Origin of the sequence: Pseudomonas soli, assembly GCF_021283165.2 — a bacterium.
GTDB classification, from domain to species: Bacteria; Pseudomonadota; Gammaproteobacteria; order Pseudomonadales; family Pseudomonadaceae; genus Aquipseudomonas; species Aquipseudomonas soli.
The window spans coordinates 1011072-1126143 of record NZ_CP128543.1 but is presented as its reverse complement, the minus strand read 5'-3'; the positions used below and the strand labels follow the sequence as shown (position 1 = coordinate 1126143).

Annotated in this window: 106 protein-coding genes and 1 pseudogene (2 of these 107 only partly in view); 41 read left to right on the top strand and 66 right to left on the bottom strand. The window is 63.4% G+C overall.

Going from position 1 to position 115072, the window contains the following annotated elements:
• The 4 genes from LU688_RS05070 to LU688_RS05055 form a co-directional block, all read left to right on the top strand.
• A protein-coding gene (locus tag LU688_RS05070) for a fumarate hydratase (protein WP_023629003.1) crosses the window boundary here: on the top strand, positions 1-209 show its 3' end. It extends 1315 nt beyond the left edge of the window; 209 of the gene's 1524 nt are visible here — the last part of the coding sequence; its start codon lies off the left edge, out of view; the stop codon is at positions 207-209.
• Positions 210-366: 157 nt separating this feature from the next.
• Positions 367-1338: a hypothetical protein gene (locus LU688_RS05065; protein WP_023629004.1), complete on the top strand. Its 972-nt coding sequence runs from the start codon at positions 367-369 to the stop codon at positions 1336-1338.
• Between the two features lie 65 nt (positions 1339-1403).
• On the top strand, positions 1404-3995 hold the full coding sequence (locus LU688_RS05060) for an RHS repeat domain-containing protein (protein WP_094010180.1): 2592 nt from the start codon (positions 1404-1406) through the stop codon (positions 3993-3995).
• The gene (locus LU688_RS05055; protein ID WP_094010181.1) at positions 3992-6382 is read left to right on the top strand and encodes an RHS repeat-associated core domain-containing protein; all 2391 of its coding nucleotides are present in this window, start codon (positions 3992-3994) and stop codon (positions 6380-6382) included. Before LU688_RS05060 ends, LU688_RS05055 begins: the two co-directional genes overlap by 4 nt.
• Before the next feature lie 35 nt (positions 6383-6417).
• Here LU688_RS05055 and LU688_RS05050 read toward each other — a convergent pair whose 3' ends face one another.
• The 7 genes from LU688_RS05050 to LU688_RS05020 all read right to left on the bottom strand — a co-directional run bounded on the left by LU688_RS05050 (position 6418) and on the right by LU688_RS05020 (position 12014).
• Positions 6418-7008 carry a GNAT family acetyltransferase gene (locus tag LU688_RS05050; protein WP_094010182.1) on the bottom strand — a complete coding sequence of 197 codons (591 nt, stop codon included), beginning with the start codon at positions 7006-7008 and terminating at the stop codon, positions 6418-6420.
• Positions 7009-7173: 165 nt separating this feature from the next.
• Complete coding sequence (locus LU688_RS05045; protein ID WP_094010183.1) at positions 7174-7752, bottom strand: DJ-1/PfpI family protein; 579 nt, start codon at positions 7750-7752, stop codon at positions 7174-7176.
• A 74-nt stretch (positions 7753-7826) separates the two neighbouring features.
• Positions 7827-8984 (bottom strand): phospholipase D-like domain-containing protein, encoded by a 1158-nt coding sequence (locus tag LU688_RS05040; protein WP_094010184.1) that lies wholly within the window; start codon positions 8982-8984, stop codon positions 7827-7829.
• A gap of 1 nt (position 8985) precedes the next feature.
• Positions 8986-9567 (bottom strand): YceI family protein, encoded by a 582-nt coding sequence (locus LU688_RS05035; RefSeq protein ID WP_023632820.1) that lies wholly within the window; start codon positions 9565-9567, stop codon positions 8986-8988.
• Positions 9568-9611: 44 nt separating this feature from the next.
• Complete coding sequence (locus LU688_RS05030) at positions 9612-9908, bottom strand: amidase (protein WP_094010185.1); 297 nt, start codon at positions 9906-9908, stop codon at positions 9612-9614.
• Positions 9905-10981: a serine hydrolase domain-containing protein gene (locus LU688_RS05025; RefSeq protein ID WP_094010186.1), complete on the bottom strand. Its 1077-nt coding sequence runs from the start codon at positions 10979-10981 to the stop codon at positions 9905-9907. Before LU688_RS05025 ends, LU688_RS05030 begins: the two co-directional genes overlap by 4 nt.
• 145 nt (positions 10982-11126) lie before the next feature.
• Positions 11127-12014, bottom strand: coding sequence for an acyl-CoA dehydrogenase middle domain-containing protein (locus LU688_RS05020; protein WP_094010187.1), 888 nt, complete (start codon positions 12012-12014; stop codon positions 11127-11129).
• Positions 12015-12147: 133 nt separating this feature from the next.
• Here LU688_RS05020 and olsB point away from each other — a divergent pair, with 133 nt between their 5' ends.
• Together olsB and LU688_RS05010 are read left to right on the top strand one after the other, a co-directional pair.
• A complete protein-coding gene (gene olsB / locus LU688_RS05015) occupies positions 12148-12903 on the top strand; it encodes an L-ornithine N(alpha)-acyltransferase (protein ID WP_038705508.1) in 756 nt (251 codons plus the stop codon).
• Positions 12903-13691, top strand: a complete 789-nt coding sequence (locus LU688_RS05010) for a lysophospholipid acyltransferase family protein (RefSeq protein ID WP_094010188.1) — start codon at positions 12903-12905, stop codon at positions 13689-13691. The genes olsB and LU688_RS05010 overlap by 1 nt, the downstream gene beginning before the upstream one ends.
• A gap of 16 nt (positions 13692-13707) precedes the next feature.
• On the opposite strand, the gene LU688_RS05005 is transcribed toward LU688_RS05010, so the two are convergent.
• A complete protein-coding gene (locus tag LU688_RS05005; RefSeq protein WP_094010189.1) occupies positions 13708-14286 on the bottom strand; it encodes an acyl carrier protein phosphodiesterase in 579 nt (192 codons plus the stop codon).
• Between the two features lie 152 nt (positions 14287-14438).
• On the opposite strand from LU688_RS05005, the gene LU688_RS05000 reads away from it, so the two are divergent.
• Together LU688_RS05000 and LU688_RS04995 are read left to right on the top strand one after the other, a co-directional pair.
• Positions 14439-14741 (top strand): ArsR/SmtB family transcription factor, encoded by a 303-nt coding sequence (locus LU688_RS05000; protein ID WP_023628827.1) that lies wholly within the window; start codon positions 14439-14441, stop codon positions 14739-14741.
• A 24-nt stretch (positions 14742-14765) separates the two neighbouring features.
• Complete coding sequence (locus tag LU688_RS04995) at positions 14766-15815, top strand: alkene reductase (protein WP_094010190.1); 1050 nt, start codon at positions 14766-14768, stop codon at positions 15813-15815.
• A 61-nt stretch (positions 15816-15876) separates the two neighbouring features.
• Here the strand turns inward: LU688_RS04995 and LU688_RS04990 are convergent, their stop codons facing one another.
• The 6 genes and pseudogenes from LU688_RS04990 to LU688_RS04965 all read right to left on the bottom strand — a co-directional run bounded on the left by LU688_RS04990 (position 15877) and on the right by LU688_RS04965 (position 25655).
• A complete protein-coding gene (locus LU688_RS04990; RefSeq protein WP_232888265.1) occupies positions 15877-18063 on the bottom strand; it encodes an autotransporter outer membrane beta-barrel domain-containing protein in 2187 nt (728 codons plus the stop codon).
• A gap of 185 nt (positions 18064-18248) precedes the next feature.
• Positions 18249-20345, bottom strand: coding sequence for a hypothetical protein (locus LU688_RS04985; protein WP_094010192.1), 2097 nt, complete (start codon positions 20343-20345; stop codon positions 18249-18251).
• A gap of 58 nt (positions 20346-20403) precedes the next feature.
• On the bottom strand, positions 20404-22410 hold the full coding sequence (locus tag LU688_RS04980; protein ID WP_143067515.1) for a hypothetical protein: 2007 nt from the start codon (positions 22408-22410) through the stop codon (positions 20404-20406).
• A gap of 398 nt (positions 22411-22808) precedes the next feature.
• A complete protein-coding gene (locus LU688_RS04975; RefSeq protein WP_094010194.1) occupies positions 22809-23633 on the bottom strand; it encodes an ATPase in 825 nt (274 codons plus the stop codon).
• A gap of 87 nt (positions 23634-23720) precedes the next feature.
• Positions 23721-24716, bottom strand: coding sequence for an NAD-dependent epimerase/dehydratase family protein (locus LU688_RS04970; protein WP_094010195.1), 996 nt, complete (start codon positions 24714-24716; stop codon positions 23721-23723).
• A gap of 49 nt (positions 24717-24765) precedes the next feature.
• Positions 24766-25655 (bottom strand): annotated as a pseudogene (locus tag LU688_RS04965) (LysR family transcriptional regulator ArgP).
• A 124-nt stretch (positions 25656-25779) separates the two neighbouring features.
• On the opposite strand from LU688_RS04965, the gene LU688_RS04960 reads away from it, so the two are divergent.
• The 9 genes from LU688_RS04960 (at position 25780) to LU688_RS04920 (ending at position 39289) form a co-directional block, all read left to right on the top strand.
• Positions 25780-26379 carry a LysE/ArgO family amino acid transporter gene (locus LU688_RS04960; protein WP_094010197.1) on the top strand — a complete coding sequence of 200 codons (600 nt, stop codon included), beginning with the start codon at positions 25780-25782 and terminating at the stop codon, positions 26377-26379.
• Between the two features lie 238 nt (positions 26380-26617).
• A complete protein-coding gene (locus tag LU688_RS04955; protein ID WP_023630875.1) occupies positions 26618-27214 on the top strand; it encodes a superoxide dismutase in 597 nt (198 codons plus the stop codon).
• Between the two features lie 333 nt (positions 27215-27547).
• Positions 27548-29599, top strand: a complete 2052-nt coding sequence (locus LU688_RS04950) for a putative bifunctional diguanylate cyclase/phosphodiesterase (RefSeq protein ID WP_038707431.1) — start codon at positions 27548-27550, stop codon at positions 29597-29599.
• 159 nt (positions 29600-29758) lie between these two features.
• The gene (locus LU688_RS04945; protein ID WP_023630931.1) at positions 29759-31090 is read left to right on the top strand and encodes an imelysin family protein; all 1332 of its coding nucleotides are present in this window, start codon (positions 29759-29761) and stop codon (positions 31088-31090) included.
• A 185-nt stretch (positions 31091-31275) separates the two neighbouring features.
• A complete protein-coding gene (locus tag LU688_RS04940; RefSeq protein ID WP_104444462.1) occupies positions 31276-32703 on the top strand; it encodes a di-heme oxidoreductase family protein in 1428 nt (475 codons plus the stop codon).
• 18 nt (positions 32704-32721) lie between these two features.
• Positions 32722-33786 carry an imelysin family protein gene (locus LU688_RS04935; RefSeq protein ID WP_104444463.1) on the top strand — a complete coding sequence of 355 codons (1065 nt, stop codon included), beginning with the start codon at positions 32722-32724 and terminating at the stop codon, positions 33784-33786.
• A gap of 2 nt (positions 33787-33788) precedes the next feature.
• Positions 33789-34886 carry a DUF1513 domain-containing protein gene (locus LU688_RS04930; RefSeq protein ID WP_104444464.1) on the top strand — a complete coding sequence of 366 codons (1098 nt, stop codon included), beginning with the start codon at positions 33789-33791 and terminating at the stop codon, positions 34884-34886.
• A 214-nt stretch (positions 34887-35100) separates the two neighbouring features.
• Positions 35101-36243, top strand: coding sequence for an efflux RND transporter periplasmic adaptor subunit (locus tag LU688_RS04925; RefSeq protein WP_232888264.1), 1143 nt, complete (start codon positions 35101-35103; stop codon positions 36241-36243).
• A gap of 13 nt (positions 36244-36256) precedes the next feature.
• Complete coding sequence (locus LU688_RS04920) at positions 36257-39289, top strand: multidrug efflux RND transporter permease subunit (RefSeq protein WP_160290977.1); 3033 nt, start codon at positions 36257-36259, stop codon at positions 39287-39289.
• An 846-nt stretch (positions 39290-40135) separates the two neighbouring features.
• Here the strand turns inward: LU688_RS04920 and hisC are convergent.
• From hisC to LU688_RS04870, 10 genes are all read right to left on the bottom strand, one after another.
• On the bottom strand, positions 40136-41185 hold the full coding sequence (gene hisC / locus LU688_RS04915) for a histidinol-phosphate transaminase (protein ID WP_023630429.1): 1050 nt from the start codon (positions 41183-41185) through the stop codon (positions 40136-40138).
• Between the two features lie 2 nt (positions 41186-41187).
• Positions 41188-42510: a histidinol dehydrogenase gene (gene hisD, locus LU688_RS04910; RefSeq protein WP_023630428.1), complete on the bottom strand. Its 1323-nt coding sequence runs from the start codon at positions 42508-42510 to the stop codon at positions 41188-41190.
• 126 nt (positions 42511-42636) lie between these two features.
• Positions 42637-43272, bottom strand: coding sequence for an ATP phosphoribosyltransferase (gene hisG / locus LU688_RS04905; RefSeq protein WP_023630427.1), 636 nt, complete (start codon positions 43270-43272; stop codon positions 42637-42639).
• Positions 43273-43365: 93 nt separating this feature from the next.
• Entirely contained in the window at positions 43366-44631 is a 1266-nt protein-coding gene (gene murA, locus LU688_RS04900) for a UDP-N-acetylglucosamine 1-carboxyvinyltransferase (protein ID WP_046856963.1), read from the bottom strand.
• 23 nt (positions 44632-44654) lie between these two features.
• Positions 44655-44894 (bottom strand): BolA family protein, encoded by a 240-nt coding sequence (locus LU688_RS04895; protein WP_023630425.1) that lies wholly within the window; start codon positions 44892-44894, stop codon positions 44655-44657.
• Positions 44895-45012: 118 nt separating this feature from the next.
• The gene (locus LU688_RS04890; RefSeq protein WP_023630424.1) at positions 45013-45315 is read right to left on the bottom strand and encodes an STAS domain-containing protein; all 303 of its coding nucleotides are present in this window, start codon (positions 45313-45315) and stop codon (positions 45013-45015) included.
• Positions 45312-45965, bottom strand: a complete 654-nt coding sequence (locus tag LU688_RS04885; RefSeq protein ID WP_023630423.1) for an MlaC/ttg2D family ABC transporter substrate-binding protein — start codon at positions 45963-45965, stop codon at positions 45312-45314. The genes LU688_RS04890 and LU688_RS04885 overlap by 4 nt, the downstream gene beginning before the upstream one ends.
• A 9-nt stretch (positions 45966-45974) precedes the next feature.
• Positions 45975-46460 (bottom strand): outer membrane lipid asymmetry maintenance protein MlaD, encoded by a 486-nt coding sequence (mlaD, locus tag LU688_RS04880; RefSeq protein ID WP_023630422.1) that lies wholly within the window; start codon positions 46458-46460, stop codon positions 45975-45977.
• On the bottom strand, positions 46460-47257 hold the full coding sequence (gene mlaE / locus LU688_RS04875) for a lipid asymmetry maintenance ABC transporter permease subunit MlaE (protein ID WP_031315029.1): 798 nt from the start codon (positions 47255-47257) through the stop codon (positions 46460-46462). The genes mlaD and mlaE overlap by 1 nt, the downstream gene beginning before the upstream one ends.
• A complete protein-coding gene (locus tag LU688_RS04870) occupies positions 47257-48066 on the bottom strand; it encodes an ATP-binding cassette domain-containing protein (RefSeq protein ID WP_023630420.1) in 810 nt (269 codons plus the stop codon). Before LU688_RS04870 ends, mlaE begins: the two co-directional genes overlap by 1 nt.
• Before the next feature lie 245 nt (positions 48067-48311).
• Here LU688_RS04870 and LU688_RS04865 point away from each other — a divergent pair, with 245 nt between their 5' ends.
• From LU688_RS04865 to LU688_RS04820, 10 genes are all read left to right on the top strand, one after another.
• Complete coding sequence (locus tag LU688_RS04865) at positions 48312-49286, top strand: KpsF/GutQ family sugar-phosphate isomerase (RefSeq protein ID WP_038707430.1); 975 nt, start codon at positions 48312-48314, stop codon at positions 49284-49286.
• Positions 49287-49811: a KdsC family phosphatase gene (locus LU688_RS04860; RefSeq protein ID WP_160291260.1), complete on the top strand. Its 525-nt coding sequence runs from the start codon at positions 49287-49289 to the stop codon at positions 49809-49811.
• A gap of 8 nt (positions 49812-49819) precedes the next feature.
• Complete coding sequence (gene lptC, locus LU688_RS04855; protein WP_046856968.1) at positions 49820-50392, top strand: LPS export ABC transporter periplasmic protein LptC; 573 nt, start codon at positions 49820-49822, stop codon at positions 50390-50392.
• Positions 50379-50903, top strand: a complete 525-nt coding sequence (gene lptA, locus LU688_RS04850) for a lipopolysaccharide transport periplasmic protein LptA (RefSeq protein ID WP_023629083.1) — start codon at positions 50379-50381, stop codon at positions 50901-50903. Before lptC ends, lptA begins: the two co-directional genes overlap by 14 nt.
• Complete coding sequence (gene lptB / locus LU688_RS04845) at positions 50904-51629, top strand: LPS export ABC transporter ATP-binding protein (RefSeq protein ID WP_023629084.1); 726 nt, start codon at positions 50904-50906, stop codon at positions 51627-51629.
• Between the two features lie 174 nt (positions 51630-51803).
• Entirely contained in the window at positions 51804-53300 is a 1497-nt protein-coding gene (locus LU688_RS04840; protein WP_160291261.1) for an RNA polymerase factor sigma-54, read from the top strand.
• 78 nt (positions 53301-53378) lie between these two features.
• Complete coding sequence (gene hpf, locus LU688_RS04835) at positions 53379-53687, top strand: ribosome hibernation-promoting factor, HPF/YfiA family (RefSeq protein WP_023629086.1); 309 nt, start codon at positions 53379-53381, stop codon at positions 53685-53687.
• A 12-nt stretch (positions 53688-53699) separates the two neighbouring features.
• Positions 53700-54164 carry a PTS IIA-like nitrogen regulatory protein PtsN gene (gene ptsN, locus LU688_RS04830; RefSeq protein ID WP_023629087.1) on the top strand — a complete coding sequence of 155 codons (465 nt, stop codon included), beginning with the start codon at positions 53700-53702 and terminating at the stop codon, positions 54162-54164.
• A 2-nt stretch (positions 54165-54166) separates the two neighbouring features.
• Positions 54167-55021 (top strand): RNase adapter RapZ, encoded by an 855-nt coding sequence (gene rapZ / locus LU688_RS04825; protein WP_023629088.1) that lies wholly within the window; start codon positions 54167-54169, stop codon positions 55019-55021.
• Positions 55022-55040: 19 nt separating this feature from the next.
• On the top strand, positions 55041-55313 hold the full coding sequence (locus tag LU688_RS04820; protein ID WP_023629089.1) for an HPr family phosphocarrier protein: 273 nt from the start codon (positions 55041-55043) through the stop codon (positions 55311-55313).
• 164 nt (positions 55314-55477) lie between these two features.
• Here the strand turns inward: LU688_RS04820 and LU688_RS04815 are convergent, their stop codons facing one another.
• The 6 genes from LU688_RS04815 to pmbA form a co-directional block, all read right to left on the bottom strand.
• Positions 55478-56371 carry a ZIP family metal transporter gene (locus LU688_RS04815; RefSeq protein ID WP_094010361.1) on the bottom strand — a complete coding sequence of 298 codons (894 nt, stop codon included), beginning with the start codon at positions 56369-56371 and terminating at the stop codon, positions 55478-55480.
• Between the two features lie 11 nt (positions 56372-56382).
• Complete coding sequence (locus LU688_RS04810) at positions 56383-56994, bottom strand: superoxide dismutase (protein ID WP_023629090.1); 612 nt, start codon at positions 56992-56994, stop codon at positions 56383-56385.
• Position 56995: 1 nt separating this feature from the next.
• Positions 56996-57457, bottom strand: a complete 462-nt coding sequence (locus tag LU688_RS04805) for a DUF2753 family protein (RefSeq protein ID WP_094010202.1) — start codon at positions 57455-57457, stop codon at positions 56996-56998.
• A gap of 25 nt (positions 57458-57482) precedes the next feature.
• Positions 57483-58859 carry a class II fumarate hydratase gene (locus LU688_RS04800; RefSeq protein WP_104444471.1) on the bottom strand — a complete coding sequence of 459 codons (1377 nt, stop codon included), beginning with the start codon at positions 58857-58859 and terminating at the stop codon, positions 57483-57485.
• A complete protein-coding gene (locus LU688_RS04795) occupies positions 58852-59253 on the bottom strand; it encodes a FagA protein (protein WP_160291262.1) in 402 nt (133 codons plus the stop codon). Before LU688_RS04795 ends, LU688_RS04800 begins: the two co-directional genes overlap by 8 nt.
• A gap of 195 nt (positions 59254-59448) precedes the next feature.
• Positions 59449-60795, bottom strand: a complete 1347-nt coding sequence (gene pmbA / locus LU688_RS04790; RefSeq protein WP_038707428.1) for a metalloprotease PmbA — start codon at positions 60793-60795, stop codon at positions 59449-59451.
• Positions 60796-60904: 109 nt separating this feature from the next.
• On the opposite strand from pmbA, the gene yjgA reads away from it, so the two are divergent.
• Positions 60905-61426 carry a ribosome biogenesis factor YjgA gene (yjgA, locus tag LU688_RS04785; RefSeq protein WP_023632090.1) on the top strand — a complete coding sequence of 174 codons (522 nt, stop codon included), beginning with the start codon at positions 60905-60907 and terminating at the stop codon, positions 61424-61426.
• A 97-nt stretch (positions 61427-61523) separates the two neighbouring features.
• Here yjgA and tldD read toward each other — a convergent pair whose 3' ends face one another.
• The 8 genes from tldD to mreB all read right to left on the bottom strand — a co-directional run bounded on the left by tldD (position 61524) and on the right by mreB (position 72594).
• Positions 61524-62963, bottom strand: coding sequence for a metalloprotease TldD (tldD, locus tag LU688_RS04780; RefSeq protein WP_094010204.1), 1440 nt, complete (start codon positions 62961-62963; stop codon positions 61524-61526).
• A gap of 2 nt (positions 62964-62965) precedes the next feature.
• On the bottom strand, positions 62966-63817 hold the full coding sequence (locus LU688_RS04775) for a carbon-nitrogen hydrolase family protein (RefSeq protein WP_104444473.1): 852 nt from the start codon (positions 63815-63817) through the stop codon (positions 62966-62968).
• 13 nt (positions 63818-63830) lie between these two features.
• Entirely contained in the window at positions 63831-67637 is a 3807-nt protein-coding gene (locus LU688_RS04770) for a YhdP family protein (RefSeq protein WP_094010206.1), read from the bottom strand.
• An 88-nt stretch (positions 67638-67725) separates the two neighbouring features.
• Positions 67726-69183 (bottom strand): ribonuclease G, encoded by a 1458-nt coding sequence (gene rng, locus LU688_RS04765; RefSeq protein WP_023630855.1) that lies wholly within the window; start codon positions 69181-69183, stop codon positions 67726-67728.
• 54 nt (positions 69184-69237) lie between these two features.
• A complete protein-coding gene (locus tag LU688_RS04760) occupies positions 69238-69837 on the bottom strand; it encodes a Maf family protein (protein WP_104444475.1) in 600 nt (199 codons plus the stop codon).
• Between the two features lie 29 nt (positions 69838-69866).
• Positions 69867-70355, bottom strand: a complete 489-nt coding sequence (gene mreD, locus LU688_RS04755) for a rod shape-determining protein MreD (protein ID WP_023630854.1) — start codon at positions 70353-70355, stop codon at positions 69867-69869.
• A complete protein-coding gene (gene mreC / locus LU688_RS04750; RefSeq protein ID WP_232888049.1) occupies positions 70355-71344 on the bottom strand; it encodes a rod shape-determining protein MreC in 990 nt (329 codons plus the stop codon). Before mreC ends, mreD begins: the two co-directional genes overlap by 1 nt.
• 212 nt (positions 71345-71556) lie before the next feature.
• On the bottom strand, positions 71557-72594 hold the full coding sequence (gene mreB, locus LU688_RS04745) for a rod shape-determining protein MreB (RefSeq protein ID WP_003255163.1): 1038 nt from the start codon (positions 72592-72594) through the stop codon (positions 71557-71559).
• 203 nt (positions 72595-72797) lie between these two features.
• Between mreB and gatC the strand changes: the two genes are divergently transcribed.
• The 6 genes from gatC to LU688_RS04715 all read left to right on the top strand — a co-directional run bounded on the left by gatC (position 72798) and on the right by LU688_RS04715 (position 77990).
• Positions 72798-73085 carry an Asp-tRNA(Asn)/Glu-tRNA(Gln) amidotransferase subunit GatC gene (gatC, locus tag LU688_RS04740; protein ID WP_023631156.1) on the top strand — a complete coding sequence of 96 codons (288 nt, stop codon included), beginning with the start codon at positions 72798-72800 and terminating at the stop codon, positions 73083-73085.
• A gap of 15 nt (positions 73086-73100) precedes the next feature.
• Positions 73101-74552, top strand: coding sequence for an Asp-tRNA(Asn)/Glu-tRNA(Gln) amidotransferase subunit GatA (gene gatA / locus LU688_RS04735; RefSeq protein ID WP_094010210.1), 1452 nt, complete (start codon positions 73101-73103; stop codon positions 74550-74552).
• A gap of 11 nt (positions 74553-74563) precedes the next feature.
• Positions 74564-76009 carry an Asp-tRNA(Asn)/Glu-tRNA(Gln) amidotransferase subunit GatB gene (gene gatB, locus LU688_RS04730; RefSeq protein ID WP_094010211.1) on the top strand — a complete coding sequence of 482 codons (1446 nt, stop codon included), beginning with the start codon at positions 74564-74566 and terminating at the stop codon, positions 76007-76009.
• Positions 76010-76113: 104 nt separating this feature from the next.
• Positions 76114-76488: a septal ring lytic transglycosylase RlpA family protein gene (locus tag LU688_RS04725; RefSeq protein WP_031315376.1), complete on the top strand. Its 375-nt coding sequence runs from the start codon at positions 76114-76116 to the stop codon at positions 76486-76488.
• A gap of 61 nt (positions 76489-76549) precedes the next feature.
• Positions 76550-77593 carry a calcium/sodium antiporter gene (locus LU688_RS04720; protein WP_160291263.1) on the top strand — a complete coding sequence of 348 codons (1044 nt, stop codon included), beginning with the start codon at positions 76550-76552 and terminating at the stop codon, positions 77591-77593.
• A gap of 10 nt (positions 77594-77603) precedes the next feature.
• Positions 77604-77990: a carboxymuconolactone decarboxylase family protein gene (locus LU688_RS04715; protein ID WP_023629763.1), complete on the top strand. Its 387-nt coding sequence runs from the start codon at positions 77604-77606 to the stop codon at positions 77988-77990.
• A 57-nt stretch (positions 77991-78047) separates the two neighbouring features.
• Here the strand turns inward: LU688_RS04715 and LU688_RS04710 are convergent, their stop codons facing one another.
• The 5 genes from LU688_RS04710 to colR form a co-directional block, all read right to left on the bottom strand.
• Positions 78048-78278, bottom strand: a complete 231-nt coding sequence (locus LU688_RS04710) for a hypothetical protein (RefSeq protein WP_023629764.1) — start codon at positions 78276-78278, stop codon at positions 78048-78050.
• Positions 78275-78976 (bottom strand): lipopolysaccharide kinase InaA family protein, encoded by a 702-nt coding sequence (locus LU688_RS04705; RefSeq protein ID WP_023629765.1) that lies wholly within the window; start codon positions 78974-78976, stop codon positions 78275-78277. The genes LU688_RS04710 and LU688_RS04705 overlap by 4 nt, the downstream gene beginning before the upstream one ends.
• A 6-nt stretch (positions 78977-78982) precedes the next feature.
• Positions 78983-79663 carry a class I SAM-dependent methyltransferase gene (locus LU688_RS04700; RefSeq protein ID WP_094010212.1) on the bottom strand — a complete coding sequence of 227 codons (681 nt, stop codon included), beginning with the start codon at positions 79661-79663 and terminating at the stop codon, positions 78983-78985.
• 107 nt (positions 79664-79770) lie between these two features.
• The gene (locus LU688_RS04695) at positions 79771-81090 is read right to left on the bottom strand and encodes a sensor histidine kinase (RefSeq protein WP_023629767.1); all 1320 of its coding nucleotides are present in this window, start codon (positions 81088-81090) and stop codon (positions 79771-79773) included.
• Entirely contained in the window at positions 81080-81763 is a 684-nt protein-coding gene (gene colR / locus LU688_RS04690) for a two-component system response regulator ColR (protein WP_023629768.1), read from the bottom strand. The genes LU688_RS04695 and colR overlap by 11 nt, the downstream gene beginning before the upstream one ends.
• Before the next feature lie 179 nt (positions 81764-81942).
• Between colR and LU688_RS04685 the strand changes: the two genes are divergently transcribed.
• Entirely contained in the window at positions 81943-82671 is a 729-nt protein-coding gene (locus LU688_RS04685; RefSeq protein WP_023629769.1) for a phosphatase PAP2 family protein, read from the top strand.
• An 83-nt stretch (positions 82672-82754) separates the two neighbouring features.
• On the opposite strand, the gene groL is transcribed toward LU688_RS04685, so the two are convergent.
• The 5 genes from groL to LU688_RS04660 all read right to left on the bottom strand — a co-directional run bounded on the left by groL (position 82755) and on the right by LU688_RS04660 (position 87412).
• Positions 82755-84395 (bottom strand): chaperonin GroEL, encoded by a 1641-nt coding sequence (gene groL, locus LU688_RS04680; protein ID WP_023629770.1) that lies wholly within the window; start codon positions 84393-84395, stop codon positions 82755-82757.
• A 48-nt stretch (positions 84396-84443) separates the two neighbouring features.
• Entirely contained in the window at positions 84444-84737 is a 294-nt protein-coding gene (locus LU688_RS04675; RefSeq protein ID WP_003260750.1) for a co-chaperone GroES, read from the bottom strand.
• A 280-nt stretch (positions 84738-85017) separates the two neighbouring features.
• Positions 85018-85479, bottom strand: coding sequence for an FxsA family protein (locus LU688_RS04670; RefSeq protein ID WP_023629771.1), 462 nt, complete (start codon positions 85477-85479; stop codon positions 85018-85020).
• 66 nt (positions 85480-85545) lie between these two features.
• A complete protein-coding gene (locus tag LU688_RS04665) occupies positions 85546-86271 on the bottom strand; it encodes a HugZ family pyridoxamine 5'-phosphate oxidase (RefSeq protein ID WP_023629772.1) in 726 nt (241 codons plus the stop codon).
• A gap of 133 nt (positions 86272-86404) precedes the next feature.
• Positions 86405-87412: a DUF481 domain-containing protein gene (locus LU688_RS04660; RefSeq protein ID WP_023629773.1), complete on the bottom strand. Its 1008-nt coding sequence runs from the start codon at positions 87410-87412 to the stop codon at positions 86405-86407.
• Positions 87413-87564: 152 nt separating this feature from the next.
• Between LU688_RS04660 and LU688_RS04655 the strand changes: the two genes are divergently transcribed.
• Both LU688_RS04655 and LU688_RS04650 read left to right on the top strand, forming a co-directional pair.
• Positions 87565-87918, top strand: a complete 354-nt coding sequence (locus tag LU688_RS04655; protein WP_232888048.1) for an MGMT family protein — start codon at positions 87565-87567, stop codon at positions 87916-87918.
• Positions 87919-87962: 44 nt separating this feature from the next.
• Positions 87963-89510: an AmpG family muropeptide MFS transporter gene (locus LU688_RS04650; protein ID WP_023631292.1), complete on the top strand. Its 1548-nt coding sequence runs from the start codon at positions 87963-87965 to the stop codon at positions 89508-89510.
• 87 nt (positions 89511-89597) lie between these two features.
• On the opposite strand, the gene LU688_RS04645 is transcribed toward LU688_RS04650, so the two are convergent.
• From LU688_RS04645 to LU688_RS04635, 3 genes are all read right to left on the bottom strand, one after another.
• A complete protein-coding gene (locus LU688_RS04645; RefSeq protein WP_104445308.1) occupies positions 89598-90842 on the bottom strand; it encodes an MFS transporter in 1245 nt (414 codons plus the stop codon).
• Positions 90843-91040: 198 nt separating this feature from the next.
• Complete coding sequence (locus LU688_RS04640; protein WP_023631294.1) at positions 91041-91877, bottom strand: mechanosensitive ion channel family protein; 837 nt, start codon at positions 91875-91877, stop codon at positions 91041-91043.
• Between the two features lie 113 nt (positions 91878-91990).
• Positions 91991-92476, bottom strand: a complete 486-nt coding sequence (locus LU688_RS04635; RefSeq protein ID WP_011535522.1) for a YajQ family cyclic di-GMP-binding protein — start codon at positions 92474-92476, stop codon at positions 91991-91993.
• Between the two features lie 100 nt (positions 92477-92576).
• Between LU688_RS04635 and LU688_RS04630 the strand changes: the two genes are divergently transcribed.
• From LU688_RS04630 to LU688_RS04620, 3 genes are read left to right on the top strand one after another with little or no spacing between them, the layout of a single operon-like run.
• Positions 92577-93494, top strand: a complete 918-nt coding sequence (locus tag LU688_RS04630) for a putative 2-dehydropantoate 2-reductase (RefSeq protein ID WP_160291390.1) — start codon at positions 92577-92579, stop codon at positions 93492-93494.
• A 37-nt stretch (positions 93495-93531) separates the two neighbouring features.
• Positions 93532-95559, top strand: coding sequence for a sensor histidine kinase (locus LU688_RS04625; RefSeq protein ID WP_038707420.1), 2028 nt, complete (start codon positions 93532-93534; stop codon positions 95557-95559).
• A 1-nt stretch (position 95560) separates the two neighbouring features.
• A complete protein-coding gene (locus tag LU688_RS04620) occupies positions 95561-96124 on the top strand; it encodes a cob(I)yrinic acid a,c-diamide adenosyltransferase (protein WP_094010214.1) in 564 nt (187 codons plus the stop codon).
• Positions 96125-96190: 66 nt separating this feature from the next.
• On the opposite strand, the gene LU688_RS04615 is transcribed toward LU688_RS04620, so the two are convergent.
• From LU688_RS04615 to secA, 4 genes are all read right to left on the bottom strand, one after another.
• The gene (locus tag LU688_RS04615) at positions 96191-97135 is read right to left on the bottom strand and encodes a Nudix family hydrolase (protein ID WP_038707419.1); all 945 of its coding nucleotides are present in this window, start codon (positions 97133-97135) and stop codon (positions 96191-96193) included.
• A complete protein-coding gene (locus LU688_RS04610) occupies positions 97132-97764 on the bottom strand; it encodes a glutathione S-transferase family protein (protein WP_038707418.1) in 633 nt (210 codons plus the stop codon). The genes LU688_RS04615 and LU688_RS04610 overlap by 4 nt, the downstream gene beginning before the upstream one ends.
• 54 nt (positions 97765-97818) lie before the next feature.
• Positions 97819-99036, bottom strand: coding sequence for a bifunctional glutamate N-acetyltransferase/amino-acid acetyltransferase ArgJ (gene argJ, locus LU688_RS04605; RefSeq protein ID WP_038707417.1), 1218 nt, complete (start codon positions 99034-99036; stop codon positions 97819-97821).
• Positions 99037-99124: 88 nt separating this feature from the next.
• Positions 99125-101860 carry a preprotein translocase subunit SecA gene (secA, locus tag LU688_RS04600; RefSeq protein ID WP_031314821.1) on the bottom strand — a complete coding sequence of 912 codons (2736 nt, stop codon included), beginning with the start codon at positions 101858-101860 and terminating at the stop codon, positions 99125-99127.
• A gap of 351 nt (positions 101861-102211) precedes the next feature.
• Between secA and LU688_RS04595 the strand changes: the two genes are divergently transcribed.
• Positions 102212-102661 (top strand): DUF721 domain-containing protein, encoded by a 450-nt coding sequence (locus LU688_RS04595; RefSeq protein ID WP_023629816.1) that lies wholly within the window; start codon positions 102212-102214, stop codon positions 102659-102661.
• 104 nt (positions 102662-102765) lie between these two features.
• On the opposite strand, the gene lpxC is transcribed toward LU688_RS04595, so the two are convergent.
• The 11 genes from lpxC to LU688_RS04540 form a co-directional block, all read right to left on the bottom strand.
• Complete coding sequence (lpxC, locus tag LU688_RS04590; RefSeq protein ID WP_023629817.1) at positions 102766-103677, bottom strand: UDP-3-O-acyl-N-acetylglucosamine deacetylase; 912 nt, start codon at positions 103675-103677, stop codon at positions 102766-102768.
• 112 nt (positions 103678-103789) lie between these two features.
• On the bottom strand, positions 103790-104986 hold the full coding sequence (gene ftsZ / locus LU688_RS04585) for a cell division protein FtsZ (protein WP_023629818.1): 1197 nt from the start codon (positions 104984-104986) through the stop codon (positions 103790-103792).
• Positions 104987-105041: 55 nt separating this feature from the next.
• Positions 105042-106310 carry a cell division protein FtsA gene (ftsA, locus tag LU688_RS04580; RefSeq protein ID WP_094010215.1) on the bottom strand — a complete coding sequence of 423 codons (1269 nt, stop codon included), beginning with the start codon at positions 106308-106310 and terminating at the stop codon, positions 105042-105044.
• A gap of 14 nt (positions 106311-106324) precedes the next feature.
• Entirely contained in the window at positions 106325-107194 is an 870-nt protein-coding gene (locus LU688_RS04575; RefSeq protein WP_023629819.1) for a cell division protein FtsQ/DivIB, read from the bottom strand.
• A 5-nt stretch (positions 107195-107199) separates the two neighbouring features.
• The gene (locus LU688_RS04570; RefSeq protein WP_094010216.1) at positions 107200-108156 is read right to left on the bottom strand and encodes a D-alanine--D-alanine ligase; all 957 of its coding nucleotides are present in this window, start codon (positions 108154-108156) and stop codon (positions 107200-107202) included.
• A complete protein-coding gene (murC, locus tag LU688_RS04565; RefSeq protein ID WP_038707416.1) occupies positions 108153-109601 on the bottom strand; it encodes a UDP-N-acetylmuramate--L-alanine ligase in 1449 nt (482 codons plus the stop codon). The genes LU688_RS04570 and murC overlap by 4 nt, the downstream gene beginning before the upstream one ends.
• A complete protein-coding gene (gene murG / locus LU688_RS04560) occupies positions 109594-110673 on the bottom strand; it encodes an undecaprenyldiphospho-muramoylpentapeptide beta-N-acetylglucosaminyltransferase (protein WP_094010217.1) in 1080 nt (359 codons plus the stop codon). Before murG ends, murC begins: the two co-directional genes overlap by 8 nt.
• A complete protein-coding gene (ftsW, locus tag LU688_RS04555) occupies positions 110663-111877 on the bottom strand; it encodes a putative lipid II flippase FtsW (RefSeq protein ID WP_023632511.1) in 1215 nt (404 codons plus the stop codon). The genes murG and ftsW overlap by 11 nt, the downstream gene beginning before the upstream one ends.
• The gene (gene murD, locus LU688_RS04550) at positions 111874-113220 is read right to left on the bottom strand and encodes a UDP-N-acetylmuramoyl-L-alanine--D-glutamate ligase (RefSeq protein WP_104444478.1); all 1347 of its coding nucleotides are present in this window, start codon (positions 113218-113220) and stop codon (positions 111874-111876) included. The genes ftsW and murD overlap by 4 nt, the downstream gene beginning before the upstream one ends.
• Before the next feature lie 6 nt (positions 113221-113226).
• Positions 113227-114309: a phospho-N-acetylmuramoyl-pentapeptide-transferase gene (gene mraY / locus LU688_RS04545; protein ID WP_011535540.1), complete on the bottom strand. Its 1083-nt coding sequence runs from the start codon at positions 114307-114309 to the stop codon at positions 113227-113229.
• Positions 114309-115072: the 3' portion of a UDP-N-acetylmuramoyl-tripeptide--D-alanyl-D-alanine ligase gene (locus LU688_RS04540; RefSeq protein ID WP_094010218.1), read on the bottom strand. 604 nt of this gene lie beyond the right edge of the window; the window shows 764 of its 1368 coding nt (coding positions 605-1368); the start codon falls outside the window, past its right edge; its stop codon occupies positions 114309-114311. The genes mraY and LU688_RS04540 overlap by 1 nt, the downstream gene beginning before the upstream one ends.

Here is a 115072-nt window from a genome sequence, read left to right as displayed (position 1 = left end):
GCGGCGCCGCCTACCTGGTGGCCCAGGCCATCCGCAAGTCGAAGGTCCTGGCCTTCGCCGAGCTGGGTATGGAAGCGATCTACGAGTTCGAAGTGAAGGACATGCCGGTCACCGTCGCGGTGGACAGCAAGGGTGAATCGGTGCACATCACCGGCCCTGCGCTGTGGCAGAGCAAGATCGCCGAAAGCCTGGCGGTGGAAGTGAAGTAACGTCTACACCGCAGTAGGAAACAAGCCGCTCCCTTGAGGAGCGGTTTTTTTTGCTCGCAAGAAATTGATGCTGGCTCCTACAGCCAGCAATATGTACTGCTCTCAAAGCGTAATTTCCGACTCAAATGAGGCCTCATCTCCTGCAGAGGCAGACCTCATGAGCAACACCGTAAAAGCCAATCAATGGCTACGCCGTTTCCAACTGGATATCACCTCCAACTCCCGTCGCGTTTATGCCAATGGCCGCCAACAGGTGGAGATCACAGTCACACTTGAACCTCGGAACGGCCAGACCATCTCTCGAGAAAGTCTCAACTCGCTAACCCTGGTCCAGATCGATGACGAAGGCAATCCTCGAGTACTGGATCATCCGGACCTGTACGCGCATACGCAGCGCGACGAGCGATTCGTCTACCATAACGCCAGCGGCAGCGCACCCAGCGCGCTGATGGCGTCATCCTCCAACGCCATTCACCGACGTTTCTATGTGTCGTCGAAGCGTCCTGGAGGCACGCTCAGCCAAATCCACGCGGCGATCTGGATGGATGAAGATCATCTCTTCGTCACCAATGCCGAACCCTTCAAGTCGTCGGTCGTTATTGAGTCAATTGCGCCTGTGCCGGCCCACAAAGACCTCTTCCAACTGAGCGTCGAGTCCCCCCTCAAGTACAAGCTCCCGAGCTTGAACCTGAATTACTGGGATGATGAGTTCGAAGAAACCGCCGGTTACTTCGGATTTACCGATCCGAGAACCGTGATGGTCGAAAGCCGGGCACTGGCCACTCCGGCCTCTCACGCCATCTATGAAATGAACGCTTGGGCTCACGCATTGATCTCGTTCCAGCTCACCAATGACTACAGCCAGCACCGCAAGGTAACAGTCTATGAGGTAGGCCAGCCATTCACGGTGAAATCTCCAGACTCAGACCGAGCCTATCACCAGCGTCCTGGCCACATGCTGATTCATCTGTACGCCAGGCGCTTCTATAACCGCCACTACAGCAGTTCCGAGTCGAGGCGCAGTATCTGGAACGTGATCGACCAGCATGGCAACGCCTATGAAGTCGAGTTCTCTGTCGCAGAAGCAGGCAAACATGTGTCCTTCACGGTAAACGCGAACAACGCCTGACCTTCCCAGAAAATCGGTGTCCATCGAAAGGGTACCGATCTCTCCCCTGCGCCAGGAAACACCTGATGTCTTCGATACATACCCAAGCCAGTAATTTTCTGGGCTTCATGAAAACCGGCGTGGACAACCGTACCGGCCAGTTCACCCTCGCGGTCTCCCTGCCGCTCCCTCCCGCCAACCAGCTGAGTGGACCGGCGCTCTCGGTCACCCTGGCCTTCAGCGTGCTGGGTTCAAGTATCAACAAAGGCTACGGACTAGGTTGGACCATTGGGCTGTCCGAGCTCGACCGGAACACCCTGAGGCTCGCCTCCGGCGAGCAGTACGCCATTGATCAAGATGCTTCCACATTCGCACCCGACACGCCGTTGACCTTCACCGATCAAAAACTCCCGACGCTGCGGGTCACTCCACAACACAACGGCGATTTCCGGGTAGACAAGAAGTCCGGAGAGTGCGAAATCCTGCGTGAGCAGGAAGACAGTGGGTGCTATCTGGTTGAGGAAATGCACTCCCCGGAGGGCCATCGCCTGTTCATCGACTGGGCCCCCTACGGCAATGACGACCATTTCATTCTCCAGCGGATCCGTGATGAACAGCGCGCGCTGCTGAATGTGGATCAGCTGGAGGATGAAGTCCATCTCATCGTCAACCCGGATACCTCACAAGCGCTCAAGTTGCGCCTGGCGCTGAGCAATGACCGACTCAGCGAAATCCACGTGCCCGGCATCCAGCGTCCCTTCGTAATCGAGTACGACGACCTGCTCCTGGACAATGGCGCTCGCCTGCTGCTGCCCACCACCGTGGACAGCCCGCTGGGTGCCCATGACATCGTCAAGTGGGCGACCGGGGCCGACGGCCATCAGTTGCAGGCCAACGCACCGTTTTCCCACCTGCCGCGGGTCGAATCATGGACCCACAGCGCCGGCACCCCCGACACCGAACGGATGCACCACTACCGATGGGTCGGCACGGCCAATTTCCTTGGCTTCGGCAGCGCCCAGGCGTTTTCCTGGGAGCACGGACGGGACAACCTCTACCAGGTCGAAAGCGACTACCAGTACGAAGTGGTCGAAACGGTCAGCGATGCGCAGGGCACGCCCCTGGATACCATCACCCGCACCTGGAACCGCTTTCATCTGCCCCTCCTGGAAAGCTCGAGACGAGGCGATTGCGAGATCAGCACGCATACCCGCTATGGTATCGATCCTGGCAAAACCTGGGAGGAGCAATCCAGTACCTGCCAGCTCCCCCATCAGGTCTCGACCACTTACACGGACCATCGCCGCCCTGGGGCCATTCGCACCGAAACGACGCTTTATCAGTACGATAACTACGGCAACATCACCCAGGTCGACTACCCAACCGGGATCTGTGAAATCAATTGCTACTATCCCGCCGAAGGGGGAGAAGGTTGCCCAGCGGATCCCCTGGGGATGGTGCGCTTTGTGCGCAAGAAAACTATTCGGCCAGCCAAAGCTGATGGCTCAGCTCCGGTGTTGAGCAGCACGTACACCTATGCGCCACTTCCTTCACGGGTGGTCGATGCCCCTGCGCATATCGTGGTCGAGCGTGAACAGTTGCTTGACGAGTTGGACAGCCGCACGCTGGAGGAGACCCGCCACACGTATTTCCATCAACCTCATACCTGTTACGGGCGAATCCAGCGAAGCGTCACGACCCTCAACGACAAGTCAACCGCTACCGAATACCACTATGGGCAGGCAAACGGCGAACTGCTCTTGCGGACCACGGTGATCGGCTTCGAGAACGACGACGTGAACCGCTCGACCCACGACAGCGCGCAGTCACTGCTCACAGGCCAGACCACTTGGGAACGTAGCGAAAGCGGGGCGCTCACCCGCTACGAGTATGACCAGATTGGCCGTATCGTCCGAACACTCAACTCAGCCGATAGCCCGTACCAGACACAGCGCCTGGTGCGTTACCACCTGGGCGACGCACTGGCGGTGAACCTGCAAGGCTCCAGCGTCCTGCCGCCAATGATGATCGAGCTGGTGGAGGTTACCGGCCAACGCCAGCGTCTGTGGCTCGACGGCGATGGACGTACCCGGCGTATCGAATTGGAAGACCTGGACAACGAGCCCGGCCGCTTCCTTGAAATCATGCATTGCCAATTCGATGCCCTGGGCCGGCAGATACGCCGGACGACCCAGGACTGGTTGTCAAAGGACTCTCCTGGCCCGCTGTCCCTGACTACCATCATTGCCTTCGACGACTGGGGGCAGACCGCCCTGACCATTGACGCCCACGGCATACATGCACACACGCTCCATGACCCAATCACCCGTCGCTGCGAACAATGGCAAGCTGCGGGCGGACTCTGCAGCCCTCGGACCGTGACCCTGAAAAACCTTGCGGGGAGCCCCATCGAACAGCAGCACTACGATTGCAACAACAATCTTGCCCGCACCTTGAAGTGGGTGCGCGATGGCCTGGACAGGGTGGTCGAAGAGCGGCTCAGCGTACCGAACATGTCCACTACCGTTACCCGCTACCGATATGACCACTATTCGCGGGTCATCGAAAAGGTCTTGGAAGATGGCACAACCCTCGCCTGGCACTTCGCGCCCCACAGCGATGGACAGCATCCCGAATTGATTACCACCACCGCCCCTGCGCAGGAGGAACAAGCATGAATGCCATTACCTTGGGCCGGCAGACTTTCGACGGCCTGGGCCGCCAGCGTGCGGTAGAGGTGGCCGGGCGCACCACCCTCTACCACTACCGCCCGGGCCAGTTGCCTCCCTGCGCCAATACGCTTGCCGATGGTCGACGCGTGGACTTCGCCTACGAACCACAACTGAATGACGTACTGCTTTCGTCCAGTACCGAGGGCGGCCACAGCGAACAACTGCACTATCACCCTTGCCTGGGTCAGCCCACCGAGGCCAGTGGTGCCCTGGGGACGCTGAAGTGGAGCTTCTCCCCCGCCGGCTTGCCGCAGCAGGAGTCCTGGGTCATCGATGGCGCCGAGCACATTACCCATTGGCGCACATCGCTAGGTGGCAAGCCACTGGGTTTCGTGGGCGCCAACGGCACCGAACAACAACGCCATTACGATGCCCTCGGCAGGCTCGCGCAAATCATCACAGGCAAGGTCAGTACGCGCATTTCCTATGATGCACTGTCGCGCGTCGCTCAAGCCACCACGCAGGATCAGGATGCCCGCGTGCTGGTCAGGCAACTGAGCTACGATGCCATGGGGCGAGAAGCCAGCAACACCTTCAGCTTGACCGAAAACGGTGCAACTCGAACCTTCACCCAAACCCTCGGCTACAACGCGCTCGATCAGCTCATCCGACGTACTGGCAAGTACGGCCAGCAAGAGGCAGACGAACGCTTCGCCTACGATTCGCGAGGCCGCATGGTGCGCTTTACCGCGAACACCAATGCTGCACCGAGGGACCCGTTCGGCAACGCCATCGTCGAGCAACGGTTTGTCTTCAATGAACTCGACGGCTATCGACAGGTCATCAGTCGTTTCAACGACGGCAGCGAAGATATCGCCCAGTTCCACTACGCAGCCGCTGACCCTTGCCGGGTCGTGGCGATCGATCATAGCCATTCCAGCTGGCCGGCGCGGATCGAGCTTACCTACGATGCCCACGGGCGCGTCATCGCAGACAGCCTGGGTCGCAAACTGACGTGGGACGCCCACGAACGACTGCAAAGTGTCGAACATGGGGGCAAGACATGCGAGTACCGCTACACCCCGAATGGCCAGCTGCGCGACCGAACGATCAATGGCTCGCTCAACCGCAGTTTCTTCAGCGGCAGGCAACTGACCCATGAGCACCGGGGGAACACCACGCTTGAAGTGATTGGCGACGGCAGCACGCTGTTCGCCGTGAGCGCGATCACCGAAGGTGTACGCCAGACCACTTTGCTAGGCTGCGACGGCCAAGGCTCGGTGCGCCTCAACGCCGGTGACCAGGTGCGCATGCTGCAATACAGCCCTCACGGCAGCGAACAGGGCAACGACCAGCAACAGCCATTCGGATATGCAGGGGAACGCCGTGAACCCCTGACCGGCTGGTACATCGCCGCAGGCTATCGGCCCTACGACCCATTGCTGATGTGTTTCCTCGCGCCCGACAGCGAAAGCCCGTTCGGTCATGGCGGTATCAATGCCTATACCTATTGTGGCGGCGACCCGGTCAACCGCATCGACCCAGATGGGCACAGCTGGCAGACCTGGGTAATAGCCGGCATTGGTCTGGCGGTCGGAGCCCTGGCCACGGTCGCCAGCTTTGGCGCCGCCGGCGCCGCGCTGGCCGCTGGCGGTATTCTCAGTGCCAGCGGTGCACTGGCCGTGGCGACGGCGACACTCAACATCGTGTCCCTGGGCACGGGAGCGGCAGCCATGGCGATGCAAGTGCAAGGCAAGAATGAGCAAGCCGCCAACGTGCTCGGCTGGATATCGTTAGGCACAGGGCTATCCAGTCTTGCCACGGGGGGCTTGACACGGATGGCTGGAAAAAGCGTCAGCACCCTCAAGCGCAGCAATGCACTGAGAAAGCCTGCGGTTCACGCCCCCAAGAATCCTCAGCCTCCCATTGACGTCATGTTCAGAAACCCCAGAACCAACCGAGCAGAGGTCGTCTGGTACGACGATGCGTGGGGCAGAGGGATAAAAGCTTTTGAAACACATGGGGGCAAGGACGGTGTCTTGATGAACGCGGCCGGCCAATACGAAGACGCAGCACGCATCGCGCTGCGCGAGATAGCCCCGCGGGTGGCCAACGCCCCAGCAGGCGAGCCCATCGTCCTGCTCGCCTGCTGGGGCGGAAAAAGCGGCGCGGCGCAACGAATCGCCGATGTGCTGCAACGCCCGGTTTATGGTACCGACAAGATCACTTACGTCCCAGGTGTAAGCCGCATGGACAGGCTGGACGTCGGCAATCTCTGGTCCACAGTGCCCATGCAGAAGATCTCCAGATACCGTCGATTGTTCGGTGCCAAAGGTCCGTTCGATTTCGACAGGACCCTGGAACCGGCAACCGGACGAATGTACTTCCCATAATGAGGTTCATGCCGGTAGACACCCCGCCAGGCATATCATATCGGTAGCGCCTTGAGCCAGAACGACATGATCTTGTTGCTGCTTTCCTGCTCGTCCAGATCGCACCAGGCATGACGGGTGCGTAATGAAGGGTCCTGCAGGAAGCCGCGGTTACGCCAGAAACCGTGCAATGGTTTGTAACTGGCAGGCCGCAGCGGGTGTATGCCTGGGCGCTCGACGACGCAGAACGTGCAGTAATCGAACTCCGCCAACTTATGTGCGTAGGATTCGCGCTCGATGAAAAAGCGTACGCCCAGGCCCTGACTGCGATAAGCAGGTAGCAACACCGAGCCACCGAAGTAGTAGACCGACGTCGGATCACGCCCCTGGGCGAGGAACGGTTGCTGGAAGCGAGGCGCTTCATCTATCAGCGGCAGGCCTGTGGAGGCCCCTACCACTTGGCCGCCGTCCAACGCCAGCACCATCAGGCTACGGCCAGAGTCGGCGTAGGTAGCCAAGTGATTCGCCTCATGCTCCAGCGACCCCTCATAGAGGTAGGGATACTCGCGCCACACCGTCAGGCGCAAGCGTGCAAGCTCATCGATGTAAGGCGCAATCGCCGCGCCATGCAGCAGGCGTATTTCCATGGAGAAGCAGTCGTCTGGTCGCGGTGGATAACGCGCTCGGGCAAGCCGGCGTGAGGGGAAACCCTACCATCGGCGTCGCAACTTGCCCTTGTCCCGGCACGACAGGTATTTCTCCATGACCGCTACCGCCACCCCCTGAACGCGCCCGCATTGATGCTGACGCCCTTACTGAATGCGCGTCCCAAGCACCTTGAGAAACGCCGCAAGCCACGCCGGATGAGCAGGCCAGGCCGGCGCTGTCACCAGGTTGCCGTCCACATGAACCTGGTCCATCGCGATATCGATGAACTGTCCACCCGCCAGACGCACTTCGGGGGCGCACGCCGGGTAGGCACTGCACTCGCGCCCTTCCAGTACCCCGGCCGCAGCCAGCAACTGCGCGCCATGACACACCGCGGCGATAGGCTTGCCCGCATGATCGAACGCCCTGACCAGTTCCAGCACCTTGTCGTTCAGGCGCAGGTATTCCGGCGCCCGCCCGCCCGGGATCAGCAAGGCGTCGTAGCTCTCGGCGCGCACCTGGACGAAGTCGTAGTTCAGGGCGAAGTTATGCCCGGGTTTCTCGCTGTAGGTCTGCTCGCCTTCGAAATCGTGAATCGCCGTGCGCACCGTCTGCCCCGCAACCTTCTCCGGGCAGACCGCATGCACGGTGTGGCCGACCATGAGCAAGGCCTGGAACGGCACCATCGCCTCGTAGTCTTCGACGTAATCGCCCACCAGCATGAGAATCTTCTTCGCCGTCATCGTATCCACTCCTTCGGTAGTCTGGGAACAGTCCCAGCAAGATAGTCCGCTTTGCCCGACCGCGATACGTGCGACTAGTCGCGGCGGTCGAGCAGGTTGGCCACCAGCCGGTCCAGCCAGCCCCATAGGCGTTGTTGCACACGACGCCACAGTGGCCGGGCGTGCCAGCGCGCGAGGTCGACTTCCAGGCTCTGGGCGAAATCGCGCTCGAAGCTGGCGGCCACGGCCGCGCTCAGTGGCGGGTCGATGGCCTCGACATTGGCCTCGAGGTTGAAGCGCAGGTTCCAGTGATCGAAGTTGCACGAGCCGACACTGACCCAGTCGTCCACCAGCACCATCTTCAGGTGCAGGAAGCATGGCTGGTATTCGAAGATCCGCACCCCGGCGCGCAGCAGCCTTGGGTAATAGCGATGTCCGGCATAGCGCACCGCCGGGTGGTCGGTGCGCGGGCCGGTGAGCAGCAGGCGCACGTCGATGCCCTTCTGCGCGGCACGCCGCAGCGAGCGCCGCACGCTGAAGGTCGGCAGGAAGTACGGCGTGGCCAGCCAGATGCGCCGCTGGCCGCTGTTCAGGGCGCGCACCAGCGCATGCAGGATGTCCTTGTGCTGGCGGGCGTCGGCATAGGCCACCCGGCCCATGCCCTGGCCCTGCGCCGGCACCTGGGGCAGGCGCGGCAGTCCGAAGCCCTCGGGCGGGCGCCAGGCGGTGCGGCGCTGGTTGGCGTGCCACTGGCGGTCGAACAACAGTTGCCAGTCGGTGACGATCGGCCCCTCCATGCGCACCATCACTTCGTGCCACTCGCTGGTGTCGGCTTCGGGTGTCCAGAACTCGTCGGTGACCCCGGTACCGCCGACCACCGCCCAGCGCTCGTCCACCAGCAACAGCTTGCGATGATCGCGATAGAGATTGCGCAGGCCCCGGCGCCAGCGCAGGCGGTTGTACCAGCGCAGCTGGACACCCGCCGCCAGCAGGCGCTCACGCAAGACGGAGGTAAAGGCCAGCGAGCCATAGTCGTCGAACAGGCAACGCACCCGCACGCCACGCCGCGCGGCCTGTTCCAGGACCTCGACCACCGCCTCGGCGCACGCCCCGGCCTCGACCAGATAAAGCTCCAGGTCGACCTGATACTCGGCACGCACGATCGCCAGAAGCATGCGCGGGAAGAACTCGGGGCCGTCGATCAGCAGTTCGAACTGGTTGCCATCCCGCCACGGGAAGACCGGCCCCGGCATGTCAGCGGGCGGTGAAGATCAGCACCGCGCTCACCGGCACCGAGGGGTTGATCGACTTGAGCCCGGCCAGCTTGCGCAGGTTCTCCAGGCCCGGCAGGAGACCGAACTCCGAGGCACGCAGGATCAGCGGCTCCAGGGTCACCACCTGGAAACGCCGTTCGTCCAGGCGCGTGGCCAGCAGCAGGGTGTTGTAGCTGCGGGTCTGGCCATGCAGGGTCACGCTCACCGGCAAGCGCAGCTCCAGTTGCGCGCCGTTGGCGAGGTCGTTGATCGGGCGCAGGTCGATCTGTGCCTGCACCGTGGCCTCGGGGAACTGTTCGAAGGCGAACAGGCCGTCACGCATGCGCTCGTCACGCAGCGGGATGCCGCTGCTGATCGAGTCCATCTCGATGCTGACCTCAGCCGCGCCCTTGCGGTCGACCTTGCCATGCAGCACCAGGAAACGGTTGACCTCGGCGATATTGCCATTCTTGCCGGTGACGAAGGACAGGCGCGAGGATTCGCCATCCAGGTGCCAGTTGGCATGGGCGGGCAGGCACAGGGCGAGCAGGAGGGCGGGCAGCAGACGGGACGGCTTGAACATGTGAAATCCTGTGAATCAAGGCCGTCAACCTTACCCGCACGGTTTCACGGCAGCAAGCGGCAGCCTTCGCGGTGACCCTGCCAGGCCGCCTGGTTGCGCCGGCCAAGGCCCTCGGCGGTGACCAGGCGCCGGGGGCTGTCCTCTTTCAGCAGGCCCAAGGGCAGGTACTGGCGCACATAGCCCCGGCAATAGGCCTCAGGGAAACCCATCACGAACCGGCACGAGCAGTACTCTTTCGCCGAGTAGGCCGAAAGGATGCCCGGGAAGTCCGCCAACGCCTGGCGCTCGTGCCAGGCCCAGGCAGACACGGCCAATAACAGCAGGAGCACCACCCGCTTCATGCGCCCTCCCCGGCCACGGCGTCCAGCACCCGCTTGAGCAGTTCGTTGTGGCTGAAGCTGCCATCGCGGTCATCGGCGTAGCGCACGATCACCAGCTTTTGCGTGGGTAGTACATAGAGCGCCTGACCCCAGTGGCCGAGTGCGGCGAACGTATTGCTCGGCGCATCCGGCCACGGCACCGGCTGGCCGGGCAATGGCTGGTTGAGCCACCAGTGCCCGCCGGGGTTGGCCTCGCCCGGCACAGGCTGCGCGGCGCTGAACAAGGTGCGGTTGAACGCCACCCACTCGGCCGGCAGCAACTGTTGCTCGCGCCAGCGCCCGTCACGCTGCATCAGCAGGCCGATGCGCGCCAGATCGCGAGCACTGAGATAGAGGTACGAGGAGCCCACATAAGTGCCTGCGCCATCGCGCTCCCAGACAGCGCTGTCGATCCCCAGCGGCATGAACAGGGCTTGCCAGGGATAGTCGGCATAGCGCTCAGGCGCGAGCATGGCGCGCAGGCTGGCGGCCAGCAGGTTGCTGTCGCCGCTGGAGTAGACGAACTGCGTGCCGGGCGCACTGGCGGCAGGCCTGGCCGCTGTGTAGGCGGCCATGTCGGTGCGGCCACGGGTGTAGAGCATGGCCACCACCGACGACTTCAACGGCGCGTATTCGTAATCTTCCTGCCAGGCCAGGCCACTGGCCCAATGCAGCAGGTCGGCCAGGCGCAACGTTGGGTGCGCCTGCAAGGCCGGGTAATAGCGCAAAGCCGGATCGTCGAGCTGGAAGCGCCTTTCGCCGTAGGCAACGCCCATGACCGTGGCCAGCACGCTCTTGCTCACCGACCAGGTCAGGTGCGCAGTGTCGACACGGGTTGGCTCGGCGTAGCGCTCATGCAGAATGCGGCCATCGCGGATGATCAACAGCGCATCGGTGCGAATGCCGCCGCGCTCGGTATCGTGTGGCGCGAAGGCGTAGGTGTCTACGGTTTGCCAGTTGATAACGGCGTTATCGACTGGCCACTGCGCCGAGGGCCAGTCTTCGGCCAAGGCCGGGGCTGTGGTCATGGCCAGGGCAAGCATCACTGCCTTCATGGAGAGTCCTGCAAGGGGCTGCTTTGCAGCCCATCGCGGCTGAAGCCGCTCCTACAAAGGTTGCGCATGGCCTGTAGGAGCCGCTTCAGCCGCGATGGGGCGCACAGTGGCCCAGGTTCAAAGGTGCCCACAGCCTCTCAGGCTTTCATGACAGTCCGGCGGCACTCCAGGCCTTGGCCAGGCGCTTGTCACGGGCGGCGCCGGCCAGCGCCAGCAGGCCCTGGTCGCGTTGCCACAACTGCGCCCAGTGCTCCGGCCCTGCGGCCAACGCCTGGTCGATCTCGCCTCGCAAATCGTGGAACTGAGCAAACAGGCCTCCCAGCAGCAAATGGCAGGCCACACTGTCCGGGCATTGCCGACTGCCCTCGGCGCACCCGGCGAGCAGGCCGATCAGCTTCAGGCGCAGGGCCTGCGGCCAGGCGCACTCCTGGGCTACGCCATGCAGCCAGGCCACCAGCGCGGCGAGCACATACAGGTCCTCGAGAGAGCGGAACGGCTTGACGTAGGCATCCCAGCCATCACCGGCCAGCAACTCGCACGCGGCATCCTTGAGCTGCAGGCGGCCATGCCCCACTTCGGGCATCAACGGCAGTGTCGGCAAGGCTTCGAGGCTGACCCCCGGCTCGCCCGGATAGACCACCGCCAGTTGCAAGCGCGGCGCCTCGCCCGCGCCTTCGTGACGAGCGGCCACCAGCAGCCATTCGGCGTCCAGCCCAGCGGTGACGAAGTCCTTGTTGCCGGTCAGGCGCAGGCCGTCCAGCCGGGTGTACATGTCCGCCGGGCGCACGCTGCGCCGCTCGGTGGCACACAACGCGCCCAGGCTGGCCGGAGCGCTGGGCCATAGGACCCGCAGCGCCGCCTGGTAGCCGAGCAGGAACGCCAGCCCGGGAGTGGCCATGGCCCGCCCGCCCAGCACCGCCAGCTCGAACGGCGCCACCGTGCCCAGGCGCTCGAGCACCGCCGCATAGGTTTCACCGAGGGGCGCCGCCAGCGGGTGGCGCAAGGGGTCGTTGAGTCGTTGCAACCAGGCCATCGCAAGCTCCTTTCAGGGGTGTCACGCAAGCATCACCAAAGATTCACGGGAGTGACACCGGGCGTACCTAGGCTGACTTTGCACAACAAAGCCGACCGGCCGCAACCCTTTGGCTGGCTTATGGAGACTCACGATGACCCGGATCGCTCGCTCTGGCGACACCAGCACTGAACGCCGTCTGCAAGCCGAACGCCTGGTCGGCGCCGCGGCCCTGCAGGAAGCACAGGCCCTGCGTTTCAAGGTGTTCAGCGCCGAATTCAAGGCCAAGCTCAAGGGCGCCGAACACGGCCTGGACATGGACGACTACGACATCCACTGCCGCCACATCGGCGTGCGCGACCTGGCCACCGGTCAACTGGTCGCCACCACCCGCCTGCTCGATCACCAGGCCGCCAGCAGCCTCGGCCGCTTCTATAGCGAAGAGGAGTTCAGCCTGCACGGCCTGTTGCAGTTGCAGGGCCCGATCCTCGAACTGGGCCGTACCTGCGTCGACCCGGCCTACCGCAACGGCGGCACCATCGCCGTGCTCTGGAGCGAATTGGCCGAGGTGCTCAATGAGGGCCGCTACAGCTACCTGATGGGCTGTGCCAGCATCCCCATGCAGGACGGCGGCGTGCAGGCCCATGCGATCATGCAGCGCCTGCGCGAACGCTACCTGTGCACCGAGCACCTGCGTGCCGAACCGAAGAACCCGCTGCCCAGCCTGCCGCTGCCGAACAACGTCATCGCCGAAATGCCGCCGCTGCTCAAGGCCTACATGCGCCTGGGCGCGAAGATCTGCGGCGAGCCGTGCTGGGACGAGGACTTCCAGGTCGCCGACGTGTTCATCCTGCTCAAGCGCGACGACCTCTGCCCACGCTATGCCCGTCACTTCAAGGCGGCGGTCTGATGCCGCGCATACGGGCCGCTGCCCGCCTGCTGCGGCTGTTCCTGGTACTGGCCCTGGGGCTGGCCATGGCCAGTGTCATCGCCCTGGGCGAGCGTCTGGGGCTGAGCGCCTCGATAGAACAGCGCCAACGCTGGACACGGATGTTCATGGGGCGCCTGGTCGCCGCCCTGCCCTTCGAAGTGCAGGTCAGGGGCGAGCTGCCGCAACAGCCGATGCTGTGGGTCTGCAACCATGTGTCGTGGACCGACATCCCACTGCTCGGCATGCTCACCCCGCTGTCGTTCCTGTCCAAGGCCGAGGTGCGCCACTGGCCGCTGGCCGGCTGGCTGGCCGAGAAGGCCGGGACCCTGTTCATTCGTCGCGGAGGCGGCGATGCCCAGCGCCTGCGCGAGCAGATCAGCGAACAACTGGGCGAGCAACGCCCTCTATTGATATTCCCCGAAGGCACCACCACGGACGGTCGCAGCCTGCGCACCTTCCATGGGCGCCTGCTGGCCGGAGCAATCGACCAGAACACGCCAGTACAGCCGGTGGCAATCCAGTACCTGCGCGCAGGCCAGACCGATCCGATCGCGCCGTTCATTGGCGAGGACGACCTGGTTTCCCATTTGATGCGGCTGTTCGCACAGGACCGCGGACAAGTGCTGATCCACCTGTTGCCGCCAATCGGCAGCGCGGGCAAGGAACGCGCGGTACTGGCTTTCGAAGCGCAACAGGCGGTCCATCTGGCGCTTTTCGGCGCCGAGAACGTCGAGGTCGCACCGAGGCGACAGGCTCGGGCAGCCTGAGTCCGCGATTGCCGACTCAAGCCGATTGCTGTCCCCGGGCAAATGCCTGCAACTGCGGATAGAACTCGCGAAAGTCCGCCAGCAACGGCTCGTACAACCGCTCCAGTTCCACCATCACCCCAGCTATCCCCTCAGGTCGTGACAGGCGCCGGGCAATCCCGGCAAACACCTGCTCCAGGGTGGCGAAATCGCCATACGCTCCCAGCCAGTCGTCGGCCGCCATCACCGGCGCGATGCGCGCCAACCGCCCCGGCAACTCCGGCTCGGCGAGCAATACCTTGTAGAAATCATCGGTGAATTGCGCCAGCGGCTGTTCGGCATACGCCGCCCAGTGCCGCGCCAGACAGTGGTCGAAGAACACATCCACGACGATCCCGGCGAACCGCCGCCGCTCGCGCGGGAAACGCGCCAGCGCCGCCAGCACCAGTGGGTGGCTGTCGGTGTAGCGATCAATGTGCCGGTGCAGCCGAATAGAAGCCTCCAGCACAGGCGGGAAGCGCCCGGCGAGCTCGCCTTTGACGAAATCGCCATACAGGCTGCCAAGCAGTTGCTGCGGCGCGGGGCCGCCCAGATGAAGGTGCGCGAGATAATTCATGGCGCCAGTCTAGCACCGCTGGCGACTATATCGTCACAAGACGATATAGCTATCAAGACTTGCCTTATGACCACTTCATATTTGTATATCGCGATGCAGCGATTTATATTTCGCTCCATCGCGATATACCGCTACACGCCACGAGCCCAACCATGCCCCTCGATCTCGACGAAATAATAAAAGCCCTGGCCCACCCGGTCCGGCGAGACATCCTCAACTGGCTGAAAGACCCGGCCGCGCAGTTCCCCGAGCAGCACCACAGCACCGAACACGGTGTGTGTGCCGGGCAGATCGACCAGCGCTGCGGCCTGTCGCAGTCGACCGTGTCCGCTCACCTGGCCACCCTGCAGCGCGCCGGCCTGATCAGCAGCCAGAAGATCGGCCAATGGCATTTCTTCAAACGCAACGAGGCGACCATCAAGGCGTTCCTCGAGCAAATGAGCCAAGAGCTCTGACCTGATCCAAGCGAGGCTTCGCACATGACTACGTTGTTCGACCCGATCACCCTGGGCGACCTGGAACTGCCCAACCGCATCATCATGGCCCCGCTGACCCGTTGCCGCGCCGACGAAGGCCGCGTGCCCAATGCGCTGATGGCCGAATACTACGTGCAGCGCGCCAGCGCCGGCCTGATTCTCAGCGAAGCAACCTCGGTCACGCCAATGGGCGTCGGCTATCCGGATACCCCCGGGATCTGGAACGACCAGCAGGTACGTGGCTGGCACAACGTGACCAAGGCCATCCACGGCGCGGGCGGGCGCATCTTCCTGCAACTGTGGCACGTCGGGCGCATCTCCCACCCGTCGTACCTCAACGGTGAACTACCGGTGGCCCCCAGCGCGATCCAGCCCAAGGGCCATGTCAGCCTGGTGCGCCCGCTCAGTGACTACCCGACCCCGCGCGCGCTGGAAACCGAAGAGATCGCCGACATCGTCGAGGCCTACCGCAGCGGCGCCGAGAACGCCAAGGCCGCCGGTTTCGACGGCGTGGAGATCCACGGTGCCAACGGCTACCTGCTCGACCAGTTCCTGCAGAGCAGCACCAACCAGCGCACCGACCGTTATGGCGGCTCGCTGGAGAACCGCGCGCGGTTGCTGCTGGAAGTGACCGATGCCGCCATCGAGGTGTGGGGCCCAGGCCGTGTGGGTGTGCACCTGGCGCCACGGGCCGATGCCCATGACATGGGCGACGCTGACCGTGCCGAGACATTCAGCTATGTGGCCCGGGAACTGGGCAAACGCGGCATCGCCTTCATCTGCTCGCGGGAAAAAGCGGCTGACGACAGCATCGGTCCGCTGATCAAGGCAGCGTTCGGCGGCCCCTACATCGTCAACGAGCGCTTTGACAAGGCCGGCGCCAACGCTGCCCTGGCCAGCGGTAAAGCCGATGCAGTGGCCTTCGGCATTCCGTTCATCGCCAACCCCGACCTGCCAGCGCGCCTGGCTGCCGATGCACCGCTCAATGCGCCGCATCCGGAGACGTTCTATGGCAAAGGCCCGGTTGGGTATATCGACTACCCACGGATGTAGGGGAATGCAGGACTTGTAGAAGCGGGCTTGCCCGCTTCTACAAGTGGATACCTGCGAACGATCAGAAGTTGTAGCGCAAGCCCAGGTTCACCCCGTACGGCTGCTCGATATGCTCGCCATTGCTGTACTGGAACTCGCCATGCAGCTGCAACACTTCCGAGACCTGCGCCACCAGGCCCACTGCCACCTCGCCTCGGGTACCGGAGAGGTCGTTGGTGAAGTGGTTGTTGTTGACCTTGACCTTGTTGCTGTTGATGAACTCGTGGGCCGCCGCCACCTTGAGGTACGGTTGCAGGATGCTGCCATTGTCCAGCGCCAGGCTGCGCCCGACCTGCGCACCGACCTCGCCAAGCACCGAGTTGGCGCCATCGCTCTCGGCCCGCAGGCCGTTGTCCAGGGTATAGCTGTCGCCATCGACCCACAAAGCGGACAGCTGGGTGAACGGCTCGACATACCAGCCATCGTCCAGCTTGAAGTGCCGACCAACCTCAACCGAGGCCCCGAGACCGTCGTTGTGATACTCGCCCTTGGTCTTGCGACCATCGCTCATCACCACATCGTTGCGGTTACGGAAACGGTTGTACTTGAGCACGGCGTCGATGTAGTAGCCACTGTCGGCCATCCAGGTGCTGTAGGCGCCGACATAGTAACTTTTGATCTTGCCGGAAGAGCCGAGGCTGTAATCCAGGCCCGACTCGCTGTAGCCGCCCATCACCCCGAGCAACCAACGGCCATCGTAGCCAGGCAAGGTGCCGTCGGCGCCGAAGCTTACACCGTTCTGGTCCTGCTGGTAGGCCACGGCGCTACCCGCCGACAGGTTGTAGCGGTTGCCATAGCTGCGCATCCACAAGCCCTGGCCCTGGCCCAGGCGCAGTTCGCCCATGCGGCTGCGCAGCGACGACAGCTCGCCATACCACACGGTCGGCGCGGCGCTGAACATGCCCAACACCGCATGGGCACTCGGGGTCAGCACGTTGCCGGGCTTCTGCTTCAGGTACCAGTTGTCCTCACCGTCGCCTTTTTCCAAGGTGTAGAGGAAGGTGCCGAAATCGATCTCGTGCAACAGGCCAAACGTGGCATCACCGCCACCGGTCTCGACTATGCGATGTGGCGCCTGCCCTTCCACCGGGTCAACACCGGTGCTGGCGATGCTCAGTTGATGATTGCCCTCTGCCGCGCCAGTTACTTTCAGCAAGTCGCCGGTGCCGCTGGCCAGGTCGATGCCCAACACGAACACGCCCGAACCCTCGAGGCTGTCGAGTGTCAGCGTCTTGAAACCGGGCGTGGTATCCCGGTCGGTGAAATCGACGGTGCCGTCGTCCAGCGAGAGGTTGCCCACCTGCGCATCCTGGGTCATGGCCCAGCGACCGCCGCTCTCAAGCGTCAGGCTCTCCACGTTCACCAGGTTACCCCTGAGCGACGCCCCGTTGCGAAACAGCAGATTGGCCGTACTGGTGCCGTCGACAACCACGTCCCCGGACAACTGGCTGTTGTCTGCCGTGAAGTCGGCGGTCATGCCACGGGTGACCTCGAGGATGTTGCCATTGCCGCCGATGAGCCGGCTGTTGTTGCCCACGAGGATGTTTACCGTGCCTTTGTTGCCATCCGCGGAATCGCGCACAATGATGGCACTCCCCGTCTTGCCTTCGACGGTCGAGCCGTCCAGGGTCATGCTCGAGTCACTACCGCCAGTGGCCGTGGTGCCCTGGCGCAATTGCACCCCCTGGGTCTGTCCGGTAATGACCGAGCCTTGCAACGCGTTCAGAGTGCCGCCTAGCATGAAGGCACCGACCCCGGTCCTGCCGGTAAGGGCCGCAGCGGACAGGCTCAGGGTACTGCCCCCCGTGAACGACGCACCATTGTTGCCGACGATGGTGCCGCCTTGCACCTGCATGCTCGACTGGGTGTTGCCCGACACGCCGAAGGTTCCCCCGGAAACGGTCGCATCGACCAGGGCCGCACTGCTCTCGTCAGACAGGGCGACCCCCACCTGGGTGCCGCTACCGGCCACTTCCCCACCATTGACGACGAGAGTCGAACGGCTGCGCACATCGATGCCCTGCGTACTCCCCGTGGCAGTGACTTCCAAGGCCCCGCGGTTGCGCACCATATAGTCGTCCGCCACCGGGCCGCTGACCACTTCGGAACGGTTGTCGATAATCTGCGTTGCCTCGACCGCCCCGGTACTTGCCATCACCGCCAGGCCGACGGCGAGGCTCAGGGGTACTCTAGCGTGCTTTACCTTCATGTTGTTCTCCCGTCCCAGTTTCTCACCCGTGCTACCGAAAAGTTGAAATCAGCCACCTGGATGTAGCCAATTGGCCGCAGTCTCGACAAAAAAGGTAAAAACCTATGTAGGAGAATTCCTGTTTTTATATAGGCAAACACTGCCCCTTCTTACCAGTGCCCAGCACATCGCCGTGGCAATTGATATCAGTCGGGTTGGAATGACTTTACTTGGGAATACAACCTTGAACCGTCTACTTCGATGGAGTAACTGGCGAACACTTTCTTGCGTCTGTCAGTCTGGGGCCAGGCCGGATTCACCTTTATCAGGAAGGATCGCCCGTCCTTGTACACATCGAGAGTGGCCTCGCGCAGGGTGGGCTCAATTGCCGGATCCACTTCCCAGCGGATCTCGACTTTGTCTCCCTCTTTGATATTGGGATAGTTGAGGTTGAACCTTGGATTGTCTCCCCCGGAAGACAGGTACCCGGGGGCCGGTAGCTCCAGCGCCTGGGCAAGCACGGTCAACGCCAGGGCCTCCGACGTTGCCTCGGGCGGCTCACCACCACGCTCGACGAGGTACTTGACGTCAACCGTTGTTCCGATCGAGTCCAGCAACACCACCCGTGGCAACTGGAACACCACATCCCCAGGGGCTGTGATCACTTGCCACGGCATTTGGTAGGGGAAGTTCGGGCCGGTCCAGACCACTGCCACCTTGTCGCCAGTCGCCATGCCGGAGTATCGCGGAACCGTAACTTTCACATGTGACGCATTGGCAAAATCCTTATGGAAATCGAGCTGGTCGTTATCGTCCCCGAACGCCTTCTCCACCGAGGGGCGTCGCAAGTCGACCGGCACCACCAGTTTGCACGGGGCAGACTCGAACTTGGCGCCCCCCTTGGCGGTCAGTGCGTAGAACAACTCGAGCGTCCCGCCCACCAACTCGAGTACCAGGTCCTTCTCGACGAGGTGCTCGATATCGCCGACGCGTTCCACGGGCAAAGTCCAATCATGGTCGTGAGTAGCGCCATCCGCAGCAGTGCCTTTCCACCACACCGACACTTCGTCACCCACGGCCATATGTGCGTAGGCAGCGATGCGAATGGTTACGCCGTCGTCCGGCACATCATGCGGGTCGAGCCCCCCGCGACTGGCTTCATCCACACTGGGCGCGTCGAGTTCAAGGTTGCCCGATACAGTGATTTCCAGAACATGCGACTTGCGCCCCGCCTGGTCGTTGACCTGGTACTCCAACAATGCGCCCCCTTGCAATGCGGCGACCGCCAAGTCATTTTTCAACTCGAGCTCAATGCCGGCGGTGACTTCCTGCTGGGTCACGGTATGGGGTTGGTCTACGGGGTCCAGGCGCTCCTGCTTGGCATTGACACCCGTCCAGGTCAGCTTCAGCTGATCGCCGGCTGTAATATCGCGGTAAGGTTCAATCCTGACTTTGAGCGGCGTACCCTCCAGGGCGTTGAAATCGATGTTGCCGTCCTCGTCGGCATCCAAGGCCACCGGCGCGTCCAGGGTACGCTCGGCAAGATCCACCTTGGCGTAGGCCTCTCGCGACCACAGCGAGCGATTATTGACCTCGTCGCGAATTTCATAGCGAACGATGAGCTGTTCGACACTGCCGACCTCTTCGATGATGTCCTGGCCGACCGTGACAGGGAAAGAATCCGCGCCTGAAGGCACCGGCCCCTTTATGGATTTGCCATGCCATTGGAGCTCGTAGCAATCGTTCGGCCCACGATTGGGGTAGCCGCCCATGATGATGGCCTCTACTCCCTTGGCAGCCTGGTCAGCATCGATGAAAGGCGGGATGCCCCCCGGCATATCCAGGTTCTCGTTGAAGGAGGTGCTGGGATCGGGGTCGACACCGCCGGGCAAGCTGCGCTTGACCATGACATCAAGCTTTAACGAATCGTCCTCCTGCTCACCGATATCGTCTTTCCACTTGTACCAGACGACGCCAGCACCGTCGGGAATCTTCGACGGTGGTACGTCGAAATCAAGATAGGTACCGGATTCGATACCGAGTGCCTGCGCCTTGCGAACTCGCTTGACCACCGACGGGCTTACCGTCTTGCGCTCTATTTCATCGTCGTTCCAATACAGCGTGACGAGGTCGTTCGGTTGCATGTGGATTGCCAGCACTTGGACCTTCAACGGCGACTGCTCATCATCCAGCAAGCGCAAGCCAATCCCCCTGCCCTTAAAAGCCTGAGGGATCACAGGTTCAGGCAGTTGCGCGACGTGTTTACCGACAGCGGGGCGATTGCGCGACAGTTCTTCGGACATGGCCTTTGCCTCCCAGGTAGTGCCCCCTGGCGAGCAGGCGCTCGCCAGGGATATGGCTTCAGAAGCGTTGAGTGGGAATTGGGCAATTATCCTGCCCAGCCTCACGCACGGAGACTGGCGTAGGTTGATGCGCCGCCGCCACCGAGCCGAAAACGTTACTGGCGGTGTAGCTCACGTGCAGGTGACCTCGACAAACCATGTAGGCATATTGGCGCTTGAGCGCCAGCACTACCTCACCCTCGTCAATATGGTGCTGCTCGATGCGGAACGACGGCCCGCTCACCGGGAAGCCGGGAATCGGATCTTCTGGCATCCCAAGGCCGCGCTTTCCATCGACCGTGATCACGATCACATCGCCGGGCGCCATACCTTTGTAGCCAGCGATACGCACCGGCAGCTCTCGTTGTGCCTCCTCCCGGCCAATGGCACCGTTGCCATTCAGTTTGGTGAACTCCAGCGAAGGCAGTGGCCCCCCTTGCCCCGGCAACTCGTCAGCGCGCAGGACCTCGACCAGCTTCGGGGGTGAAAACGAGGTGTTTTCCGGCCCTCCTGTTTCAGTTTCCCGGGTGACTGCATAGGCCATTACCACTTGGCCGCTGGGCTCGGCACCCAACAACGCTGCTGGCACCGCACGGACGATAGGTAGCTGCTCAGACGCCTCGTGCGCAGTGACCGAATCGAGCGGATGAGGCGATTGGTTCCCCCACCACAGTGCGAGTTTGTCCCCCTCGGCCAGGACTTCCCTAGCACTGAGCCCCTCCCACGCAATGGTAACCTCGGCGCCTGCCGCGACATCCTCGGGATCCAGCTTGTCGTCCTGGCCTGAGCTACCACCTTTGATCGTGGCGGGCACCAGGTCGTCATGCCCGGGCGTTTCCGGATCAGGGTCGGGGCCACCTGGCACCCGTAGATCGACCTCTACATTCGCGGCGCCATCCGATGTACCGATCAACGAACCGGCTCGCCACAGTTCATAGGCAACGGCCACCGGGCCGTACTCCGTTTCCGCGCTGGTCAGCGGGTAGGGCAGCTTGAGCACCATCAGTGGATCCGGCGCTGGCGGAATCTGGTTGACCCGCTGCGGCGCGTCACGTTGGCTCCCCCACAACACGACGATCTCGTCACCCACCGCGACGCTGGTGATCTGGGGAACATGCACGTCCACACCCGCCCGGGCATCCGCCTCGAGGACAGGTGGATCACCGCCAGCATCGAAACCTGGCACTTCGGGAACCGGCAGCAGGTCCGGGATATCCGTCAACAGCAACTCGAGCGTGTCGTGCGGGACCGAAGCCAGCGACACGTTCCCCGCCCGGTCGGTCGACTGGTAGGTGAAGGTGATGGGTTTTCTGTCGTCCAACTTCTGCAAGTCGATCAAAGGCAATGGCACGGTAGTGGGATCAGTTGCGCTAAAAACGGTGATCGGCCCGATCGGTACCTTGTTGGTACCATCGGTCATGGTGACCACGATCTGGTCACCCACCTGCTGCGACACATATCCCTTGACCTCGGTATCCAACAGGCCGGAGGTGAAGTCTCCCACCAGAATGCGCCTTCTCTCCTCCACCACCTTGGGAAACTGCAGTTTGGCCAAGGCTCCATCGCTGCCTCCCGGAGCCTCTCGGTCGATGCGCACAAGGCGCCGGGGCCCTAAATCCCAACGGTCATCCGGGAACGGTTGTACGTCATAGCCCAGGCGAAACCGCGCATCCTCTCCATCAGCCACCGAGGCCCAATACGTGGCAGGCACGCTGAGCTCGAATTTAAAATCAGGGTTTGCCTGTTCTGCCTGAGCTATGGAGTGGAAAGCGCCAGGAATGTTATCGAGACGCACGTCGTCCCATGTCAATGCGATGATGTAATCGACCTCGGACTCTGGCCAGTTCGGTACCTTTACCTTTAGCGCGTCTTCTTGCTTGGTTTTAGGCAGCAATTCCATCTTTCCGGTACCGTCATCAATCAGATCTTCAACAATGGCCTCGCCCATCGCGAGTTTCGGAAAAACCAGCGTCGAAGTCTTCTTTACTTTTGCGCTGCTGATCAACGGGTGAGCAGGCGTATTCATGGCAACCTCCCCTTGCATTTGGCGTGTTCAGGCGTGTGCTGTTGTGAGCGTGGATTGCGCGGTACCTGAATGTAGGCTCCACCCCGGTGTCATTGGCCCGGATGATGCTCAGCTCCGGATGACGCGGTGCCGAGATCGTGATCGCGGCTGCTTGGCCACCACCGTCTGGGTGAAGCAGTAATAACAAAGTCCATCCAGGCCCACACCTGACAGAAATGCTAGGTGCGCGCTGCCATAGGCCTGAAAGCTGACGCTGCTGCGCCCAGGTTTACGCGCACCTGGGGCTTGCAAGAGGCGGCTGAAACCACTGTGGACAAACCACGAGCAAGCCCCGCGCGTAGATCACGCACGGAGCTTCAAAATAGGCAGGGAAGTAGAGCAGGCGCGTAGAAGCGCGCTCAAGGACGGGAGTTAATCTGCTGCTGCAGGTTCTGGATCTGGCTCTGCAGCGTGCTGATGTTGCGGGTTACCTGCCCGCGGAAGGCATCGAATTCCTGCACCGAGGCGCCACCGGCCGTGGGCGTAGGGCGATTGTCCACCTGGCTCTTGAGCACCAGGATATCTTGCTCCAGACTCTCGATGGCGGCATTTGGGTTGCCCTGTTTCTTCAAAGTCGCCACGTCGTTGCTCAGGCTCTTGAGCTGGCCATCGAGCTTACCGCCATCCACCTGCCCCGATTTGAGCGCGGCCAGCTCGGCATTGAGGACCTTGAGTTGCGCCTGCAACTGGCTTTGCAGTTCAGTGACCGCCTTCTGCTGTTCACGGGTATCGGCCAGCACTTGCTCCAGGCGCTTGCCCAGGTCCCCCGCCTGCCCGGCGACGCCCAGCTGCTGCTTGCCCTGCTCGGCCAGGGAAGCCTGCAACTGGCGAATCTGCAACTTCAATGCCTCGCTGCCGGTGCTGTTGCTGGACTCACTGGCGTCGACCTTGCCGCTGATCACCTGCAAGCGCCCGGCGGCCTCTTCACTGATACGGGCAAAGCTTTCCTGGGTCGCGACCAGCTGTTGCTCCATCAGGGTGATCTGCTGGAAGCTCCACCAGCCAAGCCCGGCCAGGGCGATGAACGAGGCGCCCAGCAATGTCCACAGCGGGCCATTGCTACGCGGCCGCACCGCCTTCTGGCGGCTACGGGCCACATGGGCAGGCAGCAATTCATCGTCATCAGGGGTGCCGGCACGCAGGGTGGGCACGTCGTCGAAATCATCGTGGGCGTCGTTACGCATGGGTGCATTCAACCGCGGTGGTAGCAAAGAGGCATGAGTATAAACCGCCAGGGCGGCGCACTGATGACCATCATCCCGCGCACAGGTTCAGCGTTGCCCGTGTTGCGCCTGCCACCAGCTGCAGAATTCATCCAGCGCCGCCCACACATCGGTTCCGGGCCGGTAGTCCAGATACTGGCGGGCGCGGCTGATATCGAGGGTGAAATCCGTGCTCATCACCTGCACCGCCGTGCGGCTCAGGGTCGGTTGCGGGCGCCCGGGCCAAAGCAGACAGGCAGCCTCGTTGAGCGCCCCCAGACTGTAGGCCAGGGCAGGTGAACGATAGCGGGTGACCTGGGGTAGCTGCATGCGGCGCATCACGTAGTTGACCACATCCCACAGCGGCAGTGGCTGGCCGTTGCTGATGTTGTAGGCCTGGCCCAAAGCCTGGTCCTCGGCGAACAGCGCGCTGAACAGTGCCTGGTTGAGGTTGTGCACACTGGTGAAGTCGACCTTGTTCAGGCCATTGCCGATGATCGCCACACGCCCCTTGGCCTGCATGCGCATCAGCCGTGGGAAGATGCTCGCATCGCCGGCCCCGGTGACGAAGCGCGGGCGCAGCGCCAGCACCTCCAGGCCGAACTCCTGGGCGCCGAACACCTTCTGCTCGGCCAGGTGTTTGGTCAGCGCGTAATGGTCATGGAATCGACGCGGTACCTGGTCCTCGCGGACATCCATACGCGAGCGGCCGGTGAAGTAGATCGACGGCGACGACAGGTGTACCAGGCGCCGCACATGCTCCTTGATGCAGCCTTCGACCACGTTCTCGGTGAGCACCACGTTGCCTTGGTGGAAGTCCTGATAGCGGCCCCAGGTGCCCACTGCGCCGGCGCAGTGCACCACCGCGTCCACCCCCTGGCACAGGCGCCGGGCCAGTTCGGCGTCGCCCAGGTCGCCGGGGATGAACTGCGCCCCACGCTTGACCAGATGCTCCACACCCTCTGCCCGCCGGCCGTTGACCCGCACCTCCAGGCCCTGCTCCAGGGCGAAACGCGCAAAGCGCCCGCCGATGAAGCCGCTCGCGCCGGTGACCAGAATTCGCATGTAAGACTCCGCCTTGCTCTATTTCAGATGCAGCTGACGCTTGAAGTGCCTACAAGGGCACCAGCCAATTCCGCGCCGAATGGCGCAGGTGCTCGGTCAACTGGGCGAGCAACTGCCCGCCGTTGCGCCAATGATGCCAGTACAAGGGCACATCGATGGGGGTATCTGCACAGATCTCCACCAGCTCACCACGCACCAGCTGCTTGGCCACCTGTCGCTCCGGCACCAGCCCCCAGCCGAGGCCGGCTTCTGTCATGCGCATGAAACCTTCGGATGAGGGGCAAAGGTGGTGCAGGAAACCTTCCTGCACACCCAACGACGCCAGGTAGCGATGCTGCAGGAAATCGTCAGGCCCGAACACGACAGCCGGGGCGCGGGCCAGGCGCTCGACCGCGAACCCGTTGGGAAAGTAACGCGCCATGAACGCGGGACTGGCCAGCGCCCGATAGCGCATCAAGCCCAACGGCAAGCTGCGCGCTCCGGCCACCGGCCGTTCGCTGCCACACAGGCAGGCCGCCACTTCACCGGCGCGCATGCGTTTCAGACCGACGTCCTGGTCCTCGACCACCAAATCGAGCAGCACCTGCTGCTCGGCGCAGAACGGCCCACCGCCCCGGCCCACCAGGTTGCCAGGCTATCGGCGTTGAGGGCGATGCGCAGGCGCTCGGGCATGCCCTCCTCGTCCAGTGCCGGCACCTGGCCTTGCAGATCGCGCTCGAGCAGGCGCACCTGCTGCACATGGTTGAGCAACTGGCGCCCGACTTCCGTCGGGCTCGGTGGCGTGGCGCGCACCAGCACCGGCTGGCCAACCCGTGCCTCGAGCAGCTTTATGCGTTGCGAGATGGCCGATTGCGACAATCCCAGTACCTGGGCGGCGCGCTCGAAGCCGCCTTGCTCGATCACCGCGGCGAGGGCGGCGAGCAATTTGTAGTCGAACATCGATTTCTCTAATGACTGATCAGCTATATTTGTTTTTCTTATACCGCCGCAACCGCCAGAATGGCCACATCTTTCTTGGTAACCCGCGCCGATCCCGCATCGGCGCCATTGGAGTGTTCCCGCTATGTGGCAAAGCTATCTCAACGGCATGCTGGTGGCCTTCGGCCTGATCATGGCCATCGGCGCGCAGAACGCCTTCGTCCTGGCACAAAGTCTGCGCCGTGAACACCATCTGCCAGTGGCGGCACTGTGCATCGTCTGCGATGCCCTGCTGGTCGCCGCCGGGGTGTTCGGTCTGGCCACGGTGCTGGCGCACAACCCGACACTGCTGGCCGTGGCCCGCTGGGGCGGTGCACTGTTCCTGATCTGGTACGGCGCCAAGGCCCTGCGCAGCGCCTGCTCGAAACAGAGCCTGCAGCATCAGGAAGGCCAGGGCATGCGTTCGCGCCGCGCGGTGCTGCTCAGCGCCCTGGCGGTGACCCTGCTCAATCCGCACGTCTACCTTGATACCGTGTTGCTGATCGGCTCCCTCGGCGCCCAGCAGGCCGTGCCCGGCGCCTACGTGGCCGGCGCCGCCAGTGCCTCGCTGGTATGGTTCTCGACCTTGGCGATCGGCGCCGCCTGGCTGGCACCGTGGCTGGCACGTCCGGCGACCTGGCGCATGCTGGACCTGATGGTGGCGGTGATGATGTTCGCGGTGGCGGCGCAGTTGATCTTCAACTGACGCCGCGAAAAAACCGGGTATCCCACGCAGGGCTACGACAGTCAAGCAGCCCACCTGTCGGCCCCAGCCAACCGCTCTGGAACCTCTATTCCCTATAGATGTTGCGTGGTTAAGCGCCGAGGCCGGTGCTATGATCCAGCCCTTGCGTCGCAAAGAGTACAAACTCGCCGACGCTCACCGGGCCGCCCGTGATCGGCCTTGCGCATACCGCGAACAGACCTGAATCAGGAGATCCACCATGGCTTTTGAATTGCCGCCGCTGCCATACGCCCACGATGCCCTGCAGCCGCACATCTCCAAGGAAACCCTGGAGTATCACCACGACAAGCACCACAACACCTATGTCGTGAACCTGAACAACTTGGTCCCAGGCACCGAATTCGAAGGCAAGACCCTCGAAGAGATCGTCAAGAGCTCCTCCGGCGGTATCTTCAACAACGCCGCTCAAGTCTGGAACCACACCTTCTACTGGAACTGCCTGGCGCCGAACGCCGGCGGCCAACCAACTGGCGCTCTGGCCGAGGCCATCAACACCGCCTTCGGTTCCTTCGACAAGTTCAAGGAAGAGTTCACCAAGGTCTCCGTCGGCACCTTCGGCTCCGGCTGGGGCTGGCTGGTGAAGAAGGCCGACGGCTCCCTGGCCCTGGCCAGCACCATCGGCGCCGGCAACCCGCTGACCAGCGGCGACACCCCGCTGCTGACTTGCGACGTCTGGGAACACGCCTACTACATCGACTACCGCAACCTGCGTCCGAAGTATGTCGAGGCGTTCTGGAACCTGGTCAACTGGAAGTTCGTTGCCGAGCAGTTCGAAGGCAAGACCTTCAAGGCCTGATTGTTCGCCAAGCCTGCAAAAAGACCCGGCCTCGTGCCGGGTTTTTTGTTGCCTGCCATGACGCTAGCGCCAAGCAAGCTCGCTGCCCCCAGGGCCAACCTGACAGAATTGCCTGCAACCCATCCGTGCGCTCTTGCTCAGCCCGCATAGCGCGCTAACATCAACCTTCTGGAAAGTTGACGCAGCGCACTCAAGTCGCATGACCGCTCAACCGATATAGAGCCAAGGGCAGATCCGTCGACGGACGTGTTGCCTGCCGGGGCATTCGGTCGATAGTCTGTCGCCATGGTTGATGGCAAAATAATGGCATGCGCATGGATTAAGGAAACCCCATTGAAGCTGGAATTCCGAAACAGCTTATCGGTCAAGTTGCTGCGGGTCGTACTGCTCTCGGCATTGGCTGTCGGCGTCGTACTCAGCTGTGCGCAGATCGTCTATGACGCCTACAAGACCCGCCAGTCGGTGAACAACGACGCCCAGCGCATCCTCGACATGTTCCGCGACCCCTCGACGCAGGCGGTGTACAGCCTCGACCGGGAAATGGGCATGCAGGTGATGGAAGGCCTGTTCCAGGACGGCTCGGTACGCATGGCCTCCATCGGCCACCCCAACGAAACCATGCTCGCGGAAAAGTCCCGGCCACTGCAGGACATGTCCATGCGCTGGCTGACCGACCTGATCCTCGGCCAGGAGCGCACCTACACCACGCAACTGGTCGGCCGCGGCCCCTACAGTGAATACTACGGCGACCTGAGCATTACCCTCGACACCTCCGCCTATGGCGAGGGTTTCCTGGTCAACGCGGTGATCATCTTCATCTCCGGCGTGCTGCGCGCCCTGGCCATGGGCCTGGTGCTGTATCTGGTGTACCACTGGCTGCTGACCAAGCCGCTGTCGAAGATCATCGAGCACCTGACGCAAATCAACCCCGACCGCCCCAGCCAGCACCAGATCCCCTTGCTCAAGGGGCACGAGCGCAACGAACTGGGCATCTGGGTCAACACCGCCAACCAGTTGCTGGCCTCCATCGAACGCAACACCCACCTGCGCCACGAGGCCGAGAACAGTCTGCAGCGCATGGCCCAGTACGATTTTCTCACCGGCCTGCCCAATCGCCAGCAACTGCAGCAGCAACTGGACAAGATCCTCATCGACGGTGGCCGCCTGCAACGCCGTGTCGCCGTGCTGTGCGTGGGCCTGGACGACTTCAAGGGCATCAACGAGCAGTTCAGCTACCAGGTCGGCGACCAGCTGCTGCTGGCGCTGGCCGACCGCCTGCGCGCCCACAGCGGGCGCCTCGGCGCCCTGGCCCGGTTGGGTGGCGACCAGTTCGCCCTGGTCCAGGCCAATATCGAACAGCCCTACGAAGCCGCCGAGCTGGCCCAGAGCATCCTCGATGACCTCGAGGCGCCCTTCGACCTCGACCACCAGCAGATCCGCCTGCGCGCCACCATCGGCATCACCCTGTTCCCCGAGGACGGCGACAGCACTGAGAAGCTGCTGCAAAAGGCCGAGCAGACCATGACCCTGGCCAAGGCCCGCTCGCGTAACCGATACCAGTTCTATATCGCCAGCGTCGACAGTGAGATGCGCCGCCGCCGCGAACTGGAAAAGGACCTGCGCGAAGCCCTGCCGCGCAACCAGCTGTACCTGGTGTACCAGCCGCAGATCAGCTACCGCGACCACCGCGTGGTAGGCGTCGAAGCCTTGCTGCGCTGGCAGCACCCGGAGCTGGGCATGGTCCCGCCCGACCAGTTCATTCCCCTGGCCGAGCAGAACGGCAGCATAATCAGCATCGGCGAGTGGGTGCTCGACCAGGCCTGCCGGCAGTTGCGCGAATGGCACGACCAGGGCTTCAGCGAGCTGCGCATGGCGGTCAACCTGTCCACCGTGCAACTGCACCACAACGAGCTACCGCGGGTAGTCAACAACCTGCTGCAGGCCTACCGCCTGCCACCGCGCAGCCTGGAGCTGGAAGTCACCGAGACCGGCCTGATGGAAGACATCAGCACCGCCGCCCAGCACTTGCTGAGCCTGCGCCGCTCCGGGGCGTTGATCGCCATCGACGACTTCGGCACCGGTTACTCCTCGCTCAGCTACCTGAAATCGCTGCCGCTGGACAAGATCAAGATCGACAAGAGCTTCGTCCAGGACCTGCTCGACGACGATGACGACGCCACCATCGTTCGCGCCATCATCCAGCTGGGCAAGAGCCTGGGCATGCAGGTGATCGCCGAAGGCGTGGAAACCGCCGAACAGGAGACCTACATCATCGCCCAGGGCTGCCATGAGGGTCAGGGCTACCACTACAGCAAGCCGCTGTCCGCGCGCGAACTGACCAACTTCCTCAAGCAGGCGCAACGCAACCAGGTTTCCGCGTTGTAACCCCCACCAATCTCGGCCAAGCAGGGCAAGCGGGCGTTTGCATGAAATGCGCGCCCGCCCCTTTACAGCAAATGCAAATCTTTCGCATGATGTTGCGGTTTCGCGTGCCACGGCGCACGGTCCACCCATGGTCCAACCACACGACGCAGGAAACCAACAATGATTCGAATGCCTCTGGCCTCCGCCAGTCTGCTGGCCATCGCCATCGCCCTCGCCGGTTGCGGCGAAGGCAATGACGACAAGGCCGCCGCACCGCAAGCCCAGACATCTGCCGCTGCCACCACCGCGGCACCAGGGGCTGTCGATGAAGCCGCCGCCAAGGCCGTGGTCAAGCACTACGCCGAGATGGTCCATGCCGTGTACAGCGACTCGCTGAGCACCGCCAAGCAGTTGCAGACTGCCGTCGACGCCTTCCTCGCCAAGCCCGACGACCAGACGCTCAAAGCCGCCCGGGACGCCTGGGTCGCCTCGCGCGTACCCTACCTGCAGAGCGAAGTCTTCCGCTTCGGCAACACCATCATCGACGACTGGGAAGGCCAGGTGAACGCCTGGCCCCTGGACGAAGGCCTGATCGACTACGTCGACAAGAGCTATGAGCACGCCCTGGGCAACCCGGCGGCCAACGCCAACATCATCGCCAACACCGAGATCCAGGTGGGCGAAGACAAAATCGACGTAAAGGACATCACCCCCGAGAAGCTGGCCAGCCTGAACGAGCTGGGCGGTTCCGAAGCCAACGTCGCCACCGGCTACCACGCCATCGAATTCCTGCTCTGGGGCCAGGACCTCAACGGCACCGGCCCAGGCGCGGGCAACCGCCCGGCCTCCGACTACCTCGAAGGCAAAGGTGCCACCGGCGGGCACAACGACCGTCGCCGTGCCTACCTGAAGGCGGCCACCGACCTGCTGGTCAAGGACCTTGAGGAAATGGTCGGCAACTGGGCGCCGAACGTCGCCGACAACTACCGCGCCAGCCTGGAAAAAGAGCCGGCCAACGATGGCCTGCGCAAGATGCTGTTCGGCATGGGCAGCCTGTCGCTGGGCGAACTGGCGGGCGAGCGCATGAAGGTCTCGCTGGAGGCCAATTCGCCGGAAGATGAACACGACTGCTTCAGCGACAACACCCACTACTCGCACTTCTACGACGCCAAGGGCATCCGCAACGTCTACCTGGGCGAGTACACCCGTGTCGACGGCAGCAAGCTGAGCGGCCCGAGCCTGTCGTCGCTGGTGGCCAAGGCCGACCCGGCCACCGACGCCACCCTCAAGGCCGACCTGGAAGCCACCGAAGCCAAGATCCAGGTGATCGTCGACCACGCTCTCAAGGGCGAGCACTACGACCAGCTGATCGCCGCCGACAACGCCGCCGGCAACCAGATCGTGCGTGACGCCATCGCTTCCCTGGTCAAGCAGACCGGCGCGATCGAGCAGGCCGCGGGCAAGCTGGGCATCGACAACCTGAACCCGGACACCGCCGATCACGAATTCTGATCAGCGTTGCGGTTCAGCAGAGGCGGCCTTCGGGCCGCCTTTTTCATTTCCGTGTTCGGGAGCGGAATGGGTGGTCGCGGACATTTCCAGGTAAAGCCTATTTCATCTGGTAATTGCAAATTGCTCTTATTCAATCCCCCCTGGCCTGATAAGCTTGCACGCCGGTTTTTCGCCCATGCCCAGGATTGTCGATGTCCTTGCTCCGCCTAAGCCCTCTGCTGCTGGCCTTCGCCCTCGCCGCCTGTGACGACGCCCCGCGTTTCACCCAGGCCGAGCCCGGCGAGGCGCTCTCCGGCGGCAAGGCGACGGTGCAGCGCAGCGATCGCAACGCCTACTCGCTGCCCTCGGCCAACCTCACGCCCGAGCGGCGCCTGGACTTCGCCGTGGGCAACAGCTTCTTCCGCAACCCCTGGGTAATCGCCCCCTCCACAACTACCGCCCGCGATGGCCTCGGCCCGTTGTTCAACACCAACGCCTGCCAGAACTGCCACGTGCGCGATGGTCGCGGCCATCCGCCGGAGCCAGACGACAGCAACGCGGTGTCGATGCTGGTGCGTCTGTCGATCCCCGACCAGCCGTACTACGCCCAGGTGATCGAGCGCCTGGGGGTAGTCCCGGAGCCCGTCTACGGTACCCAGTTCCAGGACATGGCCATCCCCGGCGTGGCCCCGGAAGGCAAGGTCCGCGTGACCTACGACAACCACAATGTCACCTTCGCGGACGGCCACCAGGTCGAACTGCGACGCCCGACCCTGCGAATCAGCCAGCTCGGCTACGGCCCGCTGCACCCCGACACACGCTTCTCCGCCCGGGTCGCTCCGCCAATGATCGGCCTGGGCCTGCTTGAAGCCATCCCCGAAGCCGACCTGCTGGCCAACGAGGATCCCGACGACCACAACCGCGACGGTATCCGTGGCCGCGCCAACCGCGTGTGGGACGATGCCCAGGGCAGGACCGTGGTCGGCCGCTTCGGCTGGAAGGCAGGACAGCCAAACGTCAACCAGCAGAACGTGCACGCCTTCGCCGGCGACATGGGCCTGACCACCACCCTGTTGCCCAAGGACGACTGCACCGCAGCGCAGCTCGATTGCCTGGCCGCGCCCAATGGCAATGGCCAGGGCGGCGAAAAGGAGGTCAGCGACAATATCCTGCGCCTGGTCACCTTCTACACCCGCAACCTTGCCGTGCCGGCCCGGCGCAACGTCGATGCGCCGCAGGTATTGTCCGGCAAGAACCTGTTCTACCAGGCTGGTTGCCAGGGCTGCCACACCCCGCAATTCACCACCGCCGCCAATGCGGCCGAGCCGGAACTGGCCAACCAGGTGATCCGCCCCTACAGCGACCTGCTGCTGCACGACATGGGCCCGGGCCTGAGTGACGAACGCACCGAATTTGCCGCCAACGGCCAGGACTGGCGCACCCCACCGCTGTGGGGCATCGGCCTGAGCGAAACCGTCAGCGGCCACAGCCAGTTCCTGCATGACGGCCGCGCCCGCAACCTGCTCGAGGCCGTGCTCTGGCACGGCGGCGAAGCCCAGGCGGCGCGCGACCATGTACTGACCTTCAATGCCGAGCAGCGCGCAGCGCTGCTGGCGTTCCTGAATTCACTTTAAACGCACAAGGAGCCGGGCATGTTCCGACCCAAACTGTTGTTCACCAGCCTCGCCGCACTCGCCTTGGGCGCCTGCTCGCCACAAGACCCACAGGCAGTGACCTCCGCGGCCATCGCCAAGCAGGTGATCCTGCCGACCTACAGCCGCTGGGTTGAGGCCGACCGGCAACTGGCCGCCAGCGCCTTGGCCTACTGTGAGGGCAAACAGGACCTCGAGACCGCCCGTGCCGACTTCCTCAACGCGCAAAAAGCCTGGGCCGAATTGCAGCCATTGCTGGTCGGCCCGCTGGCCGAAGGCAACCGTGCCTGGCAGGTGCAGTTCTGGCCGGACAAGAAAAACCTGGTCGGCCGCCAGGTCGAGCAACTGGTCAACGGCGAGCAGGCGGTCACCGTCGAATCGCTGGGCAAGGCCAGCGTCGTGGTCCGTGGCCTGTCCGCCTACGAATACATCCTGTTCGACAGCAAGCCAGACATCGCCAGCGCCGAACAGAAGGCCCGCTACTGCCCGCTGCTGGTCGCCATCGGCGAACACCAGAAGGCCTTGGCCGAAGAGATCCTCAAGGGCTGGAACAGCACCGACGGCATGCTGTCGCAGATGACCAAGTTCCCCAACCAGCGCTACGCCGACTCCCACGAGGCGATCGCCGACGTGCTGCGTGCCCAGGTCACCGCCCTGGACAGCCTGAAGAAAAAGCTCGGCGCGCCAATGGGCCGGCAGAGCAAGGGCATTGCCCAACCACTGCAGGCCGAGGCCTGGCGCAGCCACTCGTCGATCAAGAGCCTGGAAGCCTCGCTCAAGGCCGCCCAGACTGTCTGGGTCGGGGTCGACAACCAAGGCCTGCGCGGACTGCTGGCCAAGGACCAGACGGCACTGGCACAGAAGATCGACGACGCCTATGCTGCTGCGCTCAAGCTGCTGGCCGACAACCAGAAGACCCTCGGCGAACTGCTGGCCGATGACGCCGGCAAGCAGACCCTCAACCAAATCTACGATGCCCTCAACGTCGTCCACCGCCTGCACGAAGGCGAGCTGGCCAAGGCGCTGAACATCCAGCTGGGCTTCAACGCCAACGACGGTGACTGATCATGCTGCGACGCCAGGCCCTGAAACTCGGTAGCGTTCTGCTCAGCGCCCTCACCCTGGGTGGCTGGAGCCTGTTCCGCGGCAAAGGCAGCGAACCCTTGCTGCTTTCGGCCCGCGACGACGGCGACGGCAAGCACTACGCCGTCGGCTTCCGCCTGGACGGCACCCAGGTGTTCAGCACCCAGGTGGCCCAGCGTTGCCATGCGATCATCAACCACCCGACGCTGCCCATCGCGCTGTTCGTCGCGCGCCGACCCGGCACCGAGAGCTATCTGGTCGACCTGCGTGACGGGCGCCTGCTGCAGACCCTCGCCTCACAGCCCGACCGGCACTTCTATGGCCATGCGGTAATCCACAAGGGTGGCGAGTGGCTGTATGCGACCGAGAACGACACCAGCGACCCAGGCCGTGGCGTACTGGGCGTCTACCGCTTCGAGGGCGAGCGCCTGGTGCACAGCGGCGAGATCCCCACCCACGGCATCGGACCCCATGAAGTGGCCTGGCTGCCCGATGGCGAGACCCTGGTGGTGGCCAACGGCGGCATCCGCACCGAGGCCGAGAGCCGGGTGGAGATGAACCTCGACGCCATGGAGCCGAGCCTGGTGCTGATGCAGCGTGACGGCACGCTGCTGAGCAAGGAGACCCTGGCCCAGCAGATGAACAGCGTGCGTCACCTGGCAGTTGGCGATGATGGCACCATCGCCGCCTGCCAGCAGTTCATGGGTGGCTCGGAAGAAACCGCCGAACTGCTGGCAATCAAGCGCCCGGGCGAGCCGTTCCAGGCCTTCCCGGTGCCGGAGCGCCAGCTGCAATCGATGGCCCAGTACACCGCCAGCGTCGCCATCCACAGCGACCTGCGCCTGGTGGCGCTGACCGCGCCGCGGGCCAACCGACTGTTCATCTGGGACCTGGACAGCGGCGCAGTCAAACTTGATGCGCCGATGCCCGATTGCGCCGGGGTCGGAGCGGTGAAGGATGGTTTCGTAGTCACCTCCGGGCAAGGCCGCTGCCGCTTCTATGATTGCCGCCAGGCGCAGTTGATCGGGCAACCGATGGACCTGCCTTCAGGCTTTTGGGATAACCATCTGCACCTGGTCTGATCGCTCTATTGCCTGCACCGGCCCCATCGCCGGCAAGCCCCACACCAGCAACACCCTCCTGTGGGAGCCGGCTTGCCGACGATGGGGCCACAACAGGCAATCTATCTCCTCCCCTTTTCCAGAAAACCGACAATACTTGCCCCATCGCACGTGGGCCGGATCGCCCGTGGTCGTGCCCGACGAACAACAAAATCCACCTCCAGGGAACCGGACCATGTTGCGCCGCCGCATGCTGATCATGTTGGCCGTCGTCCTGCTGATCGTGTTGATCCTGGGGGGCATCAAGGCCTTTTCCATCTACCGGCAAGTGCAGATGTTCTCGCAGCCCAGGCCCCCGGTCAGTGTTGCCGCTGCCCAGGCCGAGCTACGCCAGTGGCAGGAGCGCATGCCGGCGGTCGGGAGCCTCAAGGCCTACCAGGGCGTTGAGTTGAGCCTTGAGGTGGCCGGGACGGTAAAGTCGCTGCATTTCGAATCCGGGCAACAGGTCAAGGCCGGCCAGTTGTTGCTGCAATTGGAGAGCGACCAGGAAACCGCCCTGCTCGGCACCGCACAGACCGACCTGGGGCTGGCCAAGGTCGACTTCGGCCGCGGCAGCCAACTGGTCGGCGACTCGGCGATCTCCCGTGGCGAATATGACCGCCTGGCCAGCCAGTACCGGCGCAACCAGGCCGTGGTTGACCAGCTCAAGGCATCGCTGGCGAAAAAGAGCATCAGCGCTCCGTTCAGCGGCACCATCGGCATCCGCCAAGTGGACGTCGGCGCCTACCTGCCCAGCGGTACGGTGATCGCCACCCTGCAGGATCTGTCCAGTCTCTACGTCGACTTCAATGTGCCCGAGCAGGCGTTGCCACACCTGAGCCTCGGCCAGCGCGTGCTGGCCCAGGTGGCCGCCTACCCTGACCAGACCTTCCCCGCCAGCCTCAGCGCGATCAACCCCAAGGTCGAGGAAAGCACGCGCAACCTGATGGTCCGCGCCACCCTGGCCAACCCCGAAGGCAAGCTGCTGCCGGGCATGTTCGCCAGCCTGCAACTGTTGCTGCCCGACCCGCAACCGCAGGTCGTGGTGCCGGAAAACGCCATCACCTACACCCTCTACGGCAACTCGGTGTATCGCGTCAGCCCGAAAAAGGGCGAGGACGGCCAGCCGCTGCACGATGCCAACGATCAGCCGCAGCTGATCGCCGAACAACTCACCGTGCAGACCGGCGAGCGTCGCGACGGTTGGGTCGTGGTGCTCAAGGGCCTGCAGGCCGGTGACCAGGTCGTCACCGCGGGTCAGCTCAAGCTGAGCCCAGGCGCGGCGATCCGCATCAGCGCCGATTCAGCCCTGAAACCCGCCGCGCCTGGCGCGCAGTGAACGGGAGGCGGCCATGGCGTTCACCGACCCGTTCATCCGCCGCCCGGTGCTGGCCTGCGTGGTCAGCCTGCTGATCCTGCTGCTGGGCCTGCAGGCCTGGAGCAAGCTGCAGATCCGCCAGTACCCGCAGATGGAAAACGCCCTGATCACGGTGACGACCGCCTACCCCGGGGCCAACGCCGAGACCATCCAGGGCTACATCACCCAGCCGCTGCAGCAGAGCCTGGCCAGCGCCGACGGCATCGACTACATGACCTCGGTGAGCCGGCAGAACTTCTCGATCATTTCGGTCTACGCGCGGATCGGCGCCGACACCGACCGGCTGTTCACCCAGTTGCTGGCCAAGGCCAACGAGGTGCGCAACAAGCTGCCCCAGGACTCCGAGGATCCGGTACTGAGCAAGGAGGCCGCCGACGCCTCGGCACTGATGTACATCAGCTTCTACAGCAAGGAAATGAGCAACCCGCAGATCACCGACTACCTGTCACGGGTCATCCAACCCAAACTGGCCACGTTGCCGGGCATGGCCGAGGCCGAGATTCTCGGCAACCAGGTGTTCGCCATGCGTATCTGGATCGATCCGGTGAAGCTGGCCGGCTTCGGCCTGTCAGCAGTGGACGTGACCAACGCCGTGCGCCGCTACAACTTCCTCTCCGCAGCTGGCGAAGTGAAGGGCGAGTACGTGGTCACCAGCATCAACGCCAGCACCGAGCTCAAGTCTGCCGAAGCCTTCGCCGCCCTACCGGTGAAGACCAGCGGTGACAGCCGGGTACTGCTGGGTGACGTGGCCCGGGTGGAAATGGGCGCCGAAAACTACGACACGGTCAGTTCGTTCGACGGCACGCCCTCGGTTTACATCGGCATCAAGGCCACGCCGGCGGCCAACCCGCTGGAGGTTATCAAGGAAGTACGGCGGATCATGCCGCAGCTCGAAGAACAACTGCCCTCCAGCCTGAAGGTGTCCATCGCCTACGACGCCACCCTGTTTATCCAGGCCTCCATCGACGAAGTGATCAAGACCCTCGGCGAGGCGGTGCTGATCGTCATCGTCGTGGTGTTTTTGTTCCTCGGCGCCCTGCGGTCGGTGGTGATCCCGGTGGTGACCATCCCGTTGTCGATGATTGGCGTGCTGTTTTTCATGCAGATGATGGGCTATTCGCTGAATTTGCTGACCCTGCTGGCGATGGTACTGGCCATCGGCCTGGTGGTGGATGACGCCATCGTCGTGGTGGAAAACATCCACCGCCATATCGAAGAAGGCAAGACGCCCTTCGAAGCGGCCCTGGAGGGTGCCCGCGAGATCGCCCTGCCGGTCGTGTCCATGACTATCACCTTGGCTGCTGTGTACGCTCCCATTGGTTTTCTCACCGGGCTGACCGGCGCCCTGTTCAAGGAGTTCGCCCTGACCCTGGCCGGAGCCGTGGTCATCTCCGGGGTCGTCGCCCTCACCCTCTCCCCCATGATGTGCGCCGTGCTGCTGCGCCACGAACAGAACCCCAGCGGGCTGGCCCACCGCCTGGACCTGATCTTCGAATCGCTCAAGGTACGCTACCAGCGCCTGCTGCACGGTACGCTCAACAGCCGCCCGGTGGTGCTGGTGTTCGCCGTGCTCATCATGTGCCTGATCCCGGTGCTGCTGATGTTCACCCGCAACGAGCTGGCCCCGGAGGAGGACCAGGGGGTTATCTTCATGATGAGCAGTTCACCGCAAACCGCGAACCTGGACTACCTCAACGCCTATACCGACCAGTTCACGCCAATCTTCAAGGGCTTCCCCGAGTACTACTCGTCATTCCAGATCAATGGTTTCAACGGCGTACAGAGCGGTATCGGCGGCTTCCTGCTCAAACCCTGGAACGAACGCGAGCGCACGCAGATGCAGCTGTTGCCGCTGGTGCAGGCCAAACTCGAACAGATCGGCGGCCTGCAGATCTTCGGCTTCAACTTGCCATCGCTGCCCGGCACCGGCGAGGGCCTGCCGTTCCAGCTGGTGATCAACACCGCCGGTGATTACCCGGCGCTGCTGGAGGTGGCGCAACGGGTCAAGGAGCGCGCCCAGGCCTCGGGTAAATTCGCCTTCCTCGACATCGACCTGGCCTTCGACAAACCGGAGGTGGTGATCGACATCGACCGCGCCAAGGCGGCGCAGATGGGCGTGTCGATGGACACCCTTGGCAGCACCCTGGCGACCTTGCTTGGCGAGGCCGAGATCAACCGTTTCACGCTGGAGGGTCGCAGCTACAAGGTCATCGCCCAGGTTGAACGGCCCTACCGCGCCAACCCCGGGTGGCTGAAGAACTATTACGTGAAGAACGAGCAAGGCCAACTGTTGCCATTATCGACCTTGATCACCCTGAGCGACCGGGCCCGGCCGCGACAGCTCAACCAGTTCCAGCAGCTGAACTCGGCGATCATCCAGGGCGTTCCGCTGGTGAGCATGGGTGAAGCACTGGAAACCGTGCGCGCCATCGCCCGCGAGGAGGCGCCGGAAGGCTTTTCACTGGACTATGCCGGGACAGCTCGGCAGTTCGTCCAGGAGGGCAGCGCGTTGTGGGTGACCTTCGGCCTGGCGCTGGCGATCATCTTCCTGGTGCTGGCGGCGCAGTTTGAGAGCTTCCGCGATCCGCTGGTGATTCTGGTGACCGTGCCGTTGTCCATCTGCGGTGCGCTCTTGCCGCTGTTCCTTGGGGTCTCGAGCATGAACATCTATACCCAGGTGGGGTTGGTGACACTGATCGGGCTGATTACCAAGCATGGGATTCTCATTGTCGAGTTTGCCAATCAGCTACGGGACGAGCGGGGGTTTGGGGTACGCGAGGCAATCGAAGAAGCCGCTGCGATTCGCCTGCGGCCGGTGCTGATGACCACGGCGGCCATGGTGTTTGGCATGGTGCCCTTGATTTTGGCCACCGGGGCCGGGGCGGTTAGCCGGTTTGATATCGGGATGGTGATTGCTACCGGGATGTCGGTGGGGACTTTGTTTACGTTGTTTGTTTTGCCGTGCATTTATAGTGTTTTGGCGCATAAAGGTGTTGCTGGGGCTTGAGGGTGATTGTTTTTGGTTTTGTATGCGTATTCGTAGACGATATCGACATTTAGTCACCTTTCCGCCCTTACGGCGGCCGACTTTTGTCGTGGCAAAAGTCGGCAAAACCGTTCGGCTCCGTTCATACGGCCCCTACGCTTCGCTCCGGGGTTCCCTCGCTCCGTTCTTGCTCCCGTGGGTACCGCGCTGTACGCCCCATCCTGGGGCGCAGCGCTCGACGGCCATCCATGGCCGTCGCCCCACTACGCAAGAACTCCGCTCGGCCTCCTGAAGTCGCAATTGGCAGCGCCTGAACTATCGCGCGCTTAGAAGCAAGAGCAAGAGCAGGAAATGCGAGGTTTACTGTTTCAAAGTAAGTTATATATTGGCTGTGCCCCGCGAAACAATCGAGAGTTTAATTACGCTCCAACTAGCGACAGCTGCGCCAGTCCAGGCGCCGCCCGTAACTTCGCGACTTCAGGAGGCCGAACGCAGGTCTTGCGGAGGGAGGTGACGGGCATGGATGCCCGTCAAGCGCTGCGCCCCAGGATGGGGCGTTCAGCGCGGTCCTCCCGGGAGCAAGGCCGGAGTGAGGGAACCCGGAGCGAAGCGGAGGGCCGGATGAATGGAGCGAGGATTTTTTGGTTCCTTTTTGATCCTTCAAAAAGGGACCCGCCGTAAGGGCGGAAAGGTGAATAAGCGTCAATATCAAAAATGAATGCGCATACAACTTCCAAAACCACCAAACAACAACAACAACAACAACAACAACAACAACAACAACAACAACAACAACAACAACAACAAGGGGCGAATCAGAAGTCAGAACAACCACCCCCAATCCGCCCCCCTGTCAAACCCCTGATATCAATTCAAAGCATCAAGCAAAGCCTGGTTCATCTCCGGCGTCCCAATCGTAATCCGCAGGAACTGCGCAATCCGCTCCTGCTTGAAGTGCCGAACAATCACCCCCTGCTCACGAAGCCGCGCCGCGATCCCGGCAGCATCCTGCCCGGGATGCCGGGCAAAGATAAAGTTCGCCGCCGAAGGCAGCACTTCGAACCCACGCGCCACCAACTCAGAAACCAGCACGTCCCGGCTGTCGATAACCTTGCGGCAGGTCTCATCGAAATACTCACGGTCGTCGAACGCCGCCGCCGCCCCGACAATCGCCATGCGATCCAACGGATAGGAGTTGAAGCTATTCTTGATCCGCTCCAACGCCTCGATCAGGTCGGGATGCCCCACCGCCAGGCCAACCCTGAGCCCCGCCAGCGAACGCGACTTGGACAAGGTCTGGGTCACCAGCAGGTTGTCATAGCGATCAACCAGGCTGATGGCCGTTTCGCCACCGAAATCGATGTAGGCCTCATCGACCACCACCACCGAATCCCGGTTGGCCTGCAGCAGTTGCTCGACCGCCTCAAGCGGCAACAGGCAGCCGGTCGGCGCATTGGGGTTGGGGAAGATGACCCCGGCATTAGGCTTGCTGTAGTCCGAAACCCGGATCTGGAACTGCTCATCCAGTGCTACCTGCTCGAACGCGATACCGTACAGACCGCAATACACCGGGTAGAAGCTGTAGCTCACGTCCGGGAACAGCAGCGGCCCGCGGTCATGCTGGAACAGACCGTGGAAAATGTGCGCCAGCACCTCGTCCGAGCCGTTACCGACGAACACCTGCGCTGGCGTCACGCCGTAGTACTCGGCCACCGCCTGCTTGAGCCGGTCACCATTCGGGTCCGGATACAGCCGCAGGTTGTCGTTGAGCTCGCCGCGCATGGCTTCCAGCGCCTTGGGCGACGGGCCATAGGGGTTCTCGTTGGTGTTCAGCTTGACCAGCCGCGCCAGCTTCGGCTGCTCACCCGGCACGTAAGGCACCAGGTCCTTGACGAACGGACTCCAGAATCGACTCATGCTCAGTTCCCCTTCTCGTTGAGGATGCGGTATTCGGCGCTGCGCGCGTGGGCGGTCAGCGATTCGCCCCGGGCCAGCACGGAAGCGGTGTGACCCAGCTCGGACGCGCCCTGCTCGGAGCAGAAGATGATCGACGAACGCTTCTGGAAGTCATACACGCCCAGTGGCGAAGAGAAGCGCGCGGTGCCGGAAGTCGGCAGCACGTGGTTGGGGCCGGCGCAGTAGTCGCCCAGCGCCTCGCTGGTGTGACGGCCCATGAAGATCGCGCCGGCATGGCGGATCTGCGGCAACCAGGCCTGCGGATCGGCCACGGACAGCTCCAGGTGCTCGGGGGCAATGCGGTTGGCCACCTCGATGGCCTGCTGCATGTCACGCACCTGGATCAGCGCGCCACGGCCATTGATCGACTTCTCGATGATCTCGGCACGCTCCATGGTCGGCAGCAGCTTGTCGATGCTGGCAGCGACGCGATCAAGGAAAGCGGCGTCCGGGCTGACCAGAATCGCCTGGGCATCCTCGTCGTGCTCGGCCTGGGAGAACAGATCCATGGCGATCCAGTCCGGGTCGGTCTGGCCGTCGCAGACCACCAGGATCTCCGAAGGGCCGGCGATCATGTCGATGCCGACCTGGCCGAACACATGGCGCTTGGCGGTCGCCACATAGATGTTGCCCGGGCCGACGATCTTGTCCACCTGCGGCACGCTCTCGGTACCGTAGGCCAGGGCTGCCACGGCCTGGGCGCCACCGACGGTGAACACACGGTCGACCCCGGCGATGCAGGCCGCGGCGAGTACCAGTTCGTTGACCTCGCCACGCGGGGTCGGCACTACCATTACCACCTCGCTGACCCCCGCGACCTTGGCCGGAATGGCATTCATCAGTACCGACGATGGGTACGACGCCTTGCCACCAGGCACATACAGCCCGGCACGGTCCAGCGGCGTGACCTTCTGGCCGAGGACAGTGCCGTCAGCCTCGGTGTACTGCCACGAGTCCTGCTTCTGCCGCTCATGGTAGATGCGCACGCGGTTGGCGGCCTTTTCCAGGGCCTCGCGCTGTACCGGGGTGATGCGCGTCAGCGCAAGCTCCAGGCGCTCGCGATCGAGGATCAAATCGTCGATCGTCTTGGCATCAACACCATCGAAACGCTGGGTGAACTCCACCAGTGCCTGGTCACCGCGCTCACGCACGGCCTTGATGATGTCGAGCACGCGCTGGTTGACCGCGTCATCGGACACACTTTCCCAGCTCAGCAGATGATCCAGATGTCGGGCGAAATCCTGGTCAGCGGCGTTGAGACGGGCAATTGCAGTGGACACGGTCATGGCGAGGGCCTCGTTATTAGCGGATGTTCAGGCGCCCTAAAGCTACCACTCCATCCGCGCGGGCACCTGAGAAAAAAGGCTATGACGCGGATAGACGGGCGCGACAGCGGAGGTCGCGCGCAGAGGTCAGCCGCGGTGTCGCGATTCGACGGCGTTGCGCAGGGTGTCGATCAGGCTCTGGATACGGGCGTGCTGCATCTTCATGGAGGCCTTGTTGACCACCAGGCGCGAGCTGATCGTGGCGATCAGGTCCTGGGGCTCGAGGCCGTTGGCGCGCAGGGTATTGCCGGTGTCGACCACGTCGATGATCTTGTCGGCAAGGTTGATCAGTGGCGCCAGCTCCATGGAGCCGTACAGCTTGATGATGTCGACCTGGCGGCCCTGTTCGGCATAGTAGCGCTTGGCTACATTGACGAACTTGGTAGCCACGCGCAGGCGGCCTTTGGGCTCTGGTGCGCCGGTTACGCCAGCGGTCATCAGCTTGCACTGGGCGATCTGCAAGTCCAGGGGTTCGTACAGGCCCTGGCCACCGTATTCCATCAGCACGTCCTTGCCGGCCACACCGAGGTCGGCGGCGCCATGCTCGACATAGGTCGGCACATCGGTGGCACGCACGATGAGCAGGCGCACATCATCCTGCGTGGTGGGGATGATCAGCTTGCGGCTCTTGTCCGGATTCTCGGTCGGCACGATACCGGCCTCGGCCAGCAGTGGCAGGGTATCGTCGAGAATACGGCCTTTGGATAGCGCGATGGTCAACATTGGAACGTCGGTCCTTAAGCGTCTACTGCCGGCCGGGCTCAGCAGCCCGACCGCATACGATTCGGCTGGCGCGTCCCTGCGCCACGGTGACTGCTAACCCGGCACGCGACGGATTTTCGCGCCCAGCATCTGCAGTTTCTCCTCGATGCACTCGTAGCCACGGTCGATGTGGTAGATGCGATCGATCAGGGTGTCGCCTTCGGCGACCAGCGCCGACAGCACCAGGCTGGCGGAAGCACGCAGGTCGGTGGCCATTACCGGCGCACCTTTGAGCGCCTTGACGCCAGTGACGATGGCAGTGTTGCCCTCGACCTGGATCTGCGCGCCCATGCGGTGCATTTCATACACGTGCATGAAGCGGTTTTCGAAGATGGTCTCGATCACCGCGCCAGTGCCTTCGGCGATGGCGTTGAGTGAAATGAACTGCGCCTGCATGTCGGTCGGGAACGCCGGGTACGGAGCGGTACGCAGGTTAACGGCCTTCGGCCGCTTGCCGTGCATGTCCAGCTCGATCCAGTCTTCGCCGGTGGTGATGTCGGCGCCGGCTTCCTTGAGCTTCTCGAGGACAGCTTCGAGGATGGTCGGGTCGGTATCCTTGACCTTGACGCGGCCACCGGTCACGGCAGCGGCGACCAGGTAGGTGCCGGTCTCGATGCGGTCGGGCATGACACGGTAGTTGGCCGAGTGCAAGCGCTCGACGCCATCGATGGTGATGGTGTCGGTACCGGCGCCCTGGATCTTCGCACCCATGGCGATCAGGAAGTTGGCCAGGTCGACCACCTCCGGCTCACGGGCGGCGTTCTGCAGCACGCTGCGGCCCTTGGCCAGGGCGGCGGCCATCATGATGTTCTCGGTGCCGGTGACGCTGACGGTGTCGAAGAAGAAGTGCGCGCCACGCAGGCCGCCTTCGGGGGCCTTGGCCTTGATGTAGCCGCCTTCGACGTCGATCTTCGCGCCCATGGCCTCCAGACCGCGGATGTGCAGGTCGACCGGACGCGAACCGATGGCGCAGCCACCCGGCAGGGCCACTTCGGCCTCACCGAAGCGGGCCACCATGGGGCCGAGCACCAGGATCGAGGCACGCATGGTCTTGACCAGCTCGTAGGGAGCGACCAGGGTCTTGATGGTACGCGGGTCGATCTCCACCGAGAGCTTTTCGTCGATCACAGGCTCGATGCCCATGCGGCCGAACAGCTCGATCATGGTGGTGATGTCGTGCAGGTGCGGCAGGTTGCCGACCGTGACCGGGCCATCGCACAGCAGGGTGGCCGAAAGGATCGGCAGGGCGGAGTTCTTTGCGCCGGAAATGCGGATCTCGCCATCGAGACGCGCGCCACCAGTGATAATAAGTTTGTCCATACGTATCTCGCCGCCAAGTAGGCTCAGGTGCGCTCAGCCCAGGCTGCGCTGCTGAAGAATTTCATGGTTACCGCGTGAATGCTGCCGTTGGCGATCCACGGATTGAGGTGAGCATAGATCGCCTGCTGACGCTTGACCGGGCTCTGGCCGGCCAGCTCGTCGCTGATCACGTTCAACTGGAAGTTGCAGCCTTCGCCTTCAACTTCGACCTGGGTTCCCGGCAATTTCTCTTCCAGAAAGCTTTTAACTTCTACGGCCTGCATGCTCAACCTCGATCGGCGCCCAACGCGCGCGGGTCGGCCATCATACAAAAAAGCCCCTCGCCTGCGAAGCCCATGAAGGGGCGCACTGACCGAGGGGCCTTTCCCGAACGGCAGGGCATCAGCCCGCCAATACCTCATCGAGGTCATAGACCCCGGCAATTTCCTGCATGTTCTCGGGGATACCGCGCAACTCCCAGGTTTTTCCAGCCGCCTGGGCATCGCGCATGAACCCCAGCAGCAACGACAGGCCGACGCTGCTCGACTTGACCACCGCAGTGCAATCGAACACCAGGCGCGCCTCGCCACTGGCGGCGATCAACGCCTTGCCCTGTTTGCGCAGGGCCGGGCCGCTGCGATAATCCAGCACGCCGGCCAGGGCAAGAACGCCCGGCGCGGCCATGCTCACGGCGGCGTCGCTCATTTGACTTCCTTATCCGGCGAGCTGTCGGCTGTTTCCTTGGCCTTGGCCACTTCACCGGCCCAACCGTCGATGGTCTTGTCCAGGTTGTTGCCATTACGCTGCATGGCATCCTGGAACTGGTCGCGGAACAGCTTGCCGATGTTGATGCCGTTGACGATGACGTTACGCACCTTCCACTCGCCGTCCAGCTTGACCATGGTGTACTGCACCGGATAGACCGCACCGTTGGTGCCGGTGATCTTCATGCCGACGCTGGTGCGATCGTCAGCCTCGGTCTTGGCCGGGTCGACGGTGATGCCCTGGTTGTTGTACTCCAGCAAGGCGTTGCCATAGAACTGCATCAGGCTGCGCTTGAAGTTCTCCTGGAAGCGCTGCATCTGCTCGGGCGAGGCCTTGCGCGAATACTTGACCGTCATGATGCTCTTGGAGATGCCGTCGGCATCGACCACCGGGCCAAGATTGGCGTTGAGCGCGTTGTAGAACGCATTGGGGTCGGCCTTGTACTGCTCCTTGTTGCTCTTCAGGTCGCTGAGCAACTGGGTGGTGGTGCCCTGGATCACATCACGGGCAGACTGCCCCGGCGCCGCCAGGGCCAGCAGGGGGAAGGCCGCCAGCAGAACCAGCAGGCCACGTCGCAGGATCGAAATCATGGAAACTCCTTAATTAGCCGGTTGAGCTTCTTTCGGTTCCTTGCCCACCGAGTTGAGCAGGAACTTGCCGATCAGATCTTCCAGCACCAGCGCCGACTGCGTGTCGTGGATGGTGCTGCCATCCTTGAGAACCACGTCCTCGCCGCCCACGCTGATGCCGATGTACTTCTCGCCCAGCAGGCCGGCAGTCAGGATCGAGGCAGTGGAGTCGGTCGGCAGGTTGTCGACATGCTTGTCCAACTGCAGCGTCACCCGACCGGTGTAGGAGTCGCGATCCAGATCGATGGCGGTGACCTTGCCGATGGTCACACCGGCCATGGTCACTTTAGCTCTGACCGTCAAACCGGCGATATTGTCGAAGTACGCATAAACTTTATATGTGTCGCTGCTCGGGCTGGCCGACAGCCCGCTGACACGCAGGGCCAGCAGCAGCAGCGCCAGGATCCCGGCCAGGAGGAACAGGCCGACACCGATTTCCAGGGTGCGGTTTTGCATCAGAAATCTCCAAACATCAAGGCGGTCAGAATAAAGTCCAGACCCAGGACTGCCAACGAGGCATAGACCACGGTCTTGGTGGTGGCACGGCTGATCCCTTCTGAAGTGGGCTCACAGTCGTACCCCTGGAATACGGCGATCCAGGTGACGACGAAGGCGAACACCAGGCTCTTGATCAGCCCGTTGAGCACGTCGTCGCTGAAAGAGACACTGTTCTGCATGTTGCCCCAGAACGAGCCTTCGTAGACGCCCAGCCAGTCCACGGCAACCCACGAGCCGCCCCAGATGCCCACCACACTGAAGATCAGCGCCAGCAGCGGCAGCGAAATGAAGCCGGCCCACAGGCGTGGCGCCACGATGTACTTGAGCGGGTCGACGCCGATCATTTCCAGGCTCGACAACTGCTCGGTGGATTTCATGTTGCCGATTTCGGCGGTCAGCGCGGAGCCCGCGCGACCGGCAAAGAGCAATGCAGTGACCACCGGCCCCAGCTCGCGCAGCAGGGTCAGGGCGACCATCTGCCCCACCGCCTGTTCCGAGCCGTACTTGTTGAGAATGCTGTAGCCCTGCAGGGCCAGCACCATGCCGATGAACACGCCGGACACGACGATGATCGCCAGCGACAGCACGCCCACCGAATACAGTTGCTTGACCAGCAGCTGGAAACCGCCGCCGATACCACTGCGCCCGCCCAGCGAATGGCCGAGGAACAGGCACGAGCGTCCCAGCACGGCCAGCACATCGATGGCCGAACGGCCGAACAGACGGATACGTTCGAGTAAGGATTTTCTGCGCATCAACGCGTCCCCAGCAGATCGGCGCGGTAGTCAGGCGCAGGGAAGTGGAAGGGTACCGGGCCATCCGGGTCGCCTTTCATGAACTGGCGGATGCGCGGGTTGTCCGAGCCCATCAGTTCGTCTGGCGTGCCCTGCCCCAGCACCTGGCCATCACCGACCACATAGATGTAGTCGGCAATGCTCGCGGTTTCCGCAAGGTCATGGGACACCACGATGCTGGTGATGCCCAGGGCATCGTTGAGCAGGCGGATCAGGCGCACCAGCACGCCCATGGCGATCGGGTCCTGGCCGACGAACGGCTCGTCGTACATGAGGATCTGCGGGTCGAGGGCGATCGCACGGGCCAGCGCCACACGGCGCTTCATGCCACCGGACAGCTCGTCGGGCATCAGGTCGATGGCGCCGCGCAGGCCCACGGCCTGCAGCTTCATCAGCACGATGTCGCGGATCATCTCGTCCGACAGCTGCGTATGCACCCGCAGCGGGAAGGCCACGTTCTCGAACACATCCAGGTCGGTGAACAACGCACCGCTCTGGAACAGCACGCCCATCTGCTTGCGCGCATCGAACAGGTCGCCCCGCGACAGCGCGGGCAGGTTCTGCCCATTGACCCAGACTTCGCCGCCGGCCGGGCGCAACTGCGCGCCCATCAGGCGCAGCAAGGTGGTCTTGCCGCACCCCGAAGGCCCCATGATGCCGGTGACCTTGCCGCGGGGAATGCGTATGTCCACGTTGCTGAAAATGCTGCGCGAACCGCGCTTGAAGGTGACGCCCTTCAACTCGACCGCGTAGGCGCTATCCACACTCATCTAGACTCCTTGCTAGTGCAGCCTCGTCATAGTGGACGCCTGCCTTCATCTGGAAGGCACACAGGTCCCCGGCGGGCCGAATAGCGGCGAACTATAGCACCGCTGATAGGCCCGCCCCAAGGCCGTCACCCCACTCGTTCAGGGCACAGACAGGCAAGCGCGGCATCCATATGACATTCGAAGGATGAGCCTTTCACACATTGCGGCTATAATCGCCGCCTTTTCATCAGGCATTGCGTTTCGACATGACTCAATCCAGCGAGCTGATCCAATCCGCCCAGCGCACCCTGCGCCTCGAACTCGAGGCCGTGGAGGCCCTGCTGGCCCGCATCGACGGGGACTTCGTCAAGGCCTGCGAACTGATCCTGGCCAGCAAGGGACGGGTCGTGGTGGTAGGCATGGGCAAGTCGGGGCACATCGGCAACAAGATCGCCGCCACCCTGGCCAGCACCGGCACCCCGGCATTCTTCGTGCACCCGGCCGAGGCCAGCCATGGCGACATGGGCATGATCACCCGTGACGATGTCATTCTTGCCCTGTCCAACTCCGGCAGCACCGCCGAGATCGTCACCCTGCTGCCCTTGATCAAGCGCCTGGGCATCCAGATGATCAGCCTCACCGGCAAACCGGACTCGCCCCTGGCCCAGGCCGCCGAAGTCAACCTCGACGCCAGCGTCGCCCAGGAAGCCTGCCCGCTCAACCTGGCACCCACCTCTTCCACCACCGCGGCGCTGGCGCTGGGCGACGCCCTGGCCATTGCCCTGCTGGAGGCTCGCGGCTTCACCGCCGAAGACTTCGCCTTCTCCCACCCGGGCGGCGCGCTGGGCCGTCGCCTGCTGCTGAAGGTCGAGAATGTCATGCATGCCGGCGAAGAACTGCCCGTGGTAAAGAGCGGCACCCTGCTCAAGGACGCGCTGTTTGAAATGTCTCGCAAAGGTTTGGGCATGACCGTGGTGCTGGGTAACGACGGCAAGCTGGCCGGAGTCTTCACCGACGGTGACCTGCGCCGCAGCCTGGACCGCAACATCGACGTGCACAAGACGCTCATCGACGAAGTGATGACCGTGCACGGCAAGACCGCCCGGGCCGAGATGCTCGCCGCCGAGGCACTGAAGATCATGGAAGACCACAAGATCAGCGCGCTGGTGGTTGTCGACCAGGACGACCGCCCGACCGGCGCCCTGAACATGCACGACCTGCTGCGCGCCGGAGTGATGTAAATGAACCAGGACCTGATGCAACGCGCCAAGGCCATCAAGCTGGCCGTGTTCGACGTCGATGGCGTGCTCACCGATGGCCGCCTGTACTTTCTCGAGGACGGCAGCGAATTCAAGACCTTCAACACCCTCGACGGCCATGGCATCAAGATGCTAATGGCCTCGGGCGTGACCACCGCGATCATCAGCGGGCGCAAGACCCCCGTGGTCGAGCGCCGGGCCAAGAACCTCGGTATCCCGCACCTGTTCCAGGGCCGCGAGGACAAACTGGTGGTGCTGGACGGCCTGCTCGCCGAACTCAATCTAAGCTATGAACAGGTCGCCTACCTCGGCGACGATCTGCCCGACCTGCCGGTGATCCGCCGCGTCGGTCTGGGCATGGCGGTGCAGAATGCCGCGGCCTTCGTTCGCCAGCACGCCCACGGCGTTACCCAGGCCCGCGGCGGCGAAGGCGCCGCCCGCGAGTTCTGTGAACTGATCATGCAGGCCCAGGGCACCCTGGACGCTGCCAACGCCCATTACCTGTAAGGCTGCCCATGCTCAGCAAGAAGATCAGAAATGTCGCGCTGCTAGGCGGGATTGCCGCCGTACTGGTTGCGGTAGGCTATTGGAACATCAGCCCGGAAAGCTTCCTCGAGCAACCCCAGGCCCAGGTCGACCAGAGCGCCATCGACTACTACGCGATCAACGCCCACAGCCTGCAGTTCCTACCCGACGGCAAGCTGCAGTACGAGATGACCGCCGCCAAGGTCGAGCACCTCAAGGCCAGCGAGGTCACCCTGGTGACCACCCCCGACCTGCACATGTACCGTGGCACCGAGTACCCCTGGCATGTGCAGAGCAAGCGCGCCGAGGTCAACCCGGACGGCACCGAGGTGGAGCTGATCGACGAAGTGCGCGTGGCGCGCACCGACGAGAAGCAACGCGAAACCATCATCACCAGCACACGCATGACCGTGTTCCCGCAGAAGCAATATGCGCAGACCGAGCAAGCCGTTAGAATCGACGGCGCCGGTGGCACGACTACGGGCAAAGGAATGAAAGCGTATTTGAAAGAAGGCAGGATGGACCTGCTCTCTAACGTAAGAGGACAGTATGAGGCTCGTTAAAACCATCCCCCTTCTGCTCAGCCTGGGCGTAGCACTGGGAAGCGCGAGCGCCTTCGCCCTGCCGAACGACCGTGACCAGCCGATCCGCATCCAGGCGGACAACGCCCACCTGGACGACAAGCAAGGCGTCGCCACCTACACGGGCGATGTGATCATCACCCAGGGTTCGATGATGATCAAAGGCAACACCGTGACCATGACCCGCGCCGCCAATGGCGATATCGACGTGGTCACCTCGGTGGGCAACCTGGCCTACTTCGAGCAGCAGCAGAGCGCCGCCAAGCCCGACAAGATGAAAGGCTGGGCCGTGACCATCCAGTACCAGGCGCAGAAAGACGTGGTGATCCTCACCGACCGCGCCAAGGTCGAGAACGAAGGCAACACCACCGAAGGCGAGAAGATCGTCTACAACACCAAGACCCAGGTGGCTACCGCCGGGCGCGGTGGCAACGTGACTGCACCGCGTCAGCGTATCGACATGGTCATTCAACCGAAGAAAAAGGCCGAGTAAATGGCAACCCTCAAAGCCCAGCACCTGGCCAAGAGCTACAAGGGCAGGCAAGTCGTGCGCGACGTCAGCCTGTCCATCGACAGCGGCCAGATCGTCGGCCTGCTCGGCCCCAACGGCGCCGGCAAGACCACCTGTTTCTACATGATCGTCGGCCTGGTCCAGGCCGACCAGGGCCGTGTGCTGATCGACAGCCTCGACGTCAGCCACCAGCCGATGCACGGGCGCGCCCAGGCCGGTATCGGCTACCTGCCGCAGGAAGCCTCGATCTTCCGCAAGCTGTCGGTGGCCGACAACATCATGGCCATCCTCGAGACCCGCAAGGACCTCGACCGCGAAGGCCGGCGCAAGGAGCTGGAAAGCCTGCTGCAGGAATTCCACATCAGTCACATCCGCGACAACCTGGGCATGAGCCTGTCCGGTGGTGAGCGTCGCCGGGTCGAGATCGCCCGCGCCCTGGCCACCGCACCCAAGTTCATCCTGCTGGACGAACCGTTCGCCGGTGTCGACCCGATTTCCGTCGGCGACATCAAGCAGATCATCCACCACCTCAAGAACAAGGGCATCGGCGTATTGATCACCGACCACAACGTTCGCGAGACCCTGGACATCTGCGAGACGGCCTACATCGTCAACGATGGCCAACTGATCGCCGAAGGCGATGCCGAGACCATCCTGGCCAACCAGCTGGTCAAGGAAGTTTACCTGGGGCACGAGTTCCGACTCTGACCGCAGGCCTGCCCGGAGCACTGGCGAATGCGCCTGATCGGGGCTTAAGTTGTTAAAGTGCTCTAGGCAAACGCTGCAATTTCAGGCATATAACTTGCTTAAAGTCGGCGCCCAAGCGCCCTACGTGTAGTGGATGGCGCATGCGCGCCGGCAACAAGGTATTAAGCCCCAGCCATGAAACCATCGCTCGTCCTAAAAATGGGCCAGCAACTGACGATGACACCTCAGTTGCAACAGGCCATCCGCCTGCTTCAGCTCTCCACCCTGGACCTCCAGCAGGAAATCCAGGAAGCGCTGGAGTCCAACCCGATGCTCGAACGTCAGGAAGACGGCGAGGACTTCGACAACAGCGACCCGATGGCGGACAACGCCGAGAACAAGCAGGTCGCCGAAGCCCAGGACAACAGTTTCCAGGAAACCTCCAGCAGCAACACGGAAAACCTCGAGGACGGCGAGTGGGCCGAGCGGATCCCCAACGAATTGCCGGTCGACACCGCCTGGGAAGACATCTACCAGACCAGCGCCAGCAGCCTGCCAAGCAACGATGATGACGAATGGGACTTCACCACTCGCACATCGGTGGGCGAGAGCCTGCAAAGCCACCTGCTGTGGCAGCTCAACCTGGCGCCGATGTCCGACACCGACCGCCTGATCGCCGTCACCCTGATCGACAGCATCAACGCCCAGGGCTACCTGGAAGACACCCTCGAAGAAATCTGCGCCGGTTTTGACCCGGAGCTGGACATCGAGCTGGACGAGGTCGAGGCAGTACTGCACCGTATCCAGCAGTTCGAGCCTGCCGGCATTGGCGCCCGCACCCTCGGCGAATGCCTGCTGCTGCAACTGCGCCAGCTGCCGGCCTCGACACCCTGGATGAGCGAGGCACAGCGCCTGGTCACCGACTTCATCGACCTGCTCGGCAGCCGTGACTACAGCCAGCTGATGCGCCGCATGAAGCTCAAGGAAGACGAGCTGCGCCAGATCATCGAACTGGTGCAGAGCCTCAACCCGCGCCCAGGCTCGCAGATCGAGTCCAGTGAACCCGAGTACGTCGTGCCCGACGTCATCGTGCGCAAGGACAGCGAGCGCTGGCTGGTCGAGCTCAACCAGGAGGCAGTGCCGAAGCTGCGCGTCAATCCGCAGTACGCCGGCTTCGTCCGTCGTGCCGACACCAGCGCCGACAACACGTTCATGCGCAATCAGTTGCAGGAAGCGCGCTGGTTCATCAAGAGCCTGCAGAGCCGCAACGAGACGCTGATGAAAGTGGCGACGCAGATCGTCGAACACCAGCGTGGCTTCCTCGACCATGGCGACGAGGCGATGAAACCGCTGGTCCTGCATGACATCGCCGAAGCGGTAGGCATGCATGAATCGACAATTTCCCGGGTAACCACCCAGAAATACATGCACACCCCACGCGGCATCTACGAACTGAAATACTTTTTCTCGAGCCACGTGAGCACCGCCGAAGGCGGCGAATGCTCGTCTACGGCTATCCGCGCGATCATCAAGAAACTGGTGGCTGCGGAAAATCAGAAAAAGCCATTGAGTGACAGCAAGATCGCTGGTTTACTGGAGGCACAAGGCATCCAGGTAGCCCGTCGCACCGTCGCCAAGTATCGCGAGTCGTTGGGGATCGCACCCTCGAGCGAGCGTAAGCGGCTGATGTAGCCCCCGGATGTGCCACAGCGTTTCAGTGGCAGGTGCAACACCTGCCTCTTTATGCACGGGCAACAAAGGAGAAGCTGTATGCAAGTCAACATCAGTGGACAGCATGTAGAAGTCACCCAACCACTGCGCGATTACGTGCTCGAGAAGCTCGCCCGGGTGGAGGGTCATTTCGACAAGATCACCAACGTGACGGTGATCATGAAAGTCGAGAAGCTCCAGCAGAAGATCGAAGCCACGCTCCAGATTCCCGGCGGTGAGGTGGTGGCAAACGCCGAACACCAAGACATGTATGCAGCCATCGATGCCCTGGCCGACAAGCTCGACCGTCAACTGAAAAAGCACAAGGAAAAACAGCAAAGCCTGCTGCAAGGCGCAGCCGCCCGCTGATCCCCCTCATCCATGATCCGACTTGAAACCATCCTGACCCCCGGCCGTTCCCTCGTGAACGTGCCGGGCGGCAGTAAGAAGCGCGCCCTGGAAAAGGTCGCCAACCTGATCGCCGAGCAAGTACCCGAGCTGGAGATGCAAGACGTCTTCGACAGCCTGTGGGCTCGCGAAAAACTGGGCTCCACCGGTTTTGGCAATGGCATCGCCATTCCCCACTGCCGCCTGACAGGTTGCAGCGCGCCTGTCAGCGCCCTGCTGCACCTGGATGCCCCCATCGATTATGATGCCATCGATGGCGCCCCGGTCGACCTGCTGTTTGTCCTGCTGGTCCCGGAAGCCGCCACCGACGCCCACCTTGAACTGCTGCGCCAGATCGCCAGCATGCTCGATCGCAAGGAGGTCCGCGATCGCCTGCGTGCCGCCGACAGCAGCGAGACCCTCTACCAGGTCGTCCTGGACGTACAGAACGAGCACTGAACATGCGCCTGATCATCGTCAGCGGTCGCTCCGGCTCCGGCAAGAGCACCGCCCTCGACGTACTGGAAGACAACGGCTACTACTGCATCGACAACCTGCCCGCCGGGCTGTTGCCGCAGCTGGCCGAAAACGCCTTGATCAACACAGAGCTGTTGCAACCCAAGGTTGCGGTCTCCATCGATGCGCGCAACCTGCCCAGCCATCTGTCACGCTTCCCGCAGTTGCTGGAGGAGGCACGTTCCCGGCATATCCAGTGCGACGTGCTGTACCTGGATGCCGACGAAGACACCCTGCTCAAGCGGTTCTCGGAAACCCGCCGCCGCCACCCACTGACCAACGACAGCCGTTCGCTGGCTGAGGCAATTCGGGTGGAGAGCGAGCTGCTGGGGCCGATTGCCGATCTTGCCGACCTGAAGATCGACACCACCAACCTGAACCTGTACCAGTTGCGTGACTCGATCAAGCTGCGCCTGCTCAACCAGCCCGAGCCCGGCACTGCGTTTCTCGTCGAGTCGTTCGGTTTCAAGCGTGGCATGCCGGTGGACGCCGACCTGGTGTTCGACGTGCGCTGCCTGCCCAATCCGTACTGGAAGCCGGAACTTCGCGAACATTCCGGCCTCGAACAGCCGGTGATCGACTACCTGGCCGCGCAGCCGGACGTCGAGGAGATGTTCCAGGACATTTCCAGCTACCTGCTCAAATGGCTGCCGCGCTTCGCCGCCAGCAACCGTGCCTATGTCACCATCGCCATCGGCTGTACCGGCGGCCACCACCGCTCGGTGTACATTACCGAACGGCTTGGCCAACTGCTCCAGCAATCCCTGAAAAACGTCCAGGTCCGCCACCGCGACCTCTAGCCACAGGATCCGCCCCACGATGCCCGCCCGCGAAATCACCATCATCAACAAGCTGGGCCTGCATGCGCGGGCGGCCGCCAAGTTCGTCGGCGTGGCCGGGCGCTTCCCCTGCCAGGTACGTGTCGGGCGCGCGCCGGACAAGCTGGTGGACGGCAAGAGCATCATGGCGGTGATGATGCTCGCCGCCGGCAAGGGCACCCAGGTGCACCTGCTCACCGAGGGTGAGCAGGACACCGACGCCATGGAAGCGTTGGTCACGTTGATCGAGAACTTCTTCGACGAAGGCGAATGAGCCAGGCGAGGACTGCAAACGGAAACTGGAGCGTGGGATCGGGCTTGCCCAGCGATACCAGTGTCGCCGGTGCGATGCATCGCGGGGCAAGCCCGCTCCCACGCCAATACTGCGATGACTGCTTCGCCAGCAAGGCTGGCTCCAGCAGTTTCTGAACTGCGGCGTCAGGACATCGCCGTGTCCATCACCATCATCAGACAGAACCCGACACACAACCCCAGGCTTGCCAGGCGGTGATGCCCGTTGCTGCGTGACTCTGGAATGATCTCCTGGGTCACCACCAGCAGCATCGCCCCCGCCGCACAGGCCAGGCCCAGCGGCAGCAAAAGTTCGGCGATGTTCACCAGCCAGGCACAGATCACCGCGGCCAGCGGCTCGACCAGCCCCGATGCCGCACCGATCAGGAACGCCTTGAAGCGCGGCATGCCCGCCCCTGCCAGCACCAGCGCGATCACCAGGCCCTCCGGCACATCCTGCAGCGCGATGCCCATGGCCAGGCTATCGGCATCAGGCATTCCGCCACCAGCGGAAACCCCGATGGCCATGCCTTCGGGGATGTTGTGGGCAATGATGGCAATGACGAACAGCCAGATCCTGGCAGCAATCACCGGTTGCTGATCGCTGCCGACCAAAGCCTCCGGTGAGGCGCCTGAAACCTTGAGATCGACCAGAAACAGGCACAGTGCGCCGAACAGCAGGCCGCCACTGATCACACCACCGGCGCCCCATGGGCTGAAGCCAATGGCCTGGGCCGCATCCAGCCCGGGAATGATCAGCGAGAACGCGGTGGCCGCCAACATCACCCCGGCCCCAAAACCGAGCAAGGTGTCGGCCACGGCCACTGGCATGTTGCGGATTACCAACACCGGCACTGCGCCCAAGGCCGTCCCCAATGCGCACAGGGCTCCGCCCTCCAGGGCTCGCAACATGCGCGGTTGCAGGTCCAGCCAGGCGATGCCACGCGACACCAGCAATGCGGTGCCGACCAGCAACAGCACGGTCCCAAGCGCCAGGCGGAACAGGCGCACACTGCTGACAGACATCACCTCGGAGCGCATACCGGTCAGACTCACTTCAGGGCTTCAAGGTAGCGGCGTTCCACTTCGGTCCAGTCGACCACGTTGTAGAAAGCGCCAATGTACTCAGGACGGCGGTTCTGGTACTTCAGGTAATAGGCGTGCTCCCAGACATCCAAGCCGAGGATCGGCGTGTTGCCGTGCATCAGCGGGCTGTCCTGGTTACCGCTGCTCTCCACAACCAGGGTTTTCTGCGGGGTCACGCTGAGCCAGGCCCAGCCACTGCCGAACCGGGTCAGCGCTGCCTTGGTGAAGGCCTCCTTGAACGCCTCGAAACCACCAAGCTGCTGGTCAATGGCCTTGGCTACCTGACCCTCGGGTTGGCCACCGCCCTTGGGCGACATGACGGACCAGAACAACGTGTGGTTGGCATGGCCACCGCCCTGGTTGACCACCGCCCCTTGCAGTTTCTCGGGCAGTTGCTTGACTGCGCCCACCAGTCGCTCCACCGGCCATTCGGCCCATTCGGAGCCCTCGATGGCGGCGTTGAGGTTGTTGATGTAGGTCTGATGGTGCTTGCTGTGGTGGATCTCCATGGTCTGGGTGTCGATGTGCGGTTCCAGCGCATCGTAGGCGTAGGGCAACGCAGGCAAGGTATGTGGCATGTCAATGGACTCCGTAGGCAGGTTTGCGATCCGTGATGTCCGCGAGCGCAACCAGCTCGCTGGCCGCGGGCGCCTGGCGGTTAAGCAGGCGCTCGGTACGCGGGTATTGGCCATACTCGGCGATGAAACTCAGCAGTTCGGTGTAGGTACGCCCGCTGTGGCGCAAGGCCGCGTCGCGCAGGGCCTGGGGAAGGCGCGGATCCTGGCTGGCCTGGAGCAGCCGCTGGTGCGCCGCGCACAGGTAGTCGGCGCTTTCGTGCGGCTGGTTCAGGCGCAGGTGCAGGTCGGCCAGGTTGTGGTGGGCGATGACCAGTGCAGCCACCGCCTCGTCGACGTCATGCCAGCGCTCGAACAGCACCTGGGCCAAGGCCAGTGCTTGCAGGTAGTGCTCCCGGGCGTCGACCAGCTCGCCCAGCTCGAACAGGCGGTTTGCATCTTGGGTGGTGCGTTTCCAATGCTGCATGACGTGCCTCCTGGGTGGCCCGGGTTCAGATGCCGCCGGCGGTAAGTTTTTCCGGGTCCAGCAGTGCTTCGAGCTGGTCCCGCGACAGGTCGGTGTGCTCCAGTGCCACATCGATGATCGGAAGCCCTTGCTTGTAGGCGGTCTTGGCGATCTCGGCGGCCTTCAGGTAGCCGATGATCGGATTCAGCGCGGTGACCAGGATCGGGTTGCGCGACAGCGCCTCCTTGAGCTTGGCCTCGTTGACCTTGAAGCTGGCAATCGCCTTGTCGGCCAGCAAACGGCTGACGTTGGCCATCAGCTCGATGCTCTCCAGCAGGTTGCGGGCGATTACCGGCAACATCACGTTGAGCTCGAAGTTGCCCGACTGGCCGGCCACGGCGATGGTCGCGTCGTTGCCGATCACCTGGGCGGCGACCATGGCGGTGGCCTCCGGGATCACCGGGTTGACCTTGCCCGGCATGATCGAAGAGCCTGGTTGCAGGCCCTGCAGCTCGATTTCACCAAGGCCGGCGAGCGGGCCGGAGTTCATCCAGCGCAGGTCGTTGGCGATCTTCATCAGCGCCACGGCAGCCGTCTTGAGCTGGCCCGACAGCGCCACGGCGGTGTCCTGGGAGCCGATCAGGGCAAACAGGTTCTCGCCAGGGGTGAACTCGACCTGGGTCAGGCCGCTCAACTGGCGGGCAAAGCCTGCGGCGAACTGCGGGTGGGCATTGATCCCGGTGCCCACGGCAGTGCCGCCCTGGGCCAGTGCCTGCAGGCTCGGCAGCGTGGCTTCGATATGCGCCTGGGCACCCTTGATCTGGGCGGCCCAGCCACCAAGCACCTGGCTCATGCGTACCGGCATCGCGTCCATCAAATGGGTGCGGCCAGTCTTCACGTGCTTGTGCACCTCGACTGCCTTGGCCTCGATCACCTGGGTGAGGTGGCGCAAGGCCGGCAGCAGCTGTTCGTGAAGGGCCAGGGCGGCGCTGACGTGAATGGTGGTGGGGATGATGTCGTTGCTGCTCTGGCCACAATTGACGTGGTCATTGGCATTGACCGGCTCGCCCAGCACATGGCTGGCCAGGGTCGCGATGACCTCGTTGGCGTTCATGTTCGAGCTGGTGCCGGAGCCGGTCTGGAAGACGTCCACCGGGAAGTGCTGGATGAAATCCTCGGCGAGCAGCTGTTCCACCGCCTTGACGATGGCCGCGCCCTGCCCTGCGCTGAGCTGTTCCAGCTCGACGTTGGCCTTGGCCGCTGCGGCTTTGGCCAGCAGCAAGGCACGGATGAATTGGGTCGGCATCGGCTTGCCGCTGACCGGGAAGTTGTCGACCGCGCGCTGGGTCTGGGCACCGTACAGGGCCTGGGCCGGCACCTGCAGTTCACCCATGCTGTCGCGCTCGATACGGGTATCACTCATCTTCAAGTCCTTGCATCAGTTCTTCGGGAGAAATCGACGGCAGCAGCACGCAATTGGCGAGCTGCATCGCGTAGGGCTGCCAACGCTGGTTCTGTTCGAGGCGGTCGAGATTGCGCAGGTCGAGCAGCGGACGCCAGGCCTGGTCCAGGCACAGGCAGCGCCAGTGCCAGGGCAGCATGCGATCGTTGGCGGTATCTAGCAGCAGACGCAAGGCGGTCAAGGCCACCGGCCACGGCGAGGTCTCGGTGCAGCACACCAGATAGCGGCCTTCGGCGAGGTAGTGCTCGATCAGGCGTGGCTCGTCGGGTTCCAGCGCGCAACGGATGCGCCGGCTGAGCCAGCGCCAGTTTTCCAGGTAGGGCAGTTCGTGGAGGACGGTTTTCATGAACATCATCGCCGAGTTACTGGATAATGATATTCATTATTAAGTGATAAATAGAATCAGTTCAAGCTAGACAATAGGCAAAATAAACCCGGCGCGAAGGCCGGGTCGTTCGTCACGGAAAATGCTGATGCGTGTGAGTGGGCTTGCCCCGCGATAGCTGCAATGGCCTATCGCGGGGCAAACCCGCTCCCACCCGCCGCGCTGTCAGCTACCCGCGACCGTCATGCGCTCGATCAGCACCGAGCCGCTGTGGATATTGCTACGCGTCTCGATATCGCTGCCAATGGCGACGATCTGCTGGAACATGTCCTTCATGTTGCCGGCAATGGTCACTTCTTGCACGGCGTGCTGGATTTCGCCGTTTTCCACCCAGAAGCCAGCCGCACCCCGCGAGTAGTCGCCGGTCACCATGTTCAGCCCATGGCCCATCAGCTCGGTTACCAGCAGGCCACGGCCCATGCGCCGGATCAGTGCGGCCTGGTCCTCGACGCCGTGGGTGACGAACAGATTGTGCACGCCACCTGAGTTGGCGGTGCTCGGCAAACCCAGCTTGCGCCCCGAATAGGTGCCGAGGATGTACGACACCAGCTCGCCTTTGTCGACGAACGGCTTGGCGTAAGTGGCCAGGCCATCGCCATCGAACGCTGCACTGCCCAGCGCACGCGGGATGTGTGGCCGCTCGTCGAGGGTCAGCCAGGTGGGGAACAGGCGCTGGCCAAGGGTACCCTCGAGGAACGACGACTTGCGGTACAGGTTGCCGCCGGAAATTGCCGACAGGAAGCTGCCGAACAGGCCGCCGGCGAGCTCAGCCGAGAACAGCACCGGCACCTCGCAGGTAGGTACCGGACGGGCACCCAGGCGGCTTGCCGCGCGCTGCGCGGCACGCAAGCCGATGCTACGCGGGTCGGCCAGCAACTGGCCTTGGCGATTGACGTCGTACCAATAGTCACGCTGCATCTGCCCATCGGCTTCGGCGATCATCACGCAGCTCAGGCTGTGACGGGTCGAGGCGTAGCCACCGATAAAACCATGGCTGTTGCCGTACACCCGCACACCCTGATGGGTATTGAGCGTGGTGCCGTCGGCGTTGCTGATGCGCTTGTCGGCATCGAACGCCGCCGCCTCGCAGGCCAGCGCCATCTCGATGGCTTTCTCCGGTTCGATGTCCCAGTCATGGTAGAGGTCCAGGTCGGGGATCTCACGGGCCATCAACGCGGCATCGGCCAGCCCCGAGCAAGTGTCCTCGGAGGTATGTTTCGCGATTGCCAGCGCAGCGGCAACCGTTTCACGGATCGCCTCAGGGCCGCTGGCCGAAGTGCTGGCCGAACCCTTGCGCTGGCCTACGTAAAGGGTGATGCCGAACCCCTGGTCGCGATTGAACTCGACCGTCTCGACTTCGCGCTGGCGCACCGTGGTGGACAGCCCTTGCTCCAGCGACACCGCCACTTCGCAGGCGCTGGCGCCCTGGCGGCGCGCCTCGGCGACAATCGCCTCGACCTGCTCCTGCAACGCCGGCAGGTCCTTGGGGCCTACGCTCTGGACTGCACTCATGGTTTTCTCCACTGAAAATTCTGCGTACGGCTTGGGTCATTCTACGACCGGGCCGGACAAGCGGCCCCCGACTGGTTATCATGGCGGCGATTTCTTGCGGACGGCCCCCATGGTTGATTCTTACGACGACGCCTTCGATGGCGAAAAAAGCAAAACCCAGATCAAGCGCGAGCTGCATGCGCTGGTCGAGCTTGGTGAGCGCCTCACCACTCTCAAGGCCGACACCCTGGCTCGCCTGCCATTGACCGACGAGCTGCGCAAGGCGCTGGACGAGGCCAGCAAGCACACCGCCCACGGCGCTCGCAAGCGCCACATGTCGTTCGTCGGCAAGCTGATGCGCGTACAGGATCTGGACGCCATCCATGCCGTGCTCGAGCAGATCGACAGCTCCAGCCGCCAGTACAACGAGCGTTTCCACGGTCTCGAGCGCTGGCGCGATCGCCTGATCGACGGTAACGACGAAGACCTCGAGCGCTTCGTCAACGAGTTCCCCGACACCGATCGCCAGCATCTGCGCTCGCTGATCCGTCATGCCCAGCATGAAAAGGCGCGGAACAAGCCGCCAGCGGCAGCGCGTAAAGTGTTCAAGTACATCCGCGACCTCGACGAAACCCAGCGCGGCTTGCGCTGAGGCCATCGCGGGGCAAGTCGCATCGGCGCACCACCGTCCCCACGCTCGAAACCGTGGGGGCGGCGGTGCGCCGTGCGACTTGCTCCGCGATTGAACATCACCCACCGGTACCACCGACGGTGATCGCATCCAGCTTCAGGGTCGGCTGGCCAACGCCCACCGGCACCGACTGCCCATCCTTGCCGCACGTGCCCACGCCGCTGTCCAGCGCCAGGTCGTTGCCGACCATCGACACACCGCGCATCGCTTCCGGACCATTGCCGATCAAGGTCGCGCCTTTTACTGGCGCGGTGATCTTGCCGTCCTCGATCAGATAGGCCTCACTGGTGGAGAACACGAACTTGCCGCTGGTGATGTCCACCTGGCCACCGCCAAGGTTGGCGCAGTAGATGCCCTTCTTCACCGAGGCGATGATCTCCTGCGGGTCGCTGTCCCCGGCACGCATGTAGGTGTTGGTCATGCGTGGCATCGGCAGGTGCGCGTAGGATTCGCGCCGGCCATTGCCAGTTACCGCCATGCCCATCAGGCGGGCATTGAGCTTGTCCTGCATGTAGCCCTTGAGGATGCCGTTCTCGATCAGCGTGGTGCACTCGGTTGGCGTGCCTTCGTCATCGACACTGAGCGAGCCGCGACGGCCTTCGAGCGTGCCGTCGTCGACGATAGTGCACAGGCTTGAAGCCACCTTTTCACCGATGCGACCACTGAACGCCGAGCTGCCCTTGCGGTTGAAGTCGCCTTCCAGGCCGTGGCCGACCGCCTCGTGCAGCAGCACGCCCGACCAACCCGGGCCGAGCACCACCGGCAGCGTGCCGGCCGGAGCGGGAATCGCCTCGAGGTTGACCAGCGCCTGGCGCAGCGCCTCACGGGCGTAGCCCATCACCCGCTCTTCACTGAAATAGCGATAGTCGGTGCGCCCACCGCCGCCCTGCCCACCACGTTCGCGACGTCCGTTGTGCTCGACGATCACGCTGACGTTGAAACGCACCAGAGGACGCACGTCGGCGGCCAGGCTGCCATCGGCGGCAGCTACCAGGATGCGCTCCCACACCCCAGCCATGCTCACGCTGACCTGCTGGATGCGCGAGTCGAGGGCACGGGTGGCGGCATCGACGCGCTTGAGCAGCTCGACCTTCTCGGCGCGGGTCAGTACATCCAGGGGGTTGTCAGGCGCGTACAGGGCGGTCACGTCCTGGCTGCGGAAGGCTTGCACAGTGCCGTTCTGCCCGGCGCGGGAGATCGAGCGGGCGGCACGCGCCGCCGACGTCAGGGCTTCAAGGTTGATCGCATTGCTATAGGCAAACCCGGTCTTCTCGCCGGACTGGGCACGCACGCCAACGCCCTGGTCGAGGTTGAAGCTGCCTTCTTTGACGATACCGTCCTCCAGTGCCCAAGTTTCCGAGATCTGGCCCTGGAAATACAGGTCGGCGGCATCAATGCCGGGACCGGCCAACTCGCCCAGCACCGTCTGCAGGCTGTCGAGGGTCAACCCGCCCGGGGCCAGGAGCTGCTCACTGACGGTGGATAACATCTGGCTCATAGTCACTCCGAGGTATGCGCAGGCCGCAAGGCGTCCTGCGAGAAAAAGCGCCGGTGTGTTGTAACCGGCATGCGCGCCCGAATGGACGCCTGTTCTTCGATATCGCGCGTGGCAAGCAACACCGCCTCGCCTCGCGCCTGTTGCGCGACGATCCGCCCCCAGGGATCAACGATCGCCGCCTGGCCGTGGGTTTCCCGAGGCCCCGGATGTACGCCGCCCTGGGCGGCCGCCAGTACATAGCACTGGGTCTCGATGGCCCGTGCGCGAATCAGCACCTCCCAGTGCGCGGCGCCGGTCACCGCGGTGAACGCCGCTGGCGCGCTGATCAGTTCGGCCCCAGCGGCGCGCAAAGCGCTGTACAGCTCGGGGAAGCGCAGGTCGTAGCACACCGACAGGCCCAGGCGGCCCACCGGTGTGTCGGCCACCACTACCCGGCTGCCGTGGGCATAATCGTCCGACTCGCGGTAGCGGCCACGGTTATCGGCCACGTCCACATCGAACAGGTGCAGCTTGTCGTAGCGAGCGGCGATCTCGCCATCCTCGTCGATCAACAGCGAGCAGGCATGAGCCTTGGCCTCAGGCTGACCGGCCGGCGGCAACGGCAAGGTACCCGCGACTATCCATAACCTGTGGTCGCGGGCGGTGCGTTTCAACCATGGCAGGATCGGCCCCTCACCCAGCGCCTCGGCCCGACCAATGACCGCGGCGTCACGCCGGCCCATGGCGGCGAAGTTTTCCGGGAGCACCGCCAGCCGCGCGCCACCAGCGGCAGCCTGCTCGATCAGCACCGTGGCACGTTGCAGGTTGGCCAGCACATCGTCCTGGCTGACCATCTGGATCACTGCTGACGTCATGACCACCCCTGGGTTATTTATCAAAGGGTTTCACAAAGGTGATTTTAGGCTCTTTGACCGGTCCTTCGACGCGATAGTGCACGCTGGCGAAGCGCGCCACCCGATCACCGATCAGGCGATCAACGAGGAACAGCGCGCCACCCACCGCCGGTGCGCCGACAATCAATGCGGCGAGCGGAAGATTGTTGGTCACAGGCAATGTCACCAGCAGGTTGGCATCGACCCGGTCCCGGACAAAATCCATGGTGCCATCAAGCTCGAAGTTGCTCGAGGGCCCGGTGACGGTGATCGGCTTGCGCGTCACGTAGACCCCCTCGCTGGCTACCAGCAAGCCTTTGACCCGATCATAGGCCAGTCCTTTGCTGAAAAGGTCGGAGAAGTCCAGACGCAGGCGTCGGCCAATCGAATTGAAGTTGAGCAGACCGAACACCCGCAAAGCCTGGGCGCTGCCCTCGACCTCCACGAACTGGCCGCTGCGCAGGGCAGCGTCGAGGCTGCCGGAGTACCGATTGAGGCTTACCCAGGCCGGCGAGCCTGGCCAGCGGCCATCCACATCCATGCGGAAATCGCGGCTGGTGACCGTAGGGGCGAAACCCCAGGCCTTGAGGACATCGCCGAGATCCTTGCCGTCGATGCGCCCCTTGTACCAGCTCGAACTACTGCCCGGCTCGCCTTCCCAGCCACCAGTGCCGTCGATATGCAGCCCCTTGAGGTCCAGGTCGATGTCGCTCATCAGCATGCCCCGGGCTCCCTGGCGCAGCTTCAGCGTAGCGCTGCCAAACAGGTCGTCGCCGCGGTACAGTTTGTCGATGGTCAGATCCAGCGCGGGCACCTTGCGCGGATCGACATCAGCCAGGGGGTCAGGCGCATTCTCAGCCTGGGCTTCGTTAGGGTCGGCCGGCGGCAGGCGCAGGCTCTGCAGGCGGATGGACATTGGCGCGGTCTTGGCATCGGGAATACGCGCGTTGCCGATGACCTCCCTGCTGTCCACGCGCAGGTCCCAGGCTGGGCCGCCACGCAGCAGGCGAATCACTGCCTGGTTGAGGTCCATGCCGAATGCCTTGAGCTGGCCGATGCTCAGGTCAACGCTCTGCAAGTTCTGCCGGGCACTGCCGCCCGGATCCTTGCCGGCGAGGCGCTCCATCTGTTGCTGCCAAGGGGCCAGGTCCAGTGTCTCCAGCCGGCCACGCACCCTCAGGCCCTGGCCAGACGGCAAACTGGCCTCGCCTGTGCCCAACAACAGCTCGCCACGGCCCTGGGCCAGCCTGTCCGCAGGAGCGGCATAAGCGAAACGGGCCAGATCTGCGTAGCTGCCATCAATACGCCGTTCGGGGCCCTGCAGGGTCAGGCCGAAGCGGCTGTCGCGCGTCTCCCCGGCAGCTTTGCCAAACGGCGCCGGCAGGTCGATAGCGAGGCCCTTGAGTGATGAATTCACGATCAAGCGGTTATCGCGGCTGCCCAGTGTTACTTGCAACTGATACGGCAGCTCGCCCGAGGCTGGCAGTGGCTGCGTGTACTGCAACCAGTCGGTCAGGGCCTTGAGGGCAACCTGGCCACTGGCATTGATCCGGGTCTGGATCTGGCCCTGCCCTTCGGCGGTGATCTGGGCACTGACCGGTTTGCCGAAGGCGTGCAGGCTGATGTCCTTGCCGCTCAGGCCCTTGTCGATATCGAAGCTGAAGTTGCCCTTCAGCTGGCTCAGCTCCAGGGACGGAGGCGCCACTTTCAAGATGGCGTCGGCAGTCGCGAAATCCACCAGCACCTTGGGCCGCTGCCCGTGAGCCAGAGGAACATCGAGCTTGACCTTGCCTTTGAGCGGCCCCTCGCCCTCCCAGCCGGCGAATATTTCCTCGGTGCCGATAGGCGCTTGCTTGAGGATCTTCAGCCCGTCGCCGAGGCTGCCCGCAAAATCACCCTCCAAAAGCAGGTGGCTGGGCTGTCCACCTTCCACATGAGGGATGTCGACACTGACATCGCTGACCTGGGTGTCCAGCAGCAACCCTTTGTGAGCCTGGATGCGCACGCCGGTATCTTCGATATAGACATTGCCATCGACCTGTTGCACCTGCGGCCAGCCCGGCTGGAAATCCAGCGCCGCGTCATGCACCTTGAAGAACAGGCTGATATCGCGAGCGTGAGGGGGTGCATCATGATGCAGTGACCCCTGGTACTGGAAGTAGCCCTCGTCGACGCTGCCCTTGACGATGGCACTGCGCAGCCATTCGTCCAGAGCGGGGCTTAGCACCTCGGGCAGATACTTGGCGGTGTAGCGCCCGTCGCCCTCGGTGAGGCCTACCCGCAGGTCCATGTAGTCTTCATGGCCCGGCTGCAGGTGGATACGAATCAGAAAGTCCGCGGCAATCTTGCCCTCGTCGCCCAGCACCTTGATATAGGGGGCGACCAGGGTGAAGGCCTCCTTGTCCAGGGTCCAAGTGAGGCGGGCATTGGCTTTAGGGTAATGCCAGGGTTTGCCGAAAATCGGGTACAGGTGCAGCATGAATGCCTGGGTATCCAGGCGTAGCTCGCCTTGCCCGAGGTCACCGCTGATCGCCCCGGTGACATTACCGGCAGCAGGCGCGCCGTGATAGGCATCGAAGCCGACCTTTTCCAGATTGGCGGCGAACTGCAGCCGTTGGTCACCTTCGGCCTTGGGGCGGATGTCCAGGCGCACATTGCGCAGGGCACCCGTCACCTTGAGCGCGTCGACCACCGTCATCAGTTTGTCCGGCAATGGCGCCAGGGCGTCGATCAGCGGCGTCAGCGGTGTCAGGTCGAGCCGGTCAGCCTGCACTTGCCAGCTTTCCTCGGCTGGGCCCTGCCCCGGACGCTGAGCCAGTTGCAGGTGCGACTCCCAACGCGCCTTGCCAAGCGTCATGGCCAGAGAGTCGACAGCGACGTCAAAGCCCTGGTCCTGTCGCTGGAACCAGGCCGACAGCGCCAGGTTGTCCACGGTGATGGCCTTGCGCCCGGTATAGGCCCCCTTGAGCTGCGGAGCATTGAGACGAACCATCGCCCGTTGCAGTTGCCCTTGACTCCAGTCGATCCAGAACTCACCACCGGCACGCAAGGCACTGGCCTGCCATTGGCCTAGCAATCGCGGCGGCAACCAACGCGCCCAGTCGCTCTGCGGCAGGCTGAGATAGGCTTGTACACGTCCGTCGCGCCAGGTCTTGGCTGTGGCGCGGCTGTTCAGGCTCATCGCCAGGGGCTGGCCGTCGGGCAACGTGGCGCGCAGATCAACGCTTTGGCGTGAGGCCCCCGCCTGCACGCCGAGGCTGACGTAGGTAAGGGTCAGGGGATCGCGCTGCCATGGATGCAGGGTGACCTGGCTGTCGAAGACATCGACTCGTCCAAGTTGGCGCAGACGCGTGAGTGCCTGCGCCGGGTCAAGCGGAGCATCTTGCTGCTGCGGCAGGCCTTCAAGGGCCCAGACACCCTCCTGGTTTTCACGCAGGATCAATTGCAGGCCGCTGAGCTGGATCCGCGCCAGACGCACTTCACGCGCCTTGAGACTGGCCCACAGGTCAGGCACCAGCTTGACGTCGTCCAGACGCAACCCTGTGGCCCCCTCGCCCAGTTGCAGGTCGCGCACCCGCAGCATCGGTGCCAGGCCGCTCCAGCGCCCCTCGAGCGCCCCGACGTGCACGGGCATGCCCAAGGCCTGTTCGGCCTTGAGTTCGGCGTCTGCACGGTATTCGGCGACCAGAGGCACCAGTTGCCGACCGAGGCTGACATACAGCGCCACCAGCACCGCCAGCAGGGCGCAGATAACCAGCCCCCAGCGGGTCAAGGCGCTCAGAACGCGGGTCAGACGTTCCATGGCCGAGGCCCTCCAAGTCGTCCCTTAACTATGGCCGGTGTATAGCGCTTTGCCAGCCCATCCATGGGGCGACCGCTGTTAGAAAGGGTCAGAGCAGCACCACATCGTATTGTTCCTGGGAATACATGGACTCCACCTGGAAGCGGATGGTTCGCCCGATGAAAGCTTCAAGTTCGGCGACATTGCCCGACTCTTCGTCGAGCAGGCGGTCCACGACCTTCTGGTTGGCCAGCACACGATAGCCCTCGGCCTGGTAGGCACGGGCTTCCCGAAGAATCTCGCGGAAAATTTCGTAACAGATCGTCTCCGGTGTCTTCAGCTTGCCGCGCCCCTGACACGCCGCGCATGGTTCGCACAGCACCTGCTCAAGACTTTCCCGGGTGCGCTTGCGCGTCATCTGCACCAGGCCCAGCTCGGTGATGCCGATGATGTTGGTCTTGGCGTGATCACGCTCGAGCTGCTTCTCCAAGGTACGCAGGACCTGGCGCTGGTGCTCCTCGTCCTCCATGTCGATGAAGTCGATGATGATGATCCCACCGATGTTGCGCAGGCGCAGTTGCCGGGCAATCGCGGTGGCCGCCTCGAGGTTGGTCTTGAAGATGGTCTCTTCGAGGTTGCGATGACCGACGAACGCACCAGTGTTGACGTCGATGGTGGTCATCGCCTCGGCCGGGTCTACCACCAGATAGCCACCGGACTTGAGGGGTACCTTGCGCTCCAGCGCACGCTGAATCTCGTCTTCCACGCCGTACAGGTCGAAAATCGGCCGCTCGCCAGGGTAATGCTCCAGGCGATCGGCGATTTCCGGCATCAACTCGGCCACGAACTGGGTGGTCTTCTGGAAGGTCTCCCGCGAGTCGATGCGGATCTTCTCGATCTTCGGGTTGACCAGATCACGCAGGGTCCGCAGCGCCAGACCGAGGTCCTCATAGATGACCACGGGCGCTCCGCTGGTCTTGATCTGCGAGCCGATCTGCTCCCACAGGCGGCGCAGGTAGCGGATGTCCTGAAGGATATCCTCGGCACGTGCGCCCTCGGCCGCGGTACGCAGGATGAAGCCACCGGCGTCCTTCATCTCCTCCTGGGCCATGCTGTCGGTGACCACCTGCTTGAGGCGATCACGCTCGGCTTCATCTTCGATCTTGAGGGAGATACCGACATGGCTGCTGCGCGGCATGTAAACCAGGTAGCGGGACGGAATAGACAGCTGAGTGGTCAGGCGAGCGCCCTTGCTGCCTATGGGGTCCTTGGTGACCTGCACTACCAGCGCCTGGCCCTCATGGACCAGTGCGGTGATGGTCTCCACCGCAGACCCTTCGCGCTGGGAAATCTCCGAGGCATGGATGAACGCGGCCCGCTCCAGGCCGATATCGACAAAGGCTGCCTGCATGCCCGGCAACACCCGCACCACCTTGCCTTTGTAGATATTACCGACGATGCCACGGCGCTGGGTGCGCTCTACGTGCACCTCCTGCAGGACTCCGTTCTCCACCACTGCCACGCGTGATTCCATCGGGGTGATGTTGATCAGGATCTCTTCACTCATGGCGCGCTCTCGTCAGTGGTCTGGGGTAATGATGGATTGCTGCGGCGTGGCTGGCTAGCGCTGTGCGGAACCCTCTTGCAGTTGCCAACATGGCACGCCGAATTGCTCGAGCAGTTCGGCGGTTTCACTCAGGGGCAGCCCGACCACGGCCGAGTAGCTGCCCTCGATGCCGCTGACGAACACCGCGCCCAAGCCCTGGATCGCATAGCCACCGGCCTTGTCGAGCGGTTCGCCGCTGTCCCAGTAGCGCAGCGCCTCTTCGAAAGAGATGGTGCGAAAGCGCACGGTGGTGCTGACGCAGCGGCTGATACTGCGCTGGCCATCGGTCAGCGCAACGGCGGTAAGCACCTGGTGTTCGCGCTTGGAAAGGTCGCCAAGCATGGCCAACGCCTGCTCACGTTCCTCCGGCTTGCCAAGGATCTGGCCATCGAGCACCACGGTGGTGTCGGCGCCCAGTACCACCCCTGCGCCATCGGTGTGGGCGAAGCCCGCAACCGCCTTTGCCTGGGCCAGGCGCTCGACGTAGGCCGCCGGCGCTTCGCCCGGCAACGGGGTTTCATCGATGGGCGCGCTGACCACTGTGAACGGCACACCAATCTGGGTCAGCAGTTCACGGCGGCGTGGCGAGCCGGAGGCCAGGTACAGCTGGGTCATGTGGACATCTCCCTGTCAGTGGCGGCGCGTCAGTGGATATGCAGACGATGGCGCAGGCCGCGCAGGGCAAAGCTGACCCACGGCCAGAGCAAGGCGCTGATCACCGCCGACCAGACCAGGGCCAGGGTCGGCAGGCGATTACCGGTCAGCGCGCTGAGCCACAGCTGGATCAGTTGGGCGATACCGAAGATCACCAGGATCACCAGGCTCTGCTGCCACATGGGGAACATGCGCAGGCGCTGCTGCAATGACAGCACCAGGAACGTGATCAAGGTAAGGATCAGGGCGTTCTGGCCGAGCAGGGTGCCATACAGCACATCCTCGGCCAAACCCAGCAGGAACGCGGTGGTCATACCGACCTTGCCCGGTACCGCAAGGGTCCAAAAGGCCAGCAACAGGGCCAGCCACATCGGCCGGAACACTTCCATGAACTGCGGCATGGGCGAAACGCTGAGCAACAGGCCAATGGCGAAGGTCAGCCAGATGGCCCAGCCGTTTCTGCTACGGGTGCTGGCCATTATTGTCTCCGGGGTTGGGCGGGCGCGGCGGCCGGTTGGGCCGGCGCCGTGCCTGCAGCCGGCGCTGGGGTCGCGGAGGGCGAACCAGGTGGTTGCTGGGGGGCGCCAGCCGGTACCGCGGGAGCTGGCGCGGCCGGCACCTGGTTGTGGCTGGCCCCCTGGCGATCAGCTTCTTCCTGAGCGATCGCGGCCTCGGTGGCGCGCTCCTCGGGCGTGCGCCGGTCGCTGAACACCAGCAGCATATAGCGACTGCGGTTGAGCGCGGCGGTGGGGATGGCACGGACAATGGCGAAAGGCTGTCCGGAGTCATGAATCACTTCATTGACCGTCGCCACCGGATAGCCGGCCGGAAAGCGCTGGCCCATGCCGGAGCTGACCAGCAGGTCACCTTCCTTGATGTCGGCGGTGTCGGCCACGTGGCGCAGCTCCAGGCGCTCCGGGTTACCCGTGCCACTGGCGATGGCGCGCAGGCCGTTGCGGTTGACCTGCACCGGGATGCTGTGGGTGGTGTCGGTGAGCAGCAGCACCCGCGAGGTGTAAGGCATCAGCTCGACCACCTGGCCCATCAGGCCACGGGCATCGAGCACAGGCTGGCCGAGGAACACGCCATCGCGCTCGCCCTTGTTGATCAGGATACGGTGGGTGAACGGATTGGGATCGACACCTATCAGCTCGGCAACTTCGACCTTCTCGTTGACCAGCGCCGAAGAGTTGAGCAGCTCACGCAGGCGCACGTTCTGCTCGGTCAAGGCGGCCAGCTTCTGCAGGCGCCCCTGCAGCAGCAGGGCCTCGGTCTTGAGTTTCTCGTTCTCGGCGATCAGTTCGGTGCGACTGCCGAACTGGCCAGCCACGCCCTGCCACGTGCGCTGCGGCAGATCGGTGATCCAGTAGGATTCCATCAGCACCAGGCCCATCTGACTGCGCACTGGCTTGAGCAGGTCGAAGCGCGAGTCGACCACCATCAGCGCGACCGACAGCACGACCAGCACGAGCAGGCGAACGCCCAGCGAGGGGCCCTTGGAGAAAAGCGGTTTAATGGGCCGTTCCTCGTGGACGACTCAGGAGGTCATTGGACATGGGGCAATGCACCGGCCTGCTGCGGATTGACGGAAAAGGCGCCCGGGCGGGCGCCAGCACAGCGCTTACAGGTAGCACTGTGCGTGCCACCTGTAAACCTGGACATACACTACTGCTTCAGCGATCACTCGCTGGAGAGGAGGTCCATGGCGTGCTTGTCCATCATCTCCAGGGCACGGCCACCGCCGCGGGCGACGCAGGTCAGCGGGTCTTCGGCGACGATCACCGGCAGGCCGGTTTCCTGGGCTAGCAGCTTGTCCAGGTCGCGCAGCAGCGCGCCACCACCGGTCAGCACCAGGCCGCGCTCGGCGATGTCCGAGGCCAGCTCCGGCGGCGACTGCTCCAGGGCGCTCTTGACCGCCTGGACGATGGTCGCCAGCGATTCTTGCAGCGCCTCGAGCACTTCGTTGGAATTCAGGGTGAAAGCACGCGGCACGCCTTCGGCCAGGTTGCGGCCACGGACGTCGACTTCGCGCACTTCGCCGCCCGGGTAGGCGGTACCGATTTCCTGCTTGATGCGCTCGGCGGTGGATTCGCCGATCAGGCTGCCGTAGTTGCGGCGCACGTAGGTGACGATGGCTTCGTCGAAGCGGTCGCCGCCGACGCGCACGGATTCGGCGTAGACCACGCCGTTGAGCGAGATCAGGGCGATCTCGGTGGTACCGCCACCGATATCGACGACCATCGAGCCGCGGGCCTCTTCGACCGGCAGGCCGGCACCGATGGCGGCGGCCATGGGTTCTTCGATCAGGAATACTTCACGGGCACCGGCACCGAGGGCCGATTCACGGATGGCGCGGCGCTCGACCTGGGTCGACTTGCACGGCACGCAGATCAGCACACGAGGGCTGGGCTGCAGGAAGCTGTTCTCATGCACCTTGTTGATGAAGTACTGCAGCATCTTTTCGCAAACGCTGAAGTCGGCGATCACGCCGTCCTTCATCGGACGAATGGCAGCAATGTTGCCGGGGGTGCGGCCCAGCATGCGCTTGGCTTCGGTACCGACTGCGACGACGCTTTTCTGGTTGCCGTGGGTACGGATGGCAACAACCGAGGGCTCATTCAGGACGATACCGCGCTCACGCACGTAGATAAGGGTGTTGGCAGTACCCAGGTCGATGGACAGATCGCTGGAAAACATGCCACGCAGTTTCTTGAACATGGGAAAGTGACCCTGGGGAAAGCGTGGGTAAAAAAGTGCGGCAAACTCTAACAATGGCAGGGATTTTGGGCAAGGAGCCAATATGTTAAATTGGTTGTTTTTCCGAGCATGCCTGCCGATGTTCGCGGCCCTTTGACCGCCAGAATGCCGGCATGTTCCTCATCTGCGGACCCATTCCGTTTTTCGTTTCCCTGGAGATCCCCATGGCGCTTCAACGCTCCGACGTGGAAAAGATCGCCCATCTGGCCCGCCTGGGCCTGAATGAAGGCGAATTGCCACGCATCACCGATGCCTTGAACAGTATTCTCGGGCTGGTCGACCAGATGCAAGCCGTCGACACCTCTGGCATCGAGCCCCTCGCCCACCCGCTGGAAGCCACCCAGCGCCTGCGCCCCGACCAGGTCACCGAAAGCAACCAGCGCGACCGCTACCAGGCCGTCGCCCCGTCGACCGAAAACGGTCTGTACCTGGTTCCGAAAGTCATCGATTAAGGGATAGCGCCTGCCATGCATCAACTCACTCTGGCCGAAATCGCCCGCGGTCTCGCCGACAAGTCGTTCTCCTCGGAAGAACTGACCGGTGCCCTGCTGTCGCGCATCAAGCAGCTCGACCCGCAGCTCAACAGCTTCATCACCGTCACCCAAGCACAGGCCCTGGACCAGGCGCGCGCCGCCGACGCCCGCCGTGCCTCTGGTGAGACCGGCGCGCTGCTCGGTGCGCCGATCGCCCACAAGGACCTGTTCTGCACCAACGGCGTGCGCACCAGCTGCGGCTCGAAGATGCTCGACAGCTTCACCGCCCCGTACGACGCCACCGTGGTCGCCAAGCTGGCCGAAGCCGGCATGGTCACCCTGGGCAAGACCAACATGGACGAATTCGCCATGGGCTCGGCCAACGAGTCCAGCCACTACGGCGCGGTGAAGAACCCGTGGAACCTCGAGCACGTGCCCGGCGGTTCCTCCGGCGGCTCGGCCGCCGCCGTGGCCGCGCGCCTGCTGCCGGCCACCACCGGTACCGACACTGGTGGTTCGATCCGCCAGCCGGCAGCCTTCACCAACCTGACCGGCCTCAAGCCGACCTATGGCCGCGTATCGCGCTGGGGCATGATCGCCTACGCCTCGAGCCTCGACCAGGGCGGCCCGCTGGCCCGTACCGCCGAAGACTGCGCCCTGCTGCTGCAGGGCATGGCCGGCTTCGACGCCAAGGACTCTACCTCGGTCGACGAGCCGGTACCGGACTTCAGCGCCAACCTGAACGCCTCGCTGCAAGGCCTGCGCATCGGCCTGCCGAAGGAATACTTCGGCGCCGGCCTCGACCCGCGCATCGCCGACCTGGTTCAGGCCAGCGTCAAGGAGCTGGAAAAGCTCGGCGCGGTGGTCAAGGAAATCAGCCTGCCGAACATGCAGCATGCCATCCCGGCGTACTACGTGATCGCCCCGGCGGAAGCCTCCTCCAACCTGTCGCGCTTCGACGGCGTGCGCTTCGGTCATCGCTGTGAAGATCCGAAAGATCTGACCGACCTGTACAAACGCTCCCGTGGCGAAGGCTTCGGCGCGGAAGTGCAACGCCGCATCATGGTCGGCACCTACGCCCTGTCGGCCGGCTACTACGACGCCTACTACGTCAAGGCGCAACAGATCCGCCGCCTGATCAAGAACGACTTCATGGCCGCGTTCGCCGACGTCGACGTGATCCTCGGCCCGACCACGCCGAACCCGGCCTGGAAACTTGGCGCCAAGAGCAGCGATCCGGTCGCCGCCTACCTCGAAGACGTCTACACCATCACCGCCAACCTGGCCGGCCTGCCGGGCCTGTCGATGCCAGCCGGCTTCGTCGACGGCCTGCCGGTGGGCGTGCAACTGCTGGCCCCGTACTTCCAGGAAGGCCGCCTGCTCAACATCGCGCACCGTTACCAGCAAGTCACCGACTGGCACACCCGCGCCCCCAACGGCTTCTGAGGAGTTCACACATGCAATGGGAAGTTGTGATCGGGCTGGAGATTCATACCCAGCTCGCCACCCAGTCGAAGATCTTCTCCGGCAGCGCCACCACCTTCGGCTCCGAGCCGAACACCCAGGCCAGCCTGGTCGACCTGGGGATGCCTGGCGTGCTGCCGGTGCTCAACCAGGAGGCCGTGCGCATGGCGTGCATGTTTGGCCTGGCGATCGATGCCGAGATCGGGCCGCGCAACGTGTTCGCGCGCAAGAACTACTTCTACCCCGACCTGCCCAAGGGCTACCAGATCAGCCAGATGGACCTGCCGATCGTCGGCAAGGGCCACCTGGACATCGCCCTGGAAGACGGCACCATCAAGCGCATCGGCGTGACCCGCGCGCACCTTGAAGAAGATGCCGGCAAGAGCCTGCACGAAGACTTCAACGGCGCCACCGGCATCGACCTGAACCGCGCCGGCACCCCGCTGCTGGAGATCGTCTCCGAACCGGACATGCGCAGCGCCAAGGAAGCCGTGGCCTACGTCAAGGCCATCCACGCCCTGGTGCGCTACCTGGGCATCTGCGATGGCAACATGGCCGAAGGTTCGCTGCGCTGCGACTGCAACGTGTCGATCCGGCCGAAGGGCCAGACCGAGTTCGGCACCCGCTGCGAGATCAAGAACGTCAACTCGTTCCGCTTCATCGAACGTGCGATCAACAGCGAGATCCAGCGCCAGATCGACCTGATCGAGGACGGCGGCAAGGTGGTGCAGGAAACCCGCCTGTACGACCCGAACAAGGACGAGACCCGCTCCATGCGCAGCAAGGAGGAAGCCAACGACTACCGTTACTTCCCCGACCCGGACCTGCTGCCGGTGGTCATCGAGCCAGGCTTCCTCGACAGCGTGCGCGCCGCCCTGCCGGAGCTGCCACCACAGAAGGTCGAGCGCTTCCAGAGCCAGTACGGCCTGTCGGCCTATGACGCCAACGTGCTGGCCTCCAGCCGAGAGCAGGCCGACTACTTCGAACAGGTGGTGAAGATCGGCGGCGATGCCAAGCTGGCCGCCAACTGGGTGATGGTGGAACTGGGCAGCCTGCTGAACAAGCTCGGCGTCGAGATCGACCAGTCGCCGGTCAGTGCCGAATACCTCGGCGGCATGCTGCTGCGCATCCGTGACAACACCATCAGCGGCAAGATTGCCAAGACCGTGTTCGAGGCCATGGCCGCCGGCGAAGGCGATGCCGACAGCATCATCGAAAGCCGCGGCCTCAAGCAGGTCACCGATACCGGCGCGATCGACAAGATGCTCGACGAGATGCTCGCCGCCAACGCCGAACAGGTCGAACAATACCGCGCCGCCGATGAAGCCAAGCGCGGCAAGATGTTCGGCTTTTTCGTCGGCCAGGCGATGAAAGCGTCGAAAGGCAAGGCCAACCCGGGGCAAGTGAACCAATTGCTCAAGGCCAAGCTCGAAGGGTGACCCCAATCGCGGTGCAAGTCGCATCGGCGCACCGCCGCTCCCACGATCTGTCGTGGGAGCGGGCTTGCCCCGCGATCGTCTGCGGCAACACCGGAGTGTCCGACTTGCTAAAACGATCCCTCACCACCCTCACCCTCTTCTCCGTCCTGGCCGGCTGCGCCAGCCACGACATCGACCCCCGCGGTTACAACGAAACCGGCACCGCCTCCTATTACGGTTCACGCCACCATGGCAAACGCACTGCCAGCGGCGAGCCCTTCAACCAGCATGGCCTCACCGCCGCCCACCGCAGCCTGCCCTTTGGCAGCCGTGTGCTGGTCACCAACCTGGCCAACCAGCGCAGCGTTGTGGTACGCATCAACGACCGTGGCCCGCACACCCGCGGCCGGCTGATCGACCTTTCACGCGCAGCCGCAGAAAAAATCGACATGCTCCGTAGCGGAACCGCGCGAGTCCGGGTACAAGGTCTGAGCGATTGACCTGACTGGAGCCCTCGCCATTTTCGACCTGGCCACCCTCCCCGCCTTCAGCCTGCTGCAACTGGGCCTGGGCCTGCAGCTGATGATCTTTGGTGCCGAGCTACTGGTACGCGCCGCTCTGCGCCTGGCCAGCCGCCTGCACGTGCGCCCTCTGATCATTGGCCTGAGCCTGGTCGCCTTCGGCAGTACGGCGCCACAGCTGACCGTGAGCCTGCAAGCCGCCTACCAGGGCGCGCCGGATGTCGCTGTGGGCAGCGTCGTGGGCAGCAACATCTTCAACGTGCTGGTGATCCTGGGCCTTGCCGCACTGATCATTCCGCTGCGTGTGTCACGCCAGCTGGTGCGCCTGGATATCCCATTGATGATCCTCGCCAGCGCCCTGGTATACCTGCTCGCGCTCAACGGTGAACTGGGGCGGCTCGAAGGCGGCCTGCTACTGCTCGGGTTGACCGGTTACCTGGCCATGCTCTGGCATCAGTCGCGCCACTACGCCCGCACCTACCCGGCGCCATGCACCAAGCACGCCAGCCCGCTGCGCTTCTGGAGCGGGGCACTGCTGCAGATTCTCCTGGGGCTGGGGCTGCTGAGCCTGGCGGGTTACCTGGTACTGGAGGCAGCCGTCGAGGTGGCGACCGACCTGGGCCTGTCCGAACGCATCATCGGCCTGACCGTGGTTGCGGTATGCACCTCGCTGCCGGAACTGGCCGCCGCGCTGATCGCGGCCCTGCGTGGCGAACGGGAGATCGCCGTGGGCACGGTGATCGGCAGCAACCTATTCAACCTGCTGGCGGTGCTGGGGCTGACGGCAGTGACCGCACCCGCTCCCTTGTCGATTTCACCCAATGCACTGGACTTCGACCTGCCGGTGATGCTCGGCGTCGCCGCGCTGTGCCTGCCAGTATTCTATTCAGGCTACCGGGTAACCCGCGCCGAAGGCCTGGTATTCCTGTGTCTTTACCTGGCCTACGGCCTGCACGTGGTGACCTTCACCACCGGCCTGCCATTGGCCGGACGCCTCGAACAACTGATGCTGTTCTATGTAATGCCGGTGCTCGGGGTCGTGCTGCTTTACACGACGATCCGCGCCTGGCGCCGCCAACACTAAGGAAAACAACATGGCCGACACGAAACAGACGGGTGAACGTATTCGCCGCCAGGTGATGGGCGATGCGTTCGTCGATCGCGCCCTGGGCAACGCAACGGCGTTCACCCAACCGCTGCAGGACTTCGTCAACGAACATGCATGGGGCAGCGTCTGGGCCCGCGACGGGTTGCCGCTGAAGACCCGCAGCCTGATCACCCTGGCCACTCTGACCGCGCTCAAGTGCCCGCAGGAACTCAAGGGCCACGTACGTGGGGCGTTGAACAATGGCTGCACGGTCGAGGAGATTCGCGAGGCGTTGCTGCATTGCGCGGTGTATGCAGGGGTGCCGGCGGCGATCGATGCGTTTCGCGCGGCGCAGGAAGTGATCGACAGCTATCAGGCGAGTACCGCGGATTAAACGGCGAAACGCCAGAGGCTCATGGAGATCCCCTGGCGCCCGTCAAGACGACCTGCCTCAACCAACCGGCCGCAGGCCCTGGCTCATTCCGAACAGAAACAGTAAAAGATCATGATCTGGCTGAGCCTGCGCCTGGTCAGCCTTCACCACACGAGGCAACGGGCACTGCCCACCCTCCCCGGCCTTGCTGAACACCATGGGCCGCGGTTGCTCCCAGGCCGCCGCCGCTGCGGTAGTCACCGCTAACGCCGCAACCAGGAACAAAGCTCGAGCGATTTCTAGTTTCATTGCCCTAAACCTTTGACAGCGCTGCCAAACGCCATTTGGTAAAAGTAGAGCAAGGTTTGCCACTCCGCTTCACTGAACGACGAGTGGCGACGCAATTGACGCAGGTCGTTGTACGCCGCCCGCTGGCAACTGATGCGCCGACGGCATTTCTCCAAATCCAGCAATGCGACCTCCACCCGGGCCTGCTCGCCTTCGCCATATACCTTGACGAACACATGCTTGCCATACAGGCAACCATGCTGCCAATGGCCCAGGTGCATGCGCGCCAGATTGTCGGCCAGGTCCTTGAACATGCGCTCTTGCACTGCCTGTGGGTATCGCTCGCGAGCCCCCGAGGCATGCCAGGTGTCAAGATCGACAAAGCCGTCTAGGGCTTCACTGACCAGCAACGCACGCCACTGGTGATCGGCGTCACGCTCGGCACCTGCATAGACGATACGGGGTACCCGCACGCCCAGTTGCTCGAAACTGTGCAACGCATCAAGTTCGCGCAACACCGTGGGGCGCCCGAAGGGATGCAGAAGGCTGCGGTAGATATGCCCGACCTGGCGTTTCGCATACAGCATGTGGCCGTGGTCATCACTCAGTCGTTGCACGCCGCTCTCGCCGCCACGCCGCTGGTTGGGTTCCTCGACCCATTCCCCTTGCTGCTGCCAGTAAAAATCGAACTGTCTGGATTGATGCTGCGCTACCGCCATGACCCTTTACCCCTTGCGCAATACGTAAACTCGCCACATGGCATAGAACGGCAGAAAGTCGAGACGTTCCTGGATTCTGAAGCCAGCTGAGGAAAACTCTTCTTCCACTGTAGCCGCAGGTAACACAAATCGATTTTGGTAGCTGTCCTGCGCAGCCCGGAGGCTGCGCCGAGCCTCAAGCTTGCGCCGACGCCAAGCTTTGAAATTGCCGTCCACCCACAACGACAAAATCACACTATCACGGCTAACCCTTTGAAATTCAGAGAGAATTGTCTTTCGATGCGCGGGATCACCTATGTGATGGAACAGGCGCATGCAGAAAATGCTGTCCACCGCGTTGTCCGGCAGATCGATCGCAAAGGCGGAAGTCTGCAAGGGCCGTACCCGCTTGACGATCTCTGGCGGTTGTGCCGCACAGGCTGTCTCAATCATCGCGGCAGAATTATCTGCCCCGATGATGACCCGGTTGGCTTTTTCCGCCAGCAAAGGCCAGAACCGTCCTGCACCACAGGGCAGATCGAGCACCAGCCCCGGCTCGCCGGCAAGCGCCAGGGCTCGTCGCGCCAGTTGTTCGTCGCGCTGGTGGGAAAGGCGCCGAGCCAGGCCATCCTGGTGCTTGAGAAAATACTGACGAGCATGATCCCGGTCGTATTTTTCCGAGAATTCGAGTTTGATGGGGCTACGCATTGGGCATCTCCTGACTCCAGTGCGCCCACCTTATGCAGGCGGACGTTGGCGTCAGGTCATGCCTATGTGAAAAATCCGTAGGAAAAATCAGCAGGTGTTACCGGAAGTTAATCCGGATCCAATATCCCGTCGGGTCCCGGCGGCAGTGGGGCTCCCTGGCTCAGGTCGACCCGGAAACGGCAACCATGGGGCAGCGTTGTCGTCAGGGTCACGCGCCAGCCCTGGTCGTCACAGATGCGCTGCACCAGTGAAAGGCCCAGCCCCAACCCTTCGCCCCGACGCTCGTCGCCTCGCACGAAGGGCCGGAACATCGCTTCGCGCTGCTCCTCAGGGATTCCTACCCCACTATCTTCCACGCTGAAGCCATTGGCCTCCAGGCTGAGACGGATATAACCGCTATCGGTGTAGTGGGCGGCATTGCGCAACAGGTTGCCCATCACCGACTGCAGGAATGTAGCGTTGTACAGCACCGGGCTGGCGCTTACCCGGCCGTCGTAATACAGCGCCAGCCCCTTCTGTTCGATGGTGTCGCGCCAAACGCCGATCAAGTCGTCCCCTACCTCGCGCAGCGACGCCCGTGAGGCCACAGCGCCCTCGTCTCGCTGCGCCCTGGCGAGCATCAGGAAAGTCTTGACCAATTCGCGCATCTCCTCGGTCGCCCGGACGATACGCTCGACATGGCTGCGAGCACGGGGTTCGAGATTGGGGTTCTCCATCAACAGCTCGCACGAAGTGGCCAGGACCATCAGCGGCGTTCGCAGCTCGTGGCTGACATCACTGGTGAACAAGCGCTCACGGGTCAACGCATCACGCAGGCGGCCCAGGGTATCGTCGAAAGCGACGGCCAACTGGCCGACCTCGTCCGCCGCATAATCCGGTGCCAATGGCGGCGCCAATCCCAGCAACTGGTCACGGTGGCGGACCTGGCGCGCCAGACGGATCACCGGTGCCATCACACGTCGAGCCAGCAGCCAGCCGAGAATCACCGCAAGGGCCAGGCTGAGCACGAAACCGACCACGACAACGGCGAACAACACTCGCTCGCGCTCTTCGAAGTCGCTCTGATCCTGCAGCAGCACATAACGTCGGCCGTCAACGATCTCGACCATCGCGTGGTACGAGAGCTGATCACGAAATACCTCGTGAAAACCTGCATCCAGGTGACGCAGGTCCTTGGGTAGTTCGAAATCGTCGCGCCCGCCGCTGAAGTAGAACAACTGGTCGGGGCGCGGCCGGTGGCTCCAGTCGCTGACGCTGTCCATGCGCAGCAAGCGTTGCAGGTCGCCACCGAGCACAGAAGAGATCAACCGCTCTTCAACCAGGTGCACTGTGGCGACAATGCCGAAGGCAAAGGCCCCGGCCACCAGCGCGCTCATCAGCGCAAAGGCGATGATGATGCGCTGGGCAAGGCTCTGCTTAAACTCCATCACGGCCCTCGGCGAGGCGATAGCCGACGCCATGGACGGTATGTAGCAACGGTTTTTCGAAAGGCTTGTCAATCACCTGGCGCAGCTGGTGCACGTGGCTGCGCAGGCTGTCGCTGTCGGGGCAGTCATCGCCCCACAAGGCTTCTTCCAGTACTTCGCGGCGCAGTACATGGGGGCTCTTCTGCATGAGTACGGCCAGCAGTTTCAGACCGACAGGGTTGAGCTTGAGCAGACGGCCCTGGCGGGTCACCTCGAGGGTGTCGAGGTCGTAGGTCAGGTCAACCACCTGCAAGGTGCGCCGGCCGCCCCCCTGGGCACGGCGCAGCACTGCCTCGATGCGCGCGGCCAGCTCCGACAAAGCAAACGGCTTGAGCAGGTAGTCGTCTGCGCCCGAGCGGAAGCCTTGCAGGCGGTCGTCCAGCTGGTCGCGGGCGGTGAGCATGATCACCGGGGTGTCGCGGCGGGCATCCTCGCGCAGACGTTTGCACAGCGTGTAACCGTCGATGCCCGGCAGCATGATGTCGAGCACAATCAGGTCGTAGTGTTCGGTCGCGGCCAGGTGCAGGCCAGACAGGCCATCCTGGGCACAGTCGACGGTGTAGCCCTTCATGCCGAGGTAGTCGGCCAGGTTGGCCAGAATATCGCGGTTGTCTTCAACCAAAAGAATGCGCATCAAGATCTCCTTTGCGGCGCTTCGCCGGGCGCGGCAGGCGCAGCTTACGGCCATTGCGCGCATGGTGCCATGCCCTGAAGCTAAAACACCGGCCTTGACAGTTTTTTCACCGATCATTCACGGACACAGGATAGCGGCCCGAGGACAATGCACCGTCTCGTCCACCCTCTGGAGTCACCATGCAGGCTAGCGTCTCCCCTCGTCCCATCAACCCATGGCTTTACCTGGGCATCCCGTTTATCACTGTCGTGACCCTTGTTTTGCTGGAATGGACTTCGCTGGACATGGACCTTGCCAACCTGTTCTACGAACCGACCGCCGGCGGATTCATTGGCCGCCACAGCTATCTGCTGGAAAACATCCTGCATGACCGCGTCAAGCAGGGTGTGATCCTGTTCGGTCTGCTGGCATTGACCGGGTTCGCCCTGAGCTTCTTCTGGAACCGAGTGGCGGGCTGGCGCCGCGAGCTAGGCTGCCTGGTACTGGCGCTGGCGCTGTCGACGGCCTTCGTCACGCCACTTAAGAAGGTTACCCAGGTGCAGTGCCCCTGGAGCTTGACGCAGTTCGGTGGCAAGGAGACCTACAGCAAGTTGCTCGAAGCCCGTCCGGCCACCGACAAGCCTGGCCTGTGCTGGCCCGGTGGGCATGCGGCGACCGGGTTCTGCCTGTTCGGCCTGTTCTTCATGCTGCGTGACCGCAAGCCACGTCTGGCCCGGGTCGCGCTGGCAGTGGCCTTCGTCGCCGGGTCGGTGCTGTCGATCGGGCGGATGATGCAGGGCGCGCATTTCCTGTCACACAACGTGTGGACAGCGGTGTTCTGCTGGCTAATCGGGCTGGGGTCGTACTACCTGATTCTGTATCGCCACGCGACGACCAAGCTACCTGCTGTCGAGCGCAGCGCAGCCTGATCCCTGGCAGGGACAAGGAAAACGAAGAAGCCCCGGTTCTCACGAACCGGGGCTTCTTCTTGGTACCGGGGGGTAAGGCTGGCTTACATCATGCCGCCCATGCCACCCATGCCACCCATGTCAGGCATGCCAGCAGCTGGCTTGTCTTCCGGCAGGTCGGCAACCATGGCCTCGGTGGTGATCATCAGACCGCCGATCGAAGCTGCGGCTTGCAGGGCCGAACGGGTGACCTTGGCTGGGTCCAGGATGCCCATCTCGATCATGTCGCCGTACTCGCCGGTAGCGGCGTTGTAACCGTAGTTGCCCGAACCTTGCTTGACCTTGTCAGCGACAACACTTGGCTCGTCGCCGGCGTTGGCAGTGATCTGGCGAAGCGGCGCTTCGACTGCGCGACGCAGCAGGGCAATACCGACGTTCTGGTCTTCGTTGTCACCTTTGAGGTCAACGATGGCCGCCAGGGCGCGAACCAGGGCAACACCGCCGCCAGGCACCACGCCTTCTTCAACGGCTGCACGGGTAGCGTGCAGGGCGTCTTCAACGCGAGCCTTCTTCTCTTTCATCTCGACTTCGGTGCCTGCACCGACCTTGATCACGGCAACACCGCCAGCCAGCTTGGCCAGACGCTCTTGCAACTTCTCACGGTCGTAGTCCGAGGTAGTGTCGGCAACCTGGGCACGGATCTGGGTAACGCGCGCCTGGATGTCGGACTCTTCGCCAGCACCGTCGATGATGGTGGTGTTTTCCTTGGAAAGGATGACGCGCTTGGCGTTACCCAGGTGCTCCAGGGTGGCGGTTTCCAGGGACAGGCCGATCTCTTCGGAAATCACGGTGCCGCCAGTCAGGACAGCGATGTCCTGCAGCATTGCCTTGCGGCGATCGCCGAAGCCTGGTGCCTTGACTGCGGCGACCTTGACGATGCCACGCATGTTGTTGACCACCAGGGTAGCCAGGGCCTCACCCTCGACGTCCTCGGCAACGATCAGCAGCGGACGACCGGCTTTGGCTACAGCTTCCAGTACCGGCAGCAGCTCACGGATATTGGAGATCTTTTTGTCGACCAGCAGCAGCAGCGCGCCTTCAAGCTCAGCCACCATGGTATCCGGCTTGTTGACGAAGTACGGCGACAGGTAGCCACGGTCGAACTGCATGCCTTCGACGACAGACAGTTCGTTTTCCAGGCCCGAGCCTTCCTCAACGGTGATCACGCCTTCTTTACCGACTTTTTCCATGGCTTCGGCGATGATTTCACCGATGGAGTTGTCGGAGTTGGCGGAGATGGTACCTACCTGGGCGATGGCCTTGGAGTCGGCGCATGGCTTGGACAGGTTCTTCAGCTCGGCGACAACGGCAGCGGTGGCCTTGTCGATGCCGCGCTTGAGGTCCATCGGGTTCATGCCGGCAGCGACGGCCTTCAGGCCTTCGTTGACGATGGCCTGAGCCAGAACGGTGGCGGTGGTGGTGCCGTCACCGGCAGCGTCATTGGCCTTGGAAGCAACTTCCTTGACCAACTGGGCGCCCATGTTCTCGAAGGCGTCTTTCAGCTCGATTTCTTTGGCGACGGAAACACCGTCCTTGGTGATGGTCGGCGCGCCGAAGCTCTTGGCCAGAACCACGTTACGGCCTTTCGGGCCCAGGGTCGCTTTTACCGCGTCAGCCAGAACGTTGACACCAACCAGCATTTTCTTACGAGCGGAATCGCCGAATTTTACGTCTTTAGCAGCCATGATCGTTTAATCCTTGGAATTCTTTGGAGTAACGGGAAGTCGGGGAAATCAGCCTTCGATGACGGCGAGGATTTCGTTCTCGGCCATGACCAGCAGGTCTTCGCCATCGACTTTCACGGTGTTGCTGCCCGAGTAAGGGCCGAAAACCACTTTGTCACCCACTTTCACGGCCAGCGCACGTACTTCGCCGTTGTCCAGGATGCGACCGGTACCTACCGCAACGACTTCACCGCGGTTTGGTTTTTCAGCGGCCGAACCCGGCAGGACGATACCGCCAGCGGTTTTCGATTCTTCTTCGCTGCGACGGATGACGACGCGGTCATGCAGAGGACGAAGCTTCATTGTCGATCTCTCCCAAATTGTGGTTTTCATCGGCCGGTGCCAGCACCGGCGGGTTGATTCGATCCGGCGTTGCCGGGGATGGCCCGCAAATGGCGAACCACCTGTGTCATGTCTGGTGTTGCCACCAGAAACCTTGCGGTGACCACATACATGAGGCCGCCAAAATCGATTACAAGGCTTGAGAGGAAAAATTTTCAGCCCCCCATCGCAAAAGCGGGCCTGCCTCGCGACAGCTTCAGCCATCGCGGGGCAAGCCCGCTCCTGCAACACACCCTGGGTATTATTTATCGCGTCGCTCGTACTCGCCCTCGATCACATTCGGACGATGCCCGCCATCGCGGGGCTGGGCCTGGAGCGGATCGTCCTGGAACGCCCGCTGGCGCAGGGCCTGCTCTTCGGCGCGGCGACGCAGCCGACCGACCACCAGGCGTCGAGTGAACGGCAGCAGGCACAGCAGGCCCAGCAAGTCACTGATGAAGCCCGGCAGCAGCAACAGGCCACCACCGACGGTGAGCATCAAGCCCTGGAACATGTCCTCGGCTGGCAGTTCGCCGCGCTGCAGGCTCTCCCGGGCACGCAGGGCGGTGGCCAGGCCAGCAACGCGCATCACCAGCACCCCAAGGGCGGAACCGGCGATGATCAGCAGCAGCGCCGGGAAGAAACCGATTGCCGCACTGACCTTGACGAAGACGAACAGCTCCAGCACGGGGAAAAGCAGTAACAGCAATAGAAAAGCACGCATCAAGGGTTCCTCGACGGAAGAGAATCTTCCTGTAAGACCATCAGATGGATGCCTCGACGCAGGTTTTCAACCCTCGCCTTGCGACGAACCGGGCCATACATCCGCACGAGCCAGCGAAACCAAGGCCTCGCGAACTTGTGTCGGGGTGTTGCAAGTAGTGGGGAAAGGCAACCAGTAGATGCCCTGGCCTATACGCAAGTGCATGCCCTCGCTGTCGATACCAACCATGTGTGCCGAACGCGGTAGCCCTGACAGTTTTGCATAGTGGTCAATAGCATTGGCATGGTCGTCATTCATATGCTCGATCATGCTTTGTTCGGCTTGGCCCGCAAAGGGATTGGCCAGCGTCACCTGATCTAGCCAGTGGATCGCGCCGAAACCACCGATGTAGCGGTGGCGTACTGGCTCAAGCACCCAGAAGTCGAAATCGTGAGCCTTATGGTAGTTCGCAGATTCGGGGAAATACCGGTAGTAGCGACTCGCAGCAGCCTCGATAGCGGCATCGTCAGTGAGTTTGCGGGCCTCGGCCATTACCGTCAGCCGCCCGACTGCCTGGACATCCTCGGCGTCGCGCTCACCCACCAACAGCGAGCATTTGGGATCCCGCTGCAGGTTATGGGTATGCTGGGCGATGCGGCTGATGAGGATCAGCGGATGACCGTCGGCGTCGAGGCAATACGGCACCACCGAGCCGAATGGGAACCCTGGCATCGATTTGGAATGCGTGGAGAGGACACCGCGGTATTCCTTGAGCAGCAGTTCCCGGGCGGGGCGAAGGGCGTTGGTACTCACTGGAGAGGCTCCTGAAAAAATCAGCTGCAAGCTATAAGCTACAAGCGACAAGAAAAAGCAAGGCGGCACCGTCCGTTGAGACCGCACACACGACGCTTGCTTGCCGTTTGTAGCTTACTGCTAACGCCTGTTTTTACCAGGTAACGCCGAATCCGGCGGTATAGCGGGTTTTGTCCAGATCGCTGTCGCGGGTGCCCTTGATCAGGTCCTTTTCGGCCTTGAGGTTGAGCGAGGCCCACTCCGTGACTTTGTAACGCAGCCCCATCTCGGCATCCAGCGAGTAGTCGGCGACGCCGCCCAGCGGCTTGCCAAACTCGCCATTGGTGAAAAACTCGACTTTTTTGCCGATCAGGTAGCGGTTGTAGTCCCATTTCACCGCGGCGGAATAGAAATTGTCCTTGCCGCCATCGCGGTACTCGAAGTCCGTGCGGTTGATCAGCGAACCCAGCGAGAACGCGCCGAGTTCGTCGTCCCAGAACTGATAACCCGGGCCGGTACCGACGGTGCGCTGGCGGGCCAGATCCTCGATATGGTCACGCTTGTATTCCAGGCGCCCCTGCCAGAACCACTTCTCGGTGATGAAACGGTCGAGCGCGTACTCGGCGCTCCAGTTATTGGTGGTGGTGACATCGTCCTTGGTCTCGCGGTTGTACTCGCCCTCGGCGTTGTGCCGCCAACGGCCATGACGGGCGGTGGTCTTGAAGCTGACGTCATAGTCGTCGGTGTTGTTCTCGGCGCGCTTGTAGTCCATCGCCACATCGACGTTGCCCTTCCACAGGAAGTCTTCGACCACGGGGCGCGGCTTCATGATCTGCTCGATGCTGGCCAGCTCCACGGTCTTTGGCGCCTCGCCATTGGCCAGAGTCACCTTGCCGGGTTCAGCGGCTTTCAGCGACTTGGCCTTCTCGCCGCTGTACGCATCTTGCTTGACCAGCAGTTCCTGATCGCTTTCCAGCGTCTTCACCTGTTTCCAATCCAAGGCGATCGAACCGCCATAGGGGGTTTCCAGCAGCAGCTTGCCGCCATCGAAGACCTTGATCTTGCCGCTCAGGCGGTCACCGTTCTTCATCCACACGGTGTCAGCGAGCACGGGCGTACAAAGGGATGCAGCGATGAAACACAGCAGGGTTCTAGAAGACATAAGCGCAATATGGGTTCGATTCGACGAAAAAGCCGGGCATTATCCAGATACCGACAACCTGAGCAAGGACAGACCCAGACCATGCCGATGAGTTCCACTCGCATTTGCCGCGACCTTCTGTCCGGTTTCATCTGCAGGACAGGGATCTCCTGATGTGCGCCCTCGATCCAGCTGCGGCGCAAGATGCAGATGCCCGACGAATGGCGCTGTATTCTGTACTCGGCCAGGTACCGGAGGGAAAAGTCGTCAGCTACGGGCAACTGGCCGAGCTTGCAGGCCTTGGCCGCGCGGCGCGGTGGGTGGGGCGCACACTTTCGCAGCTACCGCAGGACACTCGCCTGCCCTGGCACCGGGTGCTGGGCGCGGGTGGCAGGCTGAGCCTGGCCCTGGGCACGCCCTCGGGCGACGAACAACGCGTCCGGCTACGCGCAGAAGGCGTGAATGTGGCTAATAATCGTGTGGATATGGCGCGCCATGGCTGGCGTCCGATGGAGCACAGCGGTTAGAGTGCGCGCTTTGTTTTCGCAAACCTTGAGGCAGATGTTGGCCCATGCCCCGTAAAACCTGGCGCGCTGCGCTCGCTGCCTATGCCAGCCCGTCAACTTTGGTGCTTTTGCTGCTCGGATTCGCCGCCGGCCTACCGTACATGCTGGTGTTCTCGACGCTTTCTGTATGGTTGCGCGAGGCCGGCGTGGCCCGCGAGACTATTGGCTACGCCAGCCTGATCGGCCTCGCCTACGCCTTCAAATGGGTCTGGTCGCCGCTGCTCGACCAGTGGCGCCTGCCACTGCTCGGCGGCATGGGCCGGCGCCGTTCGTGGCTGCTGCTGTCGCAGGTCCTGGTGGTGCTAGGGCTGGTCGGCATGGGCTTCTGCGATCCGCAGAAACACTTGTCGTGGCTTGTCGCCCTGGCAGTGCTGGTGGCCTTCGCCTCGGCCACCCAGGACATCGCCGTCGACGCCTACCGCCTGGAGATTGCCGACGACCAGCGCCAGGCCGCCCTGGCCGCCAGCTACATGGCCGGCTACCGGGTCGCCGCACTGCTGGCCACTGCCGGTGCGCTGTTCTTCGCCGAGTGGTTCGGCTCCACCGGTTTCAGCTACTTGCACGAAGCCTGGACCGGCACCTACGTGCTGTTCGGCGTGCTGATGCTGCCCGCCGTGTTCACCACCCTGGTGATGCGTGAGCCGCCGGTCCCCCTGCGCACCCAGCTGTCGGCCGCGCGCTATGGCTTGATGCACCAGCTGGCGTCGGTGTTCGTACTGATCATCCTGCTGGTCTCGGTGCCGGCAAGTTTCACCCAGATGTTCAACACCGATTGGGGCAGCGTGGCGTTCGGCGACGCGACCATGCTCGACCTGCTGCTCGAAGATCGGGCCTTCCTACGCCTGATCCTCTATGTGCTGCTGACCTGGGCCTGCCTGTCATCCCTTGGCCGTCGCGGCCTGGCGCCGGTACTCACGCCGGTCAACGACTTCATCGTGCGCTATCGTTGGCAGGCGCTGCTGTTGCTTGGGCTGATCGCCACCTACCGCATGTCCGATACGGTGATGGGCGTGATGGCCAACGTGTTCTACATCGACATGGGCTTCACCAAGGACCAGATTGCCAGCGTCAGCAAGATCTTCGGCCTGATCATGACCCTGGTCGGCGCCGGCGCCGGGGGCCTGCTGATCGTGCGCTTCGGCATCCTGCCGATCCTGTTCATCGGCGGCGCGGCCTCGGCAGCCACCAATATCCTGTTCCTGATGCTGGCCGACATGGGCCCGAACCTGGAAATGCTGGTGGTCACCATCTCGCTGGACAACTTCAGTTCGGGGCTTGCCACCTCGGCCTTCGTCGCCTACCTGTCGAGCCTGACCAACCTGAAGTTCTCGGCCACCCAGTACGCCCTGCTCAGCTCGATCATGCTATTGCTGCCACGCCTGATCGGCGGCTATTCCGGGGTCATGGTGGAAAAGTTCGGCTATCACGACTTCTTCCTGGTCACCGCGCTGCTGGGTGTGCCGACGCTGGTGCTGATCGCGCTGCACTGGCGCCAGGAAGTCGGTCGGGGAAAGCCGGCGCCGGTGGAGAGCCCGGCGGCTGAACAACACTAGGCCTTCACTGGCCTCATCGCGGGGCAAGCCCGCTCCCACGTATTCAGTCTGAGGACTGCGTGGGAGCGGGCCTGCCCCGCGATGTTTCTACTGTGTCGCAGTTCCGTCCCCCGAACGCCCGCCTACCACGAACCACAAGGGCCACAGCGCAAGCGCGCCCGCCACGCCCGCAGCCAGGGCAAAGTGCATCAGGCTGGCACCGCCCCCCAGCATCGCCAACACCGCACCGCCCAATCCCAGCAAAGCGATGGTGATCATGCCCAGCATCGCCGACACCAGGCCCTTGCTCTGCTCACTGGAGAACAGCGTCATGCGGTACAGCACCGCGTTGGCCACGCCCAACCCCAAGGCGTACAGCGACATGCCGGAAACCACGCTGGTCACCGTTGGCCAGAGCCAGGTTGCCAGGGCCATCAGCGACAAGCCAGCCAGGTAAGGCCACAGAGCGCCACGCACCAAGGCCGGCAGCGGGTAGCGATCGGCGATACGGTTGATGATAAGGTTACCCAGGATCAGCCCGCCGAACACCGGCAATTGCCAAAGCGCGTATTCCATCGTGCTCAGGCCTTCATCATGGATCAGCAGCACAGGTGACAGGCCGATCCAGCCAATAAGAGGCAAACCTACCAGTCCCAGCGCCGCGCTACCGGCCACGAAACGACGATTGCCCAGCAACTGGCCATAACCTGCCAGCAATGGCAGCAGATGAATGGGCGTGAACGGCAGGCACGAGCCGTCGCGGCGCTCCACCCCCAGAGTTTCCGGCATCAGCCGGTAGAGCAGCAGCCAGCACAGCACCGCGCCGCCGGCGAAGGCCACGAACAGCCACCGCCAGTCCAGCCACTGCAGCATCAGGGTGCCCACCAGTGGGCCAAGCAACGGCGACAGCAGCGCGATGTTGGCCAGCAGCGCCATCATGCGCACCGCGTCGGCCTCGCTGAATGCCTCGTTGAGCGCCGGGTAGCTGACTGTGACGACGAAACCCAGGCCGATGCCCTGCAACAGCCGCAGCAGGTTGAACACACCGATATCCTGGGCCCAGAAGGTTGCCAGGCACGCCCCCCCGAAGAACACACAGCCCGCCAGCAACAGCGGGCGCCGGCCATAGCGGTCGGCCAACGGGCCGATCAGCCATTGCAGCAGCACGCCACCCAGCAGGTAGAGGTTGAGGGCATGGGGAATGTATTCGGGGCTGGCCTGGAGATCGCCGACCACGACCGGCATGGCGGGCATGACCGCGTCGCTCGCCAGATAGGTCAATAGTTCGAACAGCGCCAGGGTGAGGCCGAACAGCAGGGCGCGCAGGGGAGTGATATACAGCAGAGGTTTCATGGCGGACATCGGATTGGCAGGCAAGATCAGGGTGTATGCCAGATATGGCAGCGCCTGGCTGTGAACAAGTGTAAAAAACAGGGCCGCTTCGCGCCCCATCGCCGGCAAGCCGGCTCCCACAGGTTGACTGTTGACCCTGTGGGAGCCGGCTTGCCGGCGATGGGGCGCGAAGCGGCCCCGATTTCGCGGACGCTTATGTTACGCCACGGTCTCCTGCACCACGCGAATCACTCGCTGTGGAAAGGGAATGTCGATGCCTTCGGCCTTGAGCCGATCACGGGCATGTTCGTTGAGCATGAACATCACGTCCCAATAGTCGGCGGTCTTGGTCCAGATGCGCAGCGACACGGTGATCGAACTGTCGCCCAGGGTCGAAATCACCGCCTGCGGCGCCGGGTCCTGCAGTACACGCGGATCCTGGGCCAGCTCCAGCAGTACATTGCGAGCCTTCTGCAGGTCGGCGTCGTAATCCACCCCCACGTCGAACACCACCTTACGGGTCGGCTGGCGGTTGGTGTTGGTGATGATGCCGTTGGACAGGCTGCCGTTGGGCATGATCACGGTCTTGTTGTCGCCAGTGCGCAGCACGGTGTGGAAGATCTGGATGCTGTCCACGGTACCGCTGACCCCTTGGGCCTCGATCCAGTCACCGATACGGAAGGGGCGGAACATCAGGATCAACACGCCGCCGGCGAAGTTGGCCAGGCTGCCTTGCAAGGCCAGGCCGATAGCCAGGCCGGCGGCACCGATGGCGGCGACGAACGAGGTGGTCTCGATACCGATCATCGACGCCACGCTGACCATCAGCAGCACTTTCAACACGATATTGGCCAGGGTGCTGATGAAGCCCTGCAGTGCGGCGTCGGCGCGCAGGCCCACCAGCTTGCCGAGACGGGCGCTGAGTTTGTTGATGATCCACCAGCCGATGGCCAGCGTCAGCAGCGCCAGCAACAGGCGGCTGCCGTACTCCATGATCAAGGGAACCCAGGTCTGCGATTGGCGAACAAGCTGATCGACTTCAGCGTTCAAATCCATGTTTATCTCCTGATGCCGAACGGCAAGTACACAGTGAAGCGGGCAGCGCAAAGCCAGCGGCCCTGACCCCGATGGACATCAATGCGCCATCAAGGTTCCGGGCCGCTGTACGATCAGTCGCGGAAGTTGTTGAACTGCAGCGGCATGTCGAATTCCTTGGTGCGCAGCAAGGCAATGGCCTCCTGCAGGTCATCGCGCTTCTTGCCGGTGACGCGAACCTGCTCGCCCTGGATGGCGGCCTGGACCTTGAGCTTGCCGTCCTTGATGGTGGCAACGATCTTCTTGGCCAGGTCCTTGTCGATGCCTTCGCGGAACTTGGCTTCCTGCTTCTTCTCCTTGCCCGAAGCGTAGGGATCCTTGGTTTCCAGGCATTTGACGTCGATCTTGCGCTTGACCAGTGCCAGGCGCAGGATTTCCAGCATGGCCTCGAGCTGGAACTCCTCCTCGGCGGTCAGCAGCACGGTCTGCTCCTTGTCCTTAAACTCGAAGGTGCCCTTGCCCTTCAAGTCGTAGCGACGGTCGAGGTCCTTGATGGCGTTGTCGACAGCGTTCTGCACTTCGTGCTTGTCCAGTTCCGATACCACGTCGAACGAAGGCATGGTTGATCTCCAGAAAAAAAAGCGCGCTCGGCCTGAAGATGGAGCGCGTCGGGTTTGATGGTTAAAATGCGGACTCATTATAACGGGTTGCGAAACGCAGATGAGCAGCACCTGGCATATTCTCGGCGCCGGCAGCCTCGGCAGCCTCTGGGCCTGCCGCCTGGCCCGCTCGGGCAAGGCAGTCCGCCTTATCCTGCGCGGCCAGCAGCGCCTGGCCGCCTATGAACGCAAGGGCGGGCTGACCCTGATGGAGCAGGATGTCCAGCACCACTATGCGATCCCCGCGGAGAGCTTCGACGCGCCCGGCCCGATCCATCGCCTGCTGGTCGCCTGCAAGGCCTATGACGCCGCGCCTGCCGTGGCGCGCCTGGCCCCCAGGCTGGCCCATGGCGCCGAGCTGATACTGCTGCAGAACGGCCTGGGCAGCCAGGACGAGGTCGCCGAGCAGGTGCCCCACGCCCGCTGCATCTTCGCCTCCAGCACCGAGGGCGCGTTCCGCGAAGCCGACTGGCAGGTTCGCTTTGCCGGCCACGGATTCAACTGGCTGGGTGATCCGGCCAGCCCGGGCATGCCGACCTGGTTCGACGACCTGCACGAGGCCGGCATACCGGCCGAGTGGGCGCTCGACATCCCTGCTCGCCTGTGGCGCAAACTGGCGCTCAACTGTGCGATCAACCCACTGACGGTACTGCACGACTGCCAGAATGGCGGCCTGCTCGGGCACCTGACCGAAGTCGACCCGCTGTGCGACGAACTGGTCAACCTGCTGCATCGTTGCGGCCAGCCCGAAGCGGCCAGCGACCTGCACGAGGAAGTACAGCGAGTGATCCTGGCCACCGCGGCCAACTATTCTTCCATGTACCAGGATGTCCGCCATGGCCGGCGCACCGAGGTCCACTACCTGCTCGGCCACGCCTGTCGTGCCGCCGGCAGACACGGCCTGGCAGTGCCGCAACTGGAACACCTGCACCGACGCCTTGTCGATAACCTGCAGGCCCGCGGCCTGCGCAGCGACTGATCCTGCCCATTCATCGGAAACGGACACACTCAGACCCATGACCCTGCGTCAACGCCTGGAAAACCTCCCGGTCGGGCAGAAACTGCTGGCGGCCCTGCTGGTGCTGCTGGTGACCATTCTGCTGGTGGCTAACCTGGCATTCATCAGCGCCGCCTACTGGATCACCCAGGAGAGTATGGCCCCCCAGGCCCTGCAGACCATCGGCAAGCTGGTGTCCAATCCGCAGTTGTCGGCCCGCGCCGGCGACACACCGGAGACCGCCAGCGCGCTGCTCAAGGAACTCGACAGCTATGCCCCCCTGCGTGCCGCGGCGATCTATGGCGGCGATGGCCGCCTGCTGGCGCAACTACAGCATGGCGACCCGCTGACCCTGCCCAAGCGCTACCGCAACATCGATGGCTGGCGCCTGATGGAGTTTCGCAGTACTCAGCTGATCCGCCTGCCGCGCAGCGCCGCCCCACCCGCACATCTGCTGCTGGTGGCCAGCAGCGAGTTGCCCACCGCGTTCTACACCGGCACCCTCTCCGCCAGCCTGGCGATCCTGGTTTTCAGCGTGCTGCTGTGGCTAGTCATCGCTCGGCAGATCAAACGCCTGATCACACTGCCGATCAACCGCCTCGAAGAGCTGACCCGCCAGGTCACCCGTGAGGAGAGCTATGCCCTGCGCGCCCAGCGCGGCAATGACGACGAGATCGGCGGCCTGGCTGAAGCGTTCAACACCATGCTGTCGCGCATTGAAGCCCGTGAACAGCAACTCAAACGCACCCGGGACGAATTCCAAAACGCCTACGACCAGGCCCAGGGCTTGGCTGAGGAAACCCGCCACACCAACCGCAAGTTGGAGCTGGAAGTCCAGGTCCGCAGCAAGATCGAGAAAAAGCTCACCGGTTTCCAGAACTACCTCAACAGCATCATCGACTCAATGCCCTCGGCGCTGATCGCCCTCGATGAACAGCTCTACGTCACCCAGTGGAACCACGAGGCCACGGTACTCTCCGGGACACCGCTGGACGAAGCGCTGAACCAACCGATCTTCCTCGCCTTCGAGCCGCTCAAGCCGTTCCTGCCGCAGCTCAAGGAAAGCGTGGAGAAACACCGGGTGGCCAAGATCGAGCGGGTCACCTGGCCAAAGGGCGAGGACTTGCGTCACTACGCGCTGACCTTCTACCCGCTGATGGGCGGTGGCGGACGCGGCGTGGTGATCCGTATCGACGACATCACCCAGCGTCTATCGCTGGAAGAAATGATGGTGCAATCCGAGAAAATGCTCTCTGTCGGCGGCCTGGCGGCCGGCATGGCACACGAGATCAACAACCCGCTGGGCGCGATCCTGCACAACGTGCAGAACATCCGCCGCCGTCTGTCGCCGGACCTGCCGCGCAATCAGGAGCAGGCCAACGAGCTGGGCATCGACCTGCCGACCATCAATCGCTACCTGGCCAGCCGCGAGGTGCCACAGTTGCTCGACGGCATCCAGCAAGCCGGCGCGCGGGCCGCGAAGATCGTCACTCATATGCTCAGTTTCAGCCGCCGCAGCAACCGCCAGCTAGTCCCTTGCGACCTGCCGGCGTTGATCGACCAGGCGGTGGAGATTGCCGGCAATGACTTCGACCTGGCCATCGGCTTCGACTTCAAGGGACAGGCCATCGTCCGCCAGTTCGACCCACAGCTGGGGCCGGTGCCCTGCACCGCCAACGAACTGGAGCAGGTGCTGCTGAACCTGCTGAAGAATGCCGCCCAGGCCATCCACCAGCGCCCGCAACCCAGCGAGCCTGGGCGTATCACCTTGCGCACCAGGCTCAACCCGCCCTGGGCGGAAATCCAGGTCGAGGACAACGGCGTCGGCATGCCCGAGACGGTGCGCAAGCGCACCTTCGAGCCATTCTTTACCACCAAGGAGATCGGCCAGGGCACCGGCCTGGGCCTGTCGGTGTCGTATTTCATCATCACCAACAACCACAAGGGGCAGATGGAAGTGCAGTCCACCCCCGGCCAGGGTACCTGCTTCACCCTGCGCCTGCCCCTGAACCAGGCCCAACCGGCCCCCCTGAACACGGAGACATGACATGGGCTATCGCCTGTCGAAGATCTATACCCGCACCGGCGACAAAGGTGAAACCGGCCTGGGCGACGGGCGCCGGGTGCCCAAGGACCATCCGCGCGTCGAGGCGATCGGCGAGGTCGACAGCCTCAACAGCCAGCTCGGCGTGTTGCTGGCGGGTCTGGCCGAGGCAGGGCTGAGCGAGCTGATCGAGGTGCTGGCGCCTTGTCAGCATCGGCTGTTCGACCTGGGGGGCGAGTTGGCGATGCCCACTTACCAGGCGCTGAACAGCGTTGAAGTGGAGCGCCTGGAGGCTGCGATAGACCGCTGGAACGACGAGTTGGGGCCACTGAAGAACTTCATCCTCCCCGGAGGCTCGATGCTGGTGGCCCAGGCCCATGTATGTCGCAGCGCGGCACGCGCAGCTGAACGACGCTGCCAGCAGTTGAACACGCTGGAGCCGCTGGAGGGAGTGGGGCTGGCCTACATCAACCGGCTGTCGGACCTGCTGTTTGTCGCAGCACGGATCATTGGACGACGCCAAGGTGTCGACGAAGTGCTGTGGCAGGCGGCCGAGAAGCCCGTCTGAAAGCATCGCGGGGCAAGTCGGAGCGGCGCTGCGGCGCCCCGACTTGCCCCGCGATTGGCGGATGACTCAAGCCCCAGGCCAGAACGCCCGAATCCCCGCCACGCCCTGGGCACCGGCATCCCACGCCTGCTCCCGCTCACCCGGCCCCACCCCACCCAGCAGAAACACCGGATGGCTGATCCCGGCGATCAAGCGCTGTGCCTCATCCCAACCCAACGGCTCAGCCTCAGGATGAGTCTGCGTCGCCTGCACCGGCGACAGGGTGACGAAGTCCACCCCCATCTGCTCGGCCAATGCCAGCTCCTCGGCACTGTGGCAGGACGCCGCCAGCCAGCGCTCCTTCGGGAACGGCCGGCCCTTGGCCGCGTACTTGCGCAACTGCGCGGCGGTCAGGTGCCAGCCGGCAGACGGGAAGTCGCCGAGCCATTCAAGCGGCCCCTTGAGCATCAGTTGCGCCTTGCCTGCGCACAGGCCAACCGCGTCGACCGCCACATCGCGGTACTTGGGGTCGTACATGTCCGGTGCCCGTAGCTGGATCAGCCTGATACCGCTGGCCACGGCCTTCTGGATACCTTTGAGCAACTCGGGCACTTCCAGACCGTCCGGGGTGATCAGGTATTGATCAGGTAAACGCGCGGCGGCGACGATCGGCTTGTTCGCCTCGGGGAACGCATACTGCCCCAGGTCACGCGGAGCCACCCACGCCAAAGGCTGCCCTTCTGCCCCATGTGGCTCACCGGTAAAGCCATCCACCTCGCGCACATCGAGCAACACCTGCTTGTCCGGGTAATCGTGGCTGACCTTGATCAGCGGGCGTGAACCCGTGACCTCGATGCCCAGCTCCTCGCGCAGCTCACGGGCCAGCGCCGCTTCGACGCTCTCCCCCGCTTCCACCTTGCCGCCGGGGAACTCCCACAAGCCGCCTTGGTGCTGAGTATCCGCACGACGGGCGATCAGGATGCGACCATCGGCACCGCGGATGACCGCGGCCACTACATGAATCCGTTTCACCCTTCACGCTCCGCCAGGCCCGCCCGCTGCCAGGCCTGGAAGGCCGGCCACTGGTAGATGGTTTCGATGTAGGCGGCGGCCTCGGCCGGCACCTCGACGCGGTAGGTGCGCAGGCGCACGGCCACCGGGGCGAAGAAGGCATCGGCCAGGGTCGGCCGGCCAAACAGGAACGGGCCGCTATCCTTGGCCACCAGGCGGCACTCGGACCACAGGGCGACGATGCGGTCGATGTCGACCTGCACATCCAGCGGCACGCTTTCCAGCGCCTGGTCGCGGGACAGGTCGAACGGCATGGCGCCGCGCAGGGCGAAGAAGCCGCTGTGCATCTGGGCACAGGCCGAACGGGCCTGGGCACGGGCGGCGATGTCCTCAGGCCACAGGCGAGCCTCAGGGTGGCGTTCGTTGAGGTATTCGGCGATGGCCAGGGAGTCGGCGATCACACCATGCTCGCTCTGGAGCAGCGGCACCTTGGCGGTGGCCGAGAAGGCCAGCAGGCGCTGGCGGGTGTCGGGCTGGTTGAGCTTGACCAGGGTTTCTTCGTAGGGGGTGCCAGCCAGCTCAAGAGCCAGGGCGCCGCGTAGCGACCAGGAGGAATACAGCTTGTCGCCGATGATCAGGTGATAGCTCATGGTTCGGCTCCATAAAATTCGGGATATTGGGGCTGCTGTGCAGCCCCTGTGACATCAGGTGCGGTATTCGGCGTTGATCTTCACGTACTCGTGGGACAGGTCGGTGGTCCAGATGGTTTCGCTGCACTGGCCACGGCCGAGGTCGATACGGATGGTGATCTCTTCCTGGGCCATCACCGCCGAGCCTTGCGCCTCGGTGTAGCTCGGGCTGCGCCCGCCTTTGCTGGCGATGCACACGCTGTCCAGATACACGTCGATCAGGCTGACATCCAGCTCGGGCACGCCGGCGCGACCGACAGCTGCGAGAATGCGGCCCCAGTTGGGGTCGGAGGCGAACAGCGCGGTCTTGATCAACGGCGAGTGAGCCACGGCGTAGCCGACGTCCAGGCACTCCTGGTGGTTGCCACCACCGTTGACCTGCACGGTGACGAACTTGGTGGCGCCTTCGCCGTCACGGACGATAGCCTGCGCCACCTCCATGCACACTTCGAACACCGCTTGCTTCAGTGCTTCGAACAGCGCGCCGCTGGCTTCGGTCACTTCCGGCACATCGGCCTTGCCGGTGGCGATCAGCATGCAGCAGTCGTTGGTCGAGGTGTCGCCGTCGATGGTGATGCGGTTGAACGACTTGTTGGCGCCGTCGAGCATCAGGTCCTTCAACACCGCCGGGGCGACCTTGGCGTCGGTGGCGATGTAGCCGAGCATGGTGGCCATGTTCGGGCGGATCATCCCCGCGCCCTTGCTGATGCCTGTGACGGTGATGGTCTTGCCGTCGAACTGGAACTGACGGCTGGCGCCCTTGGGCAGGGTGTCAGTGGTCATGATGCCGGTGGCGGCTTCGGCCCAGTTGTTTTCCGACAGATTGTCCAGGGCGGCCTGCAGCGCGCCTTCGATCTTCTCGACCGGCAGCGGCTCGCCGATCACACCGGTGGAGAACGGCAGGACCGACTCGGCCGGCACGCCGGCCAGTTCGGCCAGCCTGGCGCAGGTGCGCTCGGCGGCGGCCAGGCCCGGGGCGCCGGTGCCGGCGTTGGCGTTGCCGGTGTTGGTCAGCAGGTAACGCACGGTGCCCTGCACGCGCTGCTTGGAGAGGATCACCGGTGCCGCGCAGAAGGCGTTGAGGGTGAACACGCCGGCGACGCTGGAGCCTTCGGCGCAGCGCATCACCACCACATCCTTGCGCCCCGGGCGCTTGATGCCCGCCGAGGCGATACCGAGTTCGAAACCGGGAACCGGGTGCAGGGTGGGCAGGGGACCAAGACCAACAGCCATTAGAGCGCTCCTAGATAAATCGGTTGAGAACAAAAAGCGGGGCCGCAAAGCGGCCCCGGATGTGTCACGTTACTGCAGGTGGTTCAGATCATTCAATCTGACCATGGCAATGCTTGAATTTCTTGCCCGAGCCACACCAGCAAGGCTCGTTGCGACCGAGCTTCATGTCGTTGCGCACAGGGGCCGATGCGACGGCGACTTCAGCGCCCTCCTCGGCCAGTTGCTCGCCTTCCAGGCCAGGTGCGGCGGCATGCTGGAACTGCATGCGGCTGGCCAGTTCCTCGGCCTCGCGGCGCAGACGGGCTTCTTCCTCGACCGGGTCTTCGCGACGGACCTGAACGTGCGACAGCACGCGGATGGTGTCGCGCTTGATCGACTCGAGCAGCTCCTGGAACAGGGTGAAGGATTCGCGCTTGTACTCCTGCTTGGGGTTCTTCTGCGCATAGCCGCGCAGGTGGATACCGTGGCGCAGGTGGTCCATGGTCGACAGGTGGTCTTTCCACAGGTCGTCCAGCACGCGCAGCAGGATCTGCTTCTCGAAGGTACGCAGGGCGTCGATGCCGGCCTGGTCTTCCTTCTCGTTGTAGGCGTCGGTGATTTCCTTGAGCAGCTTCTCGCGCAGGGTCTCCTCGTAGAGGTGATCGTCCTCGTCGAGCCACTGCTGGATCGGCAGCTTCATGGCGAAGTCGCTGGACAGCGAAGCCTCGAGGCCAGCCACGTCCCACTGCTCGGGCAGCGACTGCGGCGGGATGTGCTGGCTGATGGTTGCATCGAGCACTTCCTGGCGGAACTCGGCGATGGTGTCACCGATGTTCTCGGCCGCCAGCAGGCTGTTGCGCATGTGGTAGATCACCTTGCGCTGTTCGTTGGCCACGTCGTCGTATTCGAGCAGCTGCTTGCGGATATCGAAGTTGCGACCCTCGACCTTGCGCTGCGCTTTTTCGATGGCGTTGGTCACCATGCGGTGCTCGATGGCCTCGCCGGACTGCATGCCCAGGGCCTTCATGAAGTTTTTCACCCGGTCGGAGGCGAAGATGCGCATCAGGCTGTCTTCCAGCGACAGGTAGAAGCGGCTCGAGCCGGCATCGCCCTGACGGCCGGCACGGCCACGCAGCTGGTTGTCGATACGGCGCGATTCGTGACGCTCGGAGGCGATCACGTGCAGGCCACCGGCCTCCAGCACCTGCTGGTGACGCTTCTGCCAGTCGGCCTTGATCTGGGCGATCTGCTCGGCGGTCGGGTTGTCCAGGGCGGCGACTTCGGCCTCCCAGTTACCGCCCAGCAGGATGTCGGTACCACGGCCGGCCATGTTGGTAGCGATGGTCAGGGCACCCGGCGCACCGGCTTGCGCGATGATCTCGGCTTCTTTCTCGTGGTACTTGGCGTTCAGGACCTTGTGGTCGATACCTTCCTTCTTGAGCAGGTTGGACATGTGCTCGGAGGTTTCGATGGTCGCGGTGCCGACCAGGACAGGACGGCCCTGGGCCATGCTTTCCTTGATGTCGGCAATGATCGCCGCGTACTTCTCGTCGGCGGTCAGGTACACCAGGTCGTTGAAATCCTTGCGCGCCAACGGCTTGTTCGGCGGGATGACCATCACGTTGAGCGCGTAGATCTGCGCGAACTCGAACGCCTCGGTGTCGGCGGTACCGGTCATGCCCGACAGCTTGGTGTACAGACGGAAGTAGTTCTGGAAGGTGGTCGAGGCCAGGGTCTGGCTTTCGGCCTGGATGTTCAGGTTTTCCTTGGCCTCGATGGCCTGGTGCAGGCCCTCGGACAGGCGGCGGCCCGGCATGGTGCGGCCGGTGTGCTCGTCGATCAGGAGGATCTGGCCATCCTGGACGATGTACTCGACGTTGCGGTGGAACAGTTTATGCGCCCGCAGGCCGGCGTAGACGTGGGTCAGCAGGCCCAGATTGTGCGCGGAGTACAGGCTCTCGCCCTCGGCCAGCAGGCCGGATTGGGTGAGCATGTCCTCGATGAACTGGTGGCCGGCCTCGTTCAGTTCGACCTGGCGGCTCTTCTCGTCGATGCTGTAGTGACCCTCTTGGGTCACCTGGCCTTCGACTTCCTCGATGTGCTGGGTCAGGCGCGGGATCAGGCGGTTGATCTCGATGTACAGCTTGGAGCTGTCCTCGGCCTGGCCGGAGATGATCAGAGGGGTACGCGCTTCGTCGATGAGGATCGAGTCGACTTCGTCGATCACCGCGAAGTTCAGCTCACGCTGGAACTTCTCGTCCTGGCTGAACGCCATGTTGTCGCGCAGGTAGTCGAACCCGAATTCGTTGTTGGTGCCGTAGGTGATGTCGGCGGCGTAGGCGGCACGCTTCTCTTCCGGCGGCTGGAACGCCGAGACGATGCCGACGGTCAGGCCGAGGAACTCATACAGCGGGCGCATCCAGTTGGCGTCGCGGCGGGCCAGGTAGTCGTTGACGGTGACCACGTGCACACCCTTGCCGGACAGCGCATTGAGGTAGACGGCCAGGGTACCGACCAAGGTCTTGCCTTCACCGGTACGCATTTCTGCGATCATGCCTTCGTGCAAGGTCATGCCGCCGATCAGCTGGACATCGAAGTGACGCATGCCCATCACGCGCTTGCCGGCCTCGCGGGCTACCGCGAAGGCTTCTGGCAGCAGTTGGTCGAGCGTTTCGCCTTTGGCCAGGCGTTCCTTGAACTCTGCGGTCTTGCCCCGCAGTTGCTCATCGGAGAGGGCCACCATCTTCTCTTCGAAGGCATTGACGGTGCTCACCGTCTTGAGCATGCGTTTGATTTCACGCTCGTTCTTGCTTCCAAAAAGTTTTTTTAACAAAGGCGCAAACATATCGGCAGGATCTTCCACACGTAGGGATGGAGGGCGGCCCCATGAGTCGCCCGTGCAGCCCAGAGGCCGCATGCGAACGAGCATTCTACCCGGAAACGATGGTGAGGAAAGTGGTGGATTTCCACGATGCTGGCACAGCGCTTTTAGGGGGCCTGACTAACATAGGGCCTTTTTGCACAAGTTCAAGGTGCGCATAGATGAAACGTATCGCCAATGACTTGTATCAAGATCCGACGGACGATCGCGGGGCCAGTCTGCTCCCGCCCCTGATCACGGCGTGTGGGCCGAGCGGGCCCCGTGATGAATGACCAACTGTTAGACTGATGGTCCTGTCATTTTCAGCGCAATCCCATGGCCTACAAACCTAGCCCTGCCCGCCCACCCGCCGACCTGCTGCGCAAGGCGCGGCCACTGCGCTTGCTGCTCAACCAAGCCGAGCGCATCGAGCATCTGCAGCGTCTGCTCGAGAGTCAGTTGCAACCGGCCGCCCGGGAGCATTGCCACGTGGCGTCCTGGAAGGAAGGCACCTTGTTGCTGGTGGTAACCGACGGCCATTGGGCTACCCGCCTGCGCTACCAGCAGAAGCGTCTGCAACGCCAGCTCCAGGCCATGGAAGCCTTCGCCAACCTCAGCCGCATCCAATTCAAGGTACAGCCGCCCTTGGTCCCAGCGAAGCGCGCAGGCCAAGGCCCGGAGCTGACGGAAACTGCCGCGTTGAGCATCCGCGGGTCCGCCGAGGGCATCAGCGATCCCAAGCTCAAGGCGGCGCTGGAGCGGCTGGCGACACATGCCAAGACTTGATCGGTTTTGCTCAAACCCGACTCCAAATAAGATGCAACCTGGATCATCGCGTATAAAAAAGGCCACCCGAGGGTGGCCTTAATCACTAGAGAGAGTGTTCGAACTTACACAGCCGCAACAGGGCGCATGTACGAGATCGGTGCCGTGCTGGCATCTTCGAAAGTCACCACTTCCCAAGCATCGGTTTCCGCGATCAGCTTGCGCAGCAGCTGGTTGTTCAGCGCGTGCCCGGACTTGTATCCCTTGAACTCGCCGATCAGGCTGTTGCCCAGCAGGTACAGATCGCCGATGGCGTCGAGGATCTTGTGCTTGACGAATTCGTCATCGGAACGAAGGCCGTCTTCGTTTAGCACACCCGTCTCGTCGACGACGATGGCGTTCTCGACACTACCACCCAGCGCAAGGTTGTGCTTGCGCAGGTACTCGATGTCACGCATGAAACCGAAGGTACGGGCACGGCTGACTTCCTTCACGAACGAGGTGCTCGAGAAGTCGACAACAGCGCTCTGGGTCTGGCCCTTGAGGACCGGGTGATCGAAATCGATCTCGAAGCTCACCTTGAACCCGTCGAAGGGCAGGAAAGTGGCGCGCTTGTCACCCTCTTCCACTGTCACTTCACGCAGGATGCGGATGAACTTCTTCGGTGCGTCCTGTTCTTCCAGGCCGGCCGATTGGATCAGGAATACGAAGGGTCCGGCACTGCCATCCATGATCGGCACTTCCGAGGCGGAGAGCTCGACGTAGGCGTTATCGATGCCCAGGCCCGCCATGGCGGAGAGCAGGTGCTCGACCGTATCGACTTTGACGTCACCGTTGACCAGCGTGGTCGACATGGTGGTCTCGCCGACGTTGGCCGCGCGCGCCGGAATTTCGACCACAGGGTCGAGGTCGGCGCGACGGAAGACGATGCCGGTGTCGACAGGCGCAGGCTTGAGGGTCAGGTAGACCTTCTCCCCGGAGTGCAGGCCGACGCCTGTGGCACGGATGGTATTCTTCAGGGTGCGTTGTCTAATCATGGCATTGGCCGCTTCAGCGCAAATTGCGAACAGGTATCAACAAAGGCTGGGGATGATAACAGACCCGGCCTTTGCTGAACACCAATCACCCTTATACCCCTGATAAATTCCATTAATCGGCCTGACGACGCAGGAACGCCGGGATATCCAGGTAATCCAGATCGTCCTGGGGGTTGAGTTTAGCGGCAGCCGCAGCACCTGCGTGCGCTTGGTTGCGCATCACGGTCGGGCGCTCCAGGTCACGGTAGTTGACGGCCGACTGCTCCTGGCGAGCCGGGGCAGGATTGGAGGCCTCATATGCCTGCTGAGCAGTCTGCAGGGTGTTGTCGACCACCTTGACCGGTTTCTCGATGCGCGCGCCCAGGCCAGTGGCCACGACGGTCACGTGCAGCTCGTCGCGCATGTCCGGGTCGATCACGGTGCCGACCTTGACCATCGCGTGGTCGGAGGCGAAGGCCTCGATGATGCTACCCACGTCGGAGTACTCGCCCAGCGACAGGTCAGGCCCTGCGGTGATGTTCACCAGGATGCCGCGAGCGCCCTGCAGGTTGACGTCTTCGAGCAACGGGTTGCGGATCGCCGCCTCGGTGGCTTCGCGAGCACGGTTCGGGCCGCTGGCGCAGCCGGTACCCATCATCGCCATGCCCATCTCGCCCATCACGGTGCGTACGTCGGCGAAGTCGACGTTGATCATGCCCGGACGCTTGATGATGTCCGAGATGCCGCGCACGGCGCCGGCCAGCACGTCGTCAGCCTTGGCGAAGGCGGACAAGAGGCTTGCATCCTTGCCCAGGATGGTCAGCAGCTTCTCGTTGGGGATGGTGATCAGCGAGTCGACGCTTTCAGCCAGCATGCGGATGCCTTCATCGGCGATCTGCATGCGCTTGCGGCCTTCGAACGGGAACGGACGGGTCACCACCGCGACGGTGAGGATGCCCATTTCCTTGGCCACTTCGGCGATGATCGGCGCCGCGCCGGTACCGGTACCACCACCCATGCCGGTGGTGATGAATACCATGTTGGTGCCCTGCAGCACTTCGGCGATGCGCTCACGGTCTTCCAGCGCGGCCTGACGGCCGACTTCCGGATTGGCGCCAGCACCCAGGCCCTTGGTCACACCGGTGCCCAGTTGCAGGATGGTGCGCGCGCCGATATTTTTCAGCGCCTGAGCATCGGTGTTGGCGCAGATGAATTCCACGCCCTCGATGCTGCTCTTGACCATGTGGTTGACGGCGTTGCCGCCGCCACCGCCGACGCCGATCACCTTGATGACCGGACTTTGCGGGACGTTGTCTACGAGCTCGAACATTTTCCCTCTCCTTACAGTTCTCTAGTTGTCGCGCCTACCACTACTGCTTTGAAACTCAGAAGTTGCTCTGGACCCAACGCTTGAGTCGCTCAAGCACTGGCCCCTTGGGTTCATCGCCATAGCTGTTGTTGCTGCTGTTGCTGTTGCTGATACCGGTCAGGGACAGGTCCTCGGACTGCTTCTGCAGGCCGTAGGTGAGCAGGCCCACGCCGGTGGAATAGATCGGGTTGCGGACCACGTCGCTCAGCCCGCGGACGCTGTGCGGCACGCCCAGGCGTACCGGCATGTGGAAGATTTCCTCGGCCAGTTCCACGGCACCCTCCATCTTCGCGGTACCGCCGGTGAGGACGATGCCGGCCGGCACCAGGTCCTCGTAGCCACTGCGGCGCAGCTCAGCCTGGATCAGGGTGAACAGCTCGTCGTAACGCGGCTCCACCACTTCGGCCAAGGCCTGGCGCGACAGCTCGCGCGGCGGGCGATCACCCACGCTCGGCACCTTGATGGTCTCTCCGGCACCGGCCAGCTTGGCCAGAGCGCAGGCGTAGCGGATCTTGATTTCCTCGGCGTACTGCGTAGGCGTACGCAGGGCCATGGCGATGTCGTTGGTGACCTGGTCGCCGGCGATCGGAATTACCGCGGTGTGGCGGATCGCGCCTTCGGTGAAGATGGCGATGTCGGTGGTGCCACCACCGATGTCCACCAGGCACACGCCCAGCTCTTTCTCGTCGTCGGTCAGCACCGAGTAGGCCGAGGCCAGTTGCTCGAGGATGATGTCGTCGATTTCCAGACCGCAGCGACGCACGCATTTTTCGATGTTCTGCGCCGCGTTCACCGCGCAGGTAACCACGTGGACCTTGGCTTCCAGGCGCACGCCCGACATGCCCAGGGGCTCGCGCACGCCTTCCTGGTTGTCGATCACGTAGTCCTGCGGCAGGGTGTGCAGCACCCGCTGGTCGGCCGGGATGGCCACGGCCTGGGCGGCATCGAGCACGCGCTCGAGGTCGGCGGTGCTGACTTCACGGTCGCGGATGGCGACGATGCCGTGGGAGTTCAGGCTGCGGATATGGTTGCCGGCAACACCGACGAACGCCGAATGGATGCGGCAGCCGGCCATCAGCTGGGCCTCTTCGACGGCGCGCTGGATCGACTGCACGGTCGATTCGATATTCACCACCACGCCCTTCTTCAGGCCGCGTGACGGATGGGTGCCGATCCCGACTATCTCCAGGGTGCCGTCCTCGCCGACTTCACCCACCAGCGCCACCACCTTGGAGGTGCCGATGTCCAGCCCGACGATCATTTTGCCGCTATGCGCGTTTGCCATGGTCCTGCCTCTCTCTAATTCTTCGCAACGGCGGGTTGGGCCGTCGTCGGTGCATTCGGTTCCCGCCAACCAACGGCAAGTCCGTTGGAATAACGCAGATCGATGCGGGCGATATTGGTGATCTGGTCTTTAAGCGATTTGTCGTAAATGGCAATGAAACGGCGCATCTTCTCCACCAGGTGGTCGCGCCCCAGCAGCAGCTCGATGCCTGGGCCGGCGCTACCCGCGCCAGTGGTCAGGAACCAGCTGCCTCGCTCGCGCAGCTCCAGGCGAGCGATGGAAAAGCCCATGGGGCGCAGCATCTGGCTCAATACCTGATACTGCTGCATGACTTGTTGCTGAGCGCGCTGCGGCCCGAACAGCTGCGGCAGGTGCTCGTAGTTGGCCAGCTCGCGCGGGGTGAAGGCCTGCCCCTGGTTGTTGAGCAAGGCCTCGTCGCCCCAGCGCGCCACCGGCAACTGTTCTTCCAGGCGGATAACCACCTCGTCCGGCCACACCCTGCGCACTTCGGCGTGGGCGATCCAGGGCATCTGCTCGAGCTCGACGCGCATCGCCGCGAGGTCGACGGTGAAGAAGCTCGCCGCCACGTAGGGCGCGATCCGCTGCTGCACCGCCTGCTGACTGATGTAGCTGAGGTCGCCCTGCACGGCAATCTTGGTGATCGGCCGGTCGGCGTAGGGCATCAGGCGAATGGCACCCTCATAGGCGCCAAAACCGGCGGCCACCAGCAATACCGGCCACAGCAGACGCTTGAGGCCGCCGAAGCTTGGCCGCGGCAGGCGCGCCGATACGGGCTCGTCAGCCACCAGTCGGCTGGCACCACGCGGCACCGGCTTGCTACGGCCGGTGACGGGTGGCTGCTGACGTATCATCGCGCCTTGCATGGCTATTAACCTCTCGTCGCTACGCTGTCGGCCAGGATCGCCAGCACCAGCTGCTGGAAGTCCAGGCCGGCGGCACGGGCCGCCATGGGCACCAGGCTATGGTCGGTCATGCCCGGTGCGGTGTTGACCTCGAGCAGCCAGAAACGGCCCTGCTCGTCCTGCATCACGTCCAGACGGCCCCAGCCCTCGATACCAACGGCATCGCAGGCGCGCGCGGTAAGGTCGATCAGCTCCTGCTCCTTGACGCTGTCCAGGCCGCACGGGATGCGGTACTGGGTGTCATTGGCGATGTACTTGGCGTCGTAGTCGTAGAACACGTGAGGGGTGCCCAGCGCGATCGGCGGCAGCACCTGGCCACGCAGCACGGCGATGGTGAACTCCGGACCGTGGATCCACTGCTCGACCAGCACTTGCGAATCGTAGTTGGCGGCGTCTTTCCAGGCGGTGACCAGCTCTTGCTCGCTGTTCACCTTGGCCATGCCGATGCTCGAACCTTCATGGGCGGGTTTGACGATCAACGGGAAGCCCAGTTCCGCACTGGCGGCCACGCAATCCTGCTCGCTGGCCAGCACGGCGTGACGCGGCGTGGGGATACCCAGGCTCTGCCACACCTGCTTGGTGCGCAGCTTGTCCATGGCCAGCGCCGAGGCGAGGATGCCGCTGCCGGTGTAGGGAATCCCCAGGCATTCGAGCAGGCCCTGCATGCTGCCGTCCTCACCGCCACGGCCGTGGAGGATGATGAAGGCGCGGTCGATCTTCTCGCTCTGCAGGCGGGTCAGCAGGTCGTCGCCGACGTCGATGGCGACTACGTCGACACCAGCGCTGGTCAGCGCCTCGATCACTGCCTTGCCCGACTTCAGGGAAACCTCACGCTCGGCACTCTTGCCACCGTACAGCACGGCGACGCGGCCAAAGGCCTTGACGTCCAGGGTCGAGTGCAACTTGTCGTAGGCGCTGGTCATTTCGACTTCTCCTGCTTGGCGCCTGCGAACAGCGGGCTTTTCATCAATTGCGGGGCCAGGCCGCCGACATCGCCGGCACCCTGGCAGATCAGGATGTCGCCGGCGCGCAGCAGCGGCTTGACCAGCGGCGCGAGCTCGGCGCCGCGTTCGATGTAGATCGGATCGAGCTTGCCGCGCTGGCGGATGCTGTGGCACAGCTGGCGGCTGTCGGCGCCGGGGATCGGCTCTTCGCCGGCCGGGTAGACCTCCATCAGCAGCAGCACGTTGGCATCGCCCAGCACCTGCACGAAATCGTCGTACAGATCGCGGGTGCGGCTATAGCGGTGCGGCTGGTAGACAATTACCAGGCGGCGGCTCGGCCAGCCGCCACGCACGGCCTTGATCACCGCGGCGACCTCGGTCGGGTGGTGGCCATAGTCGTCGACCAGCATCACGCTGCCACCGTCGACCGGCAGCTCGCCGTAGACCTGGAAGCGTCGACCGACGCCCTGGAAGCCCGACAGGCCCTGGACGATGGCCTCGTCGCTGATGCCTTCGTCGGTGGCGATGGCGATGGTCGCCAACGCGTTGAGCACGTTGTGGTTACCCGGCATGTTCACCGACACTTCCAGCGGCTCACAGTCACGGCGCAGCACGGTGAAGTGGGTCTGCATGCCCTGCTGACGCACATTGATGGCGCGGATGTCGGCCTCTTCGCTGAAGCCGTAGGTAACCGTCGGGCGCTTGACCTGCGGCAGGATCTCGCGCACCACCGGGTCGTCCAGGCACATCACCGCCAGGCCATAGAACGGCAGGTTGTGGAGGAACTCGACAAAGGTCTTCTTCAGCTTGTTGAAGTCGCCTTCGTAGGTGGCCATGTGGTCGGCGTCGATGTTGGTGACCACCGCGACCATGGGCTGCAGGTGCAGGAAGCTGGCGTCGCTCTCGTCGGCTTCGGCGATCAGGTAGCGGCTGGTGCCCAACTGCGCGTTGGTCCCGGCCGCGGTCAGGCGACCACCGATGACGAAGGTCGGGTCCAGGCCACCGGCGGCGAACACCGAGGCCAGCAGGCTGGTGGTGGTGGTCTTGCCGTGGGTGCCGGCCACCGCCACGCCATGGCGATAGCGCATCAGCTCGGCGAGCATCTCGGCACGCGGCACCACGGGGATGCGGCGCTCCAGTGCGGTGGCGACTTCCGGGTTGGCCGGATTGATCGCGCTGGACACCACCAGCACATCGGCATTGGCGGCGTTCTCGGCGCGGTGGCCGACGAAGATCTCGGCGCCGAACGACTCAAGGCGCTCGGTGACCGGCGACACCTTGAGGTCGGAGCCGGACACTTCATAGCCGAGGTTCAGCAGCACTTCGGCGATGCCGCACATGCCGACGCCGCCGATACCGACGAAGTGGATGCGACGGATACGGCCCATCTTCGGATGCGGCATGGCTTTCTGGCTCTCAACCATGGGCCACCTCCAGGCAGATATCCACCACGGTGCTGGTTGCGGCAGGTTTGGCCAGGCGGCGGGCGGTGCCGGCCATGGCGTTGAGTTTCTCGGGTTGCATCAGCACCTCGTTCAGGCGTTCAGCGAGCTGCGCTGCGCCAGTAGTCGCTTGTGGCATCAGGAAGGCGGCGCCTTCACGTGCCAGGTATTGGGCGTTGTGAGTCTGGTGGTCGTCGATGGCATGGGGCAAGGGCACCAGCATCGAGGGCAGGCCCGCCGCCGCGAGTTCGCTGACGGTCAGGGCGCCGGCCCGGCACACCACCATATCGGCCCAGCCATAGGCATGGGCCATGTCCTTGATGAACGGTTCGACCTGGGCCTCGACCCCCGCCTCGTGATAACGCTCGGCGGTGACGGGCGCGTGGTTCCTGCCCGCCTGGTGGAAAACTTCGGGGCGCAGGTTCGCCGGCACCTCGGACAGGGCCTTAGGCAACAATTTGTTCAATGGTTCCGCACCCAGGCTGCCGCCCATGACCAACAGGCGCGCACGGCGCTCGGCCAGGGGCGCGCGCAGGGCGTCCATGAACAGCTCCGGGCGCACCGGATTGCCGGTAGTGCGCAGCTTGTCACTGGCGGCAAAGGTGTCCGGGAATGCTTCGCAGACACGCGCGGCCAGCGGCAGCAGCAACCGATTGGTGGTACCGGCGCGAGCATTCTGCTCGTGGATCACCAGTGGCACGCCACACAACCGCGCGGCTACGCCACCGGGGCCGGTCACATAGCCACCGAAGCCGACCACGCAGACCGGCTTGAGCTCACGGACGATGCGCCGCGCCTGCATCACGGCTTTGACCAGGGTGAACGGCGCCTTGAGCAGCGACAGCTTGCCCTTGCCGCGCAGGCCGCTGACCTGGATCAGGTGCAGCGGCAGGCCGGCCTGGGGCACCAGTTCGTTCTCGATGCCACGCGGGGTACCCAGCCAATGCACACTGTAGCCGCGTGCCTGGAACTCGCGGGCACAGGCCAGGGCCGGGAACACGTGGCCCCCAGTGCCACCGGCCATGATCAGGACGTTCTTGCCGTCAGCGGCCATGACTGGTCTCCTCGGCAAAATCGCTTTCCTTGAATTCGTGTTCCTCGCTGCCAAGATGGGTGCGGCTCTCCCACTCGATGCGTAAAAGCAGCCCGACACAGGCGCAACAGATCACCAGCGAGCTGCCCCCGTAGCTGAGGAACGGCAGAGTCAGGCCCTTGGTCGGCAACAGGCCGACATTCACGCCGATGTTGATCAGGAACTGGCCGATCCACAGGAATGACAAACCAAAGGCCATGTAGGCGGCGAAGAACTGCTTGGCCTTCTCGGCCCACAGGCCGATGTACAGGGCACGCACGGTGATGAACACGAACAGCGCGATGGTCAGCAACGAGCCGACCACCCCCAGCTCTTCGGCCAGTACCGAGAACACGAAGTCGGTGTGCGCCTCGGGCAGGTAGAACTGCTTCTGCACGCTATTGCCCAGGCCCACGCCCAACCATTCGCCGCGGCCGAAGGCGATCAGCGCCTGGGTCAGCTGGTAGCCGGAGCCGAACTGGTCGCTCCAGGGGTCGGTGAAGGTGATCAGGCGCGCCATCCGGTAAGGCTGGGCCTGGACCAGTACCACCACCGATATGACCGCCAGCACCACCATCAGCGAGAAGCGGAACAGCCCCACCCCGCCGAGGAACAGCATGGCCGCCGCAGCGCCCATCATCACCACCGTGGCGCCGAAGTCCGGCTCCATCAGCAGCAGGCCGGCCATTGGCAGCAGCACGATGAACGGTTTGAAGAAGCCCATCCAGCTTTCGCGCACCTCGGTCTGGCGACGCACCAGGTAGCCGGCGAGATAAATGACCACGAAGACCTTGGCGATCTCCGACGGCTGGACGTTGAAGAAGCTGAAGCCGATCCAGCGCATCGAACCGTTCACCTCACGGCCGATACCGGGCACCAGCACCAGCACCAACAGGCCGAAGGCACCGATCAGCATCATGAAGCCCATGCGCTGCCAGGTGGCGATCGGCACCAGCATGGTCATCAACCCGGCGCCCAGGCCCAGGGTGACGTACACCAGGTGGCGGAACATGTGGTACAGCGGGTTGCCGGACTGCACCGCGGCCACTTCGGAGGAGGCCGAGGTGATCATCACCAGGCCCAGGCCGAGCAGCGCCAGGCAACCGGCCAGCAGCGGGAAGTCGAGGTCGATGCCACGGCCGCTGATCAGCGGCGACGGGTACGGCTTGAGGATGCCGAAGATCATGCCAGCCCCTCCGCTGCCTGGGCGAACAGGCGCCCGCGCTCTTCAAAGTTCTTGAACATGTCGAGGCTGGCGCAGGCCGGCGACAGCAGCACCGCGTCACCGGCGTGGGCCAGCTCGGCGCAACGCTGCACGGCCTCATCGAGGGTCTGCACGGGCACCAGTTGCACGGCATTCTTCAGGGTTTCGGCCAGGCGTGCGGCATCGCGGCCGATCAGCACCACGGCGCGGCAATGCTGCGCCACCGGGGTGCGCAAGGCCGCAAAATCGGCACCCTTGCCATCGCCGCCGGCGATCAGCACCAGTTTGCCCTCGATATCGGCGCCCAGGCCTTCGATGGCCGCCAGCGCGGCACCGACGTTGGTGGCCTTGGAATCGTCGTACCAGTTCACGCCGTTGCGCTCGCGCACCCACTGACAACGATGGGCCAGGCCCTTGAATTCGCGCAGCGCGTCGAGCATAGGCGCGAACGGCAGGCCGACGGCGTGGCCGAGGGCCAGGGCAGCCAGGGCGTTACTGTGATTGTGAGCGCCACGGATCTTCAGCTCCCGCACTGGCATGAGGGTCTGGAACTCGAACGCCAGGTATTTCTCGCCGTCCACTTCACGCAGGCCGAAGGCCTTGAAGTCCGGTGCGTTGAGGCCAAAGGTCCAGCACGGACGGCCTTCGACCGGCAACGGACGGCTCAGGGCATCCTGGCGGTTGACCACCACCTGGCGGGCGCCGCGGAAGATCCGGTGCTTGGCCAGGTGATAGGCCGGCAGGCCGCTGTAGCGGTCCATGTGGTCTTCGCTGATGTTCAGCACGGTGGCCACTTCGGCGTTGAGCTGGTCGGTGGTTTCCAGCTGGAAGCTCGACAGCTCCAGCACGTACAGCTCGACGTCGTTAGCCAGCAAGTCCAGGGCCGGGGTGCCGAGATTGCCGCCGACTGCCACACGTTTGCCTGCCTTGGCGGCCATCTCGCCGACCAGGGTGGTCACGGTGCTCTTGGCGTTGGAGCCGCTGATGGCCACGATCGGCGCCTTGGCGTGATGGGCGAACAGCTCGATGTCCCCGGACAGCTTGACGCCACGCGCCGCGGCCTGTTGCAGCGCAGGCGTGGCCAGGGCCAGGCCCGGGCTGACATACAGCTCGCTGGCCCGGCACAGGAAGTCCACGTCCAGCTCGCCACAGCGCACTTCCACCTGCGGGTATTCACGGCGCAGGGTGTCCAGTTCCGGCGGTTGCTCGCGGGTGTCGGCGACCGCAAAGGCAATGCCCCGGCTCGCCAGGAAGCGAACCAGGGACATGCCGCTCTTGCCGAGGCCGACAACGATGCGGAATTGGTCGGAAGCGATCAGTGACACGCTCGTTTACCTCAGTTTCAGGGTGGCAAGGCCAATCAGCACGAGAATCACGGTGATGATCCAGAAGCGGACGATCACCCGTGGCTCGGGCCAACCCTTGAGTTCAAAGTGGTGGTGGATCGGCGCCATGCGGAACACGCGCTTGCCGGTGAGCTTGAACGAAGCCACCTGGATGACCACCGACAGGGTTTCCATCACGAACACGCCGCCCATGATGAACAGGACGACTTCCTGGCGCACGATCACCGCGATGGTGCCCAGCGCAGCGCCCAGGGCCAGCGCGCCGACGTCGCCCATGAATACCTGGGCCGGGTAGGTGTTGAACCACAGGAAGCCCAGCCCCGCGCCGATCAGCGCGCCGCAGAACACGATCAGCTCGCCCGCGCCCGGCACGTAGGGGATCAGCAGGTATTCGGCGAACTTCACGTTGCCCGACAGGTAGCAGAAGATGCCCAGCGCGCCGCCAACCATCACCGTCGGCATGATCGCCAGGCCATCGAGGCCGTCGGTCAGGTTGACCGCGTTGCTCGAGCCGACGATGACGAAATAAGTGAGCACGATGAAGCCGGCGCCCAGCGGGATGGCCAGGTCCTTGAGCATCGGGATGATCAGCGTGGTCTCGACGCTGGTCGGCGCGGTCTTGTACAGGAAGATCGCCGCAGCCAGGCCGAATACCGACTGCCAGAAATACTTCCAGCGGCTCGGCAGGCCGCGGGAGTTCTTCTCGATGACCTTGCGGTAGTCGTCGACCCAGCCGATGGCGCCGAACGCCAGGGTGACGATCAGCACCACCCACACATAGCGGTTGGTCAGGTCGGCCCACAGCAGGGTGCTGATGGCGATGGCGGAAAGGATCAGCGCACCGCCCATGGTCGGGGTGCCGGACTTGGACAGGTGCGATTGTGGGCCGTCGTTACGCACGGCCTGACCGATCTGGCGGATCTGCAGGGTACGGATCATCCACGGGCCCAGCCACAGGGCCAGGGACAGCGCGGTCAGTACACCCAGGATCCCGCGCAGGGTCAGGTACTGGAAGACTGCGAAGCCCTTGTGGAACTGTTGCAGATACTCAGCCAACAGCAGCAGCATTAATGTTTCTCCCCGCTGGCGCCGCACAGTGCGGCCACGACGTTTTCCATCGCAGCGCTGCGCGAGCCCTTGATCAAGATAGTGGTGTCGCTGGCGGCCTCGGCCTTGACGGCTTCGATCAGCTCAGCTTGAGTGGCGAAATGGCGACCATTGGTACCGAATGCCTGAACGGCATGGGCCATGTTGGTGCCCACCGCGTACAGCGCATCGACCTTGCCACGTGCATAGTCACCCACCTGGCGGTGACCTTCCTCGGCCCATTGCCCCAGTTCGCCGATATCCCCGAGCACCAGGACGGTGCGGCCGGAAAAGCCGGCGAGTATATCAATGGCGGCACACATCGAGGTGGGATTTGCGTTGTAGCTGTCGTCGATCACCCGCGCGCCGCTGGGCGCAATCTGCGCAACGGTACGGCCCTTGACCGGTTGCACGGCGCCAAGGCCGGCGGCGATGCCGCTCAGGCTCAGACCAACGGCATGGGCTGCTGCTGCTGCAGCCAGGGCGTTGCTGACGTTATGGATGCCGAGCAGGTTCAATTGCACCGGGACGCTGCCGTCCGGGCCATGCAGGGTGAACGAGGGGCAGCCACGGGCGTCGCGGCCGATATCGCTGGCGTGGAAGTCGGCCTGCGGGTTGTCCAGCGCAAAGCTGACGACGCGGTGATTGCCCGCGCGCCGACGCCAGATATCGAACGCCTTGTCGGCCAGGTTGAGGATGGCCGTGCCACCCTCGCCCAGGCCTTCGAGGATCTCGCCCTTGGCCT

What these genes read in the sequence shown, in the direction of transcription:
- LU688_RS05065 (WP_023629004.1), top strand. Translation starts at nt 367, where the DNA reads ATGAGCAACACCGTAAAAGCCAATCAATGGCTACGCCGTTTCCAACTG.
- LU688_RS05060 (WP_094010180.1), top strand. Translation starts at nt 1,404, where the DNA reads ATGTCTTCGATACATACCCAAGCCAGTAATTTTCTGGGCTTCATGAAA.
- LU688_RS05055 (WP_094010181.1), top strand. Translation starts at nt 3,992, where the DNA reads ATGAATGCCATTACCTTGGGCCGGCAGACTTTCGACGGCCTGGGCCGC.
- LU688_RS05050 (WP_094010182.1), bottom strand. Translation starts at nt 7,008, where the DNA reads ATGGAAATACGCCTGCTGCATGGCGCGGCGATTGCGCCTTACATCGAT.
- LU688_RS05045 (WP_094010183.1), bottom strand. Translation starts at nt 7,752, where the DNA reads ATGACGGCGAAGAAGATTCTCATGCTGGTGGGCGATTACGTCGAAGAC.
- LU688_RS05040 (WP_094010184.1), bottom strand. Translation starts at nt 8,984, where the DNA reads ATGCCGGGGCCGGTCTTCCCGTGGCGGGATGGCAACCAGTTCGAACTG.
- LU688_RS05035 (WP_023632820.1), bottom strand. Translation starts at nt 9,567, where the DNA reads ATGTTCAAGCCGTCCCGTCTGCTGCCCGCCCTCCTGCTCGCCCTGTGC.
- LU688_RS05030 (WP_094010185.1), bottom strand. Translation starts at nt 9,908, where the DNA reads ATGAAGCGGGTGGTGCTCCTGCTGTTATTGGCCGTGTCTGCCTGGGCC.
- LU688_RS05025 (WP_094010186.1), bottom strand. Translation starts at nt 10,981, where the DNA reads ATGAAGGCAGTGATGCTTGCCCTGGCCATGACCACAGCCCCGGCCTTG.
- LU688_RS05020 (WP_094010187.1), bottom strand. Translation starts at nt 12,014, where the DNA reads ATGGCCTGGTTGCAACGACTCAACGACCCCTTGCGCCACCCGCTGGCG.
- olsB (WP_038705508.1), top strand. Translation starts at nt 12,148, where the DNA reads ATGACCCGGATCGCTCGCTCTGGCGACACCAGCACTGAACGCCGTCTG.
- LU688_RS05010 (WP_094010188.1), top strand. Translation starts at nt 12,903, where the DNA reads ATGCCGCGCATACGGGCCGCTGCCCGCCTGCTGCGGCTGTTCCTGGTA.
- LU688_RS05005 (WP_094010189.1), bottom strand. Translation starts at nt 14,286, where the DNA reads ATGAATTATCTCGCGCACCTTCATCTGGGCGGCCCCGCGCCGCAGCAA.
- LU688_RS05000 (WP_023628827.1), top strand. Translation starts at nt 14,439, where the DNA reads ATGCCCCTCGATCTCGACGAAATAATAAAAGCCCTGGCCCACCCGGTC.
- LU688_RS04995 (WP_094010190.1), top strand. Translation starts at nt 14,766, where the DNA reads ATGACTACGTTGTTCGACCCGATCACCCTGGGCGACCTGGAACTGCCC.
- LU688_RS04990 (WP_232888265.1), bottom strand. Translation starts at nt 18,063, where the DNA reads ATGAAGGTAAAGCACGCTAGAGTACCCCTGAGCCTCGCCGTCGGCCTG.
- LU688_RS04985 (WP_094010192.1), bottom strand. Translation starts at nt 20,345, where the DNA reads ATGTCCGAAGAACTGTCGCGCAATCGCCCCGCTGTCGGTAAACACGTC.
- LU688_RS04980 (WP_143067515.1), bottom strand. Translation starts at nt 22,410, where the DNA reads ATGAATACGCCTGCTCACCCGTTGATCAGCAGCGCAAAAGTAAAGAAG.
- LU688_RS04975 (WP_094010194.1), bottom strand. Translation starts at nt 23,633, where the DNA reads ATGCGTAACGACGCCCACGATGATTTCGACGACGTGCCCACCCTGCGT.
- LU688_RS04970 (WP_094010195.1), bottom strand. Translation starts at nt 24,716, where the DNA reads ATGCGAATTCTGGTCACCGGCGCGAGCGGCTTCATCGGCGGGCGCTTT.
- LU688_RS04960 (WP_094010197.1), top strand. Translation starts at nt 25,780, where the DNA reads ATGTGGCAAAGCTATCTCAACGGCATGCTGGTGGCCTTCGGCCTGATC.
- LU688_RS04955 (WP_023630875.1), top strand. Translation starts at nt 26,618, where the DNA reads ATGGCTTTTGAATTGCCGCCGCTGCCATACGCCCACGATGCCCTGCAG.
- LU688_RS04945 (WP_023630931.1), top strand. Translation starts at nt 29,759, where the DNA reads ATGATTCGAATGCCTCTGGCCTCCGCCAGTCTGCTGGCCATCGCCATC.
- LU688_RS04935 (WP_104444463.1), top strand. Translation starts at nt 32,722, where the DNA reads ATGTTCCGACCCAAACTGTTGTTCACCAGCCTCGCCGCACTCGCCTTG.
- LU688_RS04930 (WP_104444464.1), top strand. Translation starts at nt 33,789, where the DNA reads ATGCTGCGACGCCAGGCCCTGAAACTCGGTAGCGTTCTGCTCAGCGCC.
- LU688_RS04925 (WP_232888264.1), top strand. Translation starts at nt 35,101, where the DNA reads ATGTTGCGCCGCCGCATGCTGATCATGTTGGCCGTCGTCCTGCTGATC.
- LU688_RS04920 (WP_160290977.1), top strand. Translation starts at nt 36,257, where the DNA reads ATGGCGTTCACCGACCCGTTCATCCGCCGCCCGGTGCTGGCCTGCGTG.
- hisC (WP_023630429.1), bottom strand. Translation starts at nt 41,185, where the DNA reads ATGAGTCGATTCTGGAGTCCGTTCGTCAAGGACCTGGTGCCTTACGTG.
- hisD (WP_023630428.1), bottom strand. Translation starts at nt 42,510, where the DNA reads ATGACCGTGTCCACTGCAATTGCCCGTCTCAACGCCGCTGACCAGGAT.
- hisG (WP_023630427.1), bottom strand. Translation starts at nt 43,272, where the DNA reads ATGTTGACCATCGCGCTATCCAAAGGCCGTATTCTCGACGATACCCTG.
- murA (WP_046856963.1), bottom strand. Translation starts at nt 44,631, where the DNA reads ATGGACAAACTTATTATCACTGGTGGCGCGCGTCTCGATGGCGAGATC.
- LU688_RS04895 (WP_023630425.1), bottom strand. Translation starts at nt 44,894, where the DNA reads ATGCAGGCCGTAGAAGTTAAAAGCTTTCTGGAAGAGAAATTGCCGGGA.
- LU688_RS04890 (WP_023630424.1), bottom strand. Translation starts at nt 45,315, where the DNA reads ATGAGCGACGCCGCCGTGAGCATGGCCGCGCCGGGCGTTCTTGCCCTG.
- LU688_RS04885 (WP_023630423.1), bottom strand. Translation starts at nt 45,965, where the DNA reads ATGATTTCGATCCTGCGACGTGGCCTGCTGGTTCTGCTGGCGGCCTTC.
- mlaD (WP_023630422.1), bottom strand. Translation starts at nt 46,460, where the DNA reads ATGCAAAACCGCACCCTGGAAATCGGTGTCGGCCTGTTCCTCCTGGCC.
- mlaE (WP_031315029.1), bottom strand. Translation starts at nt 47,257, where the DNA reads ATGCGCAGAAAATCCTTACTCGAACGTATCCGTCTGTTCGGCCGTTCG.
- LU688_RS04870 (WP_023630420.1), bottom strand. Translation starts at nt 48,066, where the DNA reads ATGAGTGTGGATAGCGCCTACGCGGTCGAGTTGAAGGGCGTCACCTTC.
- LU688_RS04865 (WP_038707430.1), top strand. Translation starts at nt 48,312, where the DNA reads ATGACTCAATCCAGCGAGCTGATCCAATCCGCCCAGCGCACCCTGCGC.
- LU688_RS04860 (WP_160291260.1), top strand. Translation starts at nt 49,287, where the DNA reads ATGAACCAGGACCTGATGCAACGCGCCAAGGCCATCAAGCTGGCCGTG.
- lptC (WP_046856968.1), top strand. Translation starts at nt 49,820, where the DNA reads ATGCTCAGCAAGAAGATCAGAAATGTCGCGCTGCTAGGCGGGATTGCC.
- lptA (WP_023629083.1), top strand. Translation starts at nt 50,379, where the DNA reads ATGAGGCTCGTTAAAACCATCCCCCTTCTGCTCAGCCTGGGCGTAGCA.
- lptB (WP_023629084.1), top strand. Translation starts at nt 50,904, where the DNA reads ATGGCAACCCTCAAAGCCCAGCACCTGGCCAAGAGCTACAAGGGCAGG.
- LU688_RS04840 (WP_160291261.1), top strand. Translation starts at nt 51,804, where the DNA reads ATGAAACCATCGCTCGTCCTAAAAATGGGCCAGCAACTGACGATGACA.
- hpf (WP_023629086.1), top strand. Translation starts at nt 53,379, where the DNA reads ATGCAAGTCAACATCAGTGGACAGCATGTAGAAGTCACCCAACCACTG.
- ptsN (WP_023629087.1), top strand. Translation starts at nt 53,700, where the DNA reads ATGATCCGACTTGAAACCATCCTGACCCCCGGCCGTTCCCTCGTGAAC.
- rapZ (WP_023629088.1), top strand. Translation starts at nt 54,167, where the DNA reads ATGCGCCTGATCATCGTCAGCGGTCGCTCCGGCTCCGGCAAGAGCACC.
- LU688_RS04820 (WP_023629089.1), top strand. Translation starts at nt 55,041, where the DNA reads ATGCCCGCCCGCGAAATCACCATCATCAACAAGCTGGGCCTGCATGCG.
- LU688_RS04815 (WP_094010361.1), bottom strand. Translation starts at nt 56,371, where the DNA reads ATGCGCTCCGAGGTGATGTCTGTCAGCAGTGTGCGCCTGTTCCGCCTG.
- LU688_RS04810 (WP_023629090.1), bottom strand. Translation starts at nt 56,994, where the DNA reads ATGCCACATACCTTGCCTGCGTTGCCCTACGCCTACGATGCGCTGGAA.
- LU688_RS04805 (WP_094010202.1), bottom strand. Translation starts at nt 57,457, where the DNA reads ATGCAGCATTGGAAACGCACCACCCAAGATGCAAACCGCCTGTTCGAG.
- LU688_RS04800 (WP_104444471.1), bottom strand. Translation starts at nt 58,859, where the DNA reads ATGAGTGATACCCGTATCGAGCGCGACAGCATGGGTGAACTGCAGGTG.
- LU688_RS04795 (WP_160291262.1), bottom strand. Translation starts at nt 59,253, where the DNA reads ATGATGTTCATGAAAACCGTCCTCCACGAACTGCCCTACCTGGAAAAC.
- pmbA (WP_038707428.1), bottom strand. Translation starts at nt 60,795, where the DNA reads ATGAGTGCAGTCCAGAGCGTAGGCCCCAAGGACCTGCCGGCGTTGCAG.
- yjgA (WP_023632090.1), top strand. Translation starts at nt 60,905, where the DNA reads ATGGTTGATTCTTACGACGACGCCTTCGATGGCGAAAAAAGCAAAACC.
- tldD (WP_094010204.1), bottom strand. Translation starts at nt 62,963, where the DNA reads ATGAGCCAGATGTTATCCACCGTCAGTGAGCAGCTCCTGGCCCCGGGC.
- LU688_RS04775 (WP_104444473.1), bottom strand. Translation starts at nt 63,817, where the DNA reads ATGACGTCAGCAGTGATCCAGATGGTCAGCCAGGACGATGTGCTGGCC.
- LU688_RS04770 (WP_094010206.1), bottom strand. Translation starts at nt 67,637, where the DNA reads ATGGAACGTCTGACCCGCGTTCTGAGCGCCTTGACCCGCTGGGGGCTG.
- rng (WP_023630855.1), bottom strand. Translation starts at nt 69,183, where the DNA reads ATGAGTGAAGAGATCCTGATCAACATCACCCCGATGGAATCACGCGTG.
- LU688_RS04760 (WP_104444475.1), bottom strand. Translation starts at nt 69,837, where the DNA reads ATGACCCAGCTGTACCTGGCCTCCGGCTCGCCACGCCGCCGTGAACTG.
- mreD (WP_023630854.1), bottom strand. Translation starts at nt 70,355, where the DNA reads ATGGCCAGCACCCGTAGCAGAAACGGCTGGGCCATCTGGCTGACCTTC.
- mreB (WP_003255163.1), bottom strand. Translation starts at nt 72,594, where the DNA reads ATGTTCAAGAAACTGCGTGGCATGTTTTCCAGCGATCTGTCCATCGAC.
- gatC (WP_023631156.1), top strand. Translation starts at nt 72,798, where the DNA reads ATGGCGCTTCAACGCTCCGACGTGGAAAAGATCGCCCATCTGGCCCGC.
- gatA (WP_094010210.1), top strand. Translation starts at nt 73,101, where the DNA reads ATGCATCAACTCACTCTGGCCGAAATCGCCCGCGGTCTCGCCGACAAG.
- gatB (WP_094010211.1), top strand. Translation starts at nt 74,564, where the DNA reads ATGCAATGGGAAGTTGTGATCGGGCTGGAGATTCATACCCAGCTCGCC.
- LU688_RS04715 (WP_023629763.1), top strand. Translation starts at nt 77,604, where the DNA reads ATGGCCGACACGAAACAGACGGGTGAACGTATTCGCCGCCAGGTGATG.
- LU688_RS04710 (WP_023629764.1), bottom strand. Translation starts at nt 78,278, where the DNA reads ATGAAACTAGAAATCGCTCGAGCTTTGTTCCTGGTTGCGGCGTTAGCG.
- LU688_RS04705 (WP_023629765.1), bottom strand. Translation starts at nt 78,976, where the DNA reads ATGGCGGTAGCGCAGCATCAATCCAGACAGTTCGATTTTTACTGGCAG.
- LU688_RS04700 (WP_094010212.1), bottom strand. Translation starts at nt 79,663, where the DNA reads ATGCGTAGCCCCATCAAACTCGAATTCTCGGAAAAATACGACCGGGAT.
- LU688_RS04695 (WP_023629767.1), bottom strand. Translation starts at nt 81,090, where the DNA reads ATGGAGTTTAAGCAGAGCCTTGCCCAGCGCATCATCATCGCCTTTGCG.
- colR (WP_023629768.1), bottom strand. Translation starts at nt 81,763, where the DNA reads ATGCGCATTCTTTTGGTTGAAGACAACCGCGATATTCTGGCCAACCTG.
- LU688_RS04685 (WP_023629769.1), top strand. Translation starts at nt 81,943, where the DNA reads ATGCAGGCTAGCGTCTCCCCTCGTCCCATCAACCCATGGCTTTACCTG.
- groL (WP_023629770.1), bottom strand. Translation starts at nt 84,395, where the DNA reads ATGGCTGCTAAAGACGTAAAATTCGGCGATTCCGCTCGTAAGAAAATG.
- LU688_RS04675 (WP_003260750.1), bottom strand. Translation starts at nt 84,737, where the DNA reads ATGAAGCTTCGTCCTCTGCATGACCGCGTCGTCATCCGTCGCAGCGAA.
- LU688_RS04670 (WP_023629771.1), bottom strand. Translation starts at nt 85,479, where the DNA reads ATGCGTGCTTTTCTATTGCTGTTACTGCTTTTCCCCGTGCTGGAGCTG.
- LU688_RS04660 (WP_023629773.1), bottom strand. Translation starts at nt 87,412, where the DNA reads ATGTCTTCTAGAACCCTGCTGTGTTTCATCGCTGCATCCCTTTGTACG.
- LU688_RS04655 (WP_232888048.1), top strand. Translation starts at nt 87,565, where the DNA reads ATGTGCGCCCTCGATCCAGCTGCGGCGCAAGATGCAGATGCCCGACGA.
- LU688_RS04650 (WP_023631292.1), top strand. Translation starts at nt 87,963, where the DNA reads ATGCCCCGTAAAACCTGGCGCGCTGCGCTCGCTGCCTATGCCAGCCCG.
- LU688_RS04645 (WP_104445308.1), bottom strand. Translation starts at nt 90,842, where the DNA reads ATGAAACCTCTGCTGTATATCACTCCCCTGCGCGCCCTGCTGTTCGGC.
- LU688_RS04640 (WP_023631294.1), bottom strand. Translation starts at nt 91,877, where the DNA reads ATGGATTTGAACGCTGAAGTCGATCAGCTTGTTCGCCAATCGCAGACC.
- LU688_RS04635 (WP_011535522.1), bottom strand. Translation starts at nt 92,476, where the DNA reads ATGCCTTCGTTCGACGTGGTATCGGAACTGGACAAGCACGAAGTGCAG.
- LU688_RS04630 (WP_160291390.1), top strand. Translation starts at nt 92,577, where the DNA reads ATGAGCAGCACCTGGCATATTCTCGGCGCCGGCAGCCTCGGCAGCCTC.
- LU688_RS04625 (WP_038707420.1), top strand. Translation starts at nt 93,532, where the DNA reads ATGACCCTGCGTCAACGCCTGGAAAACCTCCCGGTCGGGCAGAAACTG.
- LU688_RS04620 (WP_094010214.1), top strand. Translation starts at nt 95,561, where the DNA reads ATGGGCTATCGCCTGTCGAAGATCTATACCCGCACCGGCGACAAAGGT.
- LU688_RS04610 (WP_038707418.1), bottom strand. Translation starts at nt 97,764, where the DNA reads ATGAGCTATCACCTGATCATCGGCGACAAGCTGTATTCCTCCTGGTCG.
- argJ (WP_038707417.1), bottom strand. Translation starts at nt 99,036, where the DNA reads ATGGCTGTTGGTCTTGGTCCCCTGCCCACCCTGCACCCGGTTCCCGGT.
- secA (WP_031314821.1), bottom strand. Translation starts at nt 101,860, where the DNA reads ATGTTTGCGCCTTTGTTAAAAAAACTTTTTGGAAGCAAGAACGAGCGT.
- LU688_RS04595 (WP_023629816.1), top strand. Translation starts at nt 102,212, where the DNA reads ATGGCCTACAAACCTAGCCCTGCCCGCCCACCCGCCGACCTGCTGCGC.
- lpxC (WP_023629817.1), bottom strand. Translation starts at nt 103,677, where the DNA reads ATGATTAGACAACGCACCCTGAAGAATACCATCCGTGCCACAGGCGTC.
- ftsZ (WP_023629818.1), bottom strand. Translation starts at nt 104,986, where the DNA reads ATGTTCGAGCTCGTAGACAACGTCCCGCAAAGTCCGGTCATCAAGGTG.
- ftsA (WP_094010215.1), bottom strand. Translation starts at nt 106,310, where the DNA reads ATGGCAAACGCGCATAGCGGCAAAATGATCGTCGGGCTGGACATCGGC.
- LU688_RS04575 (WP_023629819.1), bottom strand. Translation starts at nt 107,194, where the DNA reads ATGCAAGGCGCGATGATACGTCAGCAGCCACCCGTCACCGGCCGTAGC.
- LU688_RS04570 (WP_094010216.1), bottom strand. Translation starts at nt 108,156, where the DNA reads ATGACCAGCGCCTACGACAAGTTGCACTCGACCCTGGACGTCAAGGCC.
- murC (WP_038707416.1), bottom strand. Translation starts at nt 109,601, where the DNA reads ATGGTTGAGAGCCAGAAAGCCATGCCGCATCCGAAGATGGGCCGTATC.
- murG (WP_094010217.1), bottom strand. Translation starts at nt 110,673, where the DNA reads ATGGCCGCTGACGGCAAGAACGTCCTGATCATGGCCGGTGGCACTGGG.
- ftsW (WP_023632511.1), bottom strand. Translation starts at nt 111,877, where the DNA reads ATGATCTTCGGCATCCTCAAGCCGTACCCGTCGCCGCTGATCAGCGGC.
- mraY (WP_011535540.1), bottom strand. Translation starts at nt 114,309, where the DNA reads ATGCTGCTGCTGTTGGCTGAGTATCTGCAACAGTTCCACAAGGGCTTC.